The sequence below is a fragment of the Arthrobacter sp. SAFR-044 genome, assembly GCF_059414985.1.
The window spans coordinates 393,123-506,540 of record NZ_JBPFDN010000002.1 but is presented as its reverse complement, the minus strand read 5'-3'; the positions used below and the strand labels follow the sequence as shown (position 1 = coordinate 506,540).

Here is a 113,418-nt window from a genome sequence, read left to right as displayed (position 1 = left end):
GATCGATGAACTCCTGCAAGAGCGAGCCGAAAAGCATTAGCGTGTTTGGCGAGAGACGGGGTATGCTGGGAGGCATTTTCCGCATCACGGATGGCCTCACCGCGACGCTCGGCGAGCAGCACTGCTTCGACACCCCGCTAGCAGAGTCCGGCATCGTGCGGCGGCGCCGGTTGCGGGCCAACTGATCGGCCCTTCAACCTGGCTTAGTAGCCGGAAACGGCACACGCGTTGGAAATCTTTTCCGCATCAGGGTCTTTACGCACCGGCAGCAGGTTATTAAAGTGGGAGGCGTCATAGTCCGGATGGGCGCCGGGGGGCGTCCGGGAAGGGGGATTGCGCATCACCGCTGACCGATACCAGAAGACAATTGACCACTACGTTGAAGGCCCCTCCTAGGAGGGGCCTTCCCTTCGCCCGGCAATCCAGAGGCAGCGCCCTGCCAATCCGGCTCCGGGGCAGGCGCCAATTGTAGCGACGCATGCGGGCTCATGAGGCAGTTGAGGCAAAGACAGGTACCCCGGGAAGCCGCCCCGAGGGATGACCAGGAAACCTGAGTACCCCATACTCATGACCTTTCGGACCAGCCGTCCGTAGGATGGACCGGACCAGAGGGACGGAGATGCTGCGCCAGGTCCGCCCCACACCGCGGGATTCAGGGGGAGAACAGCTATGCAAGCACCCGTTGCGGCTTCCGTTGCCTCTTGGTGGGCCAGCGGTAAAAACCACTAACTCTGTTTGGACGGAGGCACGCCTTGCAGACATTTGCGCACCTTGCCCGCGGTATTGTGCTGGTGCTGGTCCTGGCTCTGACGGCTGCCGCCTGCGGCGACCTCAGAGCTCCTGCAGGTTCAGAGCCCAGATCAGGTGCTGATCCGGGAAGCCAGATAACCGACACTGCAGAGCCGGCGACGGATGATCCAACTCGGGCGCAGGAGCCCTCTGCAGCCCCTGAGGTGTCGCAGGAAATAAACCCCTCCGCAGCTTCCGGTCCTTCCCGAGCCGCAGACCCCACGGCAGCCTCCGAGGCCATGCCGACCGCCGACCTGCCTGGCTGGAGGCACGTCTTCGCGGAGGATTTCACCGAGGGAAATGTCCCCCTGGGCGGGTTTCCCGGCCCCGTCTACAGCTCCAGATGGAGCGAGAACTACGCCGATGGGACGCCGGACACAGCGGCGCAACAGCAACCCAAGGGCGCCCGGACTTCCGGGTACTACCCCTCGAAGGTCCTGAGTGTCCATGACGGCGTCTTGGACATGTATCTGCACTCCGAAAACGGAGTAGCCATGGGTGCGGCGCCGTCGCCCAAACTCGACGGCGCCAGTCAGCGGCCCTACAACAGCCTGGTGTACGGCCGGTACTCGGTGCGATTCAAGGCCGATGCATTGGCGGGCTTCAAACTGGCGTGGCTGCTGTGGCCCGACAGCAAGCAGTGGCCGCAGGACGGGGAGATCGATTTTCCGGAGGGGGACCTGTCAAAAGTAATATACGCTGCCGTGCATGGCGTGGAGGCGGGTGAACACCGTAGTGACGTCTTCCGTCCTGCCCAGCCCTACGGGGACTGGCACATCGCCACCACCGAGTGGCGTGCCGATGGCATCGAATTCTTCCTCGACGGAAAATCGCTGGGCATCTCTACACGGTTCATACCGAACAAGCCGATGCACTATATCTTGCAGACCGAGTCCTGCTCACCAACATGTCCGCTGCCTGAAACCAACGGTCATGTCCTGCTGGACTGGGTAGCCATATGGGCAAGGACCTAGCGCCTTCCACACACGCTTTCCCGTTGACCCGGCACTATCTGGTCATCCAGGTTTCCCGTCCAGCCGGCTTTGAAGGAAACGGCGTTCTGCTTGGTTGTCGGTGAGGATCAAAGCTTCCCCGAACGCAACCCGGGCCTCCTCCAGGCGGCCCAGCCTGACCAAAAAGTCGCCCCGGGCGGCCGCAAGGTACGGGTAGCGCGCCAGTTGCGGTTCGATTCCGAGTGCATCCAGGTCTGCCAGCCCTTCCGCGTACCCGACGGCAAACCCGAGGGCGATGCCTCGGTTGAGCCGGACCACGGGGGAGGGCCACCGTTGCATCAGCAGGTTGTAAAGGCCCAGGATCTCGTGCCAGTCGGTAGCGGACCATGAAGGGCTCTCGTCGTGTACCGCTGCGATGGCTGCCATGAGAGCAAAGCGGCCGGGCGGCGCTGCAGCCAGTGACTCCGGCAGGAGCGCCACTCCTTCCCCGATGGCATCCCGGTCCCATTTCGACCGGTCCTGGTCCTCCAGCAGGATGAGGTCCTGGTGCCCGTCCAGCCGGGCCCCGGTCCGCGCCTCGGTGAGCAGGACCAAAGCCAGGAGCCCGGCGACATCGGGATCCCTGGGGAGCAGGACGCGGAGCATCCGTGCCAGTTCCACCCCGCGTTCGGCGAGGTCCCGGCGCATCAGGTCGGCGCCCGACGGGGCCGTGTGCCCTGTGGTGTACACCAGGTAGACAACCGCAAGCACCCCGTCCACACGCTCATGCAACCCGGATGCATCGGGTACGCGGTACGGGATGTTCGCTGCAGCAATCTTCTTTTTCGCGCGGGTGATGCGTGCCGCCATGGTGGCCTCTGGAACCAGGAACGCGCTCGCCACTTCCGACGTGGACAGCCCGCAGAGGAGCCGCAGCGTCAGGGCCACCTGGGCTTCAAGTGCAAGGGCGGGATGGCAGCAGGTGAAGATGAGCCGCAGCCGGTCATCCGGAATGTCGTGGGACTCGGGGTCCGCGTCGCCACTGCCCGGATCCCGTTCCACCAGCTTGGGCAGCGACCGTCGGGCCGTGGCCGCCCGGCGGCGCATGTCCAGGGCCTTCCGCCGGGCGGCAACTGTCAGCCATGCGCCCACATTGCTGGGAATCCCGGTCCTGTCCCAGCTGGACAACGCGCTGGCGTACGCGTCCTGGACGGCTTCCTCTGCGGTATCGATGTCGCCGGAAACAGCTACGGTGGCCGCCAGTACGAAGGCCCACTCGCGCCGGTGCGCTTCCGCGACGGCGGCAGCAACCTGGGGGCTGGCGGCGTGTGGCATCAGCTGACCACTCGGACCGGCCACACTTCAACCCCGACGCCGGTGGGAACTTCCTTGCCGATCTCCAGCGCCTCGTCGAGGTCGGCCGCGTCGATGAGATAGTAGCCGCCCAGGGTTTCCTTCGACTCGATGAACGGGCCATCAGTGACCAGGAACCCGCCGGCCCCGTCGCGCCTGATTGACGTGGCCGTCGAAGCCGGGTGCAGGGCGGCGCCGCTAAGCAGTGAGGCGCCGCGCCGCTGCATGAACTCCTGGTAGCTGGCACTGATCGATTCGCCTTCGGCCTGCCTGGCCACCGCTTCGTCCTGGTAGATCAGGATCAGGTACTTGGACATGTCGTGCTCCTTTTCGCTTGCCGTCAGAGGCTCTTGTTTGGAGCCCCTACCCAAACGACGCGGATGCATAGCGAAAATCGACAACTGCGGCAGGATCCCTTCCATTTCCAAGGTACCTCGCGCCGGGGGCCTTGCCGCAAGGCCCCCGAGGTGCCCCATACTGGCGGTCGGCAAACGACGCGAACGGGGACCGAAATGCATGACCTAGCAGTAGTGGGGAGCGGGCCCACGGGGCTGATGCTGGCGGGGGAGCTCCGGCTCGCGGGGGTTGATGCCCTTGTCCTGGAACGGCGCCCGTCCCAGGAGCTGGCCGGCTCGCGCGGCGGCGGCATTCATTCACGCACCATCGAGCTGCTGGACCAACGCGGCATCGCGGACCGGTTCCTCGCCGCGGGCAAGACCGTCCAGACCGCCACCTTCGGCGGCACCCAGCTGGACCTGGGCGGCCTGCCCACGCGCCACCCCTACACGCTGGCGCTGTTCCAGAACCACATCGAGCGGCTGCTGCTTGAGTGGGTTGAGGAGTTGGGGGTGGAAATCAGGCGTGGCGTGGAGGTCACCGGAGTGTCAGCGGACGACGGCGGCGTGGACGTCCGGCTTGCCGCCGGCGGACCGGTGCGGGCCGGCTACGTCGTGGGCGCCGACGGTGGCCGAAGCATGGTGCGGCGGTCGGCAGGCATTCCGATGGCAGGTCCGGACGCGACGCGGAGCAGCCTGATCGCGGAGGTGAAGGTGGCGGGGGAGCCCGTCCAGCAGGGGAAGGTGGACGCGCGTGGCATCCACGGGCTTTACCCGATGGGCGACGGAACGGTCCGGGTGGTGGTGACCGAGGCCTCCCTTGGCCCGGCCACCGAGCCCACCCTGGCAGACCTGCGGCAGGCGCTGACGGAGGTCTTCGGCACCGACTTCGGTGTGCACAGCCCCACCTGGCTGTCGCGCTTCACCGACGCCACCCGGCAGGCGGAGGCGTACCGGAAGGGAAGGGTGCTGCTGGCCGGGGACGCCGCCCATGTCCACTCACCGACGGGCGGGCTCGGCATCGGCCTGGGGCTGCAGGACGCCGTGAACCTCGGCTGGAAACTGGGGCAGGTGGTGCGGGGCGTCTCCGGCGAGGACCTGCTGGACACGTATCACGCGGAGCGGCACCCGGCGGGGGAGCGGGCGCTCAAATACACCATGGCGCAGTCCCTCTTCCAGAAGGCCGATCCGCGGCAGGAAGCGTTGCGCGACCTGCTTGGCGAGGTGCTCCGCGTTGATGGTGCAGGGGCACCCGTCGCGGCGCTCATCACCGGGCTCGACGTCGCTTACGACCTGGGTCCCGGCCACCCGCTTCTGGGTCGCCGGATGCCGGACCTGAACATCGGCACGGCGGATGGCCCGGCCCGGACATACCAGTTGCTGCACAGTGCGCGTCCGGTGCTGCTGGAATTTAGCGGCCCGGCGCTGGAGCCTGGCGCGTGGTCCGGCTGCATACAGCACCTCAGGGCAACGTACGACGGCGCGTGGCAGCTTCCCGTGCTGGGTGCGGTTGCTGCGCCCACGGCAGTCCTGGTCCGGCCGGACGGCTACGTGGCCTGGGTGGGCGAGGGGTCAGCGGACGGGCTCGCCGAGGCCCTCGGCATGTGGTTCGGCAAGCGGGACCGGTGAAGAAGTGACGAGCCACGGCGGCGTCACGGATGCATTACTTGGGAGAAATTGAGCGAAAAATGCGGGACCGCCCCCTATTGCCACGGGGCCGGCCTCTGTTAAGCTGAGGTCCTGGTCAGGCAGGCGGCCATTCTGTTGCCGCCAAGGAACCAGCTTTATCGCCACCCCGCCACTTCGGCCGGGCTAAATGGCCAACCACTCCTGGGCGCGCAACAGTCCGCAAAGCTGACGCGGGTGTTGCCCAGGGAAATCCTATTTTCGGGGGTGGGCCACATCCGCGTCGTTTCACTCCGGGAGCCACCAGCGTCGCTGGCTTCCGGAGCCCGGGCTTTAGTCGTCGAAGTGCGCGTTGGCATCCTGGGATGCCGAAAAGCGGGACACAAGCGCTTCGGCCAGCTCGTTGAGCTTTTGATTACGGGTATTGGAAGCGCTGCGGAGAATTTCAAACGCCCTGTCCTTGCTGCACTTGTTCTCCGCCATGATGATCCCGCAGGCCAGGTCAATCGCCGTTCTGGTGTCCATCGCGGCCTTCATGTTCTCGGCTCGCTGGTCGGCTGATGCGATCCGGACGGCGAGCCGCAGCGCCTTGCCTGCCATGTCGGCGAACCGCATCCCCTCGGCCACTCCCTGCTCGGTGAAAACTCCACTGACGGGAGCGAAGAAATCAAGGACCGCGCCGGCGTCGTCTTCCAAATTCATTGGGATGCCCATGGAGGTGGCGATACCTGCAGCTGCAAGGGCGCTGCGGTACTCAGGCCAACGCGGGTCGGAGGACACATCACCAAGTAGGACGGGAACGCCGTTTTCCAGGGCCTCGATGCAGGGCCCGTCGCCCAGGTCCTGTTCGATGCGGTCAATTACCACCGCCCTGCCGCTGCTGCCACCGATGGTGATGGTGCGTTTTCGCCGGTGCAGCGTCACTGCGCACTCGATGGGTACGCCCGTGGCGCCCGTCATGGCTGCGGCTGCCAGCCCCGTGAGCCCGTCCAGCACGGATTTGATGTCCTCCATTCCTGCGACGAGATCCACGAGCCCTTCGAGGTCATCTGCCATGTCCTGGTCAATCATGTGTTCAATTTATGAGCGTCGGGTGCCGGCCACAAGGGGCTTTCTTCAGACCTGGTTTCAGCGGGCTCCAAGCTCCCGCCCAGCGCAGTTATGGAAACGTTATATATGCTTGTTGAGTGGTTTTTCGGTCAAGCAGCGGAATTTTGTCAGCAACGGACGCCCCGGCGGCCCCCGGAACCGGGCTCATCGTTGGGCGCAAGCATGCCTTGGACGGGCTCCGGACCGTCGCCGTGGCGGGCGTGTTTTTCTTCCACACCGCCACCGGATCGATGCCCGGGGGCTCCATCGGCGTGGATGTCTTCTTCGCGCTGAGCGGCTTCGTGATCACGCTGCTGATCATGAAGGAGCGGATGGCCACCGGCCGTCTCCACCTGGGCATCTTCTACGCCAAGCGACTGGCGCGGCTGTGGCCGGCGCTGCTGGCACTGTGCGCGGTGATCGTCGGCGTCGGACTCCTTTTCCCTGCCTCCGGTTGGGGCGGCCAGGCCGGTTTCGTCCTTCCCGCCGCCGCCTACGTGATGAACCTGGCGCATTTTGGCATGTTCGGCGACTCCATTGCCGGCGAAACCCTGGGCCCCACCTGGACGCTGGCCGTGGAGGAACAGTTCTACCTGGTGTGGCCGCTGCTCCTGCTGGTGATGCTCCGGTTCTGGAAGGTCCGCACCACAGCCCTGGCCACCGTGGCCCTGGCCGGCGTTTTCGTGCTGAACCGGTTCCTGCTGGTCATTGACGGCCAGCCCTTGGACCGCATCTACAACGGACCGGACACCCGGGCCGACGAACTGTTGATCGGCTGCGCGCTGGCCCTGCTGTTCACTGGGGTGCGGCAGGGTTCCCGGCTGCACAACGCCATGGCATCGGTGGCCCGCTGGGGTGCCCCGCTTGCCGGCCTGGCCCTGGTGGCCGCGCTGTTCCTGCTGAAGGAGCCCGATACCCCCGGCCTTTGGTTCAACACGTTCTGGACCGTGGGCCCCACGGCGCTCGCGCTGCTCTCGGCCGTTCTGATTGGCTCGCTGGTCCTGCAGCCTGCCGGCTTCCTGTCGCGCATCCTCAGCCACCCCTGGCTGGCGCGACCGGGCCGCGACCTGTCCTACGCCATGTACCTCTGGCACCTGCCGGTCTACCTGCTGCTGATCCCCCTCATCCCGGCGCTGCCGCTCCGCATCGCCCTGACCGCAGCCCTCACCCTGCTGCTGGCGTACGCCTCCTTCCGCTTTGTTGAGCGGCCGCTCCGTCTCTGGGCGAACCGGAAGCTGGAGCCCGCCGTCGTGCCTGCCACGCCCAACCCCGCCAAGGCGCCCGCGGCGGCATCAGCCGGTTAGGCCGCACGCGTCCTCTGCTGGCTGCCCGGAAGTCAGCCCTTCCTGACGGTGGGCAGGCCCAGCGGCTGCGGGCCGGCTGAAGACGCAGGACTGGAGCAGCCGGGGCAGCAGCCTGCCTGTTCTTCCTCCGCTTCCGCCCGGTGCGGAACAGCGCAGCAGGCGTCCCCGCGCCAGGCGTTGATGCCTTCGCGGACCGCGATTCCGGCGATGACCAGAGCTGCGCCGGCGTCGGCCCACCACCAGCCCAGGGCGCCGTTCAGGACCAGGCCAAGCAGTAGCACCGCGGAGAGGTACGTGCACAGCAGCGTCTGCTTGGAGTCCGCTACGGCCGTCCTGGACCCGAGTTCCCGCCCGGCACGGCGCTGCGCCCAGGACAGGACGGGCATGATGACCAGGCTCAATGCCGCAATCACGATGCCCGGCACCGAGTGTTGCGCTTCCCCGGCCCCGGCCAGGGAGCGGAGCGAATCCACGGCCACGAAGGCGGCCAGGGCGAAGAAGGAAACGGCGATGATCCGCAGCGTCAGATGTTCGCGCCGCTCCGGGTCCGTGGCGGAGAACTGCCATGACACCGCCAGGGCGGAAGCCACTTCGATCACCGAATCCAGGCCGAAGCCGATCAGTGCGGATGAATCAGCCGCGCCGCCGGCCCACAGCGCCACGATGGCCTCAATGACGTTGTAGGTGATGGTGGTTGCTGCGAAGAGCCTGATCCGCCGGCTCAGTACCCGCCGGCGGTCCATGGCGGGTGCGTTCATTGCAGCGCTCATGCCAAGCACTCCCCGTCGGGCGCGCAGCAGGCCGGATCAACCGCCAGGACGACGTTCAGCAGGTCCTTGATGGCGTGTCCGATCCGCTGGTCCGCCAGTTCATACCGGCTCCGCCGTCCGTCGGGCACCGCAACCACCAGGCCGCAGCCGCGCAGGCAGGCCAGGTGGTTGGACATGCTTTGCCGGGACACCTCCAGGCTGTCCGCCAGGTCTGACGGATACGACGGCGACTCCGCAAGCGCCAGCAGCACCCGGGAGCGGGTGGGGTCCGAGACCGCATAGCCGAAGCGGGCCAGCACGGGGGCATGGGTAAGCGTCTGCATCCACCCAAAGTACAGCTGCGGCTGTACTCACGCAAAAGCGCCGCGAGATGGCATTTAAGCGCAGTTCCGGCGCCGGCGACTGCGGTTAAGTGCCATCTCGCGGGGAGGGGAGGGGGCTAGTAACCGGTGGGGTTGGCTGACTGGCAGGTCTGGTCGTTGCCGGTCTGCGCCACCACGCTGCCGGAGGAGTCGGCGGACGACGGCGGTGCAGCGGGTTTGGTGCCGGTGGCAAAGTCCGTGCCGGCGTACAGTTGCACGCCCTGGATGTTCGCCACCTGCTGGACACTGGTGGGCGGCAGCCCGAACAGCGCGGCCACATCCGCGGCGACGTCCTCAAACCCGGCGGAGTAGTACACCATGGTCTGGCTTTGCGCCTGGGCCTGCAGCTTGGTCACCTTGGTGAAGCCGGCATCCGAAAGCAGCCCGGCAATCGCGGTGCTCCGGCCCGCCACGCCGGTGCCGTTGGCGACGGAGACCGGCTGCAGCGACTTGTCGTAGGCCGGCGCCGCAGGGCTTGCAGGCGTTTCCGTGGGTGCTGCGGGGGCAGGCTGGCTAAGGTCCGGGCTGTTGCGCAGGGCCGCAAAGAAATTGGAGGCCGCCGGCTCATCCAGGGCCAGCCGGTTGGGATCCTCTGGGGACGGCACGGTGGGCGTGGTGATGAAGTTAATGCTGGCTGGGTCGATGTTCTTCAGCCGGTTGGCGATAGTGAGCAGCGACGGGATGGAGGACAGCCCCGAATCAACCGTCAGGTTCTTGGTGATGGTGTCCGCGATGGTCAGGGTCTTCTGCGGGTTCCCCAGCGTGCCCTCGGACTTGAGCTTCCGGCTGAGCGAGGCCAGGAAACCCTGCTGGGCCTGGATGCGGCCCAGGTCCCCGCCGTTGGCGAAGGCGTGCCGGGTCCGCAGGAACGCCAGCGCTTGGTCGCCTTGGACCTGCGACGTGCCGGCGGGCAGGGTCAGATGCGAATCGGGATCGTTGACGGCGTCGGTGACGCAGACTTCCACGCCGCCCACCGCGTTGGAGAGCTCCTTCACGGCGTTGAAGTCCGCCATCATGAAGTGGTCCACTTCCAGTCCCGTGAGCTTGTTCACCGTGTCCACGGCGCAGCCGATGCCGGCCTGGGCCATGGCGCTGTTGATCATGGCGTCCTGCTGGGCGGGATACTTCTGGTTGGTCTTGGAATCCGTGCACGCCGGGACGTCCACCAGCAGGTCGCGGGGGAAGCTGACGATGTTGACGTGCTTGTTGTCGGCCGAGATGTCCAGCAGCATCATCACGTCGGAGTGCCCGTAGCCTGAGGACTGGTCCGCAGTGCCGAACTGGCTGTTGTTTCCCTCCCTGGTGTCCGAGCCCAGCACCAGGATCTGCAGCCGGTCCGTGCTGTCATTTACGGCGCCTTCGGTCCGCTGGCCGCCGGCGGTCAGCTCGGAGGTGCTGATGTTGGACTGCAGGCGCCAGGCCCAGTAGCCGCCGAACGCCAGGATGCCCAGGAGCAGCACGGACACCAGGGCGGTGAGGGCCTTGGCCCAGCGCGGGGCACGGCGGAAGGGCCGACGGCGGCGCGAACTGGCGGCGTACAGCTCGCCTTGGCCGGGGTAGGCAGCGGAGCTGGAGCCTTCCTGATCCGGGCCGGGGGATTTTCTGGAACCGAACACGACAAAATAACCTTCGGGAGGGGACAGGTTTCCGCTACACTACAGGCCCAAGCTGGCAATTCCCCCGGAACCATTGCCCTGGCGGGTGTCCCGGTGCAGTCCGCCGGGTACAGGGGGCGTACTCTTTCTTCTCGGCGGTACCCGCCCGGAGATGGGCCCGGCCATGGCGAAGCCCGGGTATGCAGGCTGAGGAACGGACAGATGAATACAGGACAAAAGCAGCGCGGGGCGGGCCGTCCCGCGCGCCGCGGGCTGGGCAAACTGGCGGTGTGGCTCGAGGATGACTCCCCGGGACGCCTCCGGCCGCTGATCCTGGCGGTGGTCCTCACGCTCTCGGCGATCGGACTCGTGGAGGTGGCATCGGCGTCGTCCGTGGAATCCGTGGCGGCAGGAAACAATCCGTACGATCTTCCCCTGAAGCAGGCCATGTGGACCGTGGCCGGCGTGGTGATCATGCTGGTGCTGGCGCGCATGACAGTGCGGCGGATCCGCTGGCTGGGCTGGCCGCTGCTGATCGGCTCCCTGGTGGCCCTGGTGCTGGTGTTCACGCCGCTGGGCATGTCGGTGAACGGCAACCGCAACTGGCTGAGCGTGGGCGGTTTCACCGCGCAGCCGTCCGAGTTCGCCAAACTGGCGCTGATTGTGTGGGCCGCCGGCATCCTGGACAGGAAGCAGGCCCTGCTGGGGCAGTGGAAGCACGCGGTCATCCCCCTGGGACCCGCCGGCGGACTGATCATGGTCATTGTGGCGCTGGGGCATGACCTGGGCACCACCATGATCATCATGTTGATCCTCGCGGCCACCATGTTCTACGGCGGCGTACGGATGAAGGTGTTCTCCGTCGCTGGAATGATCTGCGTGGCAGCGGCCCTGGTGCTCGCGGCCACCAGCGGCAACAGGATGGGCCGGATCTCCTCGTGGCTGGGCATGGGTTCGGACGAGGACGCCCAGGGCATGGGCTACCAGGCGCAGCACGGAGCCTACGCCCTGGCTTCCGGCAGCTGGTTCGGCGTGGGGCTGGGTCAGAGCCGGCAGAAGTGGAACTGGATCCCGGAAGCCCACAACGACTTCATCTTCTCCATCCTCGGCGAGGAGCTGGGCCTGGCCGGTTCACTCCTGGTGCTGGGCCTGTTCGCCATCCTGGCCATTGCCGTGTTCAAGACGATTGCCCGCACCACGGACACGTTCTCCCGGATCGTTGCCTGCAGCGTGATCACCTGGATCCTGGGCCAGGCCGTGATCAACATCGCCATGGTCAGCGGGCTGCTGCCCGTGATCGGCGTGCCGCTGCCGTTCATCTCCTACGGCGGCTCCGCCATGGTCTCCTCCCTGGCCGGGATAGGGGTCATCCTCGCGGTGACCCGTCCCGAAGGAGCTGTTCCCCCTGCCCGCCGCGGCACCCGCGTGTCCCGCGGCCGGTGGCGCGGTGCCGGGCCGAAGAGTGCGGTGGTTGACCGTGCCGCGAAGCAGGCGCGGGAGCATGCCTACCAGCGGTAGCGCCGCAGGGAAGGGTCCCGCGGCGCCCATGACCGCCATCCGCTTCATCCTGGTCTTCGGGATAGTCAGCGCGCTGATGGACATGGTCTACGAGGGCGCCCGGAGCGTCACCGGCCCGTACCTCGGTGCCCTGGGCGCGTCCGCACTCCTGGTCAGCGTGGTCACCGGCGCCGGGGAGGCCGTGGCCCTGGTCCTCCGCCTGGTCTTCGGACGGCTTGCGGACAGGCCCGGGCTTCGCTGGGCACTGGCAATCAGCGGGTACGCGCTGACAGCTGTGTCCGTACCGTTGCTGGGAATCACCGACGCGCTGTGGATTGCCTCCCTCATGGTCCTGGCGGAGCGGCTGGGCAAAGCTGTGCGGAGCCCTGCCAAGGACACCATGCTGGCCGAGGCAGGATCTGCGCTGGGCCAGGGCAAGGCGTTCGCGCTGCACGAGGCGCTGGACCAGGTGGGAGCGCTGCTTGGGCCGCTGCTGGTGGGAGCGGCCCTCGCGTTGTCGGGCAGCTACGGCCCGGGATTCCTTTTGCTGGCTGTTCCGGGTCTGGCAGCCATGCTGATTCTCTTTTGGCTGCGGCGCAGGGTTCCCGATCCAGCCCTATACGAGGACGCGGCAGACCCCGTGCCTGGGGGACCTGGCCCTGTTTCCGGCAACGCTCCGATGCCGCGCCAGTACTGGCTCTACGCCGCGTTCAGCAGCCTGACCATGTTCGGATACGCAACGTTCGGGCTGCTGTCCTTCCACCTGGTGGCCACCGGGCTCCTGCCGCCGGCGGTGGTTCCGGTCCTGTACGCCGCGGCCATGGGAGTGGATGCCGTGGCCGCCCTGGCCTCCGGGTGGCTCTTTGACCGGGTGGGACTGAAAGTCCTCCTGGTCCTGCCCATCCTGGCGGCCGCGGTGCCGTGGCTGGGCTTCAGCAACAACACGGCCTTCGCGGTGACGGGAGTGCTGGTGTGGGGAGCGGCCATGGGCGTCCAGGAGAGCACGATGCGGGCCGGTGTGGCGGGGCTGGCACCGGCAGCCCGGCGGGGGAGTGCCTATGGGATGTTTACCGCGTGCTACGGCCTGGCCTGGCTGGCCGGGAGCTTCCTCATCGGCGTGCTGTACGAGTATTCAATCCCCGCCCTGGCCGTCACCGTCACCGCAGTGCAGGCAGCGGCCTTGGTGGTCTTCGCCGTCGTCCGTCCTCATGCGGTGGGCCCAGGACTGCAGCCGTGAGGGAACGTACTTTCCTAAGCGACCGCTCCGGCAATCTCGGGGCACTCAGCGCAGCGGACGTCCGCAACCAGGGAACCGGCGTCGTCCTTTTGGAAGTGGGTGACGTGATTGGTGGTCCTGCCGCAGGTGGGGCAGAAACTCTGGCTTTGTTTAGTCCACATGCATGAATAATACGGAACGCCGTGATAAAGGGAAGATTTCGGACCTGAAGTATGTGGATCCCCGCACAATCCGTGACCGGATCTTGACCAAACCTGCTGGCGATTCTTCGGGGAACGCTGCGTTTCGCGGCGTAGCTTGGGCGCACCAGGCAGTACCCAGGCAGTACGGAAGGAGCGCAGGAACAATGACCATCACCGATTACTTTGTGGCTCTCGGCGGCATGCTGGCTTCACTCGGATGTGCAGGATTCGTGGCGGCCGGCCTCATCCGGGTACGGTCGCGGCACCAGGCGTAACTGCGGGGGGACAAGCAGGACGGTTCGCTGCGGTTCCCTGGAGTTGTTCCTAGGCAATTGCCGGGGGTTCGAAACGCGTTCTGGGCGCACCGCTGGGCATCGCTTTCAGGATGCTGTCCGCCACGCTGCGGACCTTGATGTTGCGGTTCCTTGAGGTGCCGGCGAGCCTGCTGAAGGCCTCGGCGTAGGAGCAGCGGTTCTGCGCCATGAGCACGCCGCAGGCCACGTCGATGCTGGTCCTGCTCTCCAGTACCTGCTTGAGGTTGTCGCCGGCACGGATCACGCCGTGGACGTCCAGGGCCAGTTTCAGGCTGTGTGCTGCCACCTCGCCGAACCATGCCGCTTCAGGGAGGACCTTGGTGGTGAATCCATAGTTGGCCGGACCCAGGAACACGAGGGCGGCGGACGAGTCCTGCTGCACGTCCAGGGGGAGGACCAGGGCTCCGCCGAAGCCGCGTTCCAGCAACCGGCTCCGGTAGGCCTGCCAGCGCGAGCCGGCCTGGTTGATTACCGTCGGGGCGGCCGGCAGGGAGCCCAGCGCGGTTGGTCCGTCCCTGTAGTCGTCCTCCGAGGAAGCAATGGCGGCGGCGCCCGGCGTGCTTCCGGCAGTGACGGGACGGGACCGCCCGCGGTGCAGCACGGCGGCACACTCAACTGCCGCGCCTGCCGTGGTGCTCATCCAGCGGGAGGCGGCGCCGGCGAGCTTGTGCAGGGACTCTGCCTCGCCGTCGGCCCCTGTCATGAGATCCAGCAGGAAACCCTGCTGCGCGGGCCCCGTGTTGTTTGCCGGGCCAGAAACCACCCTGCACCCCCATCTGCGTTTGCCCCTTGGCCGTGCTGCCGGGGGTTGCATAAAAACCTATTGGGCTGGCCGGGCAGCGGCACGAGTAGCGGGTACTCTACTTTTCCCCGCACGCTGCGCAGGTACGCGTTTGGTCCAGAACTGATGGAGGTAGCGCGCCGGCAAGTGGGCTACCATGGGGTTTGTTAGACGGCCAAGCAAGTAGGATATCGAGGGAAATCGCATGAACCCGCATGGTGCAAGCGAAGGTTCCTGGTACCCAACCGGCGGAGCCGCGCAGCCCGGACCTGTTGATGTCATTAACGCCCTCCGGGAGTTCCGCACCTCGGAAAGCGCCATGAGGCGGCGCACCCGTTCCTCCATGGCTATGGGGGAGACGGACCTTCTGGCTCTTCGCTATCTGATCGACGCGGACGCTGCCGGCGTGGGCGTCCGTCCCACCCAGCTTGCCGCCCGCCTTGGCGTCACCTCGGCGTCGATGACCAGCCTTGTTGACCGGCTTGTGGCGGGTGGCCTCGTTACCCGCCAGCCGCACCCGTCCGACCGGCGCGCCGTCATTCTCAGGCCCACTCCGGGCGCCGGCGAGGAAGTGCGGCACAACCTGGACCAGCTGCACTCGCGAATGCTCGAGGCTGCGGGGTCGCTGTCCACTGAGGAGATCAGGGCCGTCATGCACTTCCTGGTGCGCATGCGGGAGGCCGTGGATGCAGTGGAAGCCGTTCCTGCTGCTGGTACGCGGTAGACAATCGCCTGATCCTAGTTAGACTAGCTACATTGTTGGATAACTACCGGACGGCGGGCGCATGACTGCAGTACTTGAACCACAGGCAGCAGGGCGGCATGTGCCGGTCCTGGCTCACCTTGGGATTCAGCTCCACGCGGCGCCGATGGTGCGTGATGAAGCCTCAATACCTGCGGTGGGGGACGCCCCGGCATCGGATGAGGGCCTTGATGACCCGGGCGCGCCCTTCCATTGCGGCGTGGCCATGACGGCAGGATCGGTTCCGATTGCGTCCCTGGGGTGGGCCCCCCTTGAACTCGGCTCCTCCGAATGGTCCTGCGCTTGCGGCTACACGGTGGACAGCGGTCCCGCCGGTGAGCCGCTGGAATCCGTCCGTCTGGCGTCGGCAAGGGTGGAGAGCCTTCAGTGGGAGCTCGACGCTGCGCAGGGGCAGTTTGACAACGCAGTCAGGACCGCCGCGAAGCGCGGCGCCGGGCAAGAGGCCCTGGGCAGGGCTGCCGGCCTGAGCGCGGTGGAGCTCCGGGACTTCCTGGATGGCGGCGGGCAGTTGATGTAAGTTTTGGGGCCCGCTTAAGGGCCTGGGCCCCGAACAGCCCCGAAGTGCAGCCATCCGTTTGTTCAGATGCAGCTGCACTTGGGGTTGTTTGGAGCGGTGGAGGAAACGATGGCCGGCCTGCTCTGGCCCGAAGCGTGGGCGCGGCGAGCGGCCGGGAGTCCTATGCGGCCAGGCGGGCTGGCCTGGTGCGTGGATGCCGGCGATCGGCCAGCACGCTGATGGTGCAGGGTGCCTGGTCCGGATCGATCTTTGCGGGCAGCTGCCTTGTCTGGGAAGCGGCATGGAGCATGTCCAGCGCCTCCTGATCCACCCAGGCGCTGGAGATGTCGAGCTCCAGGTCCAGACCCTCCTTGAGGGAGTTGGCACGCTTTGCCACGACATAGAGGGCGTTGACGCTGTGGATGGTGATATGCCCCTTTGCAATCACCTGGGCCTTGCTGTGGTCCAGGTCGACCCGGACCACGATATTGAGCTTGGAGTTCACGATGTAAAGCCTTCCCCGGCATTGGCTGCGACGCTGCAGCTTCTTGCATGGCCTGTTTGCTTAAGCCTCAACTAGATTAGGCAACGAATGTGATGCGCGCAACACAGTGACGTTTATTACATCGACCGCAGTTTCCTCCCAGTTTGGGAAACACCTCCGGCCACCGGGATCCTCGTCTTGGCCCTGAGCGTCCAGGCAATGGAACAATCGGACGTGGTGATCAACGCACGCACTGAACAACTGACCACCCGACTCCTGCCCGCGCAGCACGCGGACGCCCAGTAGCACCGCCACCGAAGGACAAGCAATGAGCAAAGAACAGCTGATCATCATCGGCTCCGGCCCCTCCGGCTACACCGCCGCCATCTACGCCGCCCGTGCCGGACTGAACCCTTTGGTCCTGGCCGGGTCCGTCACTGCCGGCGGCGCGCTGATGAACACCACCGAAGTGGAGAACTTTCCGGGCTTCCCCGCTGGCGTCCAGGGCCCCGAGCTGATGGACGGGCTGCAGCAGCAGGCGGAGAAGTTCGGCGCACGCATTGAGTACGACGACGCCACGTCCGTTGACCTGAAGGGTCACGTCAAGCGCGTGGTCACCGGCGGCGGGGAGACCTACGAGGCCCAGGCCGTCATCCTGGCCACCGGATCCGCCTACAAGGAACTCGGCCTGCCGGAGGAAAAGAAGTTCAGCGGCCACGGTGTCTCCTGGTGCGCCACCTGCGACGGATTCTTCTTCCGCGAGCAGGACATCATCGTGGTGGGCGGCGGCGACTCCGCCATGGAGGAAGCAACCTTCCTGACCCGCTTCGGAAAGTCCGTCACCGTCGTCGTCCGCAAGGGCGAACTGCGCGCCTCCCGCATCATGGCACAGCGCGCCAAGGACAACCCCAAGATCCGCTTCGCCTGGAACTCCGCCGTCACCGCCATCCACGGCGACGGGAAGGTCAGCGGCGTCACCCTGACGGACACCCGCACCGGTGAGGCCCGCCACCAGGACGCCACCGGCATTTTCGTGGCCATCGGGCACCTGCCGCGCACCGAGCTGGTGGCCGGCCAGGTGGACCTTGACGAAGAGGGCTACATCAAGGTGGATGCGCCCACCACCTGCACCAACCTGCCCGGCGTCTTTGCCTGCGGCGATGCCGTGGACCACCGCTACCGGCAGGCCATCACCGCCGCGGGCACCGGCTGCGCCGCGGCCCTGGACGCCGAGCGGTTCCTGGCCGCACTGGAGGATGCCGCCAGCATCGCCACGGCGCTGGTGGAGGAACCGACCCACAGCTGAGTTTGTGCTGCAGCCCCCAACTGGCTCGCAGTCCTTGTCGTTATCAGCACCCAAAACGACAAGAACTGCCGGCTGGTTGGGGGCTTCCCCCCGCTTCAGACGACTTCGGGGAGCCTTCCCGTTAATACGGACACGGGGGCCGATGACCAGCGCTCGCGTTCCGGCTCGTACGAGATCACCATGGACGCGTCGTTCTCCCGCGCCTCATCGATGGCAAGCAGCAGGGCGTCCTCCATGTGCCTGGCGTATTCCAGCCGCTCGGACAGCGAACCCTGCACCCCACCGTCGTCAATCAGCACGTGGCCCTTGCCGTCCACGATGACTTTCAGTGAATACCCGCGGTCCTCGTGAAGGGACCCCCGGGTGGATGAAATTTCCGTAACCCGGTCTGCCCGGACCAGCCCGTTGCCCAGCGTGCGGATCCACACTTCACCCATTAAATGACCTCCCCTTGGCTCTGGGCGCAGATCATCAGCGCCCCATATGGCGAACGCTACTCCTTCGCGGGCTTGTTGTGACCCCCACACTTTTGCGGAGCCCGCAGGGCAGAATATGACTTGTCCTCCAAGCCCGTTCAGCTAGGGTTGGTGCCGTTAGCCCGCCGGGGGCCGCACCTGACATTGGGAGGACTGTATGTGGTCGAAGCTTGATACGTATCTCTTTCCGCTCAAGCCCTCTGCGCACTGTCCCTCCGGAACCTTCAAGCTGCACGTTACCTCCGGAAAGATGGAGTGGTCTGAGGGCATGTTCGGCATCCACGGTTTCAAGCCGGGCGAGGTGGTGCCGACCATGGAGCTGTTCATGGCGCACAAACACCCGTTGGACCGCGAACCGGTACGCGCCCTCTGGGCAAACCTCCTTGATGGTGGCGGCCAAGGGGCGCTGCTCCACCGGGTCATGGACGTCCGCGGCAAGGAACGCCGCGTTTTCTCTGCCGTCCAGGCCGTTGCCGAGCCGTCGGGGCAGGTGGAGTATGTCCGCGGATTCATGGTGGACGTGACCCAAAGCCTGCGCATCGAGTCCCAGCACGCCGCCGAGGAAGCCATCGAGGGTGCGTTCGGGCACAAGGCCCTCATAGAGCAGGCCAAGGGCATCGTCATGGTGCTGCGGAGTGTGGACGGCCAGACGGCATTCCAGGTCCTGGCCACCAGAAGCCAGCACGCCAACACCAAGCTGCATATCGTGGCAGAGGAACTGGTGAACGCGGCGGCGGACGGCAAGGCCGCCGAGGTCCTGGCGGGCTACTGACCCGGGCAGCCCCTAAGGCGCTGGGTAACCTTCCGGTTCCAGCCAGCTCCTCGCCGTCCAACGTCCTTCCGTTCCCGGCCCGGCGCCCTGGGACCTTCGGCACTTCCCGCCGCCCCGGCCCTAACCTGATTCTGGTAGCACATGACTTAGGGCCAACGCGCCCCGTTCCCGGCGTCGATTGCTGAGTAACTGCCGTTTTGACCCCTGAAAAGGACAAGTACGGAGCAATCGATTCCAGAACGGGCGGGAGCCCACGGACCGGTGAGGAGGGTGGCATGGCGGACAGGACCACCGTGAGCCGGAGCGGAAACATTGGCTCCGCCATCGTCAACGCCCTGCTGCTGTACGGCATCAACATCTGGCCGGGCTGGCGGATAGTGCCGTTCCTGACGGCGGACATGCCCCGCGCTTTGGACCTCATTAATGCATCCCTGATTGCCGCCATCGTGGTGAACGTGGTCTGCGCGGTGATCCATGCCAGGGCACTCCTGGCGCTGGGCAACCTGGTGGTCATGGGCATCGGGCTGGCTGCCATGATGCGCCTCTGGGAGGTTTTCCCCTTCGACTTCGGCACCAGCTGGTCCGGCTGGCCCGTTCTGGTACGCGTGCTCCTGGTTCTTGGCATCATGGGTACGATCATCGGCGCCATCGTTGAGCTGGTAAATCTGTTCCGTGCCCTCGCCGGGCTCCAGCCGCGGGCCCGCTGAGGACTGACGGAGCAGCAGTGGCCCTCAGTCGAAGTGCGTGATGACGTTCGGATCCTTGCCCACGGACGCCACCAGCAGGGCCGCTACCTCCCTGAGCTTGCGGTTGCGGGTATTGGAGGCGCTCCGCAGCACCCTGATGGCTGTGTCCTGGTTGCACTGGTTCTGCGCCATGATGATTCCGGTGGCGAGGTCGATGGTGGTCCTGGACTCCAGCGCCGCAGCGAGGTTGTCCCGGTCCTCCGTCAGTTGCGCCAGCCGCACAGCCACGCGCAGTGCCTTGGAGGCCTGGGCTGCGTGCCCCTGCGCTTTGTGGATCGCCTCGTCGCTGAACGCGTGGGTTTGGGCCGCGTAAAGATTTAGTGCCGCGCTTGCTTCCCCCTCCAGCGGCAGCGGAACGGAGAGGATGGAGCGAATGCCTTCGGACCAGGCCGTGGCGCAGTAGTGTGGCCACCGGCTCTCATCATGCAACGTGGGGATGTAGACGGTTTCCAGGTCCCGAAGGGCGGCCAGGCACGGCCCGTCGCCATAGGCATACTGCAGCTCATCCATGGCTTTGACGCGGGGGTGGCTCGTGGCCACGGTGGCTGGTTTCTTCTTCCGCACCATCGTGACCCCGCAAAGCAGCCTGCTGTGCACGGACAGTGCTGCGGCAGAGAGAGTCACCAGTTCGTGGAGGAGTTCGGCCATATCCGGGCTCTTCAGGACCAGGTCCTGCAGGCGCTCCACAATTCCTTCCTCACGTGGACTTCCCTGCTGTCCCACCATCCTGGATCCCCCCAACCTACTGCGTAGGGAGATTCTAGGATGCAGGGCGGCGGTGGAAACCCCGTACCGTACCCCCTTTCCAATGCAGGGGGTCCGGATCCGGCAGCCATAGGATAAATCTGATGACTTCCCCGGATGACCCCGAGCCCTTCAGCCTGCGCAGTATTGCGGTGGCCGCTTTCGGCCCCACACTGCTTTTCGGAATCGGTCAGGGCGCCATCCTTCCGGTGGTGGCGTTGTCCGCCCGCGACCTTGGCGCCTCGGTGGCCGTGGCCGCCCTGATCGTCACCCTGATCGGGCTCGGATCGTGGTTCTTCAACCTGCCGGCGTCCCTGGTGACCCTGCGCTTCGGCGAACGCTGGTCCATCGTGGGCGCCGCCGTCGCTGCCGGCCTGGCCCTCGCGGCGGCCGCCACCTCCGCCCTGGCCCCGAACGGACTGTGGCTGCTCGCCGTGGCGATGACCGTCGTCGGGATGTCCGGGGCGGTCTTTGGCCTGGCACGGCAAAAGTACCTCACCGAGGCCGTCCCCGTGGCGTTCCGCGCCCGCGCGCTGTCCACGCTGGGCGGCGTCAACAGGATCGGCGTGTTCATCGGCCCGTTCGCGGGGGCTGCGGTGATGCAGTTCTTCGGCATTGCCGGCGCCTACTGGGTGGGGGTGGTGGCCATGGCGGCCGCCGCACTGCTGTCCCTCACCATCCCGGACCTGACGACGCCGGAGGTCCGGTTGGGCGGGGACGGCGGCCCCCAGCCCACGCTCCGTAGCGTGGCGGTGTCGCATGCGGGTGTGTTCCTTTCGCTGGGGATGGGAATCCTGCTGCTCAGCGCGCTGCGGTCCTCCCGGCAGGTGGTCATCCCGCTCTGGTCCGACCATCTGGGCATGGACGCCACCTCCGCGTCCCTGATCTACGGGCTGTCCGGCGCCATTGACATGCTGGTGTTCTATCCGGCCGGAAGACTGATGGACCGCAAGGGCCGGCAGTGGGTGGCGGTTCCGTCCACGCTGCTTATGGGGACCGCGCTGCTCCTGATCCCGATGACCGGGTCCTTCGTGGGGCTGCTGCTGGCCGCGCTGCTGATCGGGTTCGGCAACGGCATCAGCTCCGGGCTGGTGATGACCCTGGGCGCGGATTTCTCGCCGGACCGCGGCCGCGGGCAATTCCTGGGCCTCTGGCGGTTCATGGCCGACGCCGGCTCCACCGGGGGACCGGTCCTCCTCTCCGGGGTGACGGCCCTCGCGTCCCTGGGCCCGGGGATCTCAGCCACGGGCGTCCTGGGCTTCGCGGCGGCGGCCGTGTTCGCCGTCGTCATTCCCCGCCTGAAGCACCGGCGCAACTACTGAGGCGTGTTTGCGGGCCCGGTTGGTGGGTACGCCGCCGGGCAAGGTTATTCTCGATTCATGAGTGATCCCGGCGCCGCTGCCCGTATCGGTCCGCTGCAGAAGGCTGTGTGGTGGGCGCAGGACTACGTGTATGCCGCGGGCTGGCAGGTCCGTGGATTCTTCTCGCGCGTGCAGCCGGCGTCCTTCCGCAACGGAACCCGCCCGCCGGTGGTGATTATCCCCGGCGTGTACGAAAACTGGCAGTTCATGATGCCGCTCATCCAGGCCATCCACGACGCCGGGCATCCCGTGCATGTGGTCACGGTGCTCCAGCGCAACAAGCTGAAGGTGCCGGACGCCGCCAAACTGGTGGCCCAGCACCTGGAGGAAGCGGGGCTGCATGATGCCATCCTGGTGGCGCACAGCAAGGGCGGCCTGATCGGCAAGTTCACCATGCTGTCCCTGGATCCTGAGCACCGGATCGACCGGATGATCGCCGTGTGCGCGCCGTTTTCCGGCTCGCGCTACGCGCGGTACATGCTGCTGCCCAGCCTGCGGATCTTCTCGCCGCGGAACGCCCTGACCCTCCAGATGTCCCGCGAGCTGGCCATCAACAGCCGCATCACGTCCGTCTACGGGCCGTTCGATCCGCACATTCCGGAGCGGAGCGTCCTGCCCGGGGCCACCAACATTGAGCTGCCGGTCGCCGGGCATTTCCGGATCCTTGGCGACCCCGCGACCGCCCGCCTCATTGTGGAGCAGCTGAACCTTCCGGCCTGACCCTGCTGGGAGCCTGGCCCGCTGCTGTTACTGCGCGGTGCGCTTTTGCGGCCATGAGCCGGGCGATAGCGGCTGCGTCCCTGCCCACGCCGTGGACCATGGAAGAGGCCAGCGACTGCTGGAAGGTGGCGCCCAGGAAATACAGTCCCGCCTGGGCTTTGGCCACGCCCCGGTCCTGTTGCGGCTCCCCGTCCGGGCCGAACACCGGCAGGTCAATCCACGCCAGATCCGGGGTGAACCCGGTGCACCAGACGACGTTGGTGATGCCGAGCGTTCTTCCGTCCGCGAGCAGCGGCAGGCCGTCTTTAATGCCTTCCGTCCTGGCAACACGTTCGACGCCGGCACGCACCAGGTCGCGGTTCTTCACCCTGACCAGCGGCCCGCTGTGCGCAAGGATCTGCGGGCGGGCTTTCCTGCCCATGGGCGTGCCGAGGGTCAGGAGGTGCGAGAAGGCGAAGAACACGGCGAGCGTGAGCGGCCTTGCCGCCACAGCGTCGATGGGCCAGGGGATTTCCCCGGGGTGCCTGCCCGAGAGATAAGTCTTTCGGATGGCCGCGAGTTCAAGCGCGACGTCGGCTCCGGAGTTTCCGGCGCCGACCACCAGGACGGGGCCAGGGGTGAGATCCTCCGGGCTCTTGTAGCTTCCCGCCGTGAGCTGCCTGATGTCCGGATTCAACTGCTGCGCGAATGCCGGAACCTTCGGCTTACGGTCCCAGCCCGGGGCAACCACCACGTTGTCCGCGTCGATGCGGCCCTTGCCGGTTTCGATGACGAAGACGTGCCCGTTGTGGCTGAGCCGGTTGACCCGGACGTTGTTCCGTACCGGCAGTTCGAACTTCTCCGCATAGCTGCTGAGGTAGTCAGCGAACTCCTCCCGGCCCGGATATGACCACTGCGGGCCGGGGTAACGGCTGCCGGGAAGGGCGTCGTACCGGGCAGGCGTGAATAACCGGAGGGAGTCCCAGCGGTTGCGCCAGCTGTCTCCGGTCCGCGGGTTCCCGTCGAGGATAAGGAAGGGGCGCTTCAGGCGGGACAGGTGGTAGCCCATGGCCAATCCCGCCTGGCCGCCGCCTATCACCACGGTATCGAAGTGCTCTGACATGATGCCCTGCCCTTCCGCCCCCGTCCGCTGTTCCTGACTTCGCTGCGGTCCCGGGCTTCCTGCTACAATTCATCCGAAGAATACTCGGATGAATTAAGGCTAGGCCCGGCCATGAGCGAAGTCAATGCCCCGGCACGCCGCTACCATTCGCCGCGGCGCAAGGAGCAGGCGGCCGCGACCCGTGACGCCGTGCTGGCTGCTGCCCGCGAGCTGTTTGTGGGGGAGGGCTATCGTTCCACCACCGTGGCGGGCATTGCGCGGCAGGCCGGAGTCGCCGTCGATACCATCTACGCGACCATCGGACGGAAGCCGGACCTGCTGCGGGAAGTGGTGGAAACTGCCATTTCGGGGACCGGCCAGGCGGTGCCCGCAGGGGACCGCGATTACGTGATCCGCCTGCGGGAGGCGAAGGGGGCGGCCGGGAAGATCTCGATCTATGCCCACGCCCTGGCCGGCATCCAGCCCCGTCTTGCCCCGGTCTATCTGGCCCTGCGTGACGCGGCCGGAACCGATCCAGACTGTGCTGCGCTCTGGACCGGGATTTCGGACCGGCGCGCAGCGAACATGCTGAAGTTCATTGAGGACCTCGCCGCCACCGGGGAACTGCGAACGGACCGTCCGGCCACGGAACTCGCCGACGCGGTCTGGAGCATGAACGGCCCTGAGTACTGGGTGCTGCTGGTGGACCAGCGGGGGTGGACGGCCGGCCAGTTCGCCGAGTGGCTGACGGACGCCTGGTGCAGGCTGTTGCTCCGAGGGGGCGGGGCATAGGTATTGCCTTTTATCGGATACCCGCCTGCCTCCTGCGGCTGGCGGGTATCCCGTTACTAAGAAGGGACAGGGCCAAGGCGGCCGGTGTGGGTGGCCGGCAGATGCTGCTCATCCATGCCGGACGTTTCCTGGCGTGGTTCCTTCAGTTCGATGAAGAGGCAGTGTGTAGGGGTGGAGCCGGTGTTGGTGCCTGAATGTTCCTGCGCGTCAAGCCAGCGGGCCTGCCCTGCCTGCAGCTCCACGTCGACTTCCCGGCCTCCCGATCGGAGGCGGCGGGCGAAGGAACTGAGCGTGACCATCACGCTGTCCGGGTGGGAATGGGTTCCGGTGCTGTCTCCGGGGCCGTCGCTGTACTCAAGGACGCGGACCCTGTCGTTTTCGAAGACGAGCCGGTAATGCTGTGGATTCACTGCAATGGGATCGGCCACGGGAAACCCCTGGATGAGTTGTTTGTGTTTATGGGACATCAGTGCCATGACGGTACATAGGTATCATAAGTCTTGTGTCCGCCCACCACAATGAAAAATATTTGGAGACCGGCAGGGTCCGGCAAAAGTCGCGCACGCGGGAAGAGCTGGTGGCAGTCCTCCGGGAACTGTTGAAGGAGGGCCGGGACCCGTCCGTTGCCGACGTCGCCGCCATTGCCGGCATATCCCGGACCACTGCCTACCGGTATTTTCCGGACAAGAAAGCCCTCCTGCACGCTGCCCTCCCGGAGACCGGGCTGGGGTCGCTGCTCGGCGAGGACCCGCCGTCGGACGTCCGTGCCCGCCTGGTGCGCACCCTGGACGCGCACTTCGAGTTCATCCGGGCCTGGGAACCGCAGTTGCGGGCGTCATTGCGGCTGTCCCTTACGCCCGGCGCTGCCCGTCCCACCCTTCGCGGCGGCCGTGCTGTGGGCTGGTACCGCGACGCCCTGTCGCCCTTGGAAGCCGCCGGATCCGCGATCGACATCGCCGCCCTCGCCGTGCGGCTTCGCGCTGTTGCCGGGATTGAACCCTACGTCTGGCTCCGGGACGTGGCAGGCCTCCGGCCCGACCAGGCATTTGGTGCCATGCGTGCCAACGCCCTGGACATTCTTGACGCTGCCCTTCCCGGGCGAAAGTAGTTGGCGCGCTGCTGTGGGGGTGATTCGTTAAGAGAGGAGAAGCGCAGACCGCACGCCTGCTGGAGCTTCACATAACTTGAGCTTCTGTTGACGTTTTACCTCCCCGCTTCCTGAGGTTGGCCGTGCAGAATTGTCTTTAAGCCACCGCAGCCCACGTATCGGCACAAGGAGGGTCTGCCAGCTCGGCGGAAGAAGGTGCCGCTGCATCCCCCCATGCAGTGGCACCGTCTCCCGCCGAGCTGGATACTGGCACCATGTCATGCCGAATCAGCGAACTGGTCCTGAACTGCGACGACCCCGAACTGCTTGCGCGGTTCTGGAGTGACGTCCTTGGGTATGTCGAGCTGGACCGGGAGGACGGGGCGATTGAGATCGGGCCGCCCGACGCCGGGTTCGGCGGACTGCAGCCCACGATTATCCTGAGCGCCAGCAGCAACCCGCGGGTGGGAAGGCTGCCGCTGCACATCGACGTCAACCCGGTGGACCGGGACCAGGACGCAGAGCTGGAACGGCTGCTGGCCCTCGGTGCCCGGCCGGCCGATGTGGGGCAAACCGGCGACGAGCAGTGGCACGTCCTCCAGGACCCGGAAGGAAACGAGTTCTGCCTCCTGCGGAAGCGGCTCGACCCCTGACGCAGGATCGCTGCGCGCCGCAACTGAAAGGGCGGGGAGGGGGAGTGCCGGGCGGCGCCCTCTTCAAAACGCCGCCCTGGCACCTGCAACTATTCACCGCGCCGATCAAGCTGGGGGACTCCAATCCCTCAAGGTTGCCTCAAGACTTCCCGGCATAACGCCGGATGTGCTACCCGGCACCCCGTCCTCAATCCATGCCTCGAAAACCTTTCCGGCGCCATCCTTTAACTCAGGACTCATGACCCCTTACGGGGCAGGTGCGGAAGGGCTAAGTTGTAGCAACACATGCCGTTGTTTCCCATCCCAGCCCATTGCTACAGGGGGTCATCGTGGAGCTTTTCAGCGACAAACCTGCACTCGCCGCGGCTGCCCTCACGAGGCTCGTTGCAGCGGACATTGAAGCCAAGGGGCGCCCCGCCGGGAGCCTGCAGGTATTCCTCAGCGACCTTGTGGTGCGCAACGGACCAAGCATCGTGGAGGAACTGGCCATCGAGCTGGCCCGCCAGCACCTTGCCACGCTGGAGCGGCTGGCCCAGGCCACCGGGCGCCCGGCCGCCCGGTACCTCGACGAACTGGAGCTCGCGGCAGCTTTGGAGGAAAGCATGGGACGGGACTCCCGGGATACGCCCAGTTAAACCCTTACCGCCTGGGTGCGCGCCGCCGTCGTGCGGCGAAGGCGAACAGGGAGGTGGTGGCCACCGTGGCCAGGTACCCCGCGATCACGATCAGCGAGATGCCGGCCCAGAAGTAGTTGGTGGTGCTGGTTTCCTGCCAGGGGCTGGGCGCAATCCGGATGAGCGAGTACACCGCGACGCCGGCCGAAGCCAGACCAATCAGTACGGGCAACGTAAGCCAGATCCGGGCAGAGCCGATGTGGTCGCCGAACCCGTCCCACTCGCGCCAGGATCCCCGCTGGAGGATCAGCCAGCCGGCCGGAATCATGAATACGCCCACCAACAGGAACGCTGCCACCACGTCCGCGGGGCGGTGCCACTGGTTGATCAGCGTGGACACCCCGGAGGCGATGGCGAAGGAGCCGCCGATGAAGCCGGCCATGGGGCGCCAGCGCGGGGACGCCATCAGGAACACGGCCGCAGCAGCGGATGCCGCCAGCGTCGTGTGGCCGGAGGGAAGCGAGTTCAGCTCGAGGGTCAGCACACCTTTGTCCGGGCGCGGCGGCAGCAGGTCCTTCAGCACCTGCGTTGCCACGTTCGCGCCGATGCACGCGGCCACGGCCATCCCGGCCTCCGCCCAGTGCCGCCGGATCACGGTGACAAACAGGACCACGACGGCGGCCATCACCAGTGAAATCGTCGGCAGCCAGTCGAGGAACCGGGTGGCGGCCTTGCCCGCGGGCCCGTGGATCTCCACCGCTTCCACCAGCGCGGACTCGTCGATGAACTGGCCCGTGGTGGTCTGGACGAAGAAGCAATAGGTGGCAACCAGCCCGGCAATGCACGCCACCGTGGACAGCACAAACAGGAACGCCGAGCCCGGGGCAGGCCGTGCCGGAGTCCTGGTGGAAAGTTGCCGTGAAGAAGTCATCGCGGTTAAGGGTGACACAAAAAGCTGGAAGCCCGCTCAGCCCGCGGGGCTGACCGGGTCCAGCCGGGGGACGGCCGCGGCGGCCACCAGCAGCGCCAGCGCGCCCAGTCCGAACGGCAGGGCGGTTGCCGTGGCGATGGCCCCCACCAGCAGGGGTCCGCCGGCATCGCCCAGTTCGCGCCCGAGCTCTGCCGAGCCCATAGTCCGGCCCATCCGCTCCGGCGGCGTGGTGTCCGCCAAGTGCGCGAACCCAAGCGGGGTGGCCACGCCGATGCCCGACCCAATCAGTGCAGCCGCAACGAAGATGGTGACCACTCCCGGGGCGGCCGCCACCAAAGCGATGCCCGCGGCAATCAGCAGCAGGCCCGTCGTCGTGCCCTTATTGTCGCTGACGGCGTGCCGGTCCCGCAGCCTGCCGATCCACGGCTGGGTGAGCACCGAGCCCAGTGCCACCACGCTCACCGCCGCCGTGCCGGCGAAGGCGTCCAGTCCGTGCCGCGTGGCCAGCGCCGGGAGGAAGCCGACGGCGGCACCCAGCGCGCCGGTCGAGGCGGCAAGCACCAGCGTGGGGACCAGGAAACGGCGCTCTCCCACCTGCCGGGCCAGGTCCATCACGGTGTACCGCTTGCGCGGCAGCGGTGCCAGGCGCGGCACCGACACCAGCACCCACACGGCCGTGGCCGCGGCCAGCGCCGACAGGGTGCCGAACAGCAGCGGGAAGCCGCCGGCCAGGATCAGGCCCGCCCCCAGCGGCGGGCCAATGATGTAACCCAGGCTCTTCCAGGAACCGTACCGGCCAAAGTAGGTCCCAGCCTTTCCGCCGCGGGCCATCCTGGCCACCATGGCGGACGACGACGGCGAGAAGGCCGACGCTGCAGCCCCCTGTCCCAGCCGGGCCAGGGCCAGGATGAACGGGTCGGCAGCGCCGAGGCCAATCAGCGACAGTGCCGCGAAGGCGAGCAGCCCGCCGACGATGACCGGTTTGGCGCCAATGCGGTCGCTGAGGGCGCCGAAGACGGGCTTGAGGAACACCTCGGCCCCGTCGTAGAGGGCCAGCAAGATGCCGAGGTTCAGGAGGGTCAGGCCGATGTTTTCGCTCTGCGAGCCCAGCCCGGCCGCGATGCTGTGGGCGCCGAAAGCGGTGACAAACCCCGCCGCATACAGCGGTGCCGTTGACGATCGGGTGGCCTGCGCGCCTGGCACGGATCTGTCGGGGGTCATAGCTGGGACTTTAGTACCTTCACAAAGTTGTGAAAACTTTAAAGACTTGGACCATGAACACCGTTGTCCAGACAGTGGGGTTGCACAAACACTTCGGCCACGTCAGGGCCCTTGACGGGTTGGACCTGGAAGTCCAGCGCGGGGAGATCCACGGATTCCTCGGCCCGAACGGCGCGGGAAAGTCCACCACCCTGCGCGTCCTTCTGGGCCTGGCCCGGGCAACCTCCGGCTCCGCAACGGTCCTGGGGTATGAGCCATGGACCCAGGCGGTGGAACTGCACCGCCGCCTGGCCTACGTCCCCGGCGATGTCCGGCTCTGGCCGAACCTGTCCGGCGGCGAAACCATCGACCTGCTGTCCCGGCTGCGCGGCGGCACGGCTGACGGTGCCGCGTACCGCCGCCGCAAGGACCACCTGTGCCAGGTCTTCGACTTCGATCCGGCGAAGAAGGGACGCGCCTATTCCAAGGGCAACCGGCAGAAGGTTGCGCTCATCGCCGCGCTGGCCACCGAAGCGGAGCTCTACCTGCTGGACGAGCCCACCAGCGGCCTTGACCCGCTCATGGAGGAGGTGTTCCGGGGTGAGCTGCTCGCCGCCGTCGACCGCGGGGCCAGCGTGCTCCTTTCCAGCCACATCCTCTCGGAGGTGGAGGTGCTGTGCCACCGCGTGAGCATCATCCGCGCCGGCAGGATCGTCGACGGCGGCACCCTGGACTCCCTGCGGCACCTCACCAGGTCCGAAGTTTCCTTCGCGGCGGACGGCTTGGATGCGGAGGCCCTGGCCCGGCTGGGTGCGGTGCATGACCTGACGGTCGACGCCGGGCGCGTCCGGTTCAGGGCCGACGCGGACCGGATCGCCGAGGTGCTTCCAGTCCTGGGTGCCCTGGGCGTGCAGGGCCTGACGATCGTCCCGCCGTCCCTCGAGGAGCTGTTCCTGCGGCATTACGGTGACACCTCCCTTGGCGCTGAGACCCCGGATCAGCATCTGGCCGAAGGGAACCACGGTTCCCGGCGGCACCTGCTCGGTGCCAGGGGGCGGAGCTGACATGGGCGTCCTCCTGGTCCTCTGGGGCCAGCGGGTGCGCCGGGACCGCTGGCAGCTCCTGAGCTGGGTGGTGGCCATCGGTGCGTTTGCCCTGTTCGCGGCCGCCGCCGTCACCCAGACCTACGGCAACGTGGCCAGCCGCACCGAGATCCTGCAGGTGGCCATCGCCACCCCCGCCATCCTGATGCTCCGCGGCCTGCCCCGCGGCGCAGACCAAGGGGCCTTCACGTTTTTCCTGATCTACGCGTTCCTTGCCCTGCTGGCAGGCCTGATGAGCACATTCCTGGCGGTCCGCCACTCCAGGGCCGACGAGGAATCCGGCGGCGCGGAACTGGTGGCCGCCACGCCCGCGGGACGCCTGATGCCCACCACGGCAACCCTGCTGCACGGAATCACGGCGAACATCCTCGTGTCGCTCGCGGTGTACTTCGGCTTCCTGTCGCAGGGCCTGGACCCCCAAGGTTCCCTGGCTGCTGGAGCCGCAACGGGCGCCGTCGGACTCTCGTTCCTGGGCGTGGGGCTGCTGGTGGCCCAGTTCATGGGCACATCACGGGGTGCCAACGGTGTGTCCGCTGCACTGGTTGCCCTGGCCTACGTCCTGCGCGGGATCGGGGATGCCACCGGTACGCCCGGCACCGACGGGACCACCATGACCGAAGGGGCCGCCAGCTGGTTCTCGCCCATCGGCTGGGGCCAGCAGACATACGCTTACTCAGGGAACCGCGGCTGGCCGCTGCTGCTGCCGGTGGGGCTCGCCGTCGGCTGCCTCGCAGCTGCCTGGCTCATCCTCCGCACGCGCGACAACGGGGCCAGCGTCTGGGAAGCGCGGCCCGGACGTGCCGCCGCCCGGGGCGGCCTTCGCAGTCCCGTGGCCCTCGCCTTGCGGCTGCAGGCCGGATCGATTTTCGGGTGGGGCCTGGGCGGCCTGGCCCTGGGCCTGCTGGCGGGGTCGCTCGGAACGGCGATTGCCGCCGTCGACACCCCGGACACCAACATCACCGCCGTGATGCGGGCCATGCTCCAGTCGCAGGGAACCTCGCTCACCCAGCTCATGGTGTCGGTGCTGTTTTCCATGGCAGGGGTCCTGGCTGCGGCGTGTGCCCTGCAGGCGGTGGCGAGGCTGCGGCAGGAGGAAGCGGCAGGAACCGCCGAACTCCTGCTGTCCGCCCCGGTGGGACGCGTCCGGTGGCTGGCCGGTTACCTGCTGCTCGGCGCGGCCGCCGTGGTGCTGGTGGTGGGACTCACGGGGGTGGGCGCGTGGGCCACCCTCACCGGCTCCGGCGATGAATCCATGCCCGCCGATGCCCTTTGGCAAACCGCCCTGGCCCAGCTGCCGGCGGCACTGATCTACCTGGCCGTTCCGGCCCTGGTGTTCGTCCTGTGGCCCGCCGCCACCATCGGGGCCAGCTGGGGACTGCTGGCCCTGGGGGTGCTGCTGGGCATTTTCGGCGGGATGCTGGGCATTGACCAAAGCCTGCGCGACCTGTCGCCGTTCACCCACACGCCGGTGCCGCATGGGGACGCCACGGACTGGAGCGGCGCCTGGTGGATGCTGCTGGTTGCCGCGGTTGCCGCCGCGCTGGCTGTGGCGGCGATGCGGCGGAGGGAGGTTGGCGCGGCATGAGCGCAGACGCCGACGTGGTTGGCTCCCGGGCCCCGGAACTCACCGCCGCCGCTGGTGCCACGGCGGCCGCTGCCGAACGGACTGCGGCCGCCTTCGCGGCGGCCGGGTTTCCAAAGATGCCCGCGCGGACACTGCTGGCGCTGGTGTCCTCGGAGCAGGGGAGCCTCACCGCTGCAGAGCTTTCCGAGCAGCTGGGGGCAAGCGCCGCTGCCGTCTCCGGCGCCGTGCGGTACCTGCAGGCCGTGGGCTTCGTGCACCGGGTCTCACAGCCCGGAAGCCGCCGCGACCTCTACGCCCTGCACCAGGACGAATGGTACGTGGCGTCCATGCGCAACAGCCCCGTCTACGAAAAGCTTGCGGCCCTGACCGACGCGACGGCCGAAACACTCCCTGAAGGATCGGCGGCGCGGGCCCGGGTGGCGGAGATGGCCCGGTTCTACCGCTTCCTCAATTCCCGGATGCCGGCCCTGCTGGACGACTGGGAGCAAGAGCGGGAGGCGGAGCCGTGACCATCATCGATAACGCGGTGTACGTGAACGGGCTCCGCACCGAGGACCCGGAAGACCTTGACGAGACCTACTTCCTGCTCCGCCAGCGCGAGGGGATGGCGTGGATCGGCCTCTACCGGCCGGACCCGGAGGAACTGCACTCCGTGGGCGAGGAATTCGACCTCAACGCCCTGGCCATCGAGGACGCGCTCGCCGGCCACCAGCGGGCCAAGCTGGAGCATTACGGCGAGTGCCTGTTCCTGGTGCTCCGGCCCGCCAGGTACCGCGACGATGAAGAGAAGGTGGACTTCGGGGAGATCCATGTTTTTGTCGGCGACGAGTACGTGGTCACCGTCCGGCACGCCGAATCCCCCGACCTGGCCAAGGTCCGGCGCCGGATGGAGGCCATGCCCGAATTCCTGGCCCTGGGACCTGACGCGGTGCTGTACGGGATCCTGGACCAGGTGGTGGACGAATACGAACCGGTGGTGGCCGGCCTGGAGAACGACATCGACGAAATCGAGGACGACCTCTTTGGCGCGGACCCCGACGTGTCCCGCAGGATCTATGAGTTGTCCCGCCAGGTCATCACCTTCCAACGCGCCACCAGCCCGCTCGCGGGAATCCTGCAGGCCCTGATGGCCGGAACACCGGACCGCGAACAGGCGACAGAACTCCGGGACCACTACCGGGACGTCCTGGACCACGTCATCCGGCTCAACGAGCGCGTGGCGTCCTTCCGTGCTTTGCTCCAGAACGCGCTCGCCGTCAATGCCGCCCTAGTGGCCCAGCGGCAAAACGATGAGATGCAGCGCATGACCGAGTCCAGCTTCGAACAGAACGAGCAGGTCAAGCGCATCTCCTCATGGGCTGCCATCCTGTTCGCGCCCACCCTGGTGGCGTCCATCTACGGCATGAATTTCGCCAACATGCCCGAGCTCGCCTGGACCTACGGCTATCCGTATGCGCTGGGGCTGATGGTGGCCATGGGCCTGGTCCTCTACCTTGCGTTCAAGCACAACAAGTGGATCTGATCCGCCGCTGCGGAACTTTTCTTCCAGATTCATGGTCTACCATGGGCTACTAATCCTAAGCATGCTTAGCAGTTGGGCGGCTTAGCGGTCGATGGTGAGCGGAGAAAACTGAATGAGCAAGGCCGAAATTACCGGACGGCCCCAAGTCGATCACCCGGCAGCGAGGGTTGGACGGAAGTCGCTCCTGCGCCGTTTCGGTTCGATGCTCGGGCCCGGCCTAGTGACCGGCGCGGCGGACGATGATCCGTCGGGGATCGCCACCTACGCCAAGGCCGGGGCGGTCTTTTCCAACGGCATGCTGTGGACCGCGCCGGTGACATTGCCCATGATGATGGCCGTCCAGGAGATCTGCGACCGCACGGCGCTGGCCACCGGCGAAAGCCTGGGCAGGCTGGCCAGGCGCAAGTTCTCCCGCCGCCCGCGGGTGGTGATTGCGGTGTTGATCACCGCACTCTTAGTGGGCAATATCCTGAACGCCGCCGCGGACCTGATGGCGATCGGGCAGGGCATGCAGATGCTTGGCGCCGGCCCCGACCACGTGTGGAGCGTGCTTGCGGGTATTGGCATCGCCGCGGCGCTCCTGAGCGGGTCGTTTGCCGTCATTGCGAAGGTGTTCAAATGGCTCTGCGTCACGCTGCTGGCGTATGTGGCCGTCCTGTTCGTCGCCAATGTGGACTGGGCCGACGTCCTGGAAGGCATGCTGGGAATGAAGTTCAGCTTCGCCCCGGAGTACCTTGGCCTGATTGTGGCCGTGCTTGGCACCACCATTTCGCCCTACCTGTTCTTTTGGCAGAGCGCCCACCGGGTGCAGGAGCTGCGCGCCGAGGACCACGGCGGGGACGAGGCAGTGGGACTGAAGGACCGCCCCGATGCTGCCGTCGCCGCCCACACCCTCCGAAAGGCCCGGGCCGACGTGTTCATCGGGATGGTCTTCTCCGTCCTGGTGATGTTCTCGATCATGGCAGCCACGGCAGCAACCCTGGGCAGGGAGGGTACCGAAGTGAATACGGCTGCCGACGTGGCCAAGGCGCTGGACCCTGTGGTGGGACCGGCCGCCACGGTCCTGTTCGCCGCCGGGTTCATCGGCACCGGCATCCTCGGCGTCCCGGTACTCGCGGCGTCCGGGGCAGCGGGGCTGGCCGGCCTGCTCGGCAGGGACTGGGGCCTGGACCTCAGCCCGCGGCGCGCCCCCTTGTTTTACACGTTGCTGGGGATCGGCATGGTGGCTGGTGTCCTCATCAGCTTCTTCTCCTCCGACCCCATCGGCCTCCTGGTCTTCAGTGCCACCGTCAACGGCATTGCAGCGGCCCCGTTCCTGGTGGTCACCATGCTGATCTCGCGGGACAAGGCCATCATGGGCGAGTACCGCAACGGCCGGCTCGCCGCCACGCTCGGCTGGTTCACGGCGGCAGTCATGGTGGTGGCAGGCGGCATTGGCGTCTGGACGACCATCGCCGGAGCCTAGCCCGGCCGCCGGCCGGTGCTGCCGCCGTCGTCCGCGCCGCTTTGAACGCCGCACAAGGCCTTACTGACCGATCCAACGAAAGGAACAACAACATGGACCATAACGAAGCGCCGTTGCTGGACGCATTGGACAGCTATCACAAGTTGGACCGTTACGGCTTCACCCCGCCCGGCCACCGGCAGGGCCGCGGCGCCGATCCCCGCGTCCGGGACATCCTTGGGGCGGAGACATTCCGCGCGGACGTCCTCGCCTCGGCAGGCCTGGACGACCGCTCCTCCTCCGGCGGATACCTGAAGAAGGCAGAGCAGCTGATGGCTGATGCCGTGGGTGCCGACCAGGCCTTCTTCTCCACCTGCGGCAGCTCGTTGTCCGTAAAGGCTGCCGTCATCGCCGTTGCCGCCGGCAAAGGTGATTTGCTGGTCAGCCGCGATGCCCACAAATCCATCACGGCCGGACTGGTGTTCTCCGGCATCCAGCCGCGCTGGATCCGGCCGCGCTGGGACCCCAACCTGCATATTGCCCACCCGCCGTCACCCGCAGATGTGGAGGAGATGTGGGAGCGCCATCCGGATGCGGCCGGCGCCCTGATCGTCAGCCCCACGCCCTACGGCACCTGCGCAGACATCGCCGCCATCGCGAAGATCTGCCACGACCGCGGGAAGCCCCTGATCGTGGACGAGGCCTGGGGTGCGCACCTGCCCTTCCATGAGGGCCTGCCCACCTGGGCGATGAGCGCCGGCGCCGACGTCTGTGTGGTGTCTGTGCACAAGATGGGTGCCGGATTCGAGCAGGGTTCCGTCTACCACCTCCAGGGGGACCTGGTGGACGCCGCGCACCTGTCCCAGTGTGCTGACCTGCTGATGACCACCAGCCCGAATGCCATTTTGTACTCGGCCATTGATGGCTGGCGCCGCCAGATGGTCCAGCACGGGGGCGAGCTCCTTGGCAATGCGCTGGGGCTGGCCCGGAGGCTGCGCCGGGACATCGATGCGCTCCCCGGGATCCATGTGCTGGAGGACGAGCTCCTCGCCGCCGAATCCTCGCACGACCTGGACCGGCTGCAGATCCTCATGGACCTTTCTGGGCTGGGGATCAGCGGCTACCAGGCGGCGGACTGGCTGCGGGAGAACTGCCGCATTGACATGGGGCTCAGTGACCACCGCCGCATCATGGCAACCATGTCGATGGCCGATGACGACGCCTCCGCGGAGCGGCTGCTGGCGGCGTTGCGTGCCCTTATTGACGCAGCCCCTTCGCTTCCGTCCCCTCCGGAGGTTTCCCTGCCTTCGCCGTGGGACCTGGAACTGGAGACGGTTGCCCTTCCCCGCGACGCCTTCTTCGGTCCCCGTGAAGATGTGCCCGCGCGGGAAGCTGTGGGACGGGTCGCTGCCGAGCAGATCACGCCCTACCCGCCCGGCATTCCCGTGGTTGTTCCCGGCGAGAGGATCAACGAAGCGGTCATTGAGTACCTGGAATCGGGGTTGAAGGCCGGGATGGTCCTGCCCGATCCGGCCGACCCGTCGCTGGGCACCATCCGGGTGGTGCGGGAGTAACTGGGCGCTCCGGACCAGCGGCGTACAGTAAACGGCATGCCCAACCCCGGTCTCCCGACTGCCCCTGGTACCCCGCCCCAACCAGTTCCCCCGCTCGCGGAACTGCTGGCCAGCGCCCACGTGGTCAGCCTGCCCATGCGGGTGAAGTTCCGCGGGATCACGCAGCGGGAGTCCCTCCTGCTCCGCGGCCCCGCGGGCTGGGGCGAGTTTGGCCCGTTCCCGGAGTACGGCGACGCCGAGGCCGCGCGGTGGCTGGCCGCGGCCATCGAGGCTGGGTGGCATGGCTTTCCCGCGCCGCTGCGGACATCGGTTCCCGTCAACGCTACGGTGCCGGCGGTTTCCGCTGACCGGGTGCCGGACGTGCTGGCCCGGTTCGGCCGGGTGGACGCCGTTAAGGTCAAGGTGGCGGAGCAGGGGCAGTCACTGGACGACGACGTTGCGCGGCTTTCTGCCGTCCGCGCCGCTTTACCGGACGCGGCCGTGCGCGTGGATGCCAACGGCGGGTGGGACGTACCGGCCGCCGTGGAGGCACTGACCCGGCTGGCGCCGGTGGGGCTGGAGTACGCAGAGCAGCCGGTGCGGTCCACTGAGGGGCTGGCCGAGGTCCGGTCCCGGCTGCGGGACGCCGGGACTCCGGTGCTGATCGCGGCGGACGAGAGTGTCCGCAAGGAAACTGATCCCCTCCGCGTTGCCCGGGCCGGCGCGGCGGACCTGATCGTGGTCAAGGTGGCGCCGCTTGGGGGAGTGCGGCGCGCCCTGGACATCGTGGCACAGGCCGGACTTCCCGCCGTCGTGAGCTCCGCCTTGGACACCTCCGTGGGCATCCGGGCCGGGCTGGCGCTGGCCGCCGCCCTGCCGGAGCTGCCCTACGCCTGCGGCCTGGGCACGGTGTCCCTGTTTGAATCCGACGTCACCCTGGACCCCTTGGTGGCCGACGACGGCGCCATCCGCCTCCGCGACGTGGCCGCCGACGTCGGGCTGCTGGAGCGGTTTGCCGCGCCCGCGGAACGTCGGGACTGGTGGCTTGACCGGCTCCGCCGCGTCCACGCCCTCCTCACCCCATCGATTGCTCCGTAATTGTCGTTTTGAGGCCTCAAAACGGCAGGTACGGAGCAACCGATGAGGGAATAGGCAGCGTTCCTGCAGGTCACAGGGGGTTCACCCTAAGTTCATCCATTTGATGGGCAGCCGTAGGAAGAGGCTGGAAGGGTGATCGGGCATCCCCAGTGAGATTCCTTGGAAGGTTCCCCATGTCTGAAACTGCCCGCAAGTTCACCCTGCTGCCCATGCTCGGCCATACCAAGGGCAAGCGCAGCCCCGTCACCTGTGCGCTCAAGTGCGACAACGCCTGCGCCGGTGACGTCTGCAACACCAGCTCCAACAGCTACTTCCGCGACATCGCCTCGGCCACCATGTCCCGCCGTGCCGCCCTGGGCCTTGGCGCCGCCGGTGCCCTCGCCGTCGCCCTCGGTTCAGCCGTGAGCTCCGCTGAACCTGCCTCCGCCGCGGGCCTGTCCAAGGCCGCCAAGGAAGGTTTCGGTAACTCCAAGCTGCAGTTCACCGCCATCAAGCCGGTGGACAAGGCTGTTGACGCGTTCACCGTTCCGGAGGGCTTCACCTGGCAGCCCATCATCCGCTGGGGTGACCCGCTGTTCAGCGATTCCCCGGAGTTCGACCTGGACAACCAGACCGCGGCAGCCCAGGCCCGCCAGTTTGGCTACAACAACGACTACACGGACATCGTGGAGATTCCGGGCAGCAAGGGCCGCCGCGCGGTGCTGTTCACCAACCACGAGTACACCAACGAAAGCATCATGGTTCCCGCCGGCTGCGACCCCGTGGAAACCCGCGCCATCGGCCGCGCCGCCCATGGCCTGGCCGTGGTGGAATTGGAGCGCAAGAACACCACCAAGCCGTGGAGCTACGTGAAGGGCGCGCCGCTTAACCGCCGCTACCTCTCCGACACCACCTACGAACTCACCGGCCCGGTTGCCGGCTCGGCGCTGGTGAAGACCGTGGCCGACCCGTCCGGCCGCGCCATCAAGGGCACGTTCGGCAACTGCTCCGGCGGCACCACCCCCTGGGGCACCATCCTCTCCGGCGAGGAAAACTTCAACGGCTACTTCGTGGCCGGCGGCACGTCAGCCGGCGACAAGCGCTACGGTCTCACCGCCAAGCCCACCGCACGCAAGTGGGAACTCGATGACCCCCGCTTCGACACCCGCAACGCCGGCTACGAGAACGAGGCCAATCGCTTCGGCTGGATCGTCGAAGTCGACCCGTTCGATCCCACCTCCACCCCCAAGAAGCGCTCCGCCATGGGCCGCTTCAAGCACGAGGGCGCCAACGTGATCGTGGCCGCATCCGGCCACGTGGTGGCCTACATGGGCGACGACGAGAAGTTCGACTACCTCTACAAGTTCGTCTCGGCGGACACATACCGTGAGGGCGACCGCAGGCACAACATGAACCTGCTGTCCGAGGGCGACCTCTACGTTGCCAAGTTCACCGGCAACTCACCCGCTGCGGAAATCACCGGAACCGGGGCACTTCCTTCCGACGGCGCCTTCGACGGCACCGGCGAATGGCTGCCCCTGATGGTTGCCGGCAAGTCCGCCGTCCCGGGCATGTCGGTCGAGGAGGTCCTGGTGTACACCCGGCTCGCAGCGGACAAGGTTGGGCCCACCAAGATGGACCGCTGCGAGGACGTCCAGCCCAGCCTGCACACCGGCAAGGTCTACGTGGTCTGCACCAACAACTCCGACCGCGGCACCGGCACCAAGGAAGGCGCAACCGAGGTCAACCCGCGCACCCAGAACCGCGACGGCCACATCGTGGAAATCACCGAAACCGGGGACCAGACCTCCACCAAGTTCAACTGGACCCTCCTGATGGTCTGCGGCGATCCGGCGCAGGGTGACGTCACCTACTTCTCCGGCTACCCGGTGGACAAGGTTTCGCCCATCTCCTGCCCGGACAACGTGGCCTTCGATTCCGTGGGCAACCTCTGGATCTCCACCGACGGCGCCCCTTCCGGCATCGGCTACAACGACGGCCTCTTCAAGGTCACCCTGCACGGCGTCGAGCGGGGCAAGGTGGAGCAGTTCCTTTCCGTTCCCCGCGACGCCGAAACCTGCGGCCCGGTCATCCACGACGACGAGCGCACGGTGTTCGTCTCCGTGCAGCACCCGGGCGAGGACGGCACCTTCGAGGCGCCCAACTCGTTTTTCCCGGACTACGTCCCTGCAGGTGCGACGCCGGCCCCCGGCCAGGTGCGCGCGCCCCGTCCTTCAGTGGTCCAGGTCTTCCGCGGCTAACCCGGCCCACCCGGACGCGCCATCACTTTTGGCCCCCGTTCCGGGGACGCCCCATCACCTTTGGCGACGTTTCCGTCAACGCCCCATCACCTTTGGCGACTTTTCCGTCAACGCCCGCTCACCTTCCGCCCTTTCCGGCGGAATGGTGGGCGGGCGTTTCGGGCTTAAACGCGCGTCTCTCCCAGCTGCCGTGGAGGCGCTCCATGTGATGCTTGACACGTGTTAGGTTCGTAATCTACAGTTCCTAACACGTGTTAGGAAGGAAAACGACATGACCGGAGCCATAAACGGGCACCTGCGGGACATCACCCGCCGTACCGCCCTGGGTGCCCTCGGCGCGGGAATCATCGGAGCAACCGTGGCGTCGTGGCCGCGGCTCTCCGGAACGGACATCCCGGGCCGCGGGGACAACAGCCTCAGCATCGCCATCATGGGCACCGCCGCGGACGCCGCCGCCCGCCAACGTGCCATCGACGCATTCACCCGCCTCCATCCGGAGATCCGGGTCAAGGTCCAAGCCATCCAGGCCGTGGACTGGAAAGACTTCTTCACCAAGATCCTCACCATGGTGGCCGCGGGAACCCCGCCGGACGTGGTGTACGTGGCGACCGAGGGCGCCCAGCTGTTCGCCGAAAAGCTGGCCCACCCGCTGGACGAGTACATCCGCCGCGATGCTGCGGACATGCGCGAATTCTTCGACGACGTCCACCCCAGCCTGGTGGAAGCCTTCATGTACAAGGGCAGCCTGTACCAGCTCCCCATGGACTGGAACGCGGCCAACATGTACTACAACACGGCCGCGTTCGCGCAGGCAGGCCTGGACCAGCCGGCCGACGACTGGACCCACATCGATTTCCGCAACAGCCTCGCCGCGATGCGCAAGGCCCGGACCTCCGACTTCACGCCCTACTACTGGACCAACCGGCTCTTCGGCGGTGTGGTGCCGTGGCTCTACGCCAACGACACCAGCTTCCTCAAAGAGACCCGGTCCGCGGGCGGCGACTGGCTCTGGGACGGCTTCTACGCCAACGACCCCTCCCGCAGCCTCCGCTCCGGCGGCTACCAGTGGCTGGAACCGAACGCGAACGACGACCGGGTGTTCGAGTCCTTCGACTACCTCCGCGGCCTGGTCAAGGACGGACTGGGCGTCCGGCCGGAAGAAGGCGGGGGCAGTTCCCTGGTGGGCCTGTTCGCCTCCAACCGGATCGGAACCACGCCCGCCGGCGGCTACTGGGTGCAGGGCCTGCATGAGGCCGGCATGGGTGCCAACGACTTCGACGTCCAGTTCTTCCCGCGCTGGAAGACCCAGCGCCACCAGTTCGGCACCGCCGGCTACGCGATCATGAAGACCGCCAAGGACAAGGATGCCGCCTGGGAATGGATCAAGTTCAGCTCCAGCCGCGAGGCGATGGAGCTGATCTTCCCTAGCCCGATCACCACGCCGGCGCGCCGCTCCATGGTCAACGAACAGCTGTATGCCGGCAAGGGTCCCGCCCACTGGAAGGTCTTCTACGACACCTTGGACCGGTTCCCCACCACTGGCCCCATCCCGGCACCACCCCAGCAGGCCGCCGTCGAAACGGCCCTGATGAAGAACGTATCCCTTGCCGTCAGCGGGGACGAGCAGCAGCTCAAGCAGGCCCTCGCATCCATGCAGCGCGACCTTGAACTGGCCCTGAGGAGGCAGTCATGAGCACCACCACCCCGCCCCGGGAACGGCCCAAGCGGGCTGCCGGCCGGGCACGTACGACGACGGCCCGCACCAGCGGCGCCAACATCTCCGGCGGTGCCGCGAGCGCCGGGAGCCGCAGCGGAGCCGGGCACAACCAGCGCTGGCTGGCCTGGATCTTCCTGGCGCCCACCATCCTGGGCATGGGCCTGTTCACCCTGGTTCCCATCGTGGCCTCGGTTGTCCTTGCCTTCTTCCGCTGGGACATCATCTCGGCACCAACCTTCGTGGGCTTCGATAACTTCTCGGAAGTGGTCCAGGACCCCACCGTGCGGGTGTCCTTCCTGAACACCATCGTGTTCGTGGTGGTGGCGGTGGCACTCCAGCTGGGACTCGCCCTGGCATTGGCGGTCATGGTGCAGGAGAAGATGCCGGCGTGGCTGCGGGTGTTCTTCCGGTCCGCGTTCTTCTTCCCGCTGATCCTGTCCGCCGCCTCGGTGTCCATCTTCATGCGGTACCTCTTCAACGAACAGTTCGGCGTGGTCAACTGGTTCCTGTCCCTGGTGGGCATCCCCGCCGTGCCGTGGCTGACCACACCGGGCGGATCGGCCGCCGTCGTGATCCTGGTGTACGTCTGGCAGAACTTCGGCTTCTCCTTCCTCCTGTTCATCGGGGGCCTTGCCTCCATTCCCGTCGAGACATACGAGGCAGCCGCGATTGACGGCGCCACCGGCTGGCGCAAACACCTCCACGTGACGTTGCCGCTGCTGAGCCCCACCACGCTCGTCGCCTCGGTCATGGCCATCATCAGCGCACTGCAGGTCTTCGACCAGCCCTACGTCCTGACCCGCGGCGGCCCCGGCGACTCCACCCGCACCGCCGTCATGGTCATCTTCGAATCGGCGTTCCAGCGGCTCGAATTCGGCCAGGCGTCCGCCATCGGCGTGCTGCTCACGCTGATCATCATGGCCATCACGGCCGCACAGTTCCGGCTCAGCAAACGATTCGTCTTCTACCAGTAAGGCCAGCCATGACAACCACAACTGACCACGGCCTGGCCGGACATTCCCCCCGGCTCTCCCAAGGCCTCCCCATCACCACGCCCAACCGGAAGAAGTTCAACTGGAATTTCGCCGTCCGGACCCTCCTGCTGCTGCTCGCGGCCGCCCTCACGCTCGGACCTGTGCTCTGGACCCTGTCCACGTCGCTGCGGTCGCCGTCGGAATCGTTCAAGCTGCCGCCGTCTTTCATTCCCTGGAACCCGGACTTCACCTCCTACGGCGAAGTATTCAAGCAGCTGAATATCTTCCTGCTGGTCCTCAACAGCGCCCTGGTCACCGGCGTAATCGCAGTGGGCCAGATGGTCTCCGCAGCCCTGGCCGGTTACGCGTTCGCGCACCTGAAATTCCGTGGTCGAGGGGCGCTGTTCTCGATCGTGCTGGCCACCATGATGGTGCCCGTGCAGGTGACGATCGTCCCCGTCTTCATGCTGATCCGCGGCATGGGCCTGTCCGACACCCTGCTCGCGCTGATCCTGCCGGCCATCCCGACGGCGTTCGGCACGTTCCTGATGCGGCAGTACTTCATGGGGCTGCCGGCAGAACTCGCCGAAGCCGCGTCGATCGACGGCGCCAGCCCTTGGCGGACATTCCGTTCCGTGTACGCGCCGCTGGCGATGCCCGGCATGGCGATCGTGGGAATCCTCGCGTTCAACTTCCACTGGAACGAGTTCTTCCGCCCGCTGATCCTCACCATTTCCGAACAGAACTTCACGCTCCCGCTGGGCCTTGTCTCACTGCAGGGCAACCTGGGCACTGGCAGCATCTCGGTGGTCCTGGCGGGCGTAGTCCTGTCCATGATCCCCGCGCTGGTGGTCTTCATCTTCGGCCAACGCGCCCTGCAGGACGGCCTCACAGCCGGAACCGGCAAGTAAACCTCCCTCCCTCAAGCCCGAAAGGCCGTTCCATGACCTCCCCGGACCTCGCCGCCGTCCATCCCGGCACCGTCACCTTCGACGACGTTGCCGCCGCCCACCCCGACCCCGCCTTCCCCCGCTTCCACCCGCGCCCGGCACAGGGCTGGATCAACGACCCCAACGGCATCAGCTTCATCAACGGCCGGTACCACGTGTTTTTCCAGTACAACCCGGACTCGGCCCGGCACCACAGGATCGCCTGGGGACACGTGAGCTCGGCGGACCTGGTCCGCTGGGAGGAGCACCCCGTGGCGCTTCGCCCGCAGGATGGCGGCCCCGACGAGTACGGCTGCTGGACAGGGGTGGTGACGGACGACGACGGTGTTCCCACCGCTGCCTACTCCGGCGTCCGCGGCGACGGGGGCCACTCACAGGTGGTCATCGCCCGCGGCTCGGAGGACCTTGTCCACTGGGAGCAGGCAGGCCACGTTTCCGCCACCATGCCCGCCGACGGACTGGTGACCGCAGTGCGGGACCCGTTCATTTTCCGCTTCAACGGCAAGCGGTACGCCATGCAGGGCGCCGGACTGGCCAACGGGCACGCCGCCCTGCTGCTCTACACCGTGGACGATCTGACCGACTGGAAGTACCAGGGCATCTGGCTGACCTCGGAGAACCCTGTTGCCGCCACGTTCACCCCAGCGGAGATCTGGGAGTGCCCGCAGCTGGTGCAGGTGCCCGACAACGATGCCCCTGCCGGGGGCACCTGGCTGATGATGTTCTCGCTCTGGCTCGCCGGCGACTCACACGAACACGCCAACGGCGTGGGCCACCTGATCGGATCGCTTGCCGAAGACCCCGCCACAGGGCTGCCCGTCTTCACGCCGCGGACCGGCGGAAAGTCCGATCTGGGCCGCGACTTCTACGCCCCGCAGGTGGTGTCCCTGGAGAACCGGGCCCTGCTGTGGGGCTGGGCCAACGAAGGCCCCGGGCGGGACGGGCGCCGCGGCCGCAGCCAGGCAGAGATCGACGCCGCCGGGTGGGCCGGAGTCCTGACCTTCCCGCGCGAGCTTTCGATAATCGACGGTTCCCTTGCGGTCAGCCCTGCCCCGGAAGTCGATGCCTACCGCGGGGACCTGCTCGCCGGCCAGGCATCCGGAATGGTGCCGTTGCCTGCCTTCGCCGAGGCCGTGGTCACCGCAGCAAAGGGCGGTGCGGTGGAATTGCTCCTGGTGGGGAACGGAAGCCGGCAGGTGGTCTTCAGCGGCAGCGTCGACGCGGGGGAGGAGCTGCGGGTGTTCGTGGATGCCTCCCTGGTGGAGGTGTACCATTCCGGGTCGGTGGCAACCACGCTGCGTGCTTACCCGGCTGCGGGGGAGGAGTGGCACCTGAGCCTTCCCGCAGGGGCAACGGCAGACGTCTGGAGCCTGGCCAGGCCCGCGTAACCCGCTCCAAACCCGTCCGGTAGGTCCCGGCCGGCGGCGCGGTCAGCGTCCGGCCGGGACCGGGCCGGTGGATTCCCTGACCACCAGCCGGCAGGGAACCATCGTTTCCCTCGCGGTGCCGGAGACGACGGCGGCAGCCGGGCCGCCGTCGTCGGACGTTCCCTCCGGTGCAGACCCCACCTCGGCGAGCAGTGACGCCATGGCCGTCGCCCCCATCTCCCGGAGCGGCAGGGCCATGGTGCTCAGCGCCGGGACCATGGCCTTCGCGATGCGGAATTCGTCGTCGTACCCCATGACGGACACATCCTGCGGGACGCTCAGGCCCAGTCGGTAGCAGGCCAGCACTACACCGATGGACAGACGGTCGTTGGCGCACAGGATGGCAGTGGGCCGGGCGGCCGGTTCCACGCCTTCGAGGAGTTTCATGGCACCGTGGAAGCCGGCGTCGATGTCCCAGCCCACCTGGATGACGCGGTCCTCGTTGACGGGCATCCCCGCGCCGCTGAAGGCCGCACGGTAGCCCTCGATCCGGCGGGGCGCCGCGGGGGTCAGGGAGTCGCCGGCGAGGAATGCGATGTCCCGGTGGCCCAGGGACATCACGTGCTCTGCGGCTTCCCGGCCACCGCGCACTTCGTCAGGAATCACGGCCGGAAGCCCTGCCTCCGGACGGTCATCGAAGCAGTTGGCCAGGATCGACGGTACACGCGCCATGTTTGCGGGCACGTGCAGCGGCCGCAGGCCCACGGTCACGTACATCAGGCCGTCCACCTGGCGGTCCAGCAGGGTTTCCACGGCGCTCTCATCGCGGGACTCATCCAGCTCGGTGTCCATCACCACGGTCACAAAGCCGTGTTCGCGGGCCACCGCATCGGCGCCGGCAATGATGTTGCCGTCGAACGGGCTGGTGACCACCTGGTCGGACACGATTCCAATGACCCGCGACTGCTGGTTGCGCAGGCTCAGGGCGATCTTGTTGGGGGAGTAGTTGAGCGCTGCCGCTGCCTCCCGGATCCGCTGCTGGCTTTCGAGTGCCACGTTGCCGTCGCCGCGGCCGTTCAGCACCAGCGACACCGCACTGCGCGACACGCCTGCCAGCTTGGCGACGTCGAGGGCGGTGGCCTTGCGCTTCATGGGTGGTCCTTCGGGTGCTGGGATCTCTTGCTTGGGTGAAGTTTACCTAACTCGTGTGAGCTTGCGCTCTCTCCCGACGCCCCATCACGTTCCGCCCGCTATCCGGCGACGCCCCATCACCTTTAGCCCCCTTCTCGGGAACGCCCCATCACTTCCCGGGGCCGCCGGGGCAGGAGGTGATGGGGCGTGTGGTGGGTTGGGGCGGGAGGTGATGGGGCGTGTGGTGGATTGGGGCGGGAGGTGATGGGGCGTCGGAGGGTGGCAAACTGGGTTGGTGACTTCGCTGAACGAACCGACTCCGGACACCCCCGCTGCCGACACCCCCGAGGCCGAACCGGAGACGCATACTCCTGAACTGGACACCCCTGAATCGGAGACGCCTGCTCCTGAGTTAAGCGCCCTCGCTGCCGCCCGAATCGCCGTCGAGGTCCTGCTCGACGGCGGCGTGCGGCACGTGGTGGTATCGCCGGGTTCGCGGTCGGCCCCCATGGCATACGCCCTCGCCGAGGCCTCGGCGGCAGGCCGGGTGGACCTGCTGGTCCGGATCGATGAGCGCGCGGCAGGCTTCACCGCGCTGGGCCTTGCCCTGTCCAGCGGCTCGCCCGCAGCCGTCCTCACCACGTCCGGGACCGCTGTCGGAAACCTGATGCCCGCGGTGATGGAAGCCAACCATGCCGCCGTCCCGCTGATCGTCCTGTCCGCGGACCGGCCCGAAGAGCTGCGCGGGACTGGTGCGAACCAGACCACGGTGCAGCCGGACCTCTTTGGCGAGCACGTCCGGTTCGCCGCCGATGTTCCCGCCGGCACCAACCCCGAGCGGGCCCTCCGGACCGGACTCTCCGCAGCCACCGGCGCGTTCCCGGACCTTCCGCCGGGCCCGGTCCAGCTCAACCTCGCGTTCCGCGACCCGCTGGTGCCCGCTCCTGAGGATCGACTGCCCGACGCCGTGGAGCGGCAGCGCTACCGGGTGGGAGCCGAGCCGCTGGTCATGAACCTGCCGCCGGCCCCGGAGACCCTGCCGGAGCGGCGCACGGTGGTGTTGGCAGGGCACGACGCCGGTCCGGTGGCCGAAGCATTCGCCCGCGCCCACAACCTGCCGCTGCTCGCTGAACCATCCTCCAACTCCCGCTTCGGCCCCAACGCCGTGGGCCCCTACCGGCTGCTGCTGGAGCACTTCAGGACCGGTTCGGCGCAGCCTATCGAGCGCGTAGTGCTGTTCGGCCGGCCCACGCTGTCCCGTCCGGTGGCCGCGCTGCTGGCAAGCGCCGACGTGGAATCCGCCCTGTACCAGCCCGTCCCGGTGGCCTGGTACGAACCCGGACGCCGCACCGAGCTGCCGCTGGAAAACCTGGCGGACCTCGCCGGGTTCGCCGGCCGCGGCAGCTCCACCTGGTTGGACTCGTGGCTGCTCGCCGGGTCCGCGGCACAGCATGCGCTGGACCAGGTGCTGTCCACAGAGCCGCCCGCCACGGGTCCTTCGGTTGCTTCCCAGGTCTGGAAGCACTCGCGCGGCCAGCTGCTGCTCGGCTCCTCCAACGGCATCCGCGACGTTGACCTCGCTGGACTTCCCGCCCACGATCCAGCCGCCATCGTCTACGCCAACCGGGGCCTGGCCGGCATCGACGGCACCATTTCCACCGCCACCGGCATCGCCTTGGGCGGCCGGCAGCAGACCACCGTCCTGCTGGGCGACGTGACCTTCCTGCACGACGCGGGCGGCCTCCTCCTCGGCGCCGGCGAAGAACAACCGGACCTGCGGATTGTGGTCCTGAATGACGCCGGCGGTGCCATCTTCAGCCTGCTCGAGCACGGGGGTGTGGAGGAATGCGGCCGCTACGGAGGCGCCGTCGAACGCCTCTTTGGCACCCCGCACTCCGTGGACATTGCGGCACTCGCCGCAGCGTACGGCGTCGGACATTCCCTGGTCAGTACGACGGCGGGACTCGCCGAAGCGCTAAGCCAGCCTGTGCAGGGGCGCAGCATCGTGGAGGTCCGGACGGACCGCCGGTCGCTGCGGCAGCTCCACACCCGGATCAAGGAAGCAGTGTCTGCCGCGGTCGAGGGCGTCCTCTCCGGCCAGTAGCATCGACGCACAGAATCCCCCCGGGACGCGGAAATGCCCTGCCGCTACCGATATACCGGTAGCGACAGGGCATTTGCGTGTCGAAAGTGTGGAACCGCGTCAGAGCACGCGGCCCAGGAACTCCTTGGTGCGCGCATGCTGCGGGTTGGCGATGATCTCGCGCGGGTCGCCCGATTCCACCACCACGCCGCCGTCCATGAAGGTCAGCGTGTCACCCACTTCGCGGGCGAAGCCGATCTCGTGGGTCACCACGATCATGGTCATGCCCGACTTGGCCAGGTCCTTCATCACGTTCAGGACATCGCCCACCAGCTCCGGGTCCAGGGCTGAGGTGGGCTCGTCGAAGAGCATGAGCTCCGGGTCCATGGCCAGGGCCCGCGCGATGGCAACGCGCTGCTGCTGGCCGCCGGACAGCTGGGAGGGGTAGTGGCCGGCGCGGTCGCCGAGCCCCACCCGGTCCAGCAGCTCCAGCGCCCGCTTCTGGGCGGCAGCCTTGGACTGGCCCTTCACATGCACCGGCGCTTCCATGACGTTCTGGAGCGCGGTCTTGTGCGGGAACAGGTTGAACCGCTGGAACACCATGCCGATCTCGCGGCGCTGGGCGGCGATCTCTTTGGTCTTGAGGTCATGGAGCCTGCCGTTGACCTCGCGGTAGCCAATCAGCTGGCCGCCCACGGAGATCCGGCCGGCGCTGATGCTCTCAAGGAGGTTGACGCAGCGCAGCATGGTGGACTTGCCGGACCCGGAAGGCCCGATCACCACTGACACCTCGCCCTGGTTCACGGTCATGTCGATGCCCCGCAGGACATGGTGCTGACCGTAGTACTTGTGGAGGCCCTCGATCTTGACCAGCGGCTTCTCTGCTGTGACGGTCATCGTGCACTCTCCTCGGGGAAGTCCGTCTTCATTGACCGCTGGGCATCAGCGCCGGCACCGGCCGCTTTGGCGGCAGCCGGGTTGACGGCTGCCGGGGCGAGGTTGTCCACGCCCTTGCCGTAGTAGGCCTCGATGAAGTGCTGGCCAACCATGAGGATGCTGGTGATCACCAGGTACCAGATTGCGGCCACAATCAGCAGCGGAACCGGCAGGTAGGTCCGGTTGGCCAGGGCGTTCGTGGCGAACGTGAGATCCAGCGTGAACGGAACGGCGAGGACCAGCGAGGTGGTCTTCAGCATGCCGATCGTTTCGTTGCCGGTGGGCGGAACGATCACGCGCATGGCCTGCGGCAGGATGATGCGCCACATGATCTTGCCCTTGGACATGCCCAGCGCTTCGGCAGCTTCCTGCTGGCCCCGGTCCACGGACTTGAGGCCGGCCCGGAAGATCTCCGCCAGGTAGGCGGACTCGTTCAGGCCCAGGCCGAGGATCGCGGCAACGGTCGCATTGACCACGCTCGCCGTATCCAGGCTGAAGAGTTCGGGCCCAAACGGAACACCGGCGCTGATCTTGGGGTACAGAACTGCGATCAGGCCCCAAAACACCAGCTGGGTGTAGACAGGGGTGCCGCGGAAGAACCACACCCAGACCCAGCTGGACCACCGGAAGATCGGGTTGTCGGACTGCCGCATGAACGCCAGCAGAATGGCCAGGACGATCGCCAGCACCATTGACGCAACCGTCAGCAGGAGGGTCCAGCCCACGCCCTGGACCACTTTCACGTCCAGGATGTAGGTGCCGACAATGTCCCACCGGAAGTTGGGGTTGGTAACCAGGCTCTGCAGGAACACCGCAACGAACGCGAGAATGATGACGGCGCTGATCCACCGGCCGGGGTGGCGCACCGGCACTGACTTGTTCAGTACCGGTGCGTCCCGGTGTTGATGGTGTTCCATGTGCACGCCTGACTTGTCGTCGGTAACGCGAAAACTCAAGACTTGACCGCCGGGTTGACCTCGGACTTGGTGATGGCGCCCTCAGAGTTGCCCCAGCCGTCCAGGATCTTCTTGTAGGAGCCGTCTGCCATCAGCTTGGTGACGGTCTTCTGGATGACCTCTGCCCAGGCGGTGTCGGCCTTGGCCACAGCGATGCCCTGCGGAGCGGAATCGTAGACGTCGCCCAGCTTCTCCAGCTGGCCGTTGGTCTGGGTCAGGGCGTAGCCGATGATGGGGGAGTCGGCGGCCATGGCGTCGATGCTGCCGTTCACCAGGCGGGTGGTGACATCCGTCTGGTTCTTCAGGGTGACGATATCGATGGGCTTCTTGCCGTCAGCAACACACTTCTTGTTGCGGTCGGCCAGGTCCGGGTCCTCCTGGACGGTGCCGGTCTGCACGCCGATGGACTTGCCGCACACGTCGTCCAGGGAGAACTTGTTGGGGTTGCCCTTCTTCACGGCCCAGGCGGTGCCTGCGTTGAAGTAGCTGACCATGTTCACTGCGCCCAGTCGTTCCGGGTTGATGGTGAACGAGGAGATGCCCAGGTCGTACTTGGGGCCGAGGGCCGGGAGGATGCCGGTGAACTCTGCGGTCTGGACCTGGACCTTGAGGCCCAGGGTGGCGCCGATGGCCTTGGCAATGTCCACGTCGTAGCCGACAGGTGTCTGGCCGTCGGCACCGAGGAATTCGGCCGGCGCGTAGCTGGTGTCGGAGCCAACCGTGATGGTGCCCTTGGACTTGATGGCGTCCGGGACCATGGCGGCCAGGGCGTCGTCCTTCTTAACGGTGGTGGGATCAAAGCTGGCGCTGGCGCTGCCCGAGGAGGTGGCCGCGCTGGAGGGACCCGTTTCCGAGGCGTTGGTGCATGCTGAGAGGGCCAGGGCGCTGATGGCGATCATGGTGGCAGCGGTCAGCTTGGAAGTGCCCAGGAGGGTACGGGGAGTCTGCATTTCTTACCTTTTGTTGCAGGGGCTATGAGGTACTAACGCGGCTTATAGTGTAACGCTCAACAAGAGAGGTACGTCACACGCAACTAAGTTTCACTATTGGATAACTGTATGGGTGACAAAATCAAGCCTTCCAGAGCAGCACTCGTCTGTCATCCCAGACTCCTTACCCACGTGGGGCGGGAAGAACGTCAGCTGCTGATGCCCAGGGACTCCAGCATCGGCCGGAACTTGGCCCAGGTTTCGGCGAGTTCAGCCTCTGGCTGCGAACCGTCAACGATGCCGCAGCCGGCATACAGCCGCACGGTTTCGGGGGACTCGATGACGGCGCCGCGCAGGGCGATGCCCCACTCGCCGTTTCCGGCTGCGTCCAGCCAACCAACTGGACCCGCGTACGGCCCGCGGTCCAGGTGTTCCAGTTTGCGGATCAGTTCACCGGCCACAAGGGTTGGTGTTCCGCAGACGGCGGCGGTGGGGTGCAGCGCGTTGATCAGGGCCAGGCAGGTGGGCACGTGGCCTTCCACCTCGGTGAGCTCGGCCTTGACATCGGAGGCCAGGTGCCAGACGTTGGGCAGCTCCAGGATGAAGGGTTCGTCATGGGCATTCATCGCCTCGGAGAACGGCGCCAGCTGTGTGGTCAGCGACTGGATAGCGATCTCATGCTCATGCCGTTGCTTTTCCGAGCCAGCCAGGACGCGTGTGGCGTAGTCCATCGGCGGCCCGTCCTCGCCGTGCGCGTCGCGGCGGTCCAGGGTGCCGGCCAGCACGCGGGCCTGGGCAGTGCGTCCCTCCACCTGGATCAGCATCTCGGGCGTGGCGCCCACCAGCCCGTCCACGCCGTAGGTCCAGCATTCCCGGTACCGCGCGGCGAGCTCCCGCAACACGTCCGCGGCATGTACGCCGGAAGGAATAGTTGCCACTACATCCCTTGCCAGCACGAGCTTTTCCAGGGCGCCGGTGCGGATTTCGGCAACGCCGGCGGCGACGGCGTCCATCCAGGCTTCCTCGCTGAGGGAGCCGGTGTGCAGCGTTGCGCCGGCTGCCAGGGGGAGGGGGCGGACGACGGCGCCGCCTCCTGTGCCGGGTACGGCACGTACGGAATCGTCCCCGGCGGAGTCCGCTGCCGCCGTCGTGCTTTCCACGGCGGGGGCACCGGCGGAACCGCGGTCCAGCCAGCGGTCCAGCGCCGCGAGGGCCGTCTCTTCGGTGAGTGGGCCCCCGTCGAACGTCAACTGGGTGAGCCAGGCCTGGTTGTCCCGCACGCCCACCACGATCTCGGGCACGATCAGCCGTGACTCGTGGATCGACGTCTTGGAGAAAGCAAAGGAGCCGAAGGCCACGGGGCCGGTGCCGGGCAGTTCCACGGAGTCGGTGACCTCGGCCTCCAGGACCAAGTGCCGCCACCAGATATCGGCCTCAAGGAACCGGTCCGGCCCCGTGGAGGTGAAGCGCGCGATCTCGCCGAAACCGGCCAGTCCGGCCTCCCGGCGGGTCCAGCAGAGGACATCGTCCCGGACCAGAAACGCAGGAAGCCCCCCGGTGAATTCTTTTCCATCCAGGGGGACCGTCAGGGTGCGGAACGTGCTCGTCATGATGAGACAACACTACTCCCGCGTACGCCGGCGGCTTTTCGGGGCCCGCCCCCTCCGGAGGAGCCCGGCATGGCTGGTCAGGACCGTCAGGAACATTTGAGACAATGTCATGGTGAACCGAGCATCCTTGGATAAGCGTCCGGACGAAGTAGCCACGATGTTTGACGACGTCGCACCGAAATACGACGTCGTCAACGATGTCCTGTCCATGGGGCAGACCCGCCGGTGGCGGAAGATCGTGGTGGACGCCATGGAAGTCTCCAAGGGCCAGCGGGTCCTGGATCTCGCGGCCGGAACGGGTACCTCCAGCGAACCGTATGCCGATGCCGGCATAGATGTGGTGGCCTGCGATTTCTCCCTGGGCATGCTCAAGGTGGGCAAGCGCCGCCGCCCGGACATTAACTTCGTCGCCGGGGACGCCACCAACCTGCCGTTCGCGGACAACACTTTTGATGCCACCACCATCTCCTTCGGCCTGCGCAACGTGAACGAGCCCAAGAAGGCGCTGCAGGAGATGCTCCGCGTCACCAAGCCCGGCGGCCGCCTGGTCATCGCCGAGTTCTCGCAGCCGGTGGTTCCGCTGTGGCGCACCATGTACACGGAATACCTGATGCGCGCCCTGCCGGCCATCGCCGTCAAGGTCGCCTCCAACCCGGATGCCTACGTCTACCTCGCCGAATCCATCCGTGCCTGGCCGGACCAGGACCACCTGGCCGCATGGCTGCAGGAGAGCGGCTGGGAGAAGGTCACCTACCGCAACCTCACCGGCGGCATCGTGGCAGTACACCGCGCCTTCAAGGCGGCCGATTCCTCGGCTGGCCGTCTGGATGGAACTGCTGCCGCCATCGCCGCGCACAAGGGCCCGGTGGCCAAGCTGCGCCGCAACACCGTCCGCTGACCTGTGAAGGTACTGATTGTCGGCGCGGGTCCGGCCGGATCCACCGCCGCGTACTACCTCGCCAAGGCCGGGATCGACGTCACGGTCCTGGAGAAGACGTCCTTTCCGCGCGAAAAGGTCTGCGGCGACGGCCTGACCCCGCGCGCCGTCCGGGAAATCCAGAAGCTCGGCCTGCCGCATCCTGAGAACGACGGCTGGCGGCGGAACAAGGGCCTGCGCCTGATCGCCGGCGGCCGCACCATCGAGCTGCCCTGGCCCGAGGTGTCCGACTTCCCGCAATACGGGCTGATCCGCACGCGCCTGGGCTTCGACGAGGAGCTGGCCCGGCACGCCCAGTCGGCAGGTGCAACCATACTTGAGCGGCACAGCGTGACGGATGCCATCCGCAACGACGCCGGCCGGGTCACGGGAGTCCGCGCAGCGCTCCTTGACGAGTCCGGACGTAAGACGGGGGAGACTCGCGAGTTTAGTGCCGACGTCGTCCTCGCTGCTGACGGCAACTCCACCCGCACCGCCGTGTCCCTCGGGATCCAGAAGCGTGACGACCGTCCGCTCGGCGTCGCCGTCCGGACCTATTTCACCTCCCCGCGCACCGACGATGACTGGATGGAAGGCTGGCTGGAGCTCCGTTCGCCGGCTCCCCACGCCTCGCAAGCTCGGCGCGGGACCCGCGCCGGCTCTCTGGGCCGCGACGACAAGCTGCTGCCGGGCTACGGCTGGGTGTTCGGCGTGGGCGACGGTACCTCCAACGTGGGCCTGGGCATCCTGAACTCCTCCAAGGAATTCGGCAAGCTCGACTACAAGCAGGTCCTGCGCGAATGGACCGCCGGCATGCCCGCAGACTGGGGCTTCACGCCGGAGAACCAGGTGGGGGAGATCCGCGGCGCCGCGCTGCCCATGGGCTTCAACCGCACCCCGCACTACTCGCCCGGCCTGCTGCTCCTGGGCGACGCCGGCGGCACGGTCTCGCCCTTCAACGGCGAGGGCATCTCCTACGCCATGGAGTCGGCACGGTTCGCGGCTGAGTTCATCATCGACGCCTCCTCGCGCTCTTTGGCGGCAGGGGGAACGTACGACGCCGACGCGCACCTTTCGCGGTACGCGGACTATGTGCGGAACCAGTGGGGATCACACTTCACGCTTGGGCGGGCATTTGCCGCGCTGATCGGGAAGCCGGCCGTCATGAAGCTCGCACTGCGCACCGGAATGCCCATCCCGTTGCTGATGCGGTTCGTGGTCCGGCTCCTTGCCAACCTCACCGACCCCGCCGCGAAGGGCTTCGAGGACCGGGTGATCCGCGTCCTGGAATCACTGGTTCCGGCCACGAGTAATACATCCACCGTCCCGCCAGCTTCGAACCAGCGGTATCCGCAACAAAAAGTTAGGGTTAACCCGTGACCAACTCCGCAGACCACAGCTGGACGCATGCCGGGCACGGCCTGCCGGACTCCGAACCCAGCCTCAACACCACCGCCATCGCCACGGGCCTCCAGTTGCCTGCGGGCTTCGCGGCCATCGCGGGGGATGCCGAGCTGGGCCCGGCCATCACCAACAACCTGGCCAAGGTGGAGAAGAAGCTCCGCGAAGCCATTGCCAACTCGGATCCCCTGGCTGACGCAACGTCGCGCCACCTGGTGGAAGCCGGCGGCAAGCGGATCCGCCCGCTGCTGACCCTGCTCTGTGCCCACCTCGGTGACGCGTCCCTGCCCGCTGTGGTGCAGGCCGCCGTCGTGGTTGAACTGACGCACCTGGCAACCCTGTACCACGATGACGTCATGGACTCCGCGCCCTTCCGCCGCGGCGCCCCCACGGCCCACGAGGTGTGGGGCAACTCCGTGGCTGTCCTGACCGGCGACCTGATCTTTGCCCGCGCCTCCATCCTGGTGTCGGAGCTGGGCGGCCGCGCGCTGGGCATCCAGGCCCGTACCTTTGAACGGCTGTGCCTGGGCCAACTGCACGAGACCGTGGGACCGAGGCCGGATGAGGACCCTATCGAGCACTACCTGTCCGTCATTGCGGACAAGACCGGCTCCCTTGTTGCTGCCTCCGGCCAGTTCGGTGCCATCTTCTCCGGGGCTGATGAGGCGTACGAAGACGTCCTGGTGGAATACGGCGAGAAGGTGGGTGTGGCCTTCCAGCTGGCCGACGACGTCATCGATGTCACCGGGGTCAAGGTCAAGTCCGGCAAGTCCCCGGGAACCGACCTGCGCGAAGGGGTACCCACCCTGCCGGTGCTGCTCCTGCGCAAGGCTGCTGCTGGTGGCGACCAGTCCGCCGTCGACCTCCTGAAACTGATTGACGGCGACCTGTCCTCCGACGAAGCGTTGGCGGCCGCCGTTGCAGGACTGCGCGAGCACCCCGTCACCGCCGAATCCTGGGTGGTTGCGCGCCAGTGGGCCAAGGAAGCCATTGACGCCCTCGCTCCGCTGCCCGAGGGCGTGGTCAAGGAATCGCTGTCCAACTTCGCGCTGGCCGTGGTGGACCGCGCCAGCTGACCACACGTTTCTTAGGAGCCCGGTTCCCCTGGTTGTCCAGGTGGGGCCGGGCTTCTTCTTTCCATCGATTGCTCCGTACTTGTCGTTTTGACGCGCTAAAACGACAAGTACGGAGCAATCGATGGATGGGGCGTTAACGGGACAGCCCCGGTCCGCATCAGCCGAAGCTGCTGTGAACCGGGGCTGTCTCTCCGTTCGCATCAGACCCGCCGGAGGCGTTTAGCGGATCCGTGAATAGCTTATGACAGGTTTGTCACAGTGCGCAAGTCCTCTGTAACTGCATGTGTCAAAGAATTTTCTGCGAGCTCCGACGGCCTGCGTGGAACCGTCCTCGCTCAATTGCGCGATTTACAGCTGGACAGGTAGGTCCGAACCCCTTCGGTACGCGGGGCCGGGACTCTGCCCAGCCTAAAAATCACGCAATGGTGCTCTGACGGCCGGCGGGCGGCTCACGTGTTTGTCCGCCGCGCCCATCTACCAGCTGTGGACTCTCAACGACCCAATTGGCCTGCACTTAAGCCGGAGCCACCCCACCCGTACGCCCGGAGTCGTCGACCACGGCCGGCCCAAGTACCCGAGGCATCCCTGGCTGCCCGTGCTGGGGCTCGCTGACGTGCTTATTCATGCGTTGCACTGTCTGCCGGAGCTGGAGGCGCTGGTGATGGTGCAGTCGGCTGTGGGCGCCGGTGACATCTCTCTCTCGATTTCCTCTACGCGCGCTGCCATGGGCGCCGCAATGGGCGTGTCAGGTCGGTTCTGGACCTGGTGATTCCGCGCGCGGACTCAGTGCTGGAGGTACTCGCAAATGTCCATTTTGCGCGGGCCGGATTACGGGTTCGGCGGCATGTCTACATTTGCCGGAGTTGGAGAGGTGGGCCCGAGGCCATGGTCGCGGAGGTCCAGGCGGTGCTGCGGGTGTGGCGGAGGCCAACGAACAGCGGGCCTGGCGACCTGTTTGCGTGATTTATGGTGTGTTAACCGACGAGTGCCCCTGCAAACGCAGGGGCACTCGCCAAAATCCGGTCCATAAGTGACGCATTCACGTCAACGGAGAAGGGAGCCCTTACTCTTCCTCTTCGTCGTCCTCGAAGGCCCACTCGAACATGTCGAAGACGAACTCGGAGAAGGTGCCTTCCTCGGACTTCCACTGGCCGCGGGCATTATTGCGGCGGTATACGATAGGGTCCGGAACGCTGAGGTCGCCTACGCGAAAGCCCCAGGTGAACGCTTCCTCTTCGTCCTCGAGGAACATGAGGAAGCCTTCGTCATCGACCTCAAGCTCCTCGGGGTCCCAGAAGTAGTGGTAGGCCTCCATCAAATCTTCGCAGCCACCCAGTGCAAGGTAGAACTCGCGCAGGACCAGGGGGATCTCGAACTGGTGCTCCGCGAGGGCTTTGTCCAGTTCCTCGGGGGTCAGGCCGTCTGCTTCCTGCCATTCATCCTCGAGATACTTCGGAACAAGCGCGCGGAACTTCTCGAGGAACATGTCAGTCATGCTCATATCCTAGCTAATCGCGGCGCTCCCAAAATGACATCGAAACCAACGTCACAGCCCCGAATCGCTGGCCCTCCGGTGCCACCCGCGGACGGCGAGCGGCGCCTGCCAGGAGCGCCGCCAGGCCAGGACACGGAACGTGAAAACCAGTGCCGCAATGCCGGCTGCGGTCAGCACATTGAACACGCCGAGGACCCACAGCACGGCTGTCAGCGAGGAACCCACGAATGCCGGCAGAGCGTAGATATCCTTCGGGTTGAACAGCTCGGGTACCTCATTGGCCGTGATGTCGCGGAGCAGGCCGCCGCCCACCGCCGTCGTCACCCCCAGCAGCACGGATGCCACCGGGTTCAGGTCGGTGGCGAGGGCCTTGAGCGTGCCGGTCATGCAGAACAGGGCCAGACCGGCGGCGTCGAAAAGGATCAGCAGCGAGGTGTAGCGCTGCACGCTGGAGAACAGGAAGAACACCAGCACCGTGGCCAGCAGCGGCGGGGCCAGGTATGCCGGGTTGGTGAACGCCGCGGGGACAAGGGCGAGGATGATGTCCCGGATGACGCCGCCGCCGAGCCCCACCAGGGAGGCGAGCAACAGTGATCCCACAATGTCGATCTGCTTCCGCGCCGCCAGCAGCGATCCCGAGACGGCAAAGAAGAACACGCCGAGCAGATCCAGCCACACCGGGGAGTTGTCAAAGGCGAATGTCATGGGGCGTCCCCGGTATTTCAAAGAGGGCGGACAGGGCGGCTCCAACGTTACGCTAGCCCCTATGAACAGCCCCATCATGATTGCCTGTGCCCATGGGACGTCCAACACACAGGGGGCCGCGGAGGTCAATGCCCTGCGCGCCGCCATTGCTGAACTGCGGCCGGGCCTTGATGTCCGGGAAGCCTATGTGGACGTCCAGCAGCCGGACCTGGTGGATGTGGTGGCGGGCCTGCCTGAGGGGGAGGCCGCCGTGGTGGTTCCCTTGCTGCTGAGCGTCGGCTACCACGTCAAGGTGGACATCGCCCGGGCCGTGAAGAGCCGTCCGGGCAGTGCGGCCGCCGCGCCGCTGGGCCCCGACCCGCGGCTGGCCAAACTGCTGGACCAGCGGCTGCGCGAGGCCGGCGTGACGGACAACGATGTGATCGTCCTGGCCGCGGCGGGCTCCTCCAACCCCAACGCCGCCGTCAGCGTCGAGGAACTGCTGGGCCAGCTGCGCGAGTTGCGGTCCAACCGGATGGTGGCCGCCTATGGTGCCTCGGCCAAACCGTCAGTGCCCGACGCCGTCGCGATGCTTCGTGAGGAACTGGAAGGAGGTGCCGGGGCGGGGGAGTCCGCAGGGGCTGTGGACGTCGGCGGCCGCGTGGTGATTGCCTCCTACCTCCTGGCACCGGGGTTCTTCCACGACCAGCTGGCCAAGGCGGGGGCCGACGTCGTGACCGAACCCCTGCTGCCGTCCCCGGTGCTCGCGGAAATCGCGCTGGACAGGTACGACGCCGCCGTCGCAAAGATGAACGAAGCGCCCGCAGCAGCACCCCGGGAACCGGCTGCGGCGGCCCCCGCGGAAGCGCCAGCAAATGCACAGGAGGGTGGCTTCTTCAAGGCCGTCCGGCGTTTCGTGACGAAATATTTCCCTAGGTGACTTAGCGTTTCCGGGCCTTTGTGACGCGATTCGGGCGGGACCTACAGTCGATGCATGACTGATACAGCTCTAGCCGGAGCGTCTGCGGACTCCGCTGCCGCCAAGCGCCCCGCCCGCCCGTCACGACCCGCTGCGAAGCCGCACGGGCAGTGGAAAGTGGACGGCAAGACGCCCCTGAACGCCAACGAAACCTGGAAACAGGAAGACGACGGCCTTAACGTGCGCGAGCGTATCGAAACCATTTACGCCAAAGAGGGCTTCGACGCGATCCCCGGCCAGGACCTGCACGGCCGGTTCCGCTGGTGGGGCCTGTACACCCAGCGCAAGCCCGGGATCGACGGCGGCAAGACCGCAACCCTTGAGCCGCACGAGCTCGAGGACAAGTACTTCATGCTCCGCGTGCGCATCGACGGCGGCGCCCTCACTACCGAACAGCTGCGCGTCATCGGCCAGATCTCCGTGGACTTCGCCCGGGACTCCGCCGACCTCACCGACCGGCAGAACATCCAGCTGCACTGGATCCGCGTCGAAGACATTCCGGAAATCTGGAACCGCCTGGAAGGCGTTGGCCTGTCCACCACCGAGGCCTGCGGTGACGTTCCCCGCGTCATCCTGGGCTCCCCGGTGGCCGGCATTGCCAAGGACGAGATCATCGACCCCACCCCGCTCATCGAGGAGCTGGGGGAGCGGTTCATCGGCAACCCGCTGCTGTCCAACCTGCCGCGCAAATACAAGACCGCCATCACCGGCCACCCCAGCCAGGACGTGGTGCACGAGATCAACGACTGCGCCTTCGTGGGCATTGAGCACCCCGAACTGGGCGTGGGCTACGACCTGTGGGTGGGCGGCGCGCTGTCCACCAACCCGATGCTCGGCAAGCGGCTGGGCGCCTTCGTCCAGCCGGACCAGGCAGCGGACGTATGGCTGGGCGTCACCAGCATCTTCCGCGACTACGGCTACCGCCGCATGCGCACCAAGGCCCGCCTGAAGTTCCTGCTGGCCGACTGGGGTCCGGAGAAGTTCCGCCAGATCCTCGAGGACGAATACCTGGGCTACAGGCTGGCCGACGGTCCCGCCGCGCCGAAGCCGACCACCCCGGGCGACCACATTGGCGTGCACGAGCAGAAGGACGGCAAGTTCTTCATCGGCGCCACCCCGCTGGCCGGCCGCCTCTCCGGCTCCGGTCTGGTCAAGCTCGCGGACACGCTCGAGGCCCGCGGCTCCTACCGGCTGCGCACCACCCCGCACCAGAAGCTCGTGGTCCTGGACGTCGAGAAGGACCACGTGGAGCCCCTGGTGGCCGAGCTGGATGCCCTGGGCCTGTCCGCCCGCCCGTCCGTGTTCCGCCGCGGCACCATCGCCTGCACCGGCATCGAGTACTGCAAGCTGGCCATCGTGGAGACCAAGCACACCGCCGCAACCGCCGTGGCCGAGCTGGAACGCCGCCTGGCCGACCTCGCCGGCTCGGGCCAGCTGCCGCAGGCACTGTCGCTGCACATCAACGGCTGCCCCAACTCCTGCGCCCGCATCCAGACGGCGGACATCGGCCTGAAGGGCATGATGCTGCCAACGCCCGACGGCGACCCCTCCCCGGGTTTCCAGGTCCACCTGGGCGGCGGGCTGGCTTCCAACGACCGCGAGGAAGCAGGGCTGGGACGCACCGTCCGCGGCCTGAAGGTGTACGTGGACGACCTGCCCGACTACGTGGAGCGCGTTGTCCGCCGCTTCGTCGCCGACCGCGCCGAAGGCCAAACCTTCGCCGAATGGGCCCACGCAGCAGACGAGGAGGCACTCCAGTAATGGCGAAACACCTGGCACCCGCACCCGCCAAGCGCCCCGTGGAGGAGCTCAAGGCCCTGGCCGAAGCCGGCGCTGCCGAACTCGGCTGGGACGCCCCCGCCCGCGACGTGATCGCCTGGGTGGAGCGCAACTTCGAACTGCCCGCCGTCGCCGTCGCCTGCTCCATGGCCGACGCCGTCCTGCCCGCCCTCGTGGCAGACCAGATGCCCGGCGTCGACGTCCTTTTCCTGGAGACCGGCTACCACTTCCCGGAAACCTACGCCACGCGCGATGAGGTGGCCGCGAACCTCCGCGTCAACGTGGTGGACGTGCTCCCCGAGAACACGGTGGAGCAGCAGGACCGGCTGCTGGGCAAGGACCTCTTCGCCCGTGACGCCGCCCAGTGCTGCGCCCTCCGCAAGGTGGCCCCGCTGCAGCGCACCCTGGCCGGCTACGAACTTTGGTTCACCGGCGTCCGCCGCGACGAAGCCCCCACCCGGACCAACACGCCGCTGGTCTCGTGGGACGAGAAGAACGGCCTGGTCAAGGTCAATCCCATGGCCGCCTGGACGTTCGACCAGCTGGTCCAGTACTCCGACGACAACCTCCTGCCCGTCAACCCGCTGCTTTCCCAGGGCTACCCCTCCATCGGCTGCCAGCCCTGCACCCGCAAAGTGGCACCCGGCGAGGATCCCCGCGCCGGCCGCTGGGCAGGATCCGACAAGACAGAATGCGGGCTACACGTATGAGCACTTCACTTACCGAGGAGACCCAGGTGACTGACGCCGCCGTATCCACGCGCCTGTCCAGCCTGGACACCCTCGAGTCCGAGGCCATCCACATCATCCGCGAGGTTGTTGCCGAGTTCGAGAAGCCTGCGCTGCTGTTCTCCGGCGGCAAGGACTCCGTGGTGATGCTGCACCTGGCCACCAAGGCGTTCTGGCCGGGCAAGGTTCCGTTCCCCGTGCTGCACGTGGATACCGGCCACAACTTCCCCGAAGTCATCGACTTCCGCGACCGCACGGTGGAGCGGCTGGGCCTGAAGCTGGTGGTGGGCTCCGTGCAGGAGTTCATCGACCGCGGCGAACTGGCCGAGCGTGCCGACGGCACCCGCAACCCCCTGCAGACCGTCCCGCTGCTGGACGCCATCCAGCAGAACAAGTTCGACGCCGTGTTCGGCGGCGGCCGCCGCGACGAAGACAAGGCCCGCGCCAAGGAGCGCATCCTGAGCCTGCGGGACGAGTTCGGCCAGTGGGACCCGCGCAACCAGCGCCCCGAGCTCTGGAACCTGTACAACGGCCGCCACACCGTGGGCCAGCACGTCCGTGCGTTCCCCATCAGCAACTGGACCGAGCTGGACATCTGGCGCTACATCGAGCGTGAGAACATCGAGCTGCCCGGCCTGTACTACGCCCACGAGCGCGAGGTCTTCGCCCGTGACGGCATGTGGCGCGCGGTGGGTGAAGTGTCCCAGCCCCGCGACGGCGAAGAGGTCATCACCAAGACCGTCCGCTACCGCACCGTTGGGGACATGTCCTGCACCGGCGCCGTCGAATCCAACGCCTACACCGTGTCCGACGTCGTGGTGGAAGTCGCCGCGTCCACCCTCACCGAACGTGGCGCCACCCGTGCAGATGACCGCATCTCCGAGGCCGCCATGGAAGACCGCAAGAAGGACGGGTACTTCTAATGACCACCGCAACTGTTTTGTCCGGCTCCGCCGGTGGCCTGGAAACAGCCCTGCCCACCACGCTCTTCCGGTTCGCCACGGCAGGGTCGGTCGACGACGGCAAGTCCACTTTGGTGGGCCGCCTCCTCCACGATTCCAAGGCCATCCTGGCTGACCAGCTCGACGCCGTCGCCCGCACGTCTGCCGACCGCGGCTTCGGTGGCGAGAAGGGCGGCATCGACCTGGCCCTGCTGACCGACGGCCTGCGCGCCGAACGCGAACAGGGCATCACCATCGACGTGGCCTACCGCTACTTCGCCACCGACCAGCGCAGCTTCATCCTGGCCGACTGCCCCGGGCACGTGCAGTACACCAAGAACACGGTGACCGGCGCCTCCACTGCGGATGCCGTCGTCGTCCTCATCGACGCCCGCAAGGGTGTCCTGGAGCAGACCCGCCGGCACCTGTCCGTGCTGCAGCTGCTGCGCGTTGCGCATGTGATCGTGGCCGTGAACAAGATCGACCTGGTGGACTTCAGCGAATCCGTGTTCCGCGGTATCGAGGCTGACGTGCAGCAGGTGGGCCGCGAACTGGGCCTAGGATCCGACGGAATCAGCGACCTGCTGGTCATCCCCGTTTCCGCGCTCGACGGCGACAACGTGGTGGAGCGCTCGGAGCGCACCCCCTGGTACACGGGTCCCGCGCTGCTGGAGGTCCTCGAAACCCTGCCCGCTGCGGACGAACTCGAGAGCCACCTGGAAAGCTTCCGCTTCCCGGTGCAGCTGGTCGTCCGGCCCCAGGGAGCCCTGGCTCCCGACGCCGTGGCCGCCGGCCTGAACGTGGAGGCCTACCGCGACTACCGCGCGTATGCAGGCCAGATCACCGAAGGGTCCGTGAAGGTAGGGGACCAGGTGTCCGTGCTCACGCCGGGCCAGTCGCCGAGGACCACCGCCGTGGTGGGCATCGACTTCGCCGGGAAGTCCCTGGAGGAAGCTGCCGCCCCCCAGTCGGTAGCCATTCGCTTGGCCGACGAGTTCGACGTGGCCCGCGGTGACACCATTGCCGCTGCCGGCACTGTCCGCGAAGCCTCCGCCGACCTCTACGCGGCCCTGTGCTGGCTGTCCCCGAAGCCGCTCCGCGAGGGCCAGAAGGTGCTGGTCAAGCACGGCACCCGCACCGTGCAGGCGATGGTCCGCAGCGTCTCCGGCAAGCTGGACCTGGCCACCTTCAAGCTCGAGGGCGCGTCCAGCCTGGAGCTCAACGACATCGGGCACGCGCAGCTCCGCCTTGCCGCCCCGCTGCCGCTGGAGAACTACCTGCACCACCGCCGCACGGGCGCGTTCCTGGTGATCGATCCGCTGGACGGCAATACGCTGGCCGCGGGCCTGGTCAAGGACCACCCCGGCGACCACGAGGACGAGCGGTACTCGATCTAGTCGTCGCCCAAATCGCCGGAATGCTGCGGGTTCGCCGGATCACTACGGCTATCCCGCAGCAGTCCGGCGATTTCGCGTTAAGAAGAGGCTGCTATCGCCGGCCCTCAAGGATCGATTTCAGCCGCTGCAGGTCCTTCCGGTTCTCGCGGCGCATCACCGGTTCCATGACCAGTCCGGCCAGCCGCGAGAAACCCGAGGGGCTCCCGCTGTTGCCGAGCGTCATCCGGGTCCCGCCGCCGTCGTCCGTCCAGGTGTAGGTGGTTTGCATGGGAAACGGGCCCTGGTCGGTGCGCATCACCAGCTTTTCGCCCGGGACGTACTCCACGAACTCGTACGTGTAGTTGAGCTCGCGGCCCAGGAACTTCGCCGTGAAGGCCACCTTGGAACCCGGGCGGAGGGGGCCGCCGTCCAGCCGCTGGGATTTGTGGATGTTGACGTACCACCGGGGCGCATTCTCCGGGTCCGCCGCAAAGCCGGCCACCTCGGCGCACGGCCTGTCGATGTGGATGTCCGTCTGGACGCTGACCATTGCTGCATCTCCTTTCGAAGCCCGGGTTAGCCTAGGACTTACCCTAGCCCTGGTGATCGAAGCAGGAGGCGGCACGTGGAAACCATCAGCCCGAAGCTGCTCAACTGGGCGTCCATCCTGGATGACAAGACCCGCGAGCAGGCGGTCATGACGGCCGGACTGCCGTTCATCTACCCGCACCTGGCACTGATGCCGGACGCGCATCTGGGCAAGGGGGCCACAGTGGGCTCCGTCATCCCCACGCTGCGCGCCATCATTCCGGCAGCGGTGGGCGTCGACATCGGCTGCGGCATGATTGCGGTGCGCACCCAGTACTCCGTGCAGGACCTGCCGAAAGACCGGAAGAGCCTGCGGGAGGACATCGAGCGGGTCATCCCGCTGTCCGCCGGGCACAACAACAAGCAGGTCCTGCCCACCGCGGAGCCGCGGATCGCCGAGCTGAAGCAGCGGGCGGCGAAGGCCGGCTTCAACCCGGCCCAGTATGTTGCCAAGTGGGAGCTGCAGCTGGGGTCCCTGGGCTCGGGGAACCATTTCATCGAAATCTCCGCGGATGAGGGCGACGGCGTGTGGCTCTTCCTGCATTCGGGCTCGCGGGGCATCGGCAACAGGATTGCCCAGCACCACATCGGAGTGGCCCAACATGTGAGCCGGAAGAACCAGGTCTACCTGCCGGACCCGGACCTGGCATACCTGGACGAAGGGACGCCCCAGTTCGAGCGGTACATTGCCGAGCTGCGGTGGGCCCAGCACTTCGCGCTGCTGAACCGGGAGGAAATGATGGACCGGGTGGCTGCCCAGTTCAGCCGCTGGGTGGGCGGGCCGGTCCGGGAGCTCGAACGGATCAACTGCCACCACAACTTCACCCAGCAGGAGACGCACTACGGCAAGCCGGTCTGGGTGTCCCGCAAGGGAGCCATCAAAGCCGCCCCCGGCGATCCCGGACTGATCCCCGGATCTATGGGGACGGCGTCGTACGTTGTGGAAGGCCGTGGCAACGCTGCGTCCCTGAACTCCTCCCCGCACGGGGCCGGGCGTGAGTACTCGCGCAACGCCGCCCGGAAAACCTTCACGCTGGAGGAGCTGAAGCGGGCCATGCGCGGGATCGAGTTCCGGGCGTCGGAGGCCTTCATCGATGAAATCCCGGCCGCGTACAAGCCGATCGACCAGGTCATGCAGGACGCCGCGGACCTGGTCACGGTGCGGCACAAGCTGCGGCAGTTGGTCAACGTCAAAGGCAACTGAATCTGCCAAACCGGGCGGCCGTGCGGCGAAATGTGACGCCGGATGAACGTGCGTGACCCCCCGTTTCCGCTTCATTGAACGGGTTTGGGCCACTCCCTATGGTGAAACAATGACTAGTTCCAAGCCCGGGATGACCCGCATCGTGGCAGGCGAAAGCGCGGTCCCTACGCGCAGGCGCGCCTTCGAGGCTGCCCTGGCCATAGGGCTGGTCCTGCTGATCGCCGTCGGGGCCATTGTTGCCTCGAACATCTCCCGCAACACCGAGGCACAGGCCGCCGAACCCACCCCGGCCGCGGAACTGAAACTCGGCTACTTCGGCAACGTCACGCACGCCCCGGCCCTGGTGGGCATCAGCAAGGGGTTCCTGGCGGAGGCGCTGGGCGGCACAAAGCTCAGCTCCGAGACCTTCAATGCGGGACCGGCAGCGATTGAGGCGCTCAACGCAGGTGCCATCGACGCCGCCTACATTGGTCCCAACCCGGCCATCAACTCGTTCGCCAAGAGCCAGGGCCAGTCCGTGCGCGTGATTGCCGGAGCCGCGGCAGGCGGGGCGCAGCTGGTGGTCAAGCCCGGCATCACCTCCGCCGCGGACCTGCGGGGCAAGACCCTGGCAACGCCGCAGCTGGGCGGGACCCAGGACGTTGCCCTGCGCGCGTGGCTCACCAAACAGGGCTACAGAACCAACGTTGACGGCAGCGGCGACGTCGCCATCAACCCCACGGACAACGCCCAAACCCTCAAGCTGTTCCAGGACGGAAAGCTCGACGGCGCGTGGCTGCCTGAGCCGTGGGCGTCACGCCTGGTGCTCCAGGCCGGAGCCAAGGTGCTGGTGGACGAAAAGGACCTGTGGGACGGAAGCGGCACCGGCAAGCCCGGCGAGTTCCCCACCACCGTGCTGATCGTGAACCAGAAGTTTGCTGCCGACCACCCGGACACGGTCAGGGCGCTGCTGGCCGGGCATGCCAAGTCGGTCGCGTGGCTCAACTCGGCACCCTCTGACGAGAAAGCCAAACTGGTCAATGAAGCCCTGCAGGAATCCGCCGGGGCCGCACTACCGGCTGATGTGCTGAACCGTTCCCTTGCCAACATCACCTTCACCCTCGACCCGCTGGCCGGCAGCTATCCCAAGCTGCTGCAGGACGGTGTGGACGCCGGCACCACCAAAAAAGCCGACATCAACGGCCTCTTCGACCTCACCGCGCTCAACCAGGTCACCGGCGCCGGCAAGATTTCGGCAGCCGGCCTCGGCCGGGACTGACCCCCACCACTACATAAGGACGCCACCATGCCAGTCGTACTGGAACACCTGGGCAAGCGCTTCGGCGACGGCGCCCCGGTACTGGACGACGTCAACGCCAACATCAAGCAGGGCGAGTTCGTTGCCCTCCTTGGTGCCTCCGGCTGCGGCAAATCCACCCTCCTGAACATCATCGCGGGACTGGAAGCGCCGACGTCGGGCGCCCTGGAAGTACCCAGCGACGGCGCCGCCTTCATGTTCCAGGACGCGGCACTGTTCCCGTGGCTCACCGCCCGGGAGAACATCGAGCTGGCCCTGAAACTGCGTGGCGTGGGCAAGGCCGAACGCCGCACCAAGGCCCAGGAACTCCTCGAACTGGTGCACCTGGGGTCCGCCGGGGACAAGCGCCCGCACGAACTGTCCGGCGGCATGCGGCAGCGCGTATCCCTGGCCCGCTCCCTGGCCCAGGACCGGCAGCTGCTGCTCATGGATGAACCCTTTGCCGCCCTCGACGCCATCACCCGTGACTTGCTGCACGACGAGCTGGAACGCATCTGGAAGGAAACCGGGCGGACCATCGTCTTCGTGACCCACAATGTCCGCGAGGCCGTCCGGCTGGGCCAGCGCGTCCTGCTGCTGTCCTCCCGCCCCGGACGCGTGGTCCAGGAATGGGACGTCACCGAGGAACACCGAACCGACGCCGGGCTCGCCGGCCAGCTGACCGGGGTCATCACCGCCCGGCTGCGGGAGGAGATTCGCCGCCATGCCAAGTAACCCGACGCCGCTCGCCGAGGTGACCGAAACCCGCGAGCACGTGCATGCCGCCTTGACGCGGACGTCCACGGGCAATGAGGACCTCCGGGAGCTTGAGTCCGGCCTGGACTCGCTGCAGTCCGACGCCGACCGCAAGCACCGCGTCGACTGGAGCCGGATCCTCCTGCCAGTGGCCGCGCTGGTGGTCCTGGTGCTCGTCTGGCAGTTTTACGTCTCGCTCGGTGTGAAGCGGCGCGACCTGGTTCCGGGCCCGCTGGACGTGCTGGGCCAGATGGGAGTCCTCTGGAATGAGGGTAAACTCCAGGAATCCGTCTGGACATCACTGCAGCGTGGGCTGGTGGGCTTCCTGATTTCGGTGGCCATTGCCACTCCCGTGGGCCTGCTGCTGGCCCAGGTGGCACCGCTGCGCCGCGCCTTTGGACCCCTGATTTCCGGACTTCAGGTCCTGCCGTCCGTGGCCTGGGTTCCCGCCGCCATCATCTGGTTCGGCCTCACCGACGCCACCGTCTATTTCGTGGTGTTCATGGGAGCCATTCCGTCCATCATCAACGGACTGATCTCCGGCGTGGACCAGATTCCGCCGCAGTACCGCCGAGTGGGGACCGTCCTGGGTGCGTCCCGGCTGCAGATGGCCTTGCAGGTGATTCTTCCTGCCGCATTGCCCGGCTACCTCAGCGGCCTCAAACAGGGCTGGGCCTTCTCCTGGCGTTCCCTGATGGCGGCGGAAATCATTGCCGTGGGCGGCACGATCGGCTTCGGCCTGGGCTCGCTGCTGGACCAGGGCCGGGACCTGTCCGACATGACCATCGTCATGGCCGCCATCCTGCTGATCCTCGGCGTCGGCATCCTCATTGAGCTGCTGGTCTTCGGGCCCATCGAGAAGCGGCTCCTGCGCCGCCGCGGCCTCCTGGCCGGCAGCACCCGCTGACCCGGCCCCCCCTCCAAAGGCACCCAAGAGCCCGACTGCGACCTCCCGCCGTCGGGCTTTGCCGTTCCCTGACGCGTTTGCGTCACTTTTAGCCCCGCCAGGGCCCTGGCCCCCTGATTTTGCAGGGCGCGCCCGGCCAGAAGGCCCTGAAAGTCCCGCAAATGCGTCACGCCCGCTGCACGGCAGATTCTTTGTGACGCAGCGTTACCTTACGTGAACTGGTGTTGCTGACCCTTTGTGGGCCAATGTGACGCCGCCCTACCGTTGATTCATGGCAATTCAGGACATATACCCCACGGCGCTGCGGCTGCTCGGCCGCCCCGTGCTGGTGGTGGGCGGCGGCCCCGTTGCAGCCCGCCGCGCCAAGGGACTGCTCGACGCCGGTGCCGTGGTGACCGTCGTGGCTCCGGTTGCCTCGCCTGCGCTGCGGGAGATGGCCGACGCCGGCCTGGTCACCTGGGAAGCGCGGCCCTACCGCTCCAGCGACATCGACGGCGTCTGGTTCGTCCAGACCGCAACCGGCGCACCGGAGGTGGACGCCCAGGTGTCGGCCGACGCCGAGGGCCAGCGGGTGTGGTGCGTCAACGCCTCCAACCATGAAGCTTCCGCCGCCTGGACACCCGCTGTGGCCGTGGTGGATGACGTCAAGATCGCCGTCAACGCCGGGGGAGACCCGCGCCGTGCCATGGCCGTCCGCGACGCCGTCGCCACCGCCCTCGAAACCGGAGACCTTCCCCTGCGCCGCCGCCGCGCGCACCAGGGAAGCGTGGCGCTGGTTGGTGGCGGTCCCGGCGATACCGGCCTCATCACGGTCAAGGGCCGCCGTCTCCTGGGCCAGGCCGACGTCGTCGTCGCTGACCGCCTGGGCCCCCGCGAACTGCTGAACGAACTGGCCCCCGACGTCCGCGTCATCGAAGTGGGCAAGACCCCCGGCCACCACCCCGTGCCGCAGGCCGAAATCAACCGCGTCCTGGTGGAGGAAGCCCTCAACGGCCACCGCGTGGTCCGGCTCAAGGGCGGCGACCCGTACGTCCTGGGACGCGGCGGCGAGGAAGCCGAGTACTGCCGGCAGCACGGCGTCGAGGTTGAGGTGGTCTCCGGCGTAACATCTGCCATCTCGGTACCCGCAGCAGCAGGCATTCCCGTCACCCACCGCGGCCTGGCCAAGGGCTTCAGCGTGGTCACCGGCCACGAGGAACTCTCCGAGGTTCCTGCCCGGGCAGATCACACCATCGTCCTGCTCATGGGAGTGGGCCAGCTCCGCGAATCCGCGTCCGCGCTGGGCGAAGCCGGCCTCCCCAGCGACACCCCTGTTGGTATCGTGGAAAACGGCTATTTGCCGGACCAGCGCGTCACCATCGGCACGCTCGGTTCCATCGCCGACCAGGCCCAGGCGGCCGGCGTCGCAAATCCTGCCGTGATTGTCATCGGTGACGTGGTGCGCGTGAGCCCGTTCGCGCCGTCGCACTTCAAAACCGCTGACTACAGCACCACCACCCCGAACCGCCCCCGCAAGACCGCCCTCACCACCTGAAACCCATCGATTGCTCCGTATCGGCCGTTATGAGCCTTCAAAACGACAAGTACTCAGCAATAGATGCAGAAGAAAAGGAACACAGCCGTGTCATCCAGCACAACCGTAGGATCTGCTGCGCGTCCGCTGCGCGTCGCCGTCGTGGGCTCCGGCCCGGCCGGTGTCTACGCCGCCGACATCCTCACCAAGAGCGAAGCCGTCAAGAGCGGCGAGCTGACCGTCAGCATCGACCTCTTTGACCGCTACCCGGCACCCTACGGCCTGATCCGCTACGGCGTGGCCCCGGACCACCCCCGCATCAAGGGCATCGTCAACGCCCTGCACAAGGTGCTGGACCGCGGCGACATCCGCTTCTTCGGCAACGTCGACTACGGCACGGACCTCACCATCGAGGACCTCCGCAAGCACTACGACGCCGTCATCTTCGCCACCGGCGCCATCAAGGATGCGGACCTGAACATCCCCGGCGTCGAGCTGGAGGGCTCCTTCGGCGGCGCCGACTTCGTCTCCTGGTACGACGGACACCCGGACGTGCCCCGCGAGTGGCCCCTGGACGCCAAGGAAATCGCCGTCATCGGCAACGGCAACGTGGCCTTGGACGTGGCCCGTGTCCTGTCCAAGCACGCGGACGACCTGCTGGTCACCGAAATCCCTGACAACGTCTACGCCGGCCTGAAGGCATCGCCCGTCACCGACGTGCACGTCTTTGGCCGCCGCGGCCCCGCCCAGGTTAAGTTCACCCCGCTGGAGCTGCGCGAGCTGTCCCATTCCAAGGACGTGGACATCATCCTGTACCCGGAGGACTTCGAGTTCGACGAGGAATCGGACCGCCAGATCCAGACGAACAACCAGACCAAGACCATGGTGGGCACCCTCACCAACTGGATCGCCGAGCAGCCCGAGGACCTTTCGGAGCTCAAGGCCTCCCGCCGGCTGCACCTGCACTTCCTGCACAGCCCGGTGGAGATTTACGACGACGCCGAAACGCCGGGCAAGGTGGCCGGCATGAAGTTCGAGCGCACTGAGCTGGACGGCACCGGCAACGCCCGCGGCACCGGCGAGTACGTGGACTACCCGGTGCAGGCCGTCTACCGCGCCATCGGCTACTTCGGCTCCGCCCTGCCGGACGTCGAGTTCGACCACAAGAAGGGCGTGGTAACGAACGACGGCGGCCGCGTCCTGGATGCCGACGGCCAGCACGTGCCGGGCCTCTACGCCACCGGCTGGATCAAGCGCGGACCGGTGGGCCTGATCGGCCACACCAAGGGTGACGCCCTGGAGACCGTCACGTACCTGCTGGAAGACCGCGCAAACCTTCCGGTCGCCGAGGCACCCGCAGAGGACGCCGTCACCGAACTCCTCGACGCGCGCGGCGTGAAGTTCACCAGCTGGGAAGGCTGGCTGGCGCTGGACGCCCACGAGCTGGCCCTCGGCGCTGCAGCCACCGACGCCGGCGGCTCCCACGGCGTCGAGGTCAAGCGTGAGCGCATCAAGGTGGTGCCGCGCGAGGACATGGTTGACATCTCCCGCGACGGCGTAGCCGCCCAGGTCTAGGCCTAAGGCAGGAACATAAAGCAGGAACCGCGGGCCCCGCGGTTCCTGCTTCCATTTAACCCGGCTGCGCTATTTACCTGCCCCGCCGATGGCCATGAGCTCCAGGCGCCGGAGGGTCTCGCGGTTGCGTGCTGAAATGATCCGGTCGCGCAGGAACTTGGGCATCAGCTTGCCGGGCCCGTGGATGGCGTCCTCGGCAATGGTCACCAGGCACTGGTTGCCCCGGTCCTCCAGCTTGATTTCCACTTTGGCCTCGCCCATGGGCCAGCCCCGGGCGACAAGGTCCAGTGAACGGCCGGGCTCCACGGCGGTGACGCGGGTGCTGTCGTCGATCACGAACGGCCAGGCACCCACGGAGTGGTGCAGGTTGGCTCCCACCCGGGGCCACTCGGCGTCCACATCCCTGATCCGGGACGCGCCCACCACCCAGCCCGAATAGAGCCAGCCGTCGGCGATGACGCGCCAGGCGTCTGCCGAGGGGGAGTTGAACAGCAGCGAGACGGTGGACATAAACTTCCTTCCGGTTGCGGTTGTGCTTTCCTGAAGCGGGTGGTCTTCGGGTGCGCGGCCGGGTTCCGGGACGCGTCCGACGGCGGGAGGTGCGGGCCGCCGTGCGGCCCGGTAGGACGGCTTCCGCAGGCGCCGGGTCCATCCATACGCTTCAGCCCCGGGCGGCTGGTGCTCCAGGGGATCGAAACGCACAGGGATGTCGGCAGGGTTCTTACCGGCGTGCAGCCGCAGTTCCCCGCACTCCTGCCAGCGGCCGCCCGGCGTGGCCCAGTGCAGACCCAGGACCCATTCCCCGGACGCCAGCGAACCCGGCGGAAGGCTCCGCGTCCGCAGGCCCAGCAGTATAGGCCCCCGCCGGCCGCGGTACGGCATGAGCGTGGTCATGGAGGCTTCCGCCACATCCCGGCGCGGCATCAGCAGGTACCGGCCCGGCAGGCCCCACCCGGTGGAGGCAAGCAGGACGTCCGCGGGCCCGTCGGCATCCGGTCCGGTGGGCGAAACCCGCAGGGCCAGGCCCAGGATGTCCGGCAGTGCCTGCGGCAGCCCCACGGACCGGGAGAAGCGGGCCACCACCTGGTCCGCTCCGGCAGAGTCCAGCCAGTCAATGCCGCTGGGTCCGGCAGGGTTGCCGGTCCTGGCCAGTGTTCCGGCCAGGCCCAGTCCCTCCGGATGGATGGGGCGGCCGGGCCTGGCCAGTTTCAGGAGGCGGAAGAGGGCAGCGAAGGCCTGGCCGGCACTCCCGGTGACGGCGGAACCAACGCGCAGCTGCTGGGTCATACTTCCTTCCTACCCACAAACCCCTGGACTACATGCGGCCAAACCGGGCCCTGATCAGTGCGAAGATCCCGTAGGCGATGAACCCGGCACCGATCGCCACCAGCAGGGTGGGCCCGAAAGGGTGGTCCTGCAGGGCCTTGAGGCTGCCGTCAAGCCCGGTGGATTCGTCGGGCCGGTGCTTGGCGGCGGCGATGATGAACAGCAGCCCGGTAAGGTCCAGGGCAATCCCCTTGGCCACGTGGCCGGTGACGCCCAGGGTGTCGATGAGCCGGCCGCGCCGGGTGCCCTCGAAATGGTACAGCTCCTCCTTGAACCCGCGCCTGAGTCCTTTGACCACGAAGTAGATGCCGATGCCAAGGATGGTCAGCCCCAGCGCGACTAGGACCCACGGCCCAACCGGGTTGTCCATCAGGCTGGCACTGAAGTCCCGGGTGTTGTCACCCGAGTCGCTCCGCTGCCCCAGGGCAAACCCCGCGAAGGTCACGCCCACACTGCCGTACGCGATGGCCAGGAAACCTGAGGAGATGAGTTTGGCGACCCGTTCCTTGTGGGGTTCGCCGCGCATGCGAAGCGTCGCCTCGCTGGCCTGCCACAGCGCAAGGCCGAAGCAGGCCACCACGCACAGCCACATGACGGCCGGACCCCAGGGGTTGTCCGCCAGCCGGGCGATGGCGCCGGTGGGCTCCGCCTCGCCAGGCTGCCCGAACGCGATGGCAATGGCAATGGACCCGATGATGATGTGGAGCAGCGCCATGACGGCAAACCCGGCGCGGGCCAGGACATCCAGGACCTTGTGGTTGGATGCCTCCTCGACAGCATCGGCTGCCTGGCTGAGGGTGGATTCGCCGTCGGACATCTCTTAGCCGTTCATGGGACCTTCGGCCCGCAGCTTCTCTGCACCCGGTCCCTCCACGTGCACGGTGCAGCGGACCACCAGTTGGCCGGGAGCGTTGTCCAGCTCCACCAGGGAATCATCCGCGCTGAGGACGGTGAACACCTCTGACCCTGCGACAACGTCCACGCCCTTGGCCTTTGCCGTTTCCCGCGCGTTCCGCAGCGCCTCACGCTCCAGTCCGTCCACGTAGCCGCTGTCACTTTCACGCGCCGGGTCTCCGAAGGCCCAGCCGAACAATGTCCCTGTATTTCCCATGTCGACGATATTACGCGGTTGCCCCTCTCCGGGACGGGCTTTCGTAATATTAGTAAGTGTGCTTACCATGGGCGGACCATACCTCGAAGGAACACGGCAAGTGAAGTCCGCGGCAGCGGCAACCGGAACCAGTTCACAACGTTAGGAATGCACATCATGGCAGGAAATCTCATTGCCCGTTCAGTTCACGACCTGACGGCAGCAGCATGGTTTGGTGGATCCCTGATGGGCGCCATCGGGCTCAACGGCGCGGCGGCGCAGGCCAAGGACCCCGCCGAGCGCACCCGGCTTTCCAGCGCCGGCTGGATGAAGTGGGCGCCGTTCCAGACCGCAGCCTTTGCCTCCCACCTGGCGGCGGACCTCGCCATTGCCTGGGAGAACAAGGGCCGCATCGCCAAGCAGGAGGGCGTTGCCCGCGACACCGTCATCAAGACTGCCGTGACAGTGGTGGGCGCCGCGGTGACGCTGTACTCGGGCATTGTGGGCAAGAAGGTGGAGAAGCTGGCCGGTGAAGGTGCCGAAGGTGCCACCGAGCCGCACGGCGCAGCCTCGGACGAGCTGAAGGCAGCCCAGCAGCAGCTCAAGCTCCTGCAGTGGGCCATCCCCGGCTTCGCTGCCCTGGTGATCATCCTCGGTGCCAAGCATGGCGAGATGCAGCGTCCCAAGAACGTGTTTGCGGGCCTGCGCGGCGAGTAGCCAAGCGGCCAGGACACAGCGGACGACGGCGGCCCGGCACCAAAGTGCCGGGCCGCTGCTGTGTCCGGTGGATGGCTAGACCGGCTGGGTGTTGGCCGGCGTCAGGTCCGGGTTCATGTCTTTCAGGTCGGGGTCTTCTGCTGTCCATACCTGGATGATGGCCCAGGCTACCGCTGCCAGCGGCACGGACAGCACCGCGCCCACGATCCCGGCCAGGATAGTGCCGGCAGTCAGTGCCATCAGGATCACCAGCGCATGGAGCTGCAGCGACTTGCCCATGACGATTGGCTGCAGCAGGTCGCCCTCAAGCTGGTTGACGGCGATGACCACGGCCACCACGATCAGTGCCACCACCGGCCCGTTGGCCATCAGGGCCACCAGCGCTGCGAGGATACCCGCGATCGTGGCGCCCACCAGCGGGATGAACGCGGTGATGAAAACAATGATGGCGAGTGGAATGGCCAGCGGAACCTGCATGATCAGCAGTGCAGCGCCGATGGCCACGGTGTCCACCAGGGCCACGATCGCGGTGCCGCGAACGTAGCCGCCGAGGACCTCGAGGGTGCGGCGGCCTGCCCGGCGCAGCTTGGCCTCGCGCTGCCCCGAGAAGGGGCGGAGGAAGAAATTCCAGATCTTGGCGCCGTCCTTGAGGAAGAAGAACAGAATGACCACCATGAGGCTGGCGCCGGCGATGAACTCGGTGACAACGGACAGCCCGGTGACGGCGCCGGAGCGGACCTGGCTGCTGGTGGCGAACTGCATTACGGCTTCCCGAGCCTGGTCGAGCTGCCCCTGTTCAATGGGAATGGGTCCCGTCAGCAGGAACTTCTCCAGCTCGTCGAGGCCGGATGACGCCTGCGCCGCAAGCTCGCCCCATTGGTTCCGCACGGAGAAGTAGATCACGGTGGAGACGCCGCCCAGGATCACCAGCAAGGCGACGAAGGCAAGCCCGGTGGCCAGGCCGCCGGGTATCCCGCGGCGGCGGAGCATGTTCACGAAGGGGCCGATCGCTGCGGCCAGGATCAGGGCGATCAGGAGCGGGATCACCAGGAGCTTGATCTGCATCAGGGCGAAGACGGATACCGCGACGACCGTCAGGACCAGCAGGACCTGCGCTGCGCGGGTGCCCACCCTGCCCAGGCCGTCCGCCCAGAGAGCGCCCGGCGTCCTCGGTTCCTTCACCGCCGGTGTCGCTGCCTTTCGGGGCGCGGCATCGGAGGGTTGCTGCGCGTCCGGCGTGCGGGCCTCGGATTCGGGCCAGCGGGCCTCGGATTCGGGCCAGCGGGCCCGTTGCTGGTCGGTGGGGCGTGCTGGTCGTGCCATGGGGGCTCCTCAATCGTCAGGGCGCCGGGGCCGGGACCGGCACGGCGGACGTACCCCTGCCTGATAGTAAGCCTACTGACTGATATGGCCGGGAGTAACCGGCATGCGCCGCCACGCGGAGTTTCCGGGCGGCGCTATTCCGCCAGCCACTCCGCGCACGAGTTCAGGTTCCGGTTCACGCTGGCCACGGCAGCGTCTTCGTCCCGCTGCGTGATGGCATCGAGCAGCGTCTCGTGGCCGTCCCGGGGGAGTCCGTTGAAGCCCGGCCGGCGATGCTGCGTGAGCAGGTCCTGGTGGAACACGGTTCCGAAGCTGGCATAGAGTTCGTGCAGCAGCGGGTTGCCGGACGCGCGGGCGACGCCTTCGTGGAAGCTCCAGTCCGCGTCCGCCCAGGCCTCGAAGTCGCCCTTGTTCCAGGCCGCGTCCCGGGTGGCGAGGAGGGCACGCAGGGAGGCGACGTCGTCGTCCGTGGCATTGCGCGCGGCCAGCCGGGCAGCCTGGGTGTCCAGGCCCAGCCGGACCTCCAGGATGTGCTGCTCGGTGTGGTCCTGGTACATCCGGCGGGCGGCGCCGGACATCTCGCTGGTGGCGCGCACGTAGGTGCCGTCCCCCCGCCGCACCTCCAGCATCCCGCCGTGGGCAAGGGCTTTGACCGCTTCGCGGAGGGTGCCGCGGGAAACCCCCAGCCTGGCCATGAGCTCAGGTTCGGACGGGATCCGCTGGTTCAGCGGCCACTCGCCGGAGTGGACCATGCCCCGCAGCTTGGCCGTGACCTCGGCCGCGAGCGGCGGACGGACGGATGGGCTCAGGGTCATGGGATTACTTCCTCTCCGCGGGTTTGCCGGACATCGCAGGGCCGGTGATCAGGTGGGACACCACGATCTGGACCAGGGCCAGTGCCAGCAGCAGCACCAGCGGCAGGGACCAGCCTCCGGTGGCGCTGTGCAGCAGGCCCATGCCGAACGGGCCCGCGGTGGCCAGCAGGTAACCGGAGGACTGGGCCAGGGTGGACAGCGCGGTGGTCTCGGCGGTGCTGGTGCCGCTGCGGCTGATCATCACCATGACCAGCGGGAAGATGCCCAGGCCGAAGCCCAGCAGGACAGCGGGGACGGCCGCCAGTCCCACGGGGAGGAACAGCAGCGCCGCAATTCCCACGGCCATGGTGATGCTCACCAGGTAGAACGCGGGACGGAGCATCCGGGGCCGGGCGCCGATGGCGATCAGCACCATGCCCGCGGGGACGGAGACCAGCTGCATGAGGCCGAACAACAGCCCGCTGTCCGAGGCGCTGACGCCCATGGTGGTGAGCATGTAGGGGAACCAGCTCAAGAGGGCGTACGCCAGCAGGGCCTGCAGGGTGAAGATCGCGGTGAGGAGCTGCCCCTTGCGGGTCCGCAGCAGCTGCCACGGCGACACATGGCCGGCTGTGGTCCGGACCGTATGGCGGTGGGCATGCAGTGCCACGGGCAGGAAGCCCAGGAATGCAGCCACGGCGGCGATGCCCACGGCGCCCACCGCGGCGGACGGGGAACCCAGGGCCTGTGCCAGCGGGACCACTGCGACGGAGGTCAGGGTGCCGCCGGTGGTCATGGTCACCGTGTAGACGGCGGTCATCAGCGACGTCCGGGAGGCGAAGTGCTCGCGGATGAAGGACGGCATGGCCACGTTGCAGACGGCCAGCCCGGACATGCCCACCACGCTGCCGGCTACCAGCATGCCGGTGGCCGGGATGCCGCGCAGCAGGAGCCCGCCGGCCAGCAGCGCCAGTGACAGCAGGATTGCCTTCTCCACACCGATCCTGCCGGTCAGCCAGGATGTGGCGGCACCGGCAACAGCGAAACAGAGGGTGGGAATCGACGGAATGATGGATGCCACGAGCACCCCGTAGCCCAGCACGGCCTGGAGGTCGTGCAGCAGCGCGGACGCGCCCGTGATGCCTGCGCGCAGGTTCAGCCCGATCAGCACCAACGCGATGACAGCGAAGACGACGGCGGAGCGTGGCCTGGCAGCTGGGGTGCCGGTTGCCGGGGTGGCGGCCACCGCGGCGGGTGCCTGGGCTGTTGCGGGCGCGGAAGAGGGGGGAGTTGCGGGCATACCTTCCACCGTAAAGGTTAGACGTTTGATGTTTGCGCTTTTGTGGCCAACCTCTCCGTGTTTCCAGAGCCTGCAATAGACTGCCAACGGATTGTCAGAGGGCCTGGCGCGGACCAGGTGGTGCGGAAGGACGGCTGTGGAGGCTTCCCGGGGACTCGAGATTGAGCAGAAGTACGACGTCGGCGCCGGCGCCGTGGTGCCGCCCCTGGAGCAGGCCGCGGGGGTGGCCCGGACCGGCAAGCCGCACACGGACCTGCTTGAGGCCATTTACTTTGATACCCCCGGCCATGCCCTGGCCGCGCGCCGCATTACGCTCCGCCGCCGCACCGGCGGTAAGGACGCCGGCTGGCACCTGAAGCTGCCGCCCCAGGTGCCGGTACCCGGGGAAGGCCCGCAGCAGCGGACGGAACTGCGCGCCCCCCTGGGCCGGCCCGACGTCGTCCCGGACGCCCTGCTGGCCCACCTTCATGCCTATCTTCGGGGCGCCGTCCCGGTGCCGGTGGTTCGCCTGGAAACCCGGCGCACCACGTACCCCTTGTATGGGGACGACGGCGTCCACCTGGCCGACCTCGCCGATGACGTCGTCGCCGCAGTGCGGCTGCAGGAGGGACACCCCGATGAGGCGACGCGGCAGGAATGGCGCGAATGGGAGCTGGAACTGGTCCACGGAAGTCCGGACCTTTTCGGCCCCGTGGAGGAACTGCTCGCCGCCGCCGGCGCCCGGCCCGCAGGGCACGCCTCCAAGCTGGCGCGCGCGCTGGGCCCTGACACTAAAGCGGGAAAGCGGGCCGCCGCCGGGGAGGCTGCTGCCGACGACGAAAGCACCCCCGCACTCCTGTCCGGCAAGCGGGCTCCGGCCGCCGCCGTCGTCACCGTTTATGTGGGCGCCCAGATCGACCAGATGCTGGCCAGCGACCCCGCTGTCCGGGGGGAGGAGCCCGAGGCGGTGCACAACATGCGCTCCGCCACACGCCGCATCCGCTCGGTCCTGGCAGCGTACGCCAAGCTCTACCGGGCATCACCGGTGCGCAAACTGCGGGCCGAGCTGAAGTGGCTGGCCCAGCTGCTCGGGCAGCCGCGCGACGCCGAGGTCCTGCGGGCGCAGCTCGGTGAACAGCTGGGTGGACTGCTGCCCTCGGACGGGGTTAGCGGTGCCACGGCCACGGTGGAACAGCGCACCGGCGCGGACTACGACGCCGCGTACCGCCTCCTGCAGGAGGCCCTGGGCTCTAACCGCTATTTCCGGCTCCTGGACAAACTCGAGGATTTCCGTGACAACCCGCCAGTGCGCGCCGATGCGGTGGCGCCGGGACGGCGGGCGGCCGCAAAAGCAGTGGACAAGGCCGCCAAGCGGCTGCAGCGCTCGCGCAAAGCTGCCAAGCGCGCTCGGCGTGGCAAGGAACAGGAACTTGCCCTCCACCGCGTGCGCAAGGACGCCAAGCGGCTGCGCCACGTGGCTGAATCAGCGGTGCTGGTGCACGGCAAACGGGCGGGCAAGGTGGCCAAGGCCGCCCGCAGGCAGCAAAAGATCCTGGGCCAGTTCCAGGACGCAGTGGTGGCCCGCGACCTGCTGGCAGCCATCGCCGCGGACTACAGCGAACCCGTCACGGCAGGCATTTATGCGGAATTGCTCAACCAGCAGGAAGAGCGGATGCTGGCGGCCCAGGCCGGATACCGGAAGGCCTGGAAGAAGTCGCGCGACCTGTTGGGCCACGGCGTCCTCTGAGGCTAACCCGCCGCCGCCGGCCTACTTGCCCTGGCGGGCAGACAACCGGGCCACCGCCAGGGCCAGCCAGAGCTGCACCCGGTCCGCGGTCACGGCGGGGTCATACCCGGTGAGCTCGGTGATCTGCGCCAGCCGGTACCGGACCGTGTTGCGGTGCAGCGTGAGTTCCTCGGCCACCGCAGCCACCGAGCCGTTGTTGTTCAGGTAGCTCTCCAGCGTGGCCATCAGCTCCGACCCGTGCGCGGCGTCGAAGGAACGCAGGGGATTCAGGGACTCATGCGCCATATCGGCCAGGGGCACATCCTCGCTGGCCAGCAACAGCGACGTCAGGCTCAGCCGCTCCGGCTCGTTCACAGGCAGGCCGTGGCTGGCGGCATCGCGGGCCTCGAAGTAGCTCCAGCGCAGGCCGTTCGGTTTGGTGTACGCGCCGCCGATGCCAATCGTGGCGTGGATCCCCGCTTCGGCAAGGTGGTCGCTGAGCTTGCGTGCCAGCGCCGGCGCCGTCCCGCCGTCGTCATTGACCACCAACACCAGGTCCTTGCCCACGACGGCGGCAACGGCCTTCTCCAGTTCCTGCGGCACCGAGGTGCTCCCCAAGGCCTTTCCGTGGGCCGCCGAAACGGCCAGCAGCACCACGTTCTTGCGGGTGCTGTTCACGCCCACGCCGGCCAGGCGGCGCTGCGCCTCGCTGGTCTCCAGTGCCCCGTGGATCACGTCCTCCAGGACCTGCCCGCAGAGGGCGCGCTGGGCCTGGCGCTGCTTCACCATGTTGTTCAGCTCCACACTGATCAGGTTCTGCGCGTAGCCGATGATGCCGGTGTCCTCGAAGGGCTGGCGCACCCAGAGAGTGCAGGCGTCACGCCGCCCGGTGGGCACGGGGTAGCTGGACCAGGTGTCGGCCGTCGGCTGGGCCGTGCTGCTGCTGAACAGCTGCGCCGTGAACTGGGTGAGCGCCACGTCCGTGCGCAGCATGCCGCCCAGGTTCTTCAACAGCTCGGCCAGGCCGCCGCCTGTCAGCAGTGCCCGGGCCAGCACCTGATGCCCGGCGATCAGCCGTTCCAGCTTGGCGTAGTGGTCTGCCGACTGGGCATCCGCCACCAGCTTGGTGATGGCGATGAAGGGGGTCTCGTACGGCACTTCCACCACCGGCAGGCCCCAGCGGTTGGCCTCCGCGAGCAGGGCCGGCGGCACCGCCTCATGGGAAAGGCCCACGCCGAATCCGATTCCCACCGCCCCGGCCCGCTGCACCTGGCGCACAAAACGCCGCTGTTCAGGAGCGGAACGCAACCGCAGGCCGGTGGTGAGCACCAGCTCGCCTCCATTGAGGAAGCGCTGCGGATCCTCCAGTTCCGTGACGGCCACCCAGTTGATGTCCTGGTTCCAGGTAGTCTCCGCCACGCCCGCCTTGGACAGCTTCAGGGACGTCACGCCCACCAGGGCAGCAAGGGAAATGGCCATGAAGCAAGGATAAACGTGAGCTGGGCAACCGCACTAAACCTGTTTGGGAAGGGTGTGCAGGTGGCTATTCACCCCGCTTGGGCGCTGGCATAGGCTCAAGGCAGTTCCATCCATCCGTCCTGGTCTCCGCCCGGCCGCCGATGGCCCTTACGAAAGAGGTTGCACACCGTGGTCCAAACCTTGCAGAACTTCATCAACGGGAAGTTCGTCACCCCCGCCGGCACCACGCTGCTGGACGTGGTCAACCCCACCAATGGGGAAGTGGTGGCGCAGGCTCCCGTATCGGTGCAGGCGGACGTCGATGCCGCGATGGCTGCCGCCAAGGACGCCTTCAGGACCTGGAAGCATGTCACCCCCGGCCAGCGCCAGCTCATGCTGCTCAAGCTCGCCGACGCCATTGAGGCCAACAGCGACGAACTCGTCGAAGCCCAGCACCGCAACACCGGCCAGGTCCGCTCCCTCATCGCCTCCGAGGAAGTTGCCGCCGGCGCCGACCAGCTGCGCTTCTTCGCCGGTGCCGCCCGCATCCTGGAAGGCAAGTCCGCCGGCGAGTACTTCGAGGGCCACACCTCCTATGTCCGCCGCGAACCCATCGGCGTTGTGGCCCAGGTGGCGCCGTGGAACTACCCGTTCCTGATGGCCATCTGGAAGATCGGGCCCGCGCTCGCGGCCGGCAACACCGTTGTCCTGAAGCCCTCCGACACCACCCCCGAGTCCACCCTGGTCCTGGCCCGGCTGGCCGGTGACATCCTGCCTGCGGGCGTCCTGAACGTGGTGCTGGGCACCGGCGAAACCGGCGCCATGATGGTGGAGCACAAGGTCCCCGGCCTGGTATCCATCACGGGCTCTGTCCGCGCGGGAATCGCGGTGGCATCAGGCGCCGCCAAGGGCCTCAAGCGCGCCCACCTGGAACTGGGCGGCAAAGCTCCGGCCATCGTCTTCGCGGACGCCGACATCAAGAAGAGCGCAGCCGCCATCGCCGAGTTCGCGTTCTTCAACGCCGGCCAGGACTGCACGGCCATCACCCGGGTGCTGGTGCAGGACTCCGTGCACGACGACGTCGTGGCTGCCATGGTCGAGCACACCCGGACCCTGCGCACCGGCTCTCAGAACGACGAAGACAACTACTTCGGCCCGCTGAACAACGTGAACCACTTCAACGCCGTGACCTCGGTGGTGGAGAACCTGCCTGCCAACTGCCGGATCGAAACCGGCGGACACCGGGCAGGGGAGAAGGGCTACTTCTTCGAACCCACGATCATCACCGGCGCCAAGCAGACCGACGATGTGGTGCAGAAGGAAACGTTCGGCCCCGTCATCACCGTCCAGAAGTTCAGCACCGAAGAAGAAGCGGTGGCCCTGGCCAATGACGTGGACTACGCGCTGGCCTCCAGCGTCTGGACCACCAACCACGGCACCGCCATGCGGTTAAGCCGGGACCTGGACTTCGGCGCCGTCTGGATCAACACCCACATCCTCCTTACCGCCGAAATGCCGCACGGCGGCTTCAAGCAGTCCGGCTACGGCAAGGACCTCTCCATGTACGGCGTGGAGGACTACACGCGCATCAAGCACGTGATGTCCGCCCTCGACGCCTGACCATTTCCCCGCTGGTTGAGCTTGCCGAAACCCGGAATCGTAGAAAGAAAAGAACCATGACCACCACCGCAGCAGACATCACCTACCGCCTGGAGCAGAAGCGCAACGTCCAGGCCGACTTCCCGGGTCCCAAGTCCGTGGCACTGACCGAACGCCGCAAGTCCGTGGTGGCCGCCGGCGTCGCCTCCAGCGTCCCGGTCTACGTTGCAGACGCCGACGGCGGCATCATCCACGACGTCGACGGCAACTCCTTCATCGACCTGGGCTCAGGCATCGCCGTGACCAGCGTGGGTGCCTCCGACCCCGCCGTCGTTGGCGCCGTCAAGGAAGCCGTGGAGCACTTCACCCACACGTGCTTCATGGTCACCCCCTATGAGGGCTACGTGGCCGTTGCCGAGCAGCTGAACCGACTCACCCCGGGCGACCACGAAAAGCGCACCGTCCTGTTCAACTCCGGCGCCGAGGCAGTGGAAAACGCCGTCAAGGTGGCCCGCCTGGCAACCGGCCGGGACGCCGTCGTCGCCTTTGACCACGCCTACCACGGCCGCACCAACCTGACCATGGCGCTGACCGCCAAGGCCATGCCGTACAAGACCAACTTCGGCCCGTTCGCCCCCGAGGTCTACCGCATGCCCATGAGCTACCCGTACCGCGAGGAAAACCCCTCGATCACGGGCGCCGAGGCGGCCAAGCGCGCCATCACCATGATCGAGAAGCAGATCGGCGGCGACCAGGTTGCCGCGATCATCATCGAGCCCATCCAGGGTGAGGGCGGCTTCATCGTCCCGGCCGACGGTTTCCTGCCCGCGCTGGCCGCATGGGCCAAGGAGAAGGGCATCGTGTTCATCGCCGACGAGGTCCAGTCCGGCTTCTGCCGCACCGGTGAATGGTTCGCAGTGAACCACGAAGGCGTCGTCCCCGACATCATGACCATGGCCAAGGGCATCGCCGGCGGCATGCCGCTGTCCGCCATCACGGGCCGCGCCGACCTCCTGGACGCCGTGCACCCCGGTGGCCTGGGCGGCACCTACGGCGGCAACCCGGTGGCCTGCGCCGCAGCGCTGGCTTCCATCGGATCCATGGAGGAGTACGACCTGAACGGCCGCGCCCGCCACATCGAATCCATCGCCACCGCACGCCTGCGCGGGCTGCAGTCCGACTTGGCCGGTGCCGGCAACGCCGTGATCGGCGACGTCCGTGGCCGCGGTGCCATGCTCGCCGTCGAACTCGTCCAGGCAGGCTCCAAGGAGCCCAACCCGGAGCTGACCAAGGCTGTTGCCGCCGCCTGCCTGAAGGAAGGCGTCATCATCCTCACCTGCGGTACCTACGGCAACGTCATCCGCCTGCTGCCCCCGCTGGTCATCACCGACGAACTGCTGCTGGACGGACTGGACGTCCTGGCCGCCGCCATCAAGGCCAACGCCTGACAACAACCAAACCCGGTCCGCGAAAAAGGCAGCACCCTCAGGGTGCTGCCTTTTTTGCATTGCCTGGACGCAGCTTTGGGGGATACCTATGCCCCCGCGCCGGGCTGCGCGAACTACCCAATATCCCGTCCTGGCCGGCGGGCAGGCAGCGGTTCCCCCAAAATCCTTTCGGTAAGTAGCCCCAAGAATCTTTATTGAGTACCCGCTACTCGTGCCTGTCCCACGCACGGATACGTAGTTTTGACCTATAAACGGGTGTGCAGTGCGCGACGCCGATTGCCTCAGGCGCCACCTGCCACCCCACAGTAAGTCCGGAGCTGCTTTCGCGCTCCCATCCACGTCAGCTACAGGGTAATGACGCTGCCCTGCCTTGGCGCTGACGACAGGAACTTCCACCAACGACTGGTTATGGGCACACCAGCCGGCGACACCCCGCAGCCCAATGACGCACATCTTGCTCAAGACAGGGGGAAGGCGATGACGCGGCCTTCAACAATGACGCAAGCTTCAAGGGGAAACGGGGAAGCCCAGTGCTGACGCACCCCGGGTCCTTCGCCGTGCCTGCAGCCGCCACCTTTGGCAGGGACGGCGCCATGTTCGAAAGCCTGCTAAGTTTCGTGGCCCAGATGAGCCTGGTGCTCTGGGGCCTGGTCACCCTCACCGTGGTCATCCGCTTCCTGGGGATCCGGTTCTACCGCCGCGCCGCACGACGGGCCCTCGCCCGGATGGCGGCAGCGGGCACTGCCGTCCCCGCCATAGCAGTGGCGAGCATCGGCGCCCCCGTCACTGCCGCTTCCCGCACGGCTCCCGCTGACGCCGCGGCCACTGCCCGGACTGCCCGGACTGCCGGGACCGATGCCGAACCAGCCGAAACCCAGGCCGCCGCTGCCGTGATGCCGGCCGCCGTCGTGAGGCCGGCCATCGCCGTCGTACCTGCCATTGCGGCCGGGATCGACCTGGTCCAGCCTGCCAACGTCCCGCTGCCCGATGCCTTCACGATGGTGTTGGCAGCCAACTCCGCGGACGGATGAGCGATGGATATCGCGCTCCTGGTCTTCTGGCTGTTCGCGGGCGTCAGCATCCTTTACGTCGTGCACTTCGGCCTGTATCTGGCAGGCGCCAATTTCTATGACATCTGGCAGCAGCGGCGGAAAGGACTCCGGGGCTTCCGGCTTCCCGCCGCCTACGAGCCGGAGTGCGCTGCGAGCGCAACCTGGACGCGACGGGCCCTCCCCGAGGTGCCCGGGCTGGTCTCCATCGTCATTGCCGCCCACAACGAGGAAGCAGTGATCGTCCGGACGCTGGACTCCATCCGGTGCAGCACCTACCCTTCCTTCGAAGTCCTCGTGGCGGACGACGCCTCCGGTGACCTCACCGGCCGGCTGGTCCGCGACTACCAGCTGCGGCACCCCGGGATGAACCTGCGCCTCGTGCGAATGCACCGGAACGTGGGCAAGGGCGCCGCGCTCAACTCGGTGCTCCGCAGGTTCGCGCGCGGACAGTTCGTCATGACGCTCGACGCCGACTCGGTCATCCAGCCGGATGCCATCACCAACGCGCTGTGCTACTTCGACGACCCGTACGTGGCGGGTGTCGCTGCCAATGTCCAGATCATGGAGGAGACCACGGCACTGGGCATCCTGCAGCGGTTTGAGCACATGATCGGCTACCGGTCCAAGAAGCTCTATTCGCTGCTGAACTGCGAGTTTGTGGTGGGCGGGGTGGCCTCCACCTACCGGATGCGCGTGCTGCGCAAAGTGGACTTCTACGACACGGACACGGTGACCGAGGACATCGGCCTGAGTGCAAAGATCACCCACCTGGGTAACCGGCGCTTCCGCCTGGTCTACGGTGCCGACGTGGTGGCGAAAACCGAGGGCGTGCTCACATTCCGTGCCCTGGCCAAGCAGCGCTACCGCTGGAAGTACGGAAGCATCCAGAACCTGATCAAGTACCGCAGCATGACGTTCAACCCGAGCCGGCGGTACAGCCGCGCCTTGGCCTACTACCGGATGCCCATGGCCGTGCTGAGCGAGTTCACCCTGCTTGTCTCACCCCTGGCGTGGACGTACGCGGTCTATTGGTCACTGGCGACCTACACGCCGGCCCTGATCATCGGGTCCTACGCCACCATCACCGCCTACACGCTTCTGACGGTCCTGATGGATGAGAACCTGTCGCCGCGTGAACGCACCAGGCTGTGCCTGTACGCGCCCACCGCCTACTTCCTGTTCTACATCATGGACCTGGTGCAGCTGACGGCAGCGATCCGCTGCATCGCCCGCTCCCGCGGGTTGGTGCGGCGTCCGGCGATCAACACCTGGAGCTCTCCGCAGCGGTCCGGAGGCGTGGCGGTGGTAAGCCGTGCCGCCTAGGAACCGGAGGGTCCGCCGGGTATTGCTGAATCCGCTCGTGGTCATCTCGGTCCTGGTCCTCCTGATCACCGCCGCTTGGTTCGCGTATACGGGCAGGCTGGGCAACTTCGCCCAGGCACGGCCCGGGGCCAACCTGCTTCCGGCGCTCTTTCCCGCCCTGGCCGGACCTGCCGCGACACCCGGCCCGTCGCCGTCGGCCGGTTCTTCGGTGGCCCCATCAGGGGGCTGGACCGCCGGCCACAGCGCAGGCGCAAAAACGACCCTCGCGCTGGTCCCCGGGCAGATGGCCACCCAGGCGCTGAAACTCGACATCACGGAGTACGCCTCGGGCGACGTGACCCTCACCAGCCCACGCGTGGACCTGGCTCCCGGCAAGACCTACTTCTTCAAGGTGTTCACCACCACGGACACCGATTTCCGGCTCCTGGCCCGGAAGTACCACAAGGATGGCAGCACCACCCTGGAGCAGCTGCGAAACCCCGTGGAAAGGCCCGGCACCTCCGCGTTCACGGTGAGCGACGCGTTCAGCAGCGGCGAGACTGTCAGGGCGGTGGAGTACGTCTTCCGCTTCGCATCCGCGGGCACCGCCCGCCTGGAAGGTGCCTACCTTGAGGCAACGGACGACGTCCAGCTTCCGCCGCCGCCAGCGGCAGGCCCCAACGTGATCCCCAACCCGGGATTCGCCGGCATGCAGCCGAACCAGCCCGCCTTCTGGTCCCCCTATTCATCGGGGACCTCAACAGTGGAGTCAGGACGAGGCGAGGACGGTCGCGGCAGCTTCCTGTGGACCCGCATCGGCAACTATCAGAGCGGGGAGGCGAAGTGGCAGTACCAGCCCATCCCGGTGACCCCGGACCGCTACTTCAGGTTCGGCGCGGCCTACAAGTCGGACCGCGGGGTGGATGTGGTGGCCGAGTTCGAGCTCGCCGGTGGCGGACGCACGTTCCGGAACCTGGAGACCGTGCCGCCGGCGGGGGAATGGACCACCATCAGCGAGGCATTCCAGGTCCCGGCAGGCGCGGCCAACGCCATGGTCACCCTGGTTGCACATGGCAACGGCAGCACCGCCGTCCGCGACTATTCCCTTACGGACATCACCAAGCCGGGGCCTCTGCGGTGGAACCAGCCCATGGTTTCCATAACGTTCGACGACGGGTGGCAGTCAGTGTACGACCGGGCGCTGCCCCTCCTGGACAAGCACGGCTTCCGGTCCACCCAGTACGTCAACGCCAGCTCCATTGAGACGCCGGACTTCATCACGGGCGCGGAAGTCCAGCAGCTGCACCAGGCCGGACATGAAGTCGCCGCCCACGCCTACCAGCACGTCGACCTCACATCCCTGGGCACTGACCGGCTGGACCAGGAGCTGCGCAGGAGTGAGGAAGCGCTTGCCGCAGCGGGGCTCCCCACCGATGACCTGGCACCGCCGTACGGCCGCTCCGACGCCCAGGTGGACTGGTACGCGGCCAAGTACTTCAAGATCATGCGGGGGACGGACAACGGCATCAACACCAGGCAGAACATCAATCCGCATGACCTGAAAGTCCTGTACGTGACCGACGCAACCACTCAGGACACCGTGAAGGAAGCGCTTGCCGAGACATCCCGGTCCAACGGCTGGCTCATCCTGGTCTACCACCAGATTGCCAACCCCGATTCGTCGGGGACCCAGAAGAACACCATTGCGGCGGACAGGAGCACCATCACCAGCGACGTCCTCGCAACCCAGCTGCAGCTCATCGACGAAAGCGGCATCCAAGTGAAACCGGTCGCCCAGGCGTTCGAGCAGTTGCAGGGCCCGTGACCACCACCAGGCGGTGACACGCGGTGCCTTCGCCACCCGAAAGAAGGAGAAAGTCATGATCAAATCCAGATCCAGCCTGGTGCGGAGCCGCGCCAGGCTCCTGACCATCGGGGTAGCCGTGTGGGCCATAGCCGCCGCCCTGCTGTCCCCTGCGGCCGCGAACGCCGCCGTGGACAACCCTGCCCCAACTCCGCTCGTGTCCTTCACCTTCGACGACGGCATGCAGAATGCCCTGACCCAGGCTGCCCCCACACTTAAGAAGTACGGGCTCACCGGCACCAGTTACGTCATCACCAACTGTGTGGGGATGACGTCCGTGCCGAACACCTGCCGGGCCAACACCGACGTTCCGTATATGACCTGGGACCAGATCACACAGTTGCAAAACAGCTACGGCTGGGAGATCGGCTCGCACACCGTTGACCACCAGTGCCTCGTGAGCGTGGGCAACGACTGTCAGGCAACCAAGCTGACCGCCGCCCAGGTGGACGCCGAGCTGGCGAACAGCAGGGCCGTACTGGCAGCACACGGATTCAACGCCGGCGCCCTGGCCACGCCCTACGGAGACTACGACATGTCGGCGCTGGCCCGGATAGCGAAGTACTACAGCTCGATGCGCGGGTTTGCGGACGTGGGCAACAACATCTGGCCCCTCGGCGACCTGTTGCTCCACAACACGCCGGTGCAGGAAGTCACCACCCCGGTCGCCACGCTGAAGTTGAAGGTTGACGAGGCCATCGCCAATAAGACGTGGGCCATCTTCACCTTCCATGACATCAGGCCGTCGCCGAGCCAGACCCCGGATGACTACCAATACGGGACGGCTGAGCTGGACCAGCTGGCAGCGTACGTGCAGACCAAAGTGGCGGCCGGGCAGATCAGGAACGTCAACGTCAGCAAGGGCCTGGTCAACGGCAGCCCCAACATGCTTCCGAACCCGACGTTCAATAGCGGCATCGCCGACGGATGGCGGACCGACGCCCCCGCAGCAATCACAGCGGATTCCGGCAACAACGGCAGCTACCCCGATCCCGCCAAGTCCGTGAAGCTGGTCTCCGGATCCGCTGTGGGCCATCTGTTCTCGCCAAAGATTGCGGTTTCGGCGGCCAACAGCTATCTGTACAAGGCCTTCCTCAACGTCGCCGCGATCTCCTCCGGAGAAGTGGGCTTCTACGTGGACGAGTACAACGCGGCCGGGCAGTGGGTTTCCGGGCAGTTCCGCAAGCGGGAAAACAGCCGGTGGGTGGAGTCGATGAACTTCACCTATACGCCCAGCTCCACCAGCGTGGCGTCAGCCAGCCTGCAGGTCTACGTGACCGGCACGGGCATCACCGCTTACCTGGACAACATGCAGATGATGGCCCTTGGGGCGGCAACGCCTCCCACGCAGTCACCCAACCTCGTGGCCAACGGCACGTTCGACGCCGGCATCGGGTCGGGCTGGAGGACGGACTCGGCTTCCACAATCCTGGCTGACGCAGCCAGCCACGGGAGCCCGGCCAACCCGGTGAACTCGGTCAAGATGGCAGCCACCACGGCCAACAAACACCTGTTCTCGCCACAGGTGGCGGTCGCAGCCGGCAGCTACAAGATCGCCAGCTACCTCAACATCACGGCGCGGAACAGCGGTGAGATGGGCTTCTACATTGACGAATACAACTCCGCCGGGCAATGGGTCTCCGGGCAGTGGAAGCTCGGGGTCGCGGCCGGCGGCGTCACCAACGTGGACCTGACGTACTCACCGAGCAGCACCGCCGTGGCCAAGGCGAGCCTGCAGGTCATCGTCCAGGGCAACTCGGGACTGCAGGCGTACTTCGACGACGTCCGCTGGACCAAGTCGTAGCAGCACCACGTACTGGCAACAGGGGAGAGGACGAAGGATGGCCGGGCGCCCGCAGGCACTTACGGTGTTGCTGGTGTCCGCCCTCCTCGTCATCCTCGCATCCTGTTCCCCACCCAAGCCTGACGTGACGCTGGACCTGCTGCACGGGGACTGGCAGGACGTTCCCGGTGTCCGGGCCGGGAACGGGGCACTCCAGGTGACGCCCACCGCCAGGCGCATCGTGGAACAGAGCGGGGAAGGCGGCCAACCAAACCCTCCGCTCAACCTCGCCGGCACACACCTGGTGGTCGGCGGGGACTTTTCGCTCAGCGCAACGTTCGCGAACGTCACAGCGGACGCATCCTGGGCGCTGTACGACCGGCCGCCCGTCATCGCGGACGAGTTCCGCGTGGAGCCGGCGGGCCTGCGGCTTACCCTCCAGGGCAGCGACCTGAAGATCGCAGTCTTCGACGGGACGCAAAAAAAGGACGTGACCCAGCCGGTGCCCGTCCATGAAGAGCACGTAACCGTGAAAGACGCCGGCGCTCCGCTTACGGTGCGGCGCTCCGGCGATAGCCTGGCCGTCGCCAGCGGGAACGACGCTATTTCCTCACTCCCCCTCGGCAAGGTGTTTTCATCCGGGGAGCTGTGGCTGGGGTTTTCCAGCGATTCGGGTGACTTTGAGATCACCTCGCTTACGGCGGTTGCGCCGGGAAACGCCGGCCTGCGAACCTCGGGCGCCGCCGCAGCGGACGTCCAGCGGTCCAAGGATGGTCTGCAGGCGCTCGCCGCCAGGACCCGGCCGGACTTCCTGGTGGGCGCGGCTGTGGCACTGGGACCCCTCACCGGGGACGTTGACTATGCGCGGGTGTTCGTCGAAAACTTCGGCGCCCTCACCCCGGAAAACGCCATGAAGCCGCAGTTCCTCTCCCCGCAGCAGGGCGTGTATACCTTCGAAGAGGCTGACGCGATCCTGGCGATTGCCCAGAGCAAAGGCATGGCGGTCCACGGCCACACCATCGCCTTCACGGAGGCCATGCCCCGGTGGATGCAGGAGCTCCCCGCCGGCTCAGAAGCGGAGCGTCGGGCCAGTGCGGCCGCGCTGCTCGGCTACATCAGCACCGTGGTGACGCACTTCAAGGGGCGGCTGGCATCCCTCGACGTCGTCAATGAGCCGTTCGACGTCAACCAGGGCACCAGCATGCAGCAGAACATCTGGTACCGCGTCTTCGGCCCCGGCTATCCCGCCGTGGTCTCCAAGGCTGTCTACGCGGCCGACCCGGGCGTCAAGCAGTACATCAACGAGAACGGCGCCGACGTGCCCGGGCGGCGCCAGGACGCACTGCTCAAGCTCATCCTCGATACCAACGCGCAGGGCGGGCACATCTACGGCGCAGGCCTCCAGGCGCACGTATACGACCTCAAGACGGACGCCATCTCCGCCGATGACCTCACCCGCACACTCGACCGTTTCGGGGACGCCGGGCTGCACGTCCGCATCTCCGAGAACGACGTTACCGACGACCAGGGGACGGACGCCCAGGCGAAGCAGTACGCCACCGTGCTCGCCACCTGCCTGCGCTCGCGCACCTGCGTCTCCTACACCACCTGGGGAGTGGATGACCGCTACGACTGGTGGATCGACGACGGCGGGAGCCTGCAGCAGGGCCACGACCACCTGTTCAACGACGGGAAGCCGACCCCGGCGTACGACGCCGTAAAGCGCGCCCTGGGCGGCTGACGGACGGCCCCTGCCGTGGAAACGGGCTGGCGGGAAGCGGGTGCGCCGGTTCAGGCGCCTTGGCGGAGCGCGGCCCTGCGGGCCAGCGAGTTCCTGCGCGCCGCCCGCAGCATGTCCAGGGTCAGCACCAGCAGGGCCAGCCACACCACCCCGAAACCGATCCACCTCTCAAGGGTCATGGCCTCGCGGAACACCAGCAGCGCCACCAGGAACTGCAGGACGGGAGCGAAGTACTGAAGCAGCCCGATGGTGGTCATGGGCAACCGCCGTGCCGATGCACCGAAGAAGAGCAGCGGGACGGCGGTGATCACGCCCGATGCCAGCAGCAGCCAGAAGTGTCCCGCTCCCTGGGACGTCAGCGTGGAGCTGCCGCCTGCGGCGAGGACCACCATGGCCACGGCGGCCAGCGGCGCAAGCACCATGGTCTCCACGCTGAGGCTGGTGATGGCGTCCACCCTCGATCCCACCCGGTTCTTGACGAAGCCGTAGAGGCCAAAGCTGAATGCCAGGGTCAGGGCGATCCACGGCAGTTTGCCGTAGGAGTAGGTGAGCACGCCCACCGCCACGAAGCCGACGCCGACGGCGGTCCACTGGAGCGGCCGCAGCCTCTCCTTCAGGACCAGCACCCCCAGCAGCACGGAGACCAGCGGGTTGATGAAGTAGCCCAGGGACGTTTCCACAGCCTGCCCCGTGGTGACGCCGTAGGTATAGGTCAGCCAGTTGATGGCGATCAGGAAGGCGGCCAGCGCCAGCGAACCAAAGACCCGCCGGTCCTTCAGCGCCGTCGCAAGTACGCCCCATGCCCTGGTCACCGTAATCAGGAGGGCGCAGAAAAGCAGTGACCACACCACCCGGTTCGCTACGATTTCGACGGCGCCCGCCGGCATCAGGATAAAGAAGTACAGCGGGAGCAGCCCCCACAATACGTACGCGCCGATGCCGAACAGCATTCCCGCCGTCGAATCCTTGGCCACGGGCTTTGGACCCGCCGGCGCGGAGCCTGCCGAAGCCCCACCCGCCGAGGACTTTAAGGCCGGGGTCTCCACCGAAGGCGGCGCGGCTGCGGAGGTGGCAACGGGGGTGGCGGGGGAGGTTCCTTCTGGCGTAGGCACGAAGTCAATAACAGCATCAGATGGGCAGGTATTCCAGCAGACAGGCGGTAATCCAGAAAATAGTCAGTAGGCTTGCTTTCATGACATGTGCGCCTTTCCTGGAGCCCACTCCATGAGGCTCCGGCGCAGCAACGCCTCAGGCCGCGGCTACCGCAGGGTGGCCGCCGGCAAGGGCTTCAGTTACCGGGACCTGGATGGTTCAACCCTGCCGCCCGGCCCCATCCGGGACCGCCTGGAAAGCATCGGCATCCCGCCCGCCTGGACCGACGTCTGGATCGCCCCGTTCGAAAACGGCCATATCCAGGCGACCGGCGTGGATGCGGTGGGCCGCCGCCAGTACATCTACCATCCGGAGTGGCGCGAGCGGAAGGACCGCGTGAAGTTTGACCGTTCCCTCCAGTTGGCCGAATCGCTGCCCGCGGCCCGCCGGCAGGTCACCATGGACCTGCGCAGCGAGGGCTTCACCCGCGACCGCGTCCTGGCGGGGGCATTCCGGATGCTGGACAGCGGATCCCTGCGGGTGGGTTCGGAGCGGTACACCAACGAGAACGGCAGCCGGGGCCTGGCCACCCTGCTCTGCGCCCACGTCCAGGTGCGGAAGGACCGGATCCTGCTGCGCTTTCCGGCCAAGAGCGGCAAGGACTGGGAATCGGAACTCCGCGACGCCGACCTCGCCGTACTCCTGAGACTGCTCAAGCGGCGCGGCCCCAACGCCCGGTTGCTGGCCTACAAGGAAGGCAGGACCTGGCGCCCGGTCACCAGCGCGGACATCAACGCCTACGTGAAGGAACGGACCGGCTCCGACTTCACTGCCAAGGACTTCCGGACGCTGCGCGGGACCGTGGCCGCTGCGGAAAGCCTGGCCCGTACGGGAGTCCAGCGGACGGCTGCCAAACGGAAACGCGCCATCAGCCGCGCCATGTACGACGCGGCGGAGACGCTGGGAAACACCCCCTCCATCGCCCGCAAGAGCTACGTGGACCCGCGGGTGGTGGACCACTACCACGACGGCGAAACCATCGACCCGAAGCGGCTGGATTCGGCGGAAGCTGAACTCCGGGCACTCCTGTACCGCGAAGGCAAGGTAGTGGCCCTGGCTGCCAACTAGAATGGGGGACTGTGCGCTGCAGCATGCCGCGCGCCGTCATGAAACATGAGCAGGACCAGTTCAGAAGGGTTCCCGGTGTCCAATCACAGCGAAACCGCCGCCAACCGTCCCCTCCGCGTCGCCATTATCGGCGCGGGACCGGCAGGAGTCTATGCTGCGGACATCCTCACCAAGTCCAGCGGGGTCAAGGACGGCGACTTCCAGGTCAGCATCGACCTCTTCGAGGCCTACCCGGCGCCCTACGGACTGATCCGGTACGGCGTAGCCCCGGACCATCCGCGGATCAAGGGCATCGTCAACGCCCTGCACAAGGTCCTGGACCGGGGCGACATCCGGTTCCTGGGCAACGTGACCTACGGCCGGGACCTCACGCTGCACGATTTCCGGGCCTTCTACGACGCCGTCATCTTCTCTACGGGCGCCATCAAGGACGCGGACCTGGAGATTCCGGGCATCAACCTGCGCGGCTCCTTTGGCGGCGCCGACTTTGTGTCCTGGTACGACGGCCACCCGGACGTGCCCCGCGAGTGGCCGCTGGAGGCCAGGGAAATCGCGGTGATCGGCAACGGCAACGTGGCCCTGGACGTGGCCCGCATGCTGGTCAAGCACCCCGAGGAACTGCTCACCACCGAGATCCCGGACAACGTGTACGCCGGCCTGAAGGCGTCCCCGGTGACGGATGTCCACGTCTTTGGCCGCCGCGGCCCCGCCCAGGTCAAGTTCACCCCGCTGGAGCTGCGGGAACTGAGCCACATGGACGACGTCGACATCGTCCTCTACCCCGAGGATTTTGAATTCGACGAAGCCTCGGACGAGGCCATCCGCAGCAACAACCAGGTGAAGACCATGGTGAACACCCTCACCAACTGGCTCGTGGAGGAGCACGCGGAATCCGAGAACCCCTCCTCGCGCCGGCTGCACCTGCACTTCCTGCACAGCCCCGTCGAAGTGCTCGACGACGGCTCGGGCAAGGTGGGCGGCATCAAGTTCGAGCGCATGCAGCTGGACGGGACCGGCAACGCCAAGGGTACGGGGGAGTACATTGAGTACCCCGTCCAGGCTGTCTACCGGGCCATCGGCTACCATGGCTCGGCGCTGGATGAACTGGAGTACGACGCCAAGCGGGGCGTCATTCCCAATGAAGGCGGCCGCGTCCTGGATGCCGACGGCAACCCGGTCCCGGGCATCTACACCACGGGCTGGATCAAGCGCGGACCTGTGGGGCTGATCGGGCACACCAAGGGTGATGCGCTGGAGACCATCGGCTTCCTGCTGGAGGACCGGCTCAGCCTCCCGGCAGCCAAGAACCCGGATCCGCAGGCCATCATCGACCTGCTCGAAGAGCGCGGCATCGAATACACCACCTGGGAAGGGTGGAACAAGCTCGACGCCCACGAGGCAGGCCTGGGTGCCGCCTGGGCCGGACCCGACGGCCTGGACCACGTGGTCCGTGAGCGCATCAAGGTGGTGCCGCGCGAGGAGATGATCCGCATCTCCCGCGCGTAGACCCTATCCGCGGGGCCGCATTGGAGTTAATCTGATTAACATGAATGCGGCCGGGACCGGAACGCGCAACTACAGCTCCCCGAAACGTGCCACCTCCGCGGCGGAGACAGGGCGCCGGATCCTGCAGGCCACCGAAGACCTGTTCATGGAGGGTCCGCTCGCCGAGGTCACGCTGGGCGCGGTGGCCGACCGCGCCGGCGTCACGGTCCAGACCGTCATCCGCAGGTTCGGGGACCGTGCGGGCCTCATTGATGCCACCGCCCGGGCGGCCACGGCAAGGGTGGACAGCCAGCGCAACGCTGTCCCTCCCGGCGACGTTCGCGCCGCCGTCGGCAACCTCCTGGAGCACTACGAAACCACCGGTGCGATGGCCCTGAAGCTGCTCGCCGAGGAACAAACCTCTCCCGTCCTCGCAGAAATCACCGGGGGAGCACGCCGCCTGCACCGCGAATGGTGCCGCCGCGTTTTCGACCCCTTCCTTGACCCCCTGAAGGGCAGCCCGGACCACGACCGCCGGCTGGCCCAGTTCGTCGCCCTCTGCGACGTCTACACCTGGAAGCTGCTCCGCCTGGAGGCCGGGCTCAGCCGCGACCAAGTGGCCCACTCCCTGCTCGAAATGCTGGAACCCTTCACGCGGAGGCCCTGATGTCCACCGTCCTTGCCTACACCTCACCCGCCATCGGCCACCTCTTCCCCATGGTTCCGCTGCTCCAGGAGCTGAAGGCCCGCGGCCATGACGTCCACATCCGCACCCTCCCACGGCAGGCGCCCCAGCTCATGGAGTCAGGGTTCCACGCCGGACCGGTGGACCACCGCATCCTGGCGGTCGAGGCCACCGACTACCGCGCCGGGAACGCGAAGGCCGCATTGGCTTCCAGCGTGGAGACCTTCACGGCCCGCGCCCGCTTCGATGCCCCTGACCTGCAAAAGGCCATCGCCGACGTGGACCCCGACCTATTGCTGGTCGACATCAATGCGTGGGGAGCCCGCATCCAGGCCGAGTCCGCCGGCCTGCCGTGGGCCACCTTCAGCCCCTACACTCCACCGCTGCAGTCGAAGGGAACGCCTCCGTTCGGTCCGGGACTCGCCCCCATGCCGGGCCCGCTGGGACGCGCCCGCGACGCCGTGGCCCGCCGCCTGGTGATCGGAGCCGTCGAAAAATTGATGTTGCCGCGCATCAACGCCCTGCGGGCCGAAATCTCCGGCGGCATCCTTCCACCGGTCAGCGGCGCCGATTCCATGTTCCGCACGGCGCCGCTGATGCTGGTGGCTACGTCCGAGCCGTTCGAGTACCCGCACCCTGACTGGGGTCCGGACGTGCGCATGATCGGTGCGCTCGAATGGGAACCGCCGGCCGGACCTCCAGCCTGGCTGGAAGAGGTCACCGCTCCCCTGGTCCTGGTGACCACGTCCTCCGAGTACCAGGCGGATGACGCCATCGTCCGGACCGCCCTGGCGGCCCTCGCGGGGGAGCCCTTTACCGTCGTCGCCACCTTGCCTGCTGCCCATGCCGGCTCTGCGGGCGCTGCCAGGGCCGCCGGCCTGGACCGGTTCCAGCCCGTTCCGTCCAATGCCCGGCTGGAGCATTTCGTGCCGCACGGCCCTGTCCTCGATCGCGCCGCGGTTGCCATCACCCACGGCGGCATGGGGGCAACGCAGAAGGCGCTCTCAAAGGGAGTCCCCGTGGTGGTGGTCCCCTTCGGCCGCGACCAGCACGAGGTAGCCGCACGGGTAGTGGCGGCCGACGCCGGAGTGCGGCTCAGCCGGAAGCACCTCACCCCCGAGCGGCTCCTGGCAGCCGTCCACCAGGCCGTGGGCAAGGCGCTGGGGGCGCGCCGGGTGGCGGCGGGCTACGCGGCCGCCGGGGGAGCAGCGGCGGGAGCGGATGCCCTGGAAGAGCTCGTCCGGGCCCACCGATGACACAGGGTTGTTGTCCAGCTATGCTGGCTGGGCCACCCTCCGGCCCTGCATCGCCGGACAAGACTCCGGAACGGGAGTTCGATGACGAACCTGCTCCACCCTGAACCGCGCCAGCGAGCGGCGCTGGCCGGACATGAGCGCCTGGGATCGGATCCCGCCGCCTCAACCCCCGAGATTCCGGGGCTGCGCAACCTCATCAGGGAGTCCTGGCAGCGCTCGGCGAGCTTCAAGGCCAACCCGGACAACGCGGCCGCGCCGCTGGCCTTCGACTGGGACCAATTGGAGGACTACCGCCGGCAGCACCCCCTGGCCGCGATCATGCCGGTCATCAACAAACTCCTGGTCCAGCCCAGCCATGACAGCGGACTCCTGGTTGCGGTGGGCGACGAGGTGGGCAGGCTCCTGTGGGTGGACGGCGACCCCACCCTCCAGCGCCGGGCGGAAGGCATGATGTTCGTTCCCGGTGCCGACTGGTCCGAAGCCAGCGTCGGCACCAGCGCGCCCGGCACCGCCCTTGCCTTGGGCAGGGGCATCCAGATCGCCGGGGCGGAGCACTACCAGCGGGCGGTCCACCCCTGGAGCTGCACCGCCGTCCCCTTCCACGACCCCGACTCGGGCGCCGTGCTCGGCGTCGTGGACATTACCGGGACGGCCACCGCGGTGGCGCCGCACACGCTGTCGCTGGTGGAAGCCACCGTTGCTGCCGCACAGGCGCAGCTGCGGGTGGAGCGCCTGCAGCTTGCGGCGGAGCTCGCCAGCAAACCCGTCCGACGGCGGTCCCCGGCTGCCGCCGGGCGCAGTCGGGGGGCCACGGAAGGCAGCCTCTACCGCAACAGCCTCCAGCTGCTGGGCCGGGACCAGGCCCTGCTCAGCCTGGGCGGCAGGACCGTTTCCCTGTCCGCGCGGCACAGTGAGATCCTGGCCCTGCTGAGCGCGCATCCGGATGGGCTCAGCGCCGAGGAACTCGGTTCGCTGCTGTACCCGGGGGAGGGTTCCACCATCACGCTGCGGGCCGAGATGGTCCGGCTGCGCAAGGTCATCCAGCAGCTGAGTCCCGACGCTGTCCCCGGCTCACGCCCCTACCGGCTCCCGCTGGACCTGGTGCCGGATTCGGGCCAGGTTCTCAGCTGCCTGCAGCGCGGTGCGCACCGGATAGCCCTGGAAATCTACCGCGGCGAGGTGCTTCCCCGCTCGGAGGCTCCCGGCATTCTCGACCTGAGGCACAGGGTGTCCTCCCTGCTCCGGGAAGCGGTCCTTACGGACGGCAGCGCCGAGTCCCTGCTCAGGTACGCTGCCCTCCCGGAGGCAAGGGCCGACGTCGTCATCCGCCGCGCCGCGCTCCGCCTCCTGCCGCCGCGCTCACCCAAGCGGGCCGCCGTCGTGGCCGACCTGGAACGGCTGGAAGCCGAACTGCGCGCCTGACTTCAGACGTTTCACAGGGCCGGCCATTGTGCACTGTGATCTGCATCGCACCGTTGCAACCTTGCTGCAACCTCCGCGCTCCTACGCTGGCTTCATCGGCGAGCGCCCCTTCGGGGCCAGCCTTCTGCACAGCAAAGGAGCTAAGCACATGACCGTTTACGCACAGCCGGGAACCGACGGTTCGAAGGTCACCTTCAAGGACCGGTACGAGAACTGGATTGGCGGCGAATGGGTGGCCCCGGTGAAGGGCCAGTACTTCGAGAACATCACCCCGGTGACCGGCAAGGCGTTCTGCGAGGTGGCCCGCGGCACCGCTGAGGACATCGAACTGGCCCTGGACGCGGCACACAAGGCCGCACCCTCCTGGGGCAAGACCTCAGTGGCGGAACGCGCCGCCATCCTGAACAAGATCGCCGACCGCATTGACGAGAACCTGGAGATGCTCGCCGTCGCCGAAACCTGGGACAACGGCAAACCCGTCCGGGAAACCCTCAACGCCGACCTGCCGCTGGCCTCGGACCACTTCCGCTACTTCGCCTCCGCCGTCCGGGCCCAGGAGGGCAGCCTCTCCCAGCTCGATGACAACACCACCGCCTACCACTTCCACGAACCGCTCGGCGTGGTGGGCCAAATCATCCCCTGGAACTTCCCCATCCTGATGGCCGTCTGGAAACTGGCGCCCGCGCTCGCCGCCGGCAACACCGTGGTGCTCAAGCCCGCGGAGCAGACGCCCTCGTCGATCCTGGTGCTGATGGAACTTATCGGGGACCTGCTGCCGGCCGGCGTGGTGAACGTGGTCAACGGGTTCGGTGTGGAGGCCGGCAAGCCGCTGGCATCCAGTTCCCGGATCCGGAAGATCGCCTTCACCGGTGAAACCACCACCGGGCGGCTCATCAGCCAGTACGCCAGCCAGAACCTCATCCCCGTCACCCTGGAACTGGGCGGCAAGAGCCCCAACATCTTCTTCAATGACGTTGCCCAGGAAAACGACGCCTTCTACGACAAGGCCCAGGAAGGCTTTGCGCTGTTCGCCTTCAACCAGGGCGAAGTCTGCACCTGCCCGTCACGGGCCCTGGTCCAGGAGGACATCTACGACTCCTTCATGGCCGACGCCGTGGCCCGGGTGGAAAAGATGATCCAGGGCAACCCGCTGGACACCGACACGCAGGTCGGTGCGCAGGCCTCCAACGACCAGCTGGAGAAAATCCTGTCCTACATCGACATCGGAAAGCAGGAAGGCGCCAAGGTGCTCACGGGCGGCGCGCGGGCCGAACTTCCGGGTGACCTCGCCGGCGGCTTCTACGTCCAGCCCACTGTGTTCGAAGGCCACAACCGGATGCGGATCTTCCAGGAGGAGATTTTCGGCCCCGTGGTGGCCGTGACCAGGTTCAGCGACTACAACGACGCCATGGGCATCGCCAACGACACCCTGTACGGACTGGGCGCAGGCGTCTGGTCCCGCAGCGGCAACGTGGCCTACCGCGCAGGCCGTGAAATCCAGGCCGGCCGCGTCTGGGTCAACAACTACCACGCCTACCCGGCAGGTGCTGCCTTCGGCGGCTACAAGTCCTCGGGCATCGGGCGTGAGAACCACGCCATGATGCTGGACCACTACCAGCAGACCAAGAACCTGCTGGTCAGCTACGACGAAAACAAGCTGGGCTTCTTCTAGGCCCAGCCCGCACCACTACAACGACGCAAGGATTTCGCCAATGACGACGACAATGCAAGCAGCAGTAGTAACCGAATTCGGCACCGACCTTAAGGTCAAGGACGTCGCCATTCCCGAGCCGGGGCCGGGACAGGCCCTTGTCAAGGTCCTGACCACCGGCGTCTGCCACACCGACCTCCACGCCGCGGAAGGCGACTGGCCGGTCAAACCCTCCCCTCCGTTCGTTCCCGGGCATGAGGGCGTGGGCGAAGTAGTCGCCTTGGGCGAGGGGGTTACCGACCTCGCCATCGGTGACCTGGTGGGCAACGCGTGGCTGTGGTCAGCCTGCGGCGACTGCCAGTACTGCCGCACCGGCTGGGAAACCCTCTGCGAGGCGCAGCAGAACGGCGGTTACAGCGTGGACGGCTCCTTCGGCGAGTACATGCTGGTTGACTCCCGGTTCGCCGCGCGCATACCGGCGGGATCCGACCCCGTCGAGGTGGCGCCGGTGCTGTGCGCCGGCGTCACCGTCTACAAGGGGCTGAAGATGACCGAAACCCGGCCGGGCCAGTGGGTCACCATTTCCGGCATCGGCGGCCTGGGGCACATCGCGGTCCAGTACGCCGTGGCCATGGGACTCCGTGTAGCGGCTGTGGATATCGCCGACGACAAGCTCGCGCTGGCCAAAGTCCACGGCGCTGAAGTGACGGTCAACGCCCTGCATGAGGACCCGGCGGAGGTGATCCAGCGGGAGACAGGAGGCTGCCATGGAGTGCTGGTCACTGCGGTGCACCCGTCAGCGTTTGGACAGGCCATTGGGATGGCCCGCCGCGGTGGCACCATCGTGTTCAATGGACTGCCGCCGGGCGATTTCCCGGCGCCGATCTTCGAGATTGTGCTCAAGGGACTGACTGTCCGCGGCTCGATCGTCGGCACCCGGCAGGACATGGAGGAAGCCCTGGATTTCTATGCCCGGGGGAAGATCCACCCCACGGTGTCGGTCCGGGAGCTGTCGGAGGTCAACGCTGTGCTCGATGAGATGAAGCACGCCAAGATCGACGGCCGCGTGGTGCTGAGGTTCTGATGCCGGCCGAAGGGCTGGCTGCCGCCGTGACGCTGCCCGGGGAAGATTTCTCCCGGGTGGCGCTCACGCCGGCTGCCGTGGACCTGCTCCGGATGCTGTGGGACAAGCATGGCCCGCTCATGTTCCATCAGTCCGGCGGCTGCTGCGACGGGTCCTCGCCTATGTGCTATCCGGCCGGGGACTTCATCACCGGGGACGCGGACGTCCTGCTGGGGCTGTTCGACCTTTCGGACGGATTGCAGCCGCTGCCGCTGGAGTTCTGGATGTCCCGGGAGCAGTTCAACTACTGGAGCCACACCCATCTGACCATCGACGTCGTACCGGGACGGGGGAGCGGCTTCTCCGTTGAAGCACCTGAGGGTAAACGCTTCCTGATCCGGTCCACGCTGATGGAATGGCCCTCCTAGGAAGTTCGATCGATAGGCACTCGGGGCTCTCCATTCGGAGGGCCTCGAGTGCTTTGGCAGAAGAATGTTCGGCATCGGGGCTGTCTCACTATTCGGGACAATTGGGACCGTCCATTGGATGGACAGTATCGTTGATAGGTCTGTTTCCCTCACAAACCAGGATTGTGACCCCCAATGAACCTTCTGCGGACAAAATCCATCGAGCAGTCGATCGCCGACGCCGATGAACCCGGACGCAAGCTTAAGCGTTCCCTCAGCACCTGGGACCTCATGATCATGGGCGTCGCCGTTGCTGTCGGCGCCGGTATCTTCTCGGTCGGCGCAAAGGCTGCCGCCAACTTTGCCGGTCCCGCTGTTACGCTCTCCTTCGCGATCGCCGCGGTCACCTGCGCGCTGGCCATCATGTGCTACGCCGAGTTCGCCACCGCCATTCCCGTGGCGGGATCTGCCTACGTTTTCACCTACGCCACGATGGGCGAACTCCTTGCCTGGATCATCGGCTGGAACCTGATCCTTGAGCTGTTCACGGCCGCTGCCGTGATCGCCAAGTACTGGGGCATCTACCTCAGCAAGGTGTTTGCCCTCACGGGCCTGGACATCCCGCCGGCCATCTCGCTGGGCGGGGTGGACCTCTACTGGGGTGCATTCCTGATCGTGGCCATCTTCACCGTGCTGCTGGTGCTGGGCACCAAGCTCTCCGCCCGCGTGGGCAACATCTTCACGCTGATCAAGATCGCCGTGGTGCTGTTCGTGATCGTGGTGGGCTTCACCTACGTGAAGTTCGAGAACTACAGCCCGTTCGTTCCGGCAGCCGAGCCCACGGCCGGCACCGGCGCCGCAGACGTCCTGAAGCAGTCCTTCTTCGGCTTCCTGACAGGAGCTGCCCCTGCCCAGTACGGCACCATGGGCATCTTCGCCGGTGCCGCCCTGGTGTTCTTCGCCTTCATCGGCTTCGACGTGGTGGCCACGTCCGCTGAAGAAGTGAAGAATCCGCAGAAGACCCTGCCCCGAGGAATCTTCGGCGGCCTGGCTTTGGTGACGCTGCTCTACATCCTCGTGTCCCTCGCCCTCACCGGCATGGTGTCCTACACCCAGCTGGCCGAGGCCAAGAGCCCCACCCTCACCACGGCCTTCGAAGCCGTGGGCGACACTTCCGCGGCCAAGGTCATCGCCTTCGGTTCCCTGGTGGGCCTGACCACCGTGATCATGGTGCTCCTCATGGGCCTGTCCCGCGTGGTGCTGGCCATGAGCCGCGACGGCCTGCTGCCCCGGGCGCTGTCCAAGACCAGCGACAAGCGGTCCACCCCGGTCCGCCTCCAGGTCATCTGCGGTGCCGCGGTGGCCCTCGTGGCCGGGCTCACCAACGTGGACCTGCTCGAGGAAATGATCAACATCGGTACGCTGTCCGCGTTCGTGGTGGTCAGCCTGGGCATCCTGGTGCTCCGCAGGAAGCGCCCGGACCTGAAGCCTGCGTTCCGCGTTCCGTTCGGCAAGGTGGTCCCCATCGTGTCTGCCGTGCTGTGCCTGTACCTGATGACCAACCTCGCCGTGGAAACCTGGATCTTCTTCGCCTTCTGGCTGGTCCTGGGCCTGGCCATCTACTTCGCCTACGGCCAGCGCCACTCACGGCTCAACGAGCGCTTCGCCGAAGCCAACGCGACGGTCAACGGCACCCTTGGTTCCGCTCCGAGCAAAGCCGCGGAACCTGAGGACGAGGATGAGCTGAGCCGGACCTGATGGCCGGCCGCACCAGCTGCTGAACTGCCCGCCCGGCCTCCGCCGGGCGGGCAGCCGCGTTTACGGACTTTCATTGTTTCCCGCCCGGCGCCCCGGCTCTGCTGTTGCAGTGTTCCGGTTACGGCGCCGCGTACCGTCCCACCCATTCCACGAGCGGCCGCAGCTGCCGCCACCGTTCCGCGATCTGCTCCTTCGCGGCCGGTGTGGACACCCACTCCGGCTGGCCCACCTCGACACCCGCGGACAGCGATTTGTGCTTGAGCAGTTCGGCGCGGGGATGCTCCTTGTCGAAACCCCGCGGGACGGTTTTCAGCTTCTCGCCCTCGATGGCAAAACCGGCCCCGGCCGCGGCATCCACGATGTCCTGCAGGGCTGCGCCGCTGGCGGACGCATCAGCGGCCGCGCGGAACCGGGCCAGCTGCGCGGGCGTGTGGGAGTGGTAGCCGCCACCGATCAACAGCCCGTCTGCGTTGATTTGGAGGTAGAAACCCACGCCTTCCTGGCGCGCGGCGAAGGCTCCCTGGGCAGTCTTGTACGGTGACTTGTCCATCGAGAAACGGATGTCCCGGTTGGGGCGGAAGAGCTTGGCAGGTCCGAACTCGGGCTCCAGCTCGGAGAGCAGGAGGGTGAGCGGCTCCTTGACCGATTCGTCGTACGTGGCTTTGTGTTCCAGCCACCAGTCGCGGTTGTTGTTCTCTTCGAGCTCCGCATAAAACCCGAAGGCTTCCGGGGGAATGCCTGAAAATGTTTCCATGAAGGGAGCCTAGGGTCCAGCCGCGCGATCGGGCCAGAGCGCCAGGACCGTATGTGCAAAAGGGCCAGCAAAAAGACCACCCCGCCACAGGAAGCCTGTGGCGGGGTGGTCTTTTCTGTCAGCAGGCAGGAAGCCTGGTCAGCCGATCTTGTTGGCGGACTCTGCATCCGAGGTGGGAGCCGAGGGGGCAGCCACCGTGCCGAGGTTGGCGCGCAGCTTGGCGCCCAGTTCGGCGTCGACGTTGGTCCAGTACTGGATGGCGCGTTCCTTGATGTCGGAGCGCTTTACACCGCCCACGGCACCGGTGATGGTCTCCAGGAAGCGGGCTTTTTCTGCTTCGTTGTAGACCTCGCGGTACAGCGTGCCGGCCTGGACGAAGTCGCCGTCCTCGGCGTGGAGGGAGTGCGCAGCAAGGGTCAGCTCGCCGTCGTTCTCCCAGCCGCCGGCCGGGTTCTGCGGCTCAAGTGCAGCCGGTCCCCCAAAAGTGTTGGGGGCGTACACGGGAACCGAGGGTGCGTTGAACAGGAAACGTCCCTGGCCGTCCTGGCTGTAGTTGTTGACCTGGTTCTTGGGCTGGTTCACCGGGATCTGGGCGTGGTTGGTGCCCACGCGGTAGCGGTGTGCGTCCGCGTAGGAGAAGATGCGGGCCTGCAGCATCTTGTCCGGGGAGGCGGCGATGCCGGGCACGAAGTTCGACGGCGCGAAGGTGGCCTGCTCGATCTGCGCGAAGTAGTTCTCCGGGTTCTTGTTCAGCTCCATGGTGCCCACCTTGATCAGCGGGTAGTCAGCGTGCGGCCAGACCTTGGTGAGGTCGAACGGGTTGAAGCGGTAGGTCTTGGCATCCTCGTACGGCATGACCTGCACGTGCAGGTCCCAGGACGGGAAGTTGCCGGCCTCGATGTTCTCGGACAGGTCGCGGATGTAGAAGTCCGCGTCAGAGCCGGCAAGCTGTTCGGCCTGCTCGGAGCTCATGGAGTTCACGCCCTGGTTGGACTTGAAGTGGTACTTGACCCAGAAACGCTCACCCTCGGCGTTGATCCACTGGTAGGTGTGCGAGCCGTAGCCCTGCATTTCGCGCCAGGAGGCGGGCAGGCCGCGGTCACCCATCAGCCAGGTGACCTGGTGTGCGGACTCGGGGGAGAGGGTCCAGAAGTCCCACTGCATGTCGGCGTCGCGCAGGTGCGTGCCCGGCAGGCGCTTCTGGGAGTGGATGAAGTCCGGGAACTTGATGCCGTCGCGGATGAAGAAGACCGGGGTGTTGTTGCCCACGAGGTCGTAGTTGCCCTCGCTGGTGTAGAACTTCACGGCGAATCCGCGGGGGTCGCGCCAGGTGTCCGGGGAGCCGTTCTCGCCGGCCACGGAGGAGAAGCGGATCAGCATCTCGGTCTCGACGCCAGGCTGCAGGAACGCGGCCTTGGTGTACTTGGAGACATCCTCGGTGGTCTTGAAAGTACCGAATGCACCGCCGCCCTTGGCGTGCACTACGCGCTCCGGAACCCGCTCACGGTTGAACTGGGCGAGCTTTTCCACCAGGTAGTGGTCAGTCAGGATGATGGCACCGTCGGCACCAACTGACTTTGAGTGTGCGTCGGACGTAACCGGTGCACCTGACTGGGTTGTGGAAACGGCAGTCATTGTTCTCCTATTTCTCTTTTTCTTGCGAGGGACTGTGGGGAGGAAGCTGTTGGGCCTGCTGGCATTCCTGGCAGATGCCCTGGTACATGACGTCGGCGATCTGGATGGTCATCGGCTTGGCGTCCGGGTTCCAGTGCGGCGTGAGGCAGGGGGCGTGGCCGACGGCGCAGTCCACGTCTTCCACGCGTCCGCAGCTGATGCAGATGGCGTGGTGGTGGTTGTCGCCCACGCGGGTTTCATACAGGGCGGGGGAGTGCGGCGGCTCGAACCGGCGCAGCATGTGCAGGTCCGTCAGGTCGCCCAGGACCACATAGACGGACTGGGCCGTGAGTTCGGGCAGTTCCGTGCGGGCGGCGGCGAGGATGCTTTCGGCAGGGGAATGGGGGTGGCGTTCGACGGCGGCGAGTACAGCGAGCCGCTGCTTGGTCACCCTGCGGCCGTGGGCGCGCAGGGCTGCAGCCCACGCTTCCTGGCCGTCAAAGTGCTCCGTCATGGCTCCATTGAAGCACTTATTATTAATAACTCACAATAAGGCGCGGCTTACTTCATCGTGTCGCCCGCTAATGTTGCGGGGTGGGGAAAATACTTGCCGATGTCACACCGCTCAAGGAAAGCCCCGCATTCCGCCGGCTCTGGCTGGGATCGGCGGTGTCCGCCGTCGGCAGCCAACTGACCCTGGTGGCGGTGAGCCTTGAGGTGTACCGCCTGACCCAGGACAGCTTCTACGTCGGGTTGCTCGGCATCTTCGCCCTGGTTCCCCTGGTGATAGGCGGCCTGATGGGCGGCTCCATCGCCGACGCGCATGACCGCCGCCGCATCGCCCTGCTGGCTTCCACCGTGCTGTGGCTGACCACCGGCCTGATCGCGCTCCAGGCCTGGCTGCACCTGGGCAACGTATGGGTGCTGTACCTGCTGGTGGCACTGCAAAGCGGGGCCCAGGCCATCAACCAGCCGGCCCGCAGCGCCATCATCCCCATGCTCATCCGCAAGGAACTCCTGCCGGCGGCCAACGCCCTGAGCATGCTGTCCCTGGGCCTGGCCATGACCGCCGGGCCGCTGCTGGCCGGCGTCCTGGTGGCCTGGCTCGGGTTCGGGTGGACCTACACCATCGACTTCGCCAGCTTCGCGTTCGTCCTGTGGGCCGTTTACCGCCTCCCGCCCATGCCGCCCACCGGCGACCACAGCAAGCCCGGCCTGTGGTCCGTCATTGAGGGGTTCCGGTTCCTGGGGACCCGGCCCAACCTCCGCATGACCTTCATCATCGACCTCGTGGCCATGGTCCTCGCCCAGCCGCGCGCGCTGCTCCCCGCCGTAGCGGCGCTCATGATCGGCGGCGGGGAGGCCACCGTGGGCATCCTGCTGGCCTGCACCGCCGTCGGGGCCTTCCTGGCCGGCCTGTTCTCCGGGCCGCTGGGCAGCGTGCGCCGCCAAGGGACCGCCGTCGTGGTTTCCGTCATGGGCTGGGGTGCGTCCATCGGCGCGTTCGGCCTGGTGGTGCTGCTCGCCGGGCCCGCGCCGGACGGTGCCGTCACCCTATGGCTGCTGGCCGCCGCCGCCTGCTGCGCCCTGGCCGGCATCGCCGACTCCATCAGCAGCGTCTTCCGGAACACCATCCTGCAGGCCGCAGCACCCGACCACCTGCGCGGACGGCTGCAGGGCGTCTTCATCGTGGTGGTGGCCGGCGGCCCCCGGATCGGGGACCTGCTGGCCGGCGGCGCGACTAAGCTTTTGAATGAGGGCTGGGTCCTGCTGCTCGGCGGTGCGCTGTGCATCGCGGGGGCATGGCTCGCTGCGAAACTCCAGCCAGGCTTCCGGAAGTACGATGCCCGGAACCCGGTGCCCTAGCAAGCCGTTCCTTAAGCAAGGAGGAAACGTGCATAACCATCACAACGGCCTGAAGACCGCGGCACTCTTCGGGGTGCTGTGGGCGGTGTTGCTGGGCCTTGGCGGGCTGATCGGCGTGGGTACCCGCAGTTCGGCGCCCATCTGGATCATGGCCCTGATCGGCGTCGGCACCACGTTCTACGGCTACTGGAACAGCGACAAGATCGCCATCCGCTCCATGCAGGCCTTTCCGGTCACCGAAGCCCAGGCACCGCAGCTGTACCAGATTGTCCGCGAGCTCTCGATGCGCGCCAACCAGCCCATGCCGCGCATCTACGTCTCGCCCACCATGAACCCCAACGCCTTCGCCACCGGCCGGAACCCACAAAACGCCGCCGTCTGCTGCACCGAGGGCATCCTGCAGCTGCTGGACCCCCGCGAACTCCGCGGCGTCCTGGGTCACGAGCTCATGCACGTCTACAACCGCGACATCCTCACCTCGTCCGTGGCCGCCGCCGTCGCCGGCGTCATTACGTCGGTGGGACAGATGCTGCTGTTCTTTGGCGGTGGCGACCGGCGCAACGCCAACCCGCTGGCCATGATCGCCATGGCCCTTCTGGCGCCCTTTGCGGCGTCGCTGATCCAAATGGCCATCTCCCGCACCAGGGAGTACGACGCCGACGAGGACGGTTCGCAGCTCACCGGCGATCCGCTGGCGCTCGCCTCAGCCCTGGCCAAGATCGAGCGCGGCGTCAGCATTGCCCCGCTGCCGCAGGACCAGCGGCTAGTCAACGCCTCGCACCTGATGATCGCCAACCCGTTCCGCGGCGGCGGCATGAACAAGCTGTTCGCCACCCACCCGCCCATGCGGGACCGGATCGCACGGCTGGAGCGGATGGCGGGCCGGCAGCCGTAGCCGGGACCCCGCCGTCGGAGGTCGGGCAACCGGCTACGTGAACAGGCCGTCCCCGATGAATCCGCCGGGCTTCACCCCGCCGGGGGCGGCGAACAGCCCCGAGCCCGTGTGTTTCAGGTACTCCACGGCCAGGGTGTCGCCCTTGGCCATCGCCATCTGCATCGGGACGTAGTGGGTACGGGGATCGGTCACGAAGGCAATGAAGAACAGGCCCGCATCGAGGTGGCCCACGCCGTCGGAACCGTCCGTGTAGTTGTAGCCCCGGCGAAGCATCCGCACGCCGCTGTTCTGGCTGGGGTGGGCCATCCGCATGTGCGAATCGAGCGGAATCAGGGGTTTGCCGCCCTTGCCCTGGCGGGTGAAATCCGGCTCCGTGAACTCCTCGCCGCCGGACAGAGGTGCGCCGCTGCCCTTGGTCCTGCCGATCAGCCCTTCCTGCTCGCCCAGCGACGTGCGGTCCCAGATCTCGATGTGCATCCGGATCCGCCGGGCCACCAGGTAGCTGCCGCCAGTCAACCAGGCATCCTCGGGCCGCCCGGACTGGGCCCACACATGCTGGTCCAGCAGCTGCTCATCCTCGACCTTGAGGTTGTTGGTGCCGTCCTTGAAGCCGAAGAGGTTCCGCGGGGTCTGCTGGGCGCGGGAGGTGGACGAGGTCCGGCCGAATCCCAGCTGGGACCACCGCACCCGGACCTTTCCGAACCCGATCCTGGCCAGGTTCCGGATCGCGTGCACTGCCACCTGGGGATCGTCGGCGCAGGCCTGGACCACCAGGTCCCCGCCGCTGCGGGCCGGGTCCAGGTCGTCGCCGGGGAAGTGCGGCAGGTCAATCAGGGCCTCGGGCTTTCGCCCGTCCAGGCCGAAGCGGGCCACGCCGTCCTTCTCGAAGAGGGCCGCGCCGAAACCGAAGGTCAGGGTCAGCTTGCCCGCGTTGAGGTCCAGGGCCTCGCCGGTATCCTCGGGCGGGGCTCCATACGGGCCGTCCACCGCACCGGTCGCGCCGGCCGGGCGGCCTTCGGTCAGCGCTTCCGCAGCCCGGGTCCAGTCCTTGAGCAGCTGGATGAGTTCTTCGCGCTTGGTGGTGGTGACGTCGAACGCGGCCATGTGCAGGCGGTCCTGGGCCGGGGTGGTGATGCCGGCCTGGTGGTCCCCGTGGAAGGGGACCACCGGACTGTCCACGGCCGGCGGTGCGGCGGAAGCCGCCACCGCATCGTGGCCCAGGAAACCTGCGGCGAGCCCGGCGGCGGCACCGCCCAGTCCGGCGATGCCAAACAGGCCGCGCCTGCTCAGGCGGGCGCCCGCCGTCGGGCGTTCCCCTTCCGTGGAATCCGAGGATGCCTGAGCGGAAGCCGCGCCCGTGTTCGGCTCCGAAGCCTCACGCGGCGGGGCGCTGAACGGGCAGCCGGTCACAGGACCACCGCCGCCGTGAGCCGGGACAGTGGCTCCCCAAGGGCGTCCACCAGGGACGCCAGTTGCTGGACCTGCTCCGGCGCCAGCTTGTCGTAGGAGGTGAAGCCGGAACCCTGGGCATGCGTGGCAAGTTCCGCCTGCAGCGCGGCAAATTTGTCATCGAGCGAGGCTGCCAGGGCGGCATCCTTCTGCAGCAGGGCAGGCTTCAGGCTCTCAAAGGCGATGCGGGCGCCGTCCACGTTCGCCTGGAAGTCCCAAAGATCGGTGTGCGACCAGATCTCCTCCTCGCCTGTCACCTTTCCGGTGGCAACCTCATCCAGGAGTTCCTTGGCGCCGTTGCCCAGCATGTCCGCGGAGATCTCCAGCGTGCGGGTGCGCCCCACCAGGTCCTTGGTGTCGGCCACCATGCGGTCGGCGATGACCGAGCGCTCGGCGGCGGTCAAGGCCGTGTAGCCAGCCGGCGGGAACAGGTCCTTCTCCGCGCGGTGCCACCCGGTCCACTCCTGTCCGGGCTCAAGATCGGCCTCACGGGCATCAAGCTGCGGGTCCAGGTCCCCGAAGGACTCTGCCACGGGTTCAATCCGCTCCCAGTGCTGGCGGGTGGCCGCGTACAGCTCGCGCGCCTTCGCCGCGTCACCGGCTGCGAAGGCCGCCGCGAACTGCTCGGTCCCGGTGAGCAGCTGTTCGCTCTGGTCCTTGACGTAGGACGCGTACTGCGTGGTGGCGGTGTCCAGGAGCTTCTGGAAATCCGCGTCCGCCGAGGGCTGGTTGCCGGACTGGGTGACCTCCAGCGCAGCCCTGATGCCGTCGCCTTCCATGCCGGGCTTGCAGGCGGTGGTGTAGGTGCCGGCGGGGGCGGTCACCACCAGGTTGCGGCTCAGGCCCGGGCCAATGTTCTCCACCTCGCCAAGAATGCGCAGCCCGTCCGCCGCCAGCAGGTAGAACTCCGTGACCGCGGTGCCCTCATTCCTGACTGAAAACGTGAGGTTGCCGCTGGGCACACTGGTGGCGGAGACCTTGCATTCGGTGTTGGAGCTGACCACGTCGATGGCGCCTCCGGAGGTGTCCGAGGCCTTGGTGTTGTCCGTGCAGCCCGTGAGGATCAACGGCACGACGACGACGGCGGCGGCCAGGGCGGCGCGCTTGCTGCGGAAGGCGCAGGGGGCATTTTTGGGCAAGCTGTTCTGAGGCAGGGTGAAGCCAGGCATGGGGATTCCTTTGGTGCGGGTGAAGGGGACTTAGGCGGCGGCCACGGCCTTGGCGGCCGTGTTGCCGTGGGAGCCGGCGGGCCTGGATGGTGCCTTGTGGTTGGTGCGGAGGTACAGGAACAGCACGGGCAGCACGTAGAGCAGCCAGGCTCCGGCTTCCAGCCAGGTGGTGGCGGGGGAGAAGTTGAGGGTGCCCTTGAGCAGGGTGCCGTACCAGGACGACGGCGGGACGGCGACGCTGATGTCGAAGGCCAGGGAGTGCAGGCCCGGAAGCAGGCCGGCCTCCTGGAGGTCATGGATGCCGTAGGACAGGACGCCGCCGGCGATGACGATCAGGGCTGCCCCGGTCCAGGTGAAGAAACGCGAGAGGTTTACTTTCAGGACTCCCCGGTGCAGCAGGTAGCCGAAGCCGGCCGCGGCTGCCAGGCCCAGCAGGGCGCCGATGAGCGGCTGGGTGGACTCGCCGGTGGCCTTGGCCGCAGCCAAGAGGAAGAGGGCGGTTTCCAGGCCTTCGCGTCCCACCGCGATGGCGGCCACCACCGCCAGGCCCCAACCGGCGCCGCCCGCTGACTTGTCCACGCGGCTCTTTAGATCGCTTCCCAGGGTCCGCGCGGTGCGTGCCATCCAGAACACCATCCACGTCACCAGGCCGACGGCGGCGATGGACAAGGTGCCGCCGATGGCCTCCTGCGCTTCAAAGGTGAGGCCTTTCGGCCCGAAGGTCAGCAGGGCGCCGAAGGCAACGGACACGGCAACCGCTGCTGCCACGCCCACCCAGAGCCGGGGAATGAGGTGGCGGCGGTCCGTTTTGGCCAGGTAGGCCATGAGGAGGACCACCACCAGGGTGGCTTCGAGTCCTTCGCGCAGGCCGATGAGGAAGTTGGCAGTCATCAAGTGTTCTTTCGCTCAGGCTGCCCTTACTTAGGCAGGCCTAAGGAAGAGATTACCCGGCAGCGTCGATTACGCAAACTAAACGTGCCGTAATTGTCCTGAGGTTACTTTCCGGCAGTGCGCGTTGTGTAAAACCGGCCGGAATACGCAAAAAGGCTGGCGCACCCCGTATTCCGGGTGCGCCAGCCGTTCTGCGTGGCGTATATGTTTTTGCCGCGTCTCAGACGGCGGCGGAGTGCTAGCTGCGGAAGTTCACAAACTGCAGGTCTGCTTCATCGAAGTCCTTGAGCAGGGCCATGGTGGCCTGCAGGTCGTCCCGCGATTTGGAGGAGACGCGCAACTCGTCGCCCTGGATCTGCGACTTGACCGACTTCGGTGCTTCGTCGCGGATGAGCTTGTTGATCTTCTTGGCCAGGTCCTGGGCAATGCCTTCCTTGATGGAGGCCTCCAAACGGTATTCCTTGCCCGAGGCGTAGGGTTCGCCCTCGTCGAGGGACTTCAGCGAGATGCCGCGCTTGATCAGCTTGGACTGGAAGACGTCCAGGACGGCCTTGACGCGCTCTTCCGAGTTGGCCTTCATGAGGATCTTCTCGCCGCTGAAGTCGATCTCGGCGCCCACGCCCTTGAAGTCATAGCGCTGGGCGATTTCCTTTTGGGACTGGTTGAGCGCGTTCGCGACTTCCTGCTTGTCCACTTTGCTTACGACGTCGAACGTTGACTCGCCTGCCATGACTCTCCTTTGTTGATGGGAGCCCCGTGCGGGTACAGGGCCTGGATCACTGGCATCCAGCCTAGTACGGATGCCCCGGCTGGTGGGGGCGCCTGATTCACAGTTCCCTCTCAGCGGACGTACCGGAGGAACGAAGGAGGGCTGGCAAGAGTTGGAGCAGTTGTACCGCAGTTCGAAGGGAACACCATGCACCGCAAAGCCGCCCGTTACGTCACCCGGACCACTACCGCAGCGGCAGGGGCGGTGGCTACAGCGGCGTCGTCGGTGGCGGCAGCAGCGGTGGCGGCCTCCATCATCTTCAGTCCCGTGGCGGATGCTTCCTCCCGCATGGACGGGGTCCGTGCCGACCTGCAGCGCGCTGTGCAGCTGAACCAGATCACCGAGGAGCAGGCGCTGAGCTTTGAAGCCAAGCTGGCCGGGCGCATTCTGGGCGAGGGCTGACCGGCCTTAGTTCCGCATGGTTTCAAGGGATCTGGGCCACTGGAAGCCCCGATTCGATTCTTCGCCGGAAGTTCTGTAAAGTTGTCTTGCCCGCGGTTACTGAAGCGGAAAGCGCCGGAAACGGAGCTTCCCAACACTGCATCGGCGGGTACTTCTTTTGAAGTTCGGCAGATTACCCGAGCGGCCAAAGGGGGCTGACTGTAAATCAGCTGGCAACGCCTACGGGGGTTCGAATCCCTCATCTGCCACCCAAGGAAAGCCTCCGGAACCACCAGGTTCCGGAGGCTTTTTCGTTGCCCCCAAGACGCCCCACCACCTCCTGCCCCACATCCCTGGACGCGCCATCATGTCCTGCCCCAGTTCCGGGGACGCGCCA

The 113,418-nt window shown here is 67.0% G+C and carries 103 protein-coding genes, 1 tRNA gene and 1 pseudogene (1 of these 105 cut by a window edge); 67 read left to right on the top strand and 38 right to left on the bottom strand.

All coding sequences use genetic code 11. The features are described 5' to 3' along the window. From ACR65J_RS05105 to ACR65J_RS05095, 3 genes and pseudogenes are all read left to right on the top strand, one after another. A protein-coding gene (locus tag ACR65J_RS05105; protein ID WP_440166641.1) for a polysaccharide biosynthesis protein crosses the window boundary here: on the top strand, window positions 1–40 show its 3' end. Its footprint begins 1,856 nt before the window's first position; the window shows 40 of its 1,896 coding nt (coding positions 1,857–1,896); its start codon lies off the left edge, out of view; it ends in the stop codon at window positions 38–40. Further along, window positions 6–158, top strand: a pseudogene (locus ACR65J_RS05100) (alpha-ketoacid dehydrogenase subunit beta); the annotation flags it as partial. The gene ACR65J_RS05105 and the pseudogene ACR65J_RS05100, both read left to right, overlap by 35 nt. Before the next feature lie 870 nt (window positions 159–1,028). After that, the gene (locus ACR65J_RS05095; RefSeq protein WP_440166639.1) at window positions 1,029–1,763 is read left to right on the top strand and encodes a glycoside hydrolase family 16 protein; all 735 of its coding nucleotides are present in this window, start codon (window positions 1,029–1,031) and stop codon (window positions 1,761–1,763) included. Between the two features lie 42 nt (window positions 1,764–1,805). Here ACR65J_RS05095 and ACR65J_RS05090 read toward each other — a convergent pair whose 3' ends face one another. Continuing rightward, window positions 1,806–3,056, bottom strand: a complete 1,251-nt coding sequence (locus ACR65J_RS05090) for an RNA polymerase sigma factor (protein WP_440166637.1) — start codon at window positions 3,054–3,056, stop codon at window positions 1,806–1,808. Further along, window positions 3,056–3,391, bottom strand: coding sequence for a YciI family protein (locus ACR65J_RS05085; protein ID WP_440166635.1), 336 nt, complete (start codon window positions 3,389–3,391; stop codon window positions 3,056–3,058). Before ACR65J_RS05085 ends, ACR65J_RS05090 begins: the two co-directional genes overlap by 1 nt. A gap of 195 nt (window positions 3,392–3,586) precedes the next feature. On the opposite strand from ACR65J_RS05085, the gene ACR65J_RS05080 reads away from it, so the two are divergent. Next, window positions 3,587–5,038 (top strand): FAD-dependent monooxygenase, encoded by a 1,452-nt coding sequence (locus ACR65J_RS05080; RefSeq protein ID WP_440166633.1) that lies wholly within the window; start codon window positions 3,587–3,589, stop codon window positions 5,036–5,038. A gap of 330 nt (window positions 5,039–5,368) precedes the next feature. On the opposite strand, the gene ACR65J_RS05075 is transcribed toward ACR65J_RS05080, so the two are convergent. Next, window positions 5,369–6,106 (bottom strand): GAF and ANTAR domain-containing protein, encoded by a 738-nt coding sequence (locus ACR65J_RS05075; protein WP_440166632.1) that lies wholly within the window; start codon window positions 6,104–6,106, stop codon window positions 5,369–5,371. 143 nt (window positions 6,107–6,249) lie between these two features. Here ACR65J_RS05075 and ACR65J_RS05070 point away from each other — a divergent pair, with 143 nt between their 5' ends. Then, entirely contained in the window at window positions 6,250–7,428 is a 1,179-nt protein-coding gene (locus tag ACR65J_RS05070; protein WP_440166630.1) for an acyltransferase family protein, read from the top strand. A gap of 32 nt (window positions 7,429–7,460) precedes the next feature. On the opposite strand, the gene ACR65J_RS05065 is transcribed toward ACR65J_RS05070, so the two are convergent. From ACR65J_RS05065 to ACR65J_RS05055, 3 genes are all read right to left on the bottom strand, one after another. After that, window positions 7,461–8,198 carry a cation efflux transmembrane domain-containing protein gene (locus ACR65J_RS05065; protein WP_440166628.1) on the bottom strand — a complete coding sequence of 246 codons (738 nt, stop codon included), beginning with the start codon at window positions 8,196–8,198 and terminating at the stop codon, window positions 7,461–7,463. Further along, window positions 8,195–8,521, bottom strand: a complete 327-nt coding sequence (locus tag ACR65J_RS05060) for an ArsR/SmtB family transcription factor (RefSeq protein WP_440166626.1) — start codon at window positions 8,519–8,521, stop codon at window positions 8,195–8,197. The genes ACR65J_RS05065 and ACR65J_RS05060 overlap by 4 nt, the downstream gene beginning before the upstream one ends. 116 nt (window positions 8,522–8,637) lie before the next feature. Continuing rightward, a complete protein-coding gene (locus ACR65J_RS05055) occupies window positions 8,638–10,176 on the bottom strand; it encodes an LCP family protein (RefSeq protein WP_440166624.1) in 1,539 nt (512 codons plus the stop codon). Between the two features lie 201 nt (window positions 10,177–10,377). On the opposite strand from ACR65J_RS05055, the gene ftsW reads away from it, so the two are divergent. Further along, a complete protein-coding gene (gene ftsW, locus ACR65J_RS05050) occupies window positions 10,378–11,673 on the top strand; it encodes a putative lipid II flippase FtsW (RefSeq protein WP_440166622.1) in 1,296 nt (431 codons plus the stop codon). Next, complete coding sequence (locus tag ACR65J_RS05045) at window positions 11,657–12,889, top strand: MFS transporter (protein WP_440166620.1); 1,233 nt, start codon at window positions 11,657–11,659, stop codon at window positions 12,887–12,889. The genes ftsW and ACR65J_RS05045 overlap by 17 nt, the downstream gene beginning before the upstream one ends. A 14-nt stretch (window positions 12,890–12,903) precedes the next feature. Here the strand turns inward: ACR65J_RS05045 and ACR65J_RS05040 are convergent, their stop codons facing one another. Both ACR65J_RS05040 and ACR65J_RS05035 read right to left on the bottom strand, forming a co-directional pair. Then, the gene (locus tag ACR65J_RS05040) at window positions 12,904–13,050 is read right to left on the bottom strand and encodes a hypothetical protein (protein WP_175316166.1); all 147 of its coding nucleotides are present in this window, start codon (window positions 13,048–13,050) and stop codon (window positions 12,904–12,906) included. A 345-nt stretch (window positions 13,051–13,395) separates the two neighbouring features. Then, the gene (locus ACR65J_RS05035; RefSeq protein WP_440166618.1) at window positions 13,396–14,088 is read right to left on the bottom strand and encodes an ANTAR domain-containing protein; all 693 of its coding nucleotides are present in this window, start codon (window positions 14,086–14,088) and stop codon (window positions 13,396–13,398) included. A gap of 283 nt (window positions 14,089–14,371) precedes the next feature. Between ACR65J_RS05035 and ACR65J_RS05030 the strand changes: the two genes are divergently transcribed. Both ACR65J_RS05030 and ACR65J_RS05025 read left to right on the top strand, forming a co-directional pair. Next, window positions 14,372–14,890: a MarR family winged helix-turn-helix transcriptional regulator gene (locus tag ACR65J_RS05030; protein WP_440166616.1), complete on the top strand. Its 519-nt coding sequence runs from the start codon at window positions 14,372–14,374 to the stop codon at window positions 14,888–14,890. Between the two features lie 61 nt (window positions 14,891–14,951). Next, window positions 14,952–15,446 (top strand): hypothetical protein, encoded by a 495-nt coding sequence (locus ACR65J_RS05025; protein ID WP_440166614.1) that lies wholly within the window; start codon window positions 14,952–14,954, stop codon window positions 15,444–15,446. A 160-nt stretch (window positions 15,447–15,606) separates the two neighbouring features. Here ACR65J_RS05025 and ACR65J_RS05020 read toward each other — a convergent pair whose 3' ends face one another. Beyond that, a complete protein-coding gene (locus tag ACR65J_RS05020; protein ID WP_440166612.1) occupies window positions 15,607–15,930 on the bottom strand; it encodes a hypothetical protein in 324 nt (107 codons plus the stop codon). A 307-nt stretch (window positions 15,931–16,237) separates the two neighbouring features. Here ACR65J_RS05020 and trxB point away from each other — a divergent pair, with 307 nt between their 5' ends. Next, on the top strand, window positions 16,238–17,215 hold the full coding sequence (trxB, locus tag ACR65J_RS05015; protein WP_440166610.1) for a thioredoxin-disulfide reductase: 978 nt from the start codon (window positions 16,238–16,240) through the stop codon (window positions 17,213–17,215). A gap of 95 nt (window positions 17,216–17,310) precedes the next feature. Here the strand turns inward: trxB and ACR65J_RS05010 are convergent, their stop codons facing one another. Next, on the bottom strand, window positions 17,311–17,652 hold the full coding sequence (locus ACR65J_RS05010) for a thioredoxin domain-containing protein (RefSeq protein WP_440166606.1): 342 nt from the start codon (window positions 17,650–17,652) through the stop codon (window positions 17,311–17,313). 196 nt (window positions 17,653–17,848) lie between these two features. Here ACR65J_RS05010 and ACR65J_RS05005 point away from each other — a divergent pair, with 196 nt between their 5' ends. Both ACR65J_RS05005 and ACR65J_RS05000 read left to right on the top strand, forming a co-directional pair. Further along, complete coding sequence (locus ACR65J_RS05005) at window positions 17,849–18,463, top strand: PAS and ANTAR domain-containing protein (RefSeq protein ID WP_440166604.1); 615 nt, start codon at window positions 17,849–17,851, stop codon at window positions 18,461–18,463. 275 nt (window positions 18,464–18,738) lie between these two features. After that, entirely contained in the window at window positions 18,739–19,170 is a 432-nt protein-coding gene (locus tag ACR65J_RS05000; RefSeq protein ID WP_440166603.1) for a hypothetical protein, read from the top strand. A gap of 24 nt (window positions 19,171–19,194) precedes the next feature. On the opposite strand, the gene ACR65J_RS04995 is transcribed toward ACR65J_RS05000, so the two are convergent. Next, window positions 19,195–19,896 carry a GAF and ANTAR domain-containing protein gene (locus ACR65J_RS04995; protein WP_440166601.1) on the bottom strand — a complete coding sequence of 234 codons (702 nt, stop codon included), beginning with the start codon at window positions 19,894–19,896 and terminating at the stop codon, window positions 19,195–19,197. 161 nt (window positions 19,897–20,057) lie between these two features. Between ACR65J_RS04995 and ACR65J_RS04990 the strand changes: the two genes are divergently transcribed. Together ACR65J_RS04990 and ACR65J_RS04985 are read left to right on the top strand one after the other, a co-directional pair. Beyond that, complete coding sequence (locus ACR65J_RS04990; RefSeq protein WP_440166599.1) at window positions 20,058–21,275, top strand: MFS transporter; 1,218 nt, start codon at window positions 20,058–20,060, stop codon at window positions 21,273–21,275. A gap of 57 nt (window positions 21,276–21,332) precedes the next feature. Further along, entirely contained in the window at window positions 21,333–22,034 is a 702-nt protein-coding gene (locus ACR65J_RS04985) for an esterase/lipase family protein (protein WP_440166597.1), read from the top strand. On the opposite strand, the gene ACR65J_RS04980 is transcribed toward ACR65J_RS04985, so the two are convergent. Beyond that, window positions 22,003–23,136 carry a flavin-containing monooxygenase gene (locus tag ACR65J_RS04980; protein ID WP_440166595.1) on the bottom strand — a complete coding sequence of 378 codons (1,134 nt, stop codon included), beginning with the start codon at window positions 23,134–23,136 and terminating at the stop codon, window positions 22,003–22,005. The two genes, ACR65J_RS04985 and ACR65J_RS04980, sit on opposite strands and share 32 nt — an antisense overlap. A gap of 111 nt (window positions 23,137–23,247) precedes the next feature. Between ACR65J_RS04980 and ACR65J_RS04975 the strand changes: the two genes are divergently transcribed. Further along, entirely contained in the window at window positions 23,248–23,907 is a 660-nt protein-coding gene (locus ACR65J_RS04975; RefSeq protein WP_440166593.1) for a TetR/AcrR family transcriptional regulator, read from the top strand. Between the two features lie 56 nt (window positions 23,908–23,963). Here the strand turns inward: ACR65J_RS04975 and ACR65J_RS04970 are convergent, their stop codons facing one another. Beyond that, window positions 23,964–24,335, bottom strand: coding sequence for a cupin domain-containing protein (locus ACR65J_RS04970; RefSeq protein ID WP_440166591.1), 372 nt, complete (start codon window positions 24,333–24,335; stop codon window positions 23,964–23,966). Window positions 24,336–24,409: 74 nt separating this feature from the next. Between ACR65J_RS04970 and ACR65J_RS04965 the strand changes: the two genes are divergently transcribed. The 3 genes from ACR65J_RS04965 (at window position 24,410) to ACR65J_RS04955 (ending at window position 26,282) form a co-directional block, all read left to right on the top strand. Further along, complete coding sequence (locus tag ACR65J_RS04965) at window positions 24,410–25,015, top strand: TetR/AcrR family transcriptional regulator (RefSeq protein WP_440166589.1); 606 nt, start codon at window positions 24,410–24,412, stop codon at window positions 25,013–25,015. 254 nt (window positions 25,016–25,269) lie between these two features. Further along, a complete protein-coding gene (locus ACR65J_RS04960; RefSeq protein WP_440166587.1) occupies window positions 25,270–25,647 on the top strand; it encodes a VOC family protein in 378 nt (125 codons plus the stop codon). Between the two features lie 329 nt (window positions 25,648–25,976). Further along, window positions 25,977–26,282 carry a hypothetical protein gene (locus ACR65J_RS04955; protein ID WP_440166585.1) on the top strand — a complete coding sequence of 102 codons (306 nt, stop codon included), beginning with the start codon at window positions 25,977–25,979 and terminating at the stop codon, window positions 26,280–26,282. A 4-nt stretch (window positions 26,283–26,286) separates the two neighbouring features. Here the strand turns inward: ACR65J_RS04955 and ACR65J_RS04950 are convergent, their stop codons facing one another. Then, complete coding sequence (locus tag ACR65J_RS04950) at window positions 26,287–27,192, bottom strand: phosphatase PAP2 family protein (protein ID WP_440166583.1); 906 nt, start codon at window positions 27,190–27,192, stop codon at window positions 26,287–26,289. Between the two features lie 36 nt (window positions 27,193–27,228). Next, a complete protein-coding gene (locus ACR65J_RS04945; RefSeq protein WP_440166582.1) occupies window positions 27,229–28,413 on the bottom strand; it encodes an MFS transporter in 1,185 nt (394 codons plus the stop codon). A 53-nt stretch (window positions 28,414–28,466) separates the two neighbouring features. Between ACR65J_RS04945 and ACR65J_RS04940 the strand changes: the two genes are divergently transcribed. The 12 genes from ACR65J_RS04940 to ACR65J_RS04885 all read left to right on the top strand — a co-directional run bounded on the left by ACR65J_RS04940 (window position 28,467) and on the right by ACR65J_RS04885 (window position 43,966). Further along, window positions 28,467–29,456 (top strand): ABC transporter ATP-binding protein, encoded by a 990-nt coding sequence (locus ACR65J_RS04940; protein WP_440166581.1) that lies wholly within the window; start codon window positions 28,467–28,469, stop codon window positions 29,454–29,456. A 1-nt stretch (window position 29,457) separates the two neighbouring features. Continuing rightward, the gene (locus tag ACR65J_RS04935) at window positions 29,458–31,080 is read left to right on the top strand and encodes an ABC transporter permease (protein WP_440166578.1); all 1,623 of its coding nucleotides are present in this window, start codon (window positions 29,458–29,460) and stop codon (window positions 31,078–31,080) included. Beyond that, window positions 31,077–31,589 (top strand): GbsR/MarR family transcriptional regulator, encoded by a 513-nt coding sequence (locus ACR65J_RS04930; RefSeq protein ID WP_440166576.1) that lies wholly within the window; start codon window positions 31,077–31,079, stop codon window positions 31,587–31,589. The genes ACR65J_RS04935 and ACR65J_RS04930 overlap by 4 nt, the downstream gene beginning before the upstream one ends. Further along, window positions 31,586–32,602 (top strand): magnesium/cobalt transporter CorA, encoded by a 1,017-nt coding sequence (gene corA / locus ACR65J_RS04925; protein WP_440166574.1) that lies wholly within the window; start codon window positions 31,586–31,588, stop codon window positions 32,600–32,602. Before ACR65J_RS04930 ends, corA begins: the two co-directional genes overlap by 4 nt. Before the next feature lie 112 nt (window positions 32,603–32,714). Continuing rightward, complete coding sequence (locus ACR65J_RS04920; RefSeq protein WP_440166573.1) at window positions 32,715–34,067, top strand: Nramp family divalent metal transporter; 1,353 nt, start codon at window positions 32,715–32,717, stop codon at window positions 34,065–34,067. A gap of 92 nt (window positions 34,068–34,159) precedes the next feature. After that, window positions 34,160–35,620 carry an aminotransferase class I/II-fold pyridoxal phosphate-dependent enzyme gene (locus tag ACR65J_RS04915; RefSeq protein WP_440166571.1) on the top strand — a complete coding sequence of 487 codons (1,461 nt, stop codon included), beginning with the start codon at window positions 34,160–34,162 and terminating at the stop codon, window positions 35,618–35,620. Window positions 35,621–35,656: 36 nt separating this feature from the next. After that, a complete protein-coding gene (locus ACR65J_RS04910; RefSeq protein ID WP_440166569.1) occupies window positions 35,657–36,697 on the top strand; it encodes an o-succinylbenzoate synthase in 1,041 nt (346 codons plus the stop codon). Between the two features lie 173 nt (window positions 36,698–36,870). Next, window positions 36,871–38,937, top strand: coding sequence for a PhoX family protein (locus tag ACR65J_RS04905; RefSeq protein WP_440166567.1), 2,067 nt, complete (start codon window positions 36,871–36,873; stop codon window positions 38,935–38,937). Between the two features lie 271 nt (window positions 38,938–39,208). Then, the gene (locus ACR65J_RS04900) at window positions 39,209–40,630 is read left to right on the top strand and encodes an extracellular solute-binding protein (RefSeq protein ID WP_440166566.1); all 1,422 of its coding nucleotides are present in this window, start codon (window positions 39,209–39,211) and stop codon (window positions 40,628–40,630) included. Further along, complete coding sequence (locus ACR65J_RS04895; protein WP_440166565.1) at window positions 40,627–41,628, top strand: carbohydrate ABC transporter permease; 1,002 nt, start codon at window positions 40,627–40,629, stop codon at window positions 41,626–41,628. Before ACR65J_RS04900 ends, ACR65J_RS04895 begins: the two co-directional genes overlap by 4 nt. Before the next feature lie 8 nt (window positions 41,629–41,636). Then, a complete protein-coding gene (locus ACR65J_RS04890; RefSeq protein ID WP_324642781.1) occupies window positions 41,637–42,539 on the top strand; it encodes a carbohydrate ABC transporter permease in 903 nt (300 codons plus the stop codon). A 32-nt stretch (window positions 42,540–42,571) separates the two neighbouring features. Beyond that, window positions 42,572–43,966 (top strand): glycoside hydrolase family 32 protein, encoded by a 1,395-nt coding sequence (locus ACR65J_RS04885; RefSeq protein WP_440166564.1) that lies wholly within the window; start codon window positions 42,572–42,574, stop codon window positions 43,964–43,966. A 42-nt stretch (window positions 43,967–44,008) separates the two neighbouring features. Here ACR65J_RS04885 and ACR65J_RS04880 read toward each other — a convergent pair whose 3' ends face one another. Continuing rightward, window positions 44,009–45,097, bottom strand: coding sequence for a LacI family DNA-binding transcriptional regulator (locus ACR65J_RS04880; RefSeq protein WP_440166562.1), 1,089 nt, complete (start codon window positions 45,095–45,097; stop codon window positions 44,009–44,011). Window positions 45,098–45,452: 355 nt separating this feature from the next. On the opposite strand from ACR65J_RS04880, the gene menD reads away from it, so the two are divergent. Then, on the top strand, window positions 45,453–47,180 hold the full coding sequence (gene menD / locus ACR65J_RS04875) for a 2-succinyl-5-enolpyruvyl-6-hydroxy-3-cyclohexene-1-carboxylic-acid synthase (RefSeq protein ID WP_440166676.1): 1,728 nt from the start codon (window positions 45,453–45,455) through the stop codon (window positions 47,178–47,180). A gap of 99 nt (window positions 47,181–47,279) precedes the next feature. Here the strand turns inward: menD and ACR65J_RS04870 are convergent, their stop codons facing one another. The 4 genes from ACR65J_RS04870 to ACR65J_RS04855 all read right to left on the bottom strand — a co-directional run bounded on the left by ACR65J_RS04870 (window position 47,280) and on the right by ACR65J_RS04855 (window position 51,590). After that, on the bottom strand, window positions 47,280–48,056 hold the full coding sequence (locus ACR65J_RS04870) for an amino acid ABC transporter ATP-binding protein (protein ID WP_440166560.1): 777 nt from the start codon (window positions 48,054–48,056) through the stop codon (window positions 47,280–47,282). After that, window positions 48,053–49,012 carry an amino acid ABC transporter permease gene (locus ACR65J_RS04865; protein WP_440166558.1) on the bottom strand — a complete coding sequence of 320 codons (960 nt, stop codon included), beginning with the start codon at window positions 49,010–49,012 and terminating at the stop codon, window positions 48,053–48,055. The genes ACR65J_RS04870 and ACR65J_RS04865 overlap by 4 nt, the downstream gene beginning before the upstream one ends. Before the next feature lie 35 nt (window positions 49,013–49,047). After that, complete coding sequence (locus ACR65J_RS04860; RefSeq protein WP_440166556.1) at window positions 49,048–50,001, bottom strand: ABC transporter substrate-binding protein; 954 nt, start codon at window positions 49,999–50,001, stop codon at window positions 49,048–49,050. A gap of 188 nt (window positions 50,002–50,189) precedes the next feature. After that, entirely contained in the window at window positions 50,190–51,590 is a 1,401-nt protein-coding gene (locus ACR65J_RS04855) for an isochorismate synthase (protein ID WP_440166554.1), read from the bottom strand. Window positions 51,591–51,702: 112 nt separating this feature from the next. On the opposite strand from ACR65J_RS04855, the gene ACR65J_RS04850 reads away from it, so the two are divergent. The 3 genes from ACR65J_RS04850 to ACR65J_RS04840 are packed head-to-tail and all read left to right on the top strand — an operon-like array spanning window position 51,703 to window position 54,983. After that, on the top strand, window positions 51,703–52,488 hold the full coding sequence (locus ACR65J_RS04850) for a demethylmenaquinone methyltransferase (RefSeq protein ID WP_440166552.1): 786 nt from the start codon (window positions 51,703–51,705) through the stop codon (window positions 52,486–52,488). A gap of 3 nt (window positions 52,489–52,491) precedes the next feature. After that, window positions 52,492–53,886: a geranylgeranyl reductase family protein gene (locus ACR65J_RS04845; protein ID WP_440166550.1), complete on the top strand. Its 1,395-nt coding sequence runs from the start codon at window positions 52,492–52,494 to the stop codon at window positions 53,884–53,886. Beyond that, window positions 53,883–54,983 carry a polyprenyl synthetase family protein gene (locus ACR65J_RS04840; protein ID WP_440166548.1) on the top strand — a complete coding sequence of 367 codons (1,101 nt, stop codon included), beginning with the start codon at window positions 53,883–53,885 and terminating at the stop codon, window positions 54,981–54,983. The genes ACR65J_RS04845 and ACR65J_RS04840 overlap by 4 nt, the downstream gene beginning before the upstream one ends. Window positions 54,984–56,046: 1,063 nt before the next feature. On the opposite strand, the gene ACR65J_RS04835 is transcribed toward ACR65J_RS04840, so the two are convergent. Both ACR65J_RS04835 and ACR65J_RS04830 read right to left on the bottom strand, forming a co-directional pair. Continuing rightward, window positions 56,047–56,478: a hypothetical protein gene (locus ACR65J_RS04835; protein ID WP_440166545.1), complete on the bottom strand. Its 432-nt coding sequence runs from the start codon at window positions 56,476–56,478 to the stop codon at window positions 56,047–56,049. Between the two features lie 51 nt (window positions 56,479–56,529). After that, window positions 56,530–57,183 carry a trimeric intracellular cation channel family protein gene (locus ACR65J_RS04830; protein WP_440166543.1) on the bottom strand — a complete coding sequence of 218 codons (654 nt, stop codon included), beginning with the start codon at window positions 57,181–57,183 and terminating at the stop codon, window positions 56,530–56,532. A gap of 61 nt (window positions 57,184–57,244) precedes the next feature. Between ACR65J_RS04830 and ACR65J_RS04825 the strand changes: the two genes are divergently transcribed. Genes ACR65J_RS04825 through ACR65J_RS04805 form a run of 5 tightly spaced genes read left to right on the top strand, consistent with a single transcriptional unit; the run spans window position 57,245 to window position 62,986 of the window. After that, the gene (locus ACR65J_RS04825; protein WP_440166541.1) at window positions 57,245–58,102 is read left to right on the top strand and encodes a sirohydrochlorin chelatase; all 858 of its coding nucleotides are present in this window, start codon (window positions 57,245–57,247) and stop codon (window positions 58,100–58,102) included. Window positions 58,103–58,156: 54 nt separating this feature from the next. Next, window positions 58,157–59,902, top strand: a complete 1,746-nt coding sequence (locus ACR65J_RS04820; RefSeq protein ID WP_440166539.1) for a nitrite/sulfite reductase — start codon at window positions 58,157–58,159, stop codon at window positions 59,900–59,902. Next, window positions 59,902–60,630 carry a phosphoadenylyl-sulfate reductase gene (locus ACR65J_RS04815; RefSeq protein ID WP_440166536.1) on the top strand — a complete coding sequence of 243 codons (729 nt, stop codon included), beginning with the start codon at window positions 59,902–59,904 and terminating at the stop codon, window positions 60,628–60,630. The genes ACR65J_RS04820 and ACR65J_RS04815 overlap by 1 nt, the downstream gene beginning before the upstream one ends. After that, window positions 60,627–61,571 (top strand): sulfate adenylyltransferase subunit CysD, encoded by a 945-nt coding sequence (gene cysD / locus ACR65J_RS04810; protein WP_018769004.1) that lies wholly within the window; start codon window positions 60,627–60,629, stop codon window positions 61,569–61,571. The genes ACR65J_RS04815 and cysD overlap by 4 nt, the downstream gene beginning before the upstream one ends. After that, on the top strand, window positions 61,571–62,986 hold the full coding sequence (locus tag ACR65J_RS04805; RefSeq protein WP_440166534.1) for a sulfate adenylyltransferase subunit 1: 1,416 nt from the start codon (window positions 61,571–61,573) through the stop codon (window positions 62,984–62,986). Before cysD ends, ACR65J_RS04805 begins: the two co-directional genes overlap by 1 nt. A gap of 91 nt (window positions 62,987–63,077) precedes the next feature. Here the strand turns inward: ACR65J_RS04805 and ACR65J_RS04800 are convergent, their stop codons facing one another. Further along, the gene (locus ACR65J_RS04800) at window positions 63,078–63,515 is read right to left on the bottom strand and encodes an SRPBCC family protein (protein ID WP_440166532.1); all 438 of its coding nucleotides are present in this window, start codon (window positions 63,513–63,515) and stop codon (window positions 63,078–63,080) included. 75 nt (window positions 63,516–63,590) lie between these two features. Between ACR65J_RS04800 and ACR65J_RS04795 the strand changes: the two genes are divergently transcribed. The 6 genes from ACR65J_RS04795 (at window position 63,591) to ACR65J_RS04770 (ending at window position 70,784) form a co-directional block, all read left to right on the top strand. Continuing rightward, on the top strand, window positions 63,591–64,757 hold the full coding sequence (locus ACR65J_RS04795; RefSeq protein WP_440166530.1) for an RtcB family protein: 1,167 nt from the start codon (window positions 63,591–63,593) through the stop codon (window positions 64,755–64,757). A 130-nt stretch (window positions 64,758–64,887) separates the two neighbouring features. After that, window positions 64,888–66,015: an ABC transporter substrate-binding protein gene (locus tag ACR65J_RS04790; RefSeq protein WP_440166673.1), complete on the top strand. Its 1,128-nt coding sequence runs from the start codon at window positions 64,888–64,890 to the stop codon at window positions 66,013–66,015. A 27-nt stretch (window positions 66,016–66,042) separates the two neighbouring features. Continuing rightward, complete coding sequence (locus ACR65J_RS04785) at window positions 66,043–66,768, top strand: ABC transporter ATP-binding protein (RefSeq protein ID WP_159631168.1); 726 nt, start codon at window positions 66,043–66,045, stop codon at window positions 66,766–66,768. Then, a complete protein-coding gene (locus ACR65J_RS04780) occupies window positions 66,758–67,696 on the top strand; it encodes an ABC transporter permease (protein ID WP_440166528.1) in 939 nt (312 codons plus the stop codon). The genes ACR65J_RS04785 and ACR65J_RS04780 overlap by 11 nt, the downstream gene beginning before the upstream one ends. A 271-nt stretch (window positions 67,697–67,967) precedes the next feature. Further along, window positions 67,968–69,230 carry a uroporphyrinogen-III C-methyltransferase gene (cobA, locus tag ACR65J_RS04775; RefSeq protein WP_440166526.1) on the top strand — a complete coding sequence of 421 codons (1,263 nt, stop codon included), beginning with the start codon at window positions 67,968–67,970 and terminating at the stop codon, window positions 69,228–69,230. A gap of 87 nt (window positions 69,231–69,317) precedes the next feature. Then, window positions 69,318–70,784: an FAD-dependent oxidoreductase gene (locus ACR65J_RS04770; protein WP_440166524.1), complete on the top strand. Its 1,467-nt coding sequence runs from the start codon at window positions 69,318–69,320 to the stop codon at window positions 70,782–70,784. A gap of 69 nt (window positions 70,785–70,853) precedes the next feature. On the opposite strand, the gene ACR65J_RS04765 is transcribed toward ACR65J_RS04770, so the two are convergent. The 3 genes from ACR65J_RS04765 to ACR65J_RS04755 are packed head-to-tail and all read right to left on the bottom strand — an operon-like array spanning window position 70,854 to window position 73,221. Next, complete coding sequence (locus ACR65J_RS04765; protein ID WP_440166522.1) at window positions 70,854–72,071, bottom strand: SRPBCC family protein; 1,218 nt, start codon at window positions 72,069–72,071, stop codon at window positions 70,854–70,856. 28 nt (window positions 72,072–72,099) lie between these two features. Continuing rightward, entirely contained in the window at window positions 72,100–72,927 is an 828-nt protein-coding gene (locus ACR65J_RS04760) for a DUF1206 domain-containing protein (protein WP_440166520.1), read from the bottom strand. A 3-nt stretch (window positions 72,928–72,930) separates the two neighbouring features. Next, window positions 72,931–73,221 carry a hypothetical protein gene (locus tag ACR65J_RS04755; protein WP_440166519.1) on the bottom strand — a complete coding sequence of 97 codons (291 nt, stop codon included), beginning with the start codon at window positions 73,219–73,221 and terminating at the stop codon, window positions 72,931–72,933. A 156-nt stretch (window positions 73,222–73,377) separates the two neighbouring features. Between ACR65J_RS04755 and ACR65J_RS04750 the strand changes: the two genes are divergently transcribed. After that, window positions 73,378–73,917 carry a hypothetical protein gene (locus tag ACR65J_RS04750; protein ID WP_440166517.1) on the top strand — a complete coding sequence of 180 codons (540 nt, stop codon included), beginning with the start codon at window positions 73,378–73,380 and terminating at the stop codon, window positions 73,915–73,917. 75 nt (window positions 73,918–73,992) lie between these two features. On the opposite strand, the gene ACR65J_RS04745 is transcribed toward ACR65J_RS04750, so the two are convergent. The 3 genes from ACR65J_RS04745 to ACR65J_RS04735 all read right to left on the bottom strand — a co-directional run bounded on the left by ACR65J_RS04745 (window position 73,993) and on the right by ACR65J_RS04735 (window position 77,334). Further along, window positions 73,993–75,240 (bottom strand): AI-2E family transporter, encoded by a 1,248-nt coding sequence (locus ACR65J_RS04745; RefSeq protein ID WP_440166515.1) that lies wholly within the window; start codon window positions 75,238–75,240, stop codon window positions 73,993–73,995. A 134-nt stretch (window positions 75,241–75,374) separates the two neighbouring features. Next, window positions 75,375–76,055: a FadR/GntR family transcriptional regulator gene (locus ACR65J_RS04740; RefSeq protein ID WP_440166513.1), complete on the bottom strand. Its 681-nt coding sequence runs from the start codon at window positions 76,053–76,055 to the stop codon at window positions 75,375–75,377. Window positions 76,056–76,059: 4 nt separating this feature from the next. Beyond that, window positions 76,060–77,334 carry an MFS transporter gene (locus ACR65J_RS04735; protein ID WP_440166511.1) on the bottom strand — a complete coding sequence of 425 codons (1,275 nt, stop codon included), beginning with the start codon at window positions 77,332–77,334 and terminating at the stop codon, window positions 76,060–76,062. A gap of 136 nt (window positions 77,335–77,470) precedes the next feature. Here ACR65J_RS04735 and ACR65J_RS04730 point away from each other — a divergent pair, with 136 nt between their 5' ends. After that, window positions 77,471–79,060, top strand: a complete 1,590-nt coding sequence (locus ACR65J_RS04730) for a CYTH and CHAD domain-containing protein (protein WP_440166510.1) — start codon at window positions 77,471–77,473, stop codon at window positions 79,058–79,060. 21 nt (window positions 79,061–79,081) lie between these two features. Here the strand turns inward: ACR65J_RS04730 and ACR65J_RS04725 are convergent, their stop codons facing one another. Beyond that, on the bottom strand, window positions 79,082–80,518 hold the full coding sequence (locus ACR65J_RS04725; protein WP_440166508.1) for a PucR family transcriptional regulator: 1,437 nt from the start codon (window positions 80,516–80,518) through the stop codon (window positions 79,082–79,084). A gap of 168 nt (window positions 80,519–80,686) precedes the next feature. Between ACR65J_RS04725 and ACR65J_RS04720 the strand changes: the two genes are divergently transcribed. The 7 genes from ACR65J_RS04720 to ACR65J_RS04690 all read left to right on the top strand — a co-directional run bounded on the left by ACR65J_RS04720 (window position 80,687) and on the right by ACR65J_RS04690 (window position 91,286). Next, a complete protein-coding gene (locus ACR65J_RS04720; protein ID WP_440166506.1) occupies window positions 80,687–82,117 on the top strand; it encodes an aminobutyraldehyde dehydrogenase in 1,431 nt (476 codons plus the stop codon). 56 nt (window positions 82,118–82,173) lie between these two features. Next, window positions 82,174–83,544: a 4-aminobutyrate--2-oxoglutarate transaminase gene (gene gabT, locus ACR65J_RS04715; protein ID WP_440166504.1), complete on the top strand. Its 1,371-nt coding sequence runs from the start codon at window positions 82,174–82,176 to the stop codon at window positions 83,542–83,544. A 530-nt stretch (window positions 83,545–84,074) separates the two neighbouring features. Beyond that, entirely contained in the window at window positions 84,075–84,575 is a 501-nt protein-coding gene (locus ACR65J_RS04710; protein ID WP_440166502.1) for a hypothetical protein, read from the top strand. 3 nt (window positions 84,576–84,578) lie between these two features. Continuing rightward, window positions 84,579–85,919 (top strand): glycosyltransferase family 2 protein, encoded by a 1,341-nt coding sequence (locus ACR65J_RS04705; protein WP_440166500.1) that lies wholly within the window; start codon window positions 84,579–84,581, stop codon window positions 85,917–85,919. A gap of 22 nt (window positions 85,920–85,941) precedes the next feature. Next, a complete protein-coding gene (locus tag ACR65J_RS04700; RefSeq protein WP_440166498.1) occupies window positions 85,942–87,723 on the top strand; it encodes a polysaccharide deacetylase family protein in 1,782 nt (593 codons plus the stop codon). Window positions 87,724–87,778: 55 nt separating this feature from the next. Beyond that, on the top strand, window positions 87,779–89,566 hold the full coding sequence (locus ACR65J_RS04695; RefSeq protein ID WP_440166496.1) for a polysaccharide deacetylase family protein: 1,788 nt from the start codon (window positions 87,779–87,781) through the stop codon (window positions 89,564–89,566). A gap of 37 nt (window positions 89,567–89,603) precedes the next feature. Continuing rightward, a complete protein-coding gene (locus ACR65J_RS04690) occupies window positions 89,604–91,286 on the top strand; it encodes an endo-1,4-beta-xylanase (RefSeq protein ID WP_440166494.1) in 1,683 nt (560 codons plus the stop codon). A gap of 50 nt (window positions 91,287–91,336) precedes the next feature. Here ACR65J_RS04690 and rarD read toward each other — a convergent pair whose 3' ends face one another. Continuing rightward, window positions 91,337–92,407 (bottom strand): EamA family transporter RarD, encoded by a 1,071-nt coding sequence (gene rarD / locus ACR65J_RS04685; RefSeq protein WP_440166671.1) that lies wholly within the window; start codon window positions 92,405–92,407, stop codon window positions 91,337–91,339. Between the two features lie 103 nt (window positions 92,408–92,510). On the opposite strand from rarD, the gene ACR65J_RS04680 reads away from it, so the two are divergent. From ACR65J_RS04680 to ACR65J_RS04640, 9 genes are all read left to right on the top strand, one after another. Beyond that, window positions 92,511–93,506 carry a DNA topoisomerase IB gene (locus tag ACR65J_RS04680; RefSeq protein ID WP_440166492.1) on the top strand — a complete coding sequence of 332 codons (996 nt, stop codon included), beginning with the start codon at window positions 92,511–92,513 and terminating at the stop codon, window positions 93,504–93,506. Between the two features lie 45 nt (window positions 93,507–93,551). Next, window positions 93,552–95,012 (top strand): FAD-dependent oxidoreductase, encoded by a 1,461-nt coding sequence (locus ACR65J_RS04675; protein ID WP_440166491.1) that lies wholly within the window; start codon window positions 93,552–93,554, stop codon window positions 95,010–95,012. Window positions 95,013–95,052: 40 nt separating this feature from the next. Next, entirely contained in the window at window positions 95,053–95,658 is a 606-nt protein-coding gene (locus ACR65J_RS04670) for a TetR/AcrR family transcriptional regulator (protein WP_440166489.1), read from the top strand. Beyond that, complete coding sequence (locus ACR65J_RS04665; RefSeq protein ID WP_440166488.1) at window positions 95,658–96,932, top strand: glycosyltransferase; 1,275 nt, start codon at window positions 95,658–95,660, stop codon at window positions 96,930–96,932. Before ACR65J_RS04670 ends, ACR65J_RS04665 begins: the two co-directional genes overlap by 1 nt. Window positions 96,933–97,013: 81 nt before the next feature. After that, the gene (locus tag ACR65J_RS04660; protein ID WP_440166486.1) at window positions 97,014–98,354 is read left to right on the top strand and encodes a GAF domain-containing protein; all 1,341 of its coding nucleotides are present in this window, start codon (window positions 97,014–97,016) and stop codon (window positions 98,352–98,354) included. 148 nt (window positions 98,355–98,502) lie between these two features. Continuing rightward, on the top strand, window positions 98,503–100,026 hold the full coding sequence (exaC, locus tag ACR65J_RS04655) for an acetaldehyde dehydrogenase ExaC (RefSeq protein ID WP_440166484.1): 1,524 nt from the start codon (window positions 98,503–98,505) through the stop codon (window positions 100,024–100,026). A 40-nt stretch (window positions 100,027–100,066) separates the two neighbouring features. Next, window positions 100,067–101,089, top strand: coding sequence for an alcohol dehydrogenase AdhP (adhP, locus tag ACR65J_RS04650; RefSeq protein WP_440166483.1), 1,023 nt, complete (start codon window positions 100,067–100,069; stop codon window positions 101,087–101,089). Further along, window positions 101,089–101,496: a DUF779 domain-containing protein gene (locus tag ACR65J_RS04645; RefSeq protein WP_440166482.1), complete on the top strand. Its 408-nt coding sequence runs from the start codon at window positions 101,089–101,091 to the stop codon at window positions 101,494–101,496. The genes adhP and ACR65J_RS04645 overlap by 1 nt, the downstream gene beginning before the upstream one ends. A 174-nt stretch (window positions 101,497–101,670) precedes the next feature. Then, entirely contained in the window at window positions 101,671–103,233 is a 1,563-nt protein-coding gene (locus ACR65J_RS04640; protein WP_440166480.1) for an amino acid permease, read from the top strand. 118 nt (window positions 103,234–103,351) lie between these two features. On the opposite strand, the gene ACR65J_RS04635 is transcribed toward ACR65J_RS04640, so the two are convergent. The 3 genes from ACR65J_RS04635 to ACR65J_RS04625 all read right to left on the bottom strand — a co-directional run bounded on the left by ACR65J_RS04635 (window position 103,352) and on the right by ACR65J_RS04625 (window position 106,115). Then, window positions 103,352–103,987, bottom strand: a complete 636-nt coding sequence (locus tag ACR65J_RS04635) for a DUF2461 domain-containing protein (RefSeq protein WP_440166478.1) — start codon at window positions 103,985–103,987, stop codon at window positions 103,352–103,354. 138 nt (window positions 103,988–104,125) lie between these two features. Then, on the bottom strand, window positions 104,126–105,622 hold the full coding sequence (locus tag ACR65J_RS04630; RefSeq protein ID WP_440166476.1) for a catalase: 1,497 nt from the start codon (window positions 105,620–105,622) through the stop codon (window positions 104,126–104,128). A gap of 7 nt (window positions 105,623–105,629) precedes the next feature. Then, window positions 105,630–106,115 (bottom strand): Fur family transcriptional regulator, encoded by a 486-nt coding sequence (locus ACR65J_RS04625; RefSeq protein ID WP_440166474.1) that lies wholly within the window; start codon window positions 106,113–106,115, stop codon window positions 105,630–105,632. Between the two features lie 80 nt (window positions 106,116–106,195). On the opposite strand from ACR65J_RS04625, the gene ACR65J_RS04620 reads away from it, so the two are divergent. Both ACR65J_RS04620 and htpX read left to right on the top strand, forming a co-directional pair. Beyond that, complete coding sequence (locus ACR65J_RS04620; protein ID WP_440166473.1) at window positions 106,196–107,467, top strand: MFS transporter; 1,272 nt, start codon at window positions 106,196–106,198, stop codon at window positions 107,465–107,467. Between the two features lie 28 nt (window positions 107,468–107,495). Next, the gene (gene htpX / locus ACR65J_RS04615) at window positions 107,496–108,362 is read left to right on the top strand and encodes a zinc metalloprotease HtpX (protein ID WP_440166471.1); all 867 of its coding nucleotides are present in this window, start codon (window positions 107,496–107,498) and stop codon (window positions 108,360–108,362) included. 33 nt (window positions 108,363–108,395) lie between these two features. Here htpX and efeB read toward each other — a convergent pair whose 3' ends face one another. The 4 genes from efeB to ACR65J_RS04595 form a co-directional block, all read right to left on the bottom strand. After that, a complete protein-coding gene (gene efeB / locus ACR65J_RS04610; protein WP_440166468.1) occupies window positions 108,396–109,772 on the bottom strand; it encodes an iron uptake transporter deferrochelatase/peroxidase subunit in 1,377 nt (458 codons plus the stop codon). Then, window positions 109,769–110,980: an iron uptake system protein EfeO gene (efeO, locus tag ACR65J_RS04605; protein WP_440166466.1), complete on the bottom strand. Its 1,212-nt coding sequence runs from the start codon at window positions 110,978–110,980 to the stop codon at window positions 109,769–109,771. Before efeO ends, efeB begins: the two co-directional genes overlap by 4 nt. Window positions 110,981–111,010: 30 nt before the next feature. Continuing rightward, window positions 111,011–111,871, bottom strand: a complete 861-nt coding sequence (efeU, locus tag ACR65J_RS04600) for an iron uptake transporter permease EfeU (protein ID WP_440166464.1) — start codon at window positions 111,869–111,871, stop codon at window positions 111,011–111,013. Window positions 111,872–112,109: 238 nt separating this feature from the next. Beyond that, a complete protein-coding gene (locus ACR65J_RS04595) occupies window positions 112,110–112,601 on the bottom strand; it encodes a YajQ family cyclic di-GMP-binding protein (RefSeq protein WP_440166462.1) in 492 nt (163 codons plus the stop codon). 186 nt (window positions 112,602–112,787) lie between these two features. On the opposite strand from ACR65J_RS04595, the gene ACR65J_RS04590 reads away from it, so the two are divergent. Beyond that, a complete protein-coding gene (locus tag ACR65J_RS04590) occupies window positions 112,788–113,042 on the top strand; it encodes a hypothetical protein (RefSeq protein WP_440166460.1) in 255 nt (84 codons plus the stop codon). Between the two features lie 166 nt (window positions 113,043–113,208). Continuing rightward, a tRNA-Tyr gene (locus tag ACR65J_RS04585) sits at window positions 113,209–113,290 on the top strand. Window positions 113,291–113,418 lie beyond the last annotated feature (128 nt).

Coding starts and splice junctions, on each gene's coding strand:
- ACR65J_RS05095 (WP_440166639.1), top strand. CDS start 1,029: ATGCCGACCGCCGACCTGCCTGGCTGGAGGCACGTCTTCGCGGAGGAT.
- ACR65J_RS05090 (WP_440166637.1), bottom strand. CDS start 3,056: ATGCCACACGCCGCCAGCCCCCAGGTTGCTGCCGCCGTCGCGGAAGCG.
- ACR65J_RS05085 (WP_440166635.1), bottom strand. CDS start 3,391: ATGTCCAAGTACCTGATCCTGATCTACCAGGACGAAGCGGTGGCCAGG.
- ACR65J_RS05080 (WP_440166633.1), top strand. CDS start 3,587: ATGCATGACCTAGCAGTAGTGGGGAGCGGGCCCACGGGGCTGATGCTG.
- ACR65J_RS05075 (WP_440166632.1), bottom strand. CDS start 6,106: ATGATTGACCAGGACATGGCAGATGACCTCGAAGGGCTCGTGGATCTC.
- ACR65J_RS05065 (WP_440166628.1), bottom strand. CDS start 8,198: ATGAGCGCTGCAATGAACGCACCCGCCATGGACCGCCGGCGGGTACTG.
- ACR65J_RS05060 (WP_440166626.1), bottom strand. CDS start 8,521: ATGCAGACGCTTACCCATGCCCCCGTGCTGGCCCGCTTCGGCTATGCG.
- ftsW (WP_440166622.1), top strand. CDS start 10,378: ATGAATACAGGACAAAAGCAGCGCGGGGCGGGCCGTCCCGCGCGCCGC.
- ACR65J_RS05045 (WP_440166620.1), top strand. CDS start 11,657: ATGCCTACCAGCGGTAGCGCCGCAGGGAAGGGTCCCGCGGCGCCCATG.
- ACR65J_RS05040 (WP_175316166.1), bottom strand. CDS start 13,050: ATGTGGACTAAACAAAGCCAGAGTTTCTGCCCCACCTGCGGCAGGACC.
- ACR65J_RS05035 (WP_440166618.1), bottom strand. CDS start 14,088: ATGACAGGGGCCGACGGCGAGGCAGAGTCCCTGCACAAGCTCGCCGGC.
- ACR65J_RS05030 (WP_440166616.1), top strand. CDS start 14,372: ATGAACCCGCATGGTGCAAGCGAAGGTTCCTGGTACCCAACCGGCGGA.
- ACR65J_RS05025 (WP_440166614.1), top strand. CDS start 14,952: ATGACTGCAGTACTTGAACCACAGGCAGCAGGGCGGCATGTGCCGGTC.
- trxB (WP_440166610.1), top strand. CDS start 16,238: ATGAGCAAAGAACAGCTGATCATCATCGGCTCCGGCCCCTCCGGCTAC.
- ACR65J_RS05010 (WP_440166606.1), bottom strand. CDS start 17,652: ATGGGTGAAGTGTGGATCCGCACGCTGGGCAACGGGCTGGTCCGGGCA.
- ACR65J_RS05005 (WP_440166604.1), top strand. CDS start 17,849: ATGTGGTCGAAGCTTGATACGTATCTCTTTCCGCTCAAGCCCTCTGCG.
- ACR65J_RS05000 (WP_440166603.1), top strand. CDS start 18,739: ATGGCGGACAGGACCACCGTGAGCCGGAGCGGAAACATTGGCTCCGCC.
- ACR65J_RS04990 (WP_440166599.1), top strand. CDS start 20,058: ATGACTTCCCCGGATGACCCCGAGCCCTTCAGCCTGCGCAGTATTGCG.
- ACR65J_RS04985 (WP_440166597.1), top strand. CDS start 21,333: ATGAGTGATCCCGGCGCCGCTGCCCGTATCGGTCCGCTGCAGAAGGCT.
- ACR65J_RS04980 (WP_440166595.1), bottom strand. CDS start 23,136: ATGTCAGAGCACTTCGATACCGTGGTGATAGGCGGCGGCCAGGCGGGA.
- ACR65J_RS04975 (WP_440166593.1), top strand. CDS start 23,248: ATGAGCGAAGTCAATGCCCCGGCACGCCGCTACCATTCGCCGCGGCGC.
- ACR65J_RS04960 (WP_440166587.1), top strand. CDS start 25,270: ATGTCATGCCGAATCAGCGAACTGGTCCTGAACTGCGACGACCCCGAA.
- ACR65J_RS04950 (WP_440166583.1), bottom strand. CDS start 27,192: ATGACTTCTTCACGGCAACTTTCCACCAGGACTCCGGCACGGCCTGCC.
- ACR65J_RS04945 (WP_440166582.1), bottom strand. CDS start 28,413: ATGACCCCCGACAGATCCGTGCCAGGCGCGCAGGCCACCCGATCGTCA.
- ACR65J_RS04940 (WP_440166581.1), top strand. CDS start 28,467: ATGAACACCGTTGTCCAGACAGTGGGGTTGCACAAACACTTCGGCCAC.
- ACR65J_RS04935 (WP_440166578.1), top strand. CDS start 29,458: ATGGGCGTCCTCCTGGTCCTCTGGGGCCAGCGGGTGCGCCGGGACCGC.
- ACR65J_RS04930 (WP_440166576.1), top strand. CDS start 31,077: ATGAGCGCAGACGCCGACGTGGTTGGCTCCCGGGCCCCGGAACTCACC.
- ACR65J_RS04920 (WP_440166573.1), top strand. CDS start 32,715: ATGAGCAAGGCCGAAATTACCGGACGGCCCCAAGTCGATCACCCGGCA.
- ACR65J_RS04915 (WP_440166571.1), top strand. CDS start 34,160: ATGGACCATAACGAAGCGCCGTTGCTGGACGCATTGGACAGCTATCAC.
- ACR65J_RS04910 (WP_440166569.1), top strand. CDS start 35,657: ATGCCCAACCCCGGTCTCCCGACTGCCCCTGGTACCCCGCCCCAACCA.
- ACR65J_RS04905 (WP_440166567.1), top strand. CDS start 36,871: ATGTCTGAAACTGCCCGCAAGTTCACCCTGCTGCCCATGCTCGGCCAT.
- ACR65J_RS04900 (WP_440166566.1), top strand. CDS start 39,209: ATGACCGGAGCCATAAACGGGCACCTGCGGGACATCACCCGCCGTACC.
- ACR65J_RS04895 (WP_440166565.1), top strand. CDS start 40,627: ATGAGCACCACCACCCCGCCCCGGGAACGGCCCAAGCGGGCTGCCGGC.
- ACR65J_RS04890 (WP_324642781.1), top strand. CDS start 41,637: ATGACAACCACAACTGACCACGGCCTGGCCGGACATTCCCCCCGGCTC.
- ACR65J_RS04885 (WP_440166564.1), top strand. CDS start 42,572: ATGACCTCCCCGGACCTCGCCGCCGTCCATCCCGGCACCGTCACCTTC.
- ACR65J_RS04880 (WP_440166562.1), bottom strand. CDS start 45,097: ATGAAGCGCAAGGCCACCGCCCTCGACGTCGCCAAGCTGGCAGGCGTG.
- ACR65J_RS04870 (WP_440166560.1), bottom strand. CDS start 48,056: ATGACCGTCACAGCAGAGAAGCCGCTGGTCAAGATCGAGGGCCTCCAC.
- ACR65J_RS04865 (WP_440166558.1), bottom strand. CDS start 49,012: ATGGAACACCATCAACACCGGGACGCACCGGTACTGAACAAGTCAGTG.
- ACR65J_RS04860 (WP_440166556.1), bottom strand. CDS start 50,001: ATGCAGACTCCCCGTACCCTCCTGGGCACTTCCAAGCTGACCGCTGCC.
- ACR65J_RS04855 (WP_440166554.1), bottom strand. CDS start 51,590: ATGACGAGCACGTTCCGCACCCTGACGGTCCCCCTGGATGGAAAAGAA.
- ACR65J_RS04835 (WP_440166545.1), bottom strand. CDS start 56,478: ATGACTGACATGTTCCTCGAGAAGTTCCGCGCGCTTGTTCCGAAGTAT.
- ACR65J_RS04830 (WP_440166543.1), bottom strand. CDS start 57,183: ATGACATTCGCCTTTGACAACTCCCCGGTGTGGCTGGATCTGCTCGGC.
- ACR65J_RS04825 (WP_440166541.1), top strand. CDS start 57,245: ATGAACAGCCCCATCATGATTGCCTGTGCCCATGGGACGTCCAACACA.
- ACR65J_RS04820 (WP_440166539.1), top strand. CDS start 58,157: ATGACTGATACAGCTCTAGCCGGAGCGTCTGCGGACTCCGCTGCCGCC.
- ACR65J_RS04815 (WP_440166536.1), top strand. CDS start 59,902: ATGGCGAAACACCTGGCACCCGCACCCGCCAAGCGCCCCGTGGAGGAG.
- cysD (WP_018769004.1), top strand. CDS start 60,627: ATGAGCACTTCACTTACCGAGGAGACCCAGGTGACTGACGCCGCCGTA.
- ACR65J_RS04805 (WP_440166534.1), top strand. CDS start 61,571: ATGACCACCGCAACTGTTTTGTCCGGCTCCGCCGGTGGCCTGGAAACA.
- ACR65J_RS04800 (WP_440166532.1), bottom strand. CDS start 63,515: ATGGTCAGCGTCCAGACGGACATCCACATCGACAGGCCGTGCGCCGAG.
- ACR65J_RS04790 (WP_440166673.1), top strand. CDS start 64,888: ATGACCCGCATCGTGGCAGGCGAAAGCGCGGTCCCTACGCGCAGGCGC.
- ACR65J_RS04785 (WP_159631168.1), top strand. CDS start 66,043: ATGCCAGTCGTACTGGAACACCTGGGCAAGCGCTTCGGCGACGGCGCC.
- ACR65J_RS04780 (WP_440166528.1), top strand. CDS start 66,758: ATGCCAAGTAACCCGACGCCGCTCGCCGAGGTGACCGAAACCCGCGAG.
- cobA (WP_440166526.1), top strand. CDS start 67,968: ATGGCAATTCAGGACATATACCCCACGGCGCTGCGGCTGCTCGGCCGC.
- ACR65J_RS04765 (WP_440166522.1), bottom strand. CDS start 72,071: ATGACCCAGCAGCTGCGCGTTGGTTCCGCCGTCACCGGGAGTGCCGGC.
- ACR65J_RS04760 (WP_440166520.1), bottom strand. CDS start 72,927: ATGTCCGACGGCGAATCCACCCTCAGCCAGGCAGCCGATGCTGTCGAG.
- ACR65J_RS04755 (WP_440166519.1), bottom strand. CDS start 73,221: ATGGGAAATACAGGGACATTGTTCGGCTGGGCCTTCGGAGACCCGGCG.
- ACR65J_RS04750 (WP_440166517.1), top strand. CDS start 73,378: ATGGCAGGAAATCTCATTGCCCGTTCAGTTCACGACCTGACGGCAGCA.
- ACR65J_RS04745 (WP_440166515.1), bottom strand. CDS start 75,240: ATGGCACGACCAGCACGCCCCACCGACCAGCAACGGGCCCGCTGGCCC.
- ACR65J_RS04740 (WP_440166513.1), bottom strand. CDS start 76,055: ATGACCCTGAGCCCATCCGTCCGTCCGCCGCTCGCGGCCGAGGTCACG.
- ACR65J_RS04735 (WP_440166511.1), bottom strand. CDS start 77,334: ATGCCCGCAACTCCCCCCTCTTCCGCGCCCGCAACAGCCCAGGCACCC.
- ACR65J_RS04725 (WP_440166508.1), bottom strand. CDS start 80,518: ATGGCCATTTCCCTTGCTGCCCTGGTGGGCGTGACGTCCCTGAAGCTG.
- gabT (WP_440166504.1), top strand. CDS start 82,174: ATGACCACCACCGCAGCAGACATCACCTACCGCCTGGAGCAGAAGCGC.
- ACR65J_RS04705 (WP_440166500.1), top strand. CDS start 84,579: ATGGATATCGCGCTCCTGGTCTTCTGGCTGTTCGCGGGCGTCAGCATC.
- ACR65J_RS04695 (WP_440166496.1), top strand. CDS start 87,779: ATGATCAAATCCAGATCCAGCCTGGTGCGGAGCCGCGCCAGGCTCCTG.
- ACR65J_RS04690 (WP_440166494.1), top strand. CDS start 89,604: ATGGCCGGGCGCCCGCAGGCACTTACGGTGTTGCTGGTGTCCGCCCTC.
- ACR65J_RS04680 (WP_440166492.1), top strand. CDS start 92,511: ATGAGGCTCCGGCGCAGCAACGCCTCAGGCCGCGGCTACCGCAGGGTG.
- ACR65J_RS04675 (WP_440166491.1), top strand. CDS start 93,552: ATGAGCAGGACCAGTTCAGAAGGGTTCCCGGTGTCCAATCACAGCGAA.
- ACR65J_RS04670 (WP_440166489.1), top strand. CDS start 95,053: ATGAATGCGGCCGGGACCGGAACGCGCAACTACAGCTCCCCGAAACGT.
- ACR65J_RS04665 (WP_440166488.1), top strand. CDS start 95,658: ATGTCCACCGTCCTTGCCTACACCTCACCCGCCATCGGCCACCTCTTC.
- ACR65J_RS04660 (WP_440166486.1), top strand. CDS start 97,014: ATGACGAACCTGCTCCACCCTGAACCGCGCCAGCGAGCGGCGCTGGCC.
- exaC (WP_440166484.1), top strand. CDS start 98,503: ATGACCGTTTACGCACAGCCGGGAACCGACGGTTCGAAGGTCACCTTC.
- adhP (WP_440166483.1), top strand. CDS start 100,067: ATGACGACGACAATGCAAGCAGCAGTAGTAACCGAATTCGGCACCGAC.
- ACR65J_RS04645 (WP_440166482.1), top strand. CDS start 101,089: ATGCCGGCCGAAGGGCTGGCTGCCGCCGTGACGCTGCCCGGGGAAGAT.
- ACR65J_RS04640 (WP_440166480.1), top strand. CDS start 101,671: ATGAACCTTCTGCGGACAAAATCCATCGAGCAGTCGATCGCCGACGCC.
- ACR65J_RS04635 (WP_440166478.1), bottom strand. CDS start 103,987: ATGGAAACATTTTCAGGCATTCCCCCGGAAGCCTTCGGGTTTTATGCG.
- ACR65J_RS04630 (WP_440166476.1), bottom strand. CDS start 105,622: ATGACTGCCGTTTCCACAACCCAGTCAGGTGCACCGGTTACGTCCGAC.
- ACR65J_RS04625 (WP_440166474.1), bottom strand. CDS start 106,115: ATGACGGAGCACTTTGACGGCCAGGAAGCGTGGGCTGCAGCCCTGCGC.
- efeO (WP_440166466.1), bottom strand. CDS start 110,980: ATGCCTGGCTTCACCCTGCCTCAGAACAGCTTGCCCAAAAATGCCCCC.
- efeU (WP_440166464.1), bottom strand. CDS start 111,871: ATGACTGCCAACTTCCTCATCGGCCTGCGCGAAGGACTCGAAGCCACC.
- ACR65J_RS04595 (WP_440166462.1), bottom strand. CDS start 112,601: ATGGCAGGCGAGTCAACGTTCGACGTCGTAAGCAAAGTGGACAAGCAG.
- ACR65J_RS04590 (WP_440166460.1), top strand. CDS start 112,788: ATGCACCGCAAAGCCGCCCGTTACGTCACCCGGACCACTACCGCAGCG.